This window comes from Nocardioides sp. Z38_18, assembly GCF_058215695.1.
In genome coordinates this window covers 170554-285896 of sequence record NZ_JBZAJE010000003.1, presented here as the reverse complement: position 1 = coordinate 285896, position 115343 = coordinate 170554, and the positions used below count along the sequence as shown (strand labels likewise).

The following is a 115343-nucleotide window of genomic DNA, read 5'->3' as shown; positions in this document are numbered from 1 at the left end:
GGCGGTGACCTTCTGCTCGATGATCGCCGGGACGAGTGACTCCATCACCAGGTCGGTGGCCCCAAGGCGCCAGTCGGAGTGTCGTCGCCAGGCGTCGGCGATCGGCTTGTGGTGGGGCACGAAGCCCGAGGGGTCGTCGTCGGCGCCCAGCATCCGGGGAAGCTGCTCGAGGATCCACTCCGCACCGCTCCCCCACGCCTCGCCGATCACGATGCCGGCCCCCGGGTCGGTGGTCAGCCGCAGCGACGTGGTGCCCTCCGGCGTGCGCACCCCGCGCCAGATCGAGCCGTCCGCCGCGGTCCGGAACGTCGGGTCGCCCATCCCGCGACGGTGGGTCAGCAGCACCTTCATCACCGGGCACGGCCAGTCCGGTCGCCAGACGCGCACGAGCGGAGCGAGCGTGCTGGTGGGCATGCTCCGAGACTATGTCGGCGCCTGCCGACACAATGGTCCGCATGCTGCTCGCCCGGCTCGTCGAGGTCTCTGCACAGGTGGCTGCCACCCGCTCGCGCCTCGCCAAGCGCGAGCTGATCGCCGGGCTGTTGCGCGAGGCAGCCGCCTCCCCTGACCCCGACGAGCTCGACATCGCCGCCTCCTATCTCTCCGGCACGCTCCGCCAGCGGCGCACCGGCGTCGGCTGGCGCGGGCTCTCCGACCTCCCGCCCCCGGCTCCGGAGCCGTCGGTCGGGCTCCCCGAGGTCGACCGCACGCTGGAGGAGCTCAGCGTGCTCGCCGGCTCCGGCTCGATGACCGCGCGGCGAGCAGCGGTGACCGAGCTGTTCGCGCGGCTCACGGCCGGTGAGCAGGATTTCCTGCGCAACCTGGTGACCGGCAACGTGCGCCAGGGCGCGCTCGACTCGGTGATGCTCGACGCGATCGCGGAGGCCGCCGGCCTGGACCTGAAGGTGGTGCGCCGAGCGGCGATGTTCAGCGCCCCGACCGGTCCGATCGCCCGGGCTGCGCTGACCGGTGGCGCGGAGGCGCTGCTCGACTTCAGCATGGTGGTCGGACGGCCGGTGCGCCCGATGCTGGCCGGCTCAGCGCCCGACGTCGCGGCCGGGGTGGAGAAGGTCGCCGGCATGTTCGCGGTCGACACCAAGCTCGACGGCATCCGGATCCAGGTGCACAAGCACGGCGACGAGGTGGCGGTGTTCACCCGCAGCCTCGACGAGATCGGCACCCGGCTGCCCGAGGTGGTCGCGGCGACCCGGTCCCTGCTCGCGACCGACCTGATCCTCGACGGCGAGGCGCTCACCCTCGACGAGGCGGGCCGGCCCCGCCCGTTCCAGGAGACGGCGTCGACCACCGCCACCCACACCGGCGCGACCGGCATCCGGCCGTTCTTCTTCGACCTGCTCCTCCACGAGGACGAGTCGCTGATCGAGGCCCCCACCCGCACCCGCCTGGAGCGGCTGGACGCTGCCGTGCCGGAGTCGCTGCGCGTGCCGCGGCTGGTCACCGACTCACCCGAGGAGGCAAAGGCGTTCTTCGACGCCGCGATCGCCGACGGCCAGGAGGGCGTGATCATCAAGCGGCTCGATGCGGCGTACGACGCGGGGAGGCGTGGCTCGGCCTGGGTCAAGGTCAAGCCCCGGCACACCCTCGACCTGGTCGTCCTCGCTGTGGAGTGGGGCAGCGGCCGCCGCCAGGGCTGGCTCTCCAACATCCACCTCGGCGCCCGCGGCCCCGACGGCGAGCCGGTGATGCTCGGCAAGACCTTCAAGGGGATGACCGACGAGATGCTCGCCTGGCAGACCGAGCGCTTCCTCGAGCTGGAGACGTCCCGGTCGGGTCACGTCGTACACGTCCTGCCGGAGCAGGTGGTCGAGATCGCCTTCGACGGCGTGCAGCGCTCGACGCGCTACCCCGGGGGCCTGGCGCTGCGGTTCGCACGCGTGCTGCGCTACCGCGACGACAAGCCGGTGAGCGAGATCGACACGTTGGACGCGGTGCGCGCGTTTCTGTGAGGTCGGTGCAGAGGCGATCTTTTCAACCACGGTGGATGGCGGGCACACCGGGCACATCGGGCGCACCGGTGAGTGGCGTTCACCGGCTAGTGATCGAGCTGCGGTGCCCGTGCATCCGGCTCGCGCGGAGACAGCCGGTGACCGGTCACCCTGGCCCCGACACGGAAGGCGACGATGGCGATAGCGACGCCGGCCAGGTCGTCGGCGATGTGGTGCCACCCGAAGTACAGGGTCGCCACGATCGTGACGGCGAAGTTGACCCACAGCACAGTGCGAATCACCTGGTTGCGGATCGTGTGCCGGGCCATGAGCGCCCACAGCAGGGAGATGGCCGTGTGCAGGCTGGCAAAGCCCGCCACCCCCTGGTACTCACCGCCGCTCCACAAGAACCCGTGCCGTGCGTGCACCAGGGAGTTCATCAGGTCGGAGGTGCCGTTCGACGTCAGCTCGCTCGTCAGCCAGGGGTAGACGATCCCCGGGCCCAGGGTGGGCAGCAGGTAGTAGGACGCCGCTCCGAGGGTCCAGGCGATGCCCTGGGCCGTGACGAACCACCAGCCGTAGCCGATGTTGTTCGACCAGACCAGCCAGCCGGTGACGAGGACCGCCACCAACGGGATGTAGGCGAGGTACACCGAGGAGAGCAGGTGTGCCGCCACGCCCGTGCCCAGGACGTCCTGCAGCAGGGTGGAGGGGTCGTGACCGAGCAGCAGGAACCGGTCGAGCGCCCGCAGCTCCTGGTCGTACTTGACGTCCCGGACGAGCGGCAGGACGGACTTCAGGTTCCGGTAGGACACGTAGATCACGTAGAACGCGGAGATGCCGACAACGACCAGCCGCAGCCGGGGGCGCGTCCAGTGCGTGCGCAGCCGGTGCCGGACGGCCTCGATCGTCCGAGCCGGGTGGAGCCGTCCCTGCCACAGCGCCCGGGGCAGGAGGTCGAGGACGATGGCACCCACGCACAGCACCGGAAGTCGGACCCACGACGGTCCGAGGAAGCTGCCCTCCGGGTCGGCGATCGGCATGTCGAGCACCAGGCTCGCTGCCAGGGCCATGGCGCCGATGACGAACGCGTTGGCCACCAGGAAGCCATGGGTCCGCCGAGCCCCCGCGTGCCCGGCCGGGGCCGAAGGAGCCGACTGGGCGGTGGTCACTGCCATGGCTCTGATCTGACAGGCGACATGAGGTGGGGCATGGGTCTCCTCGACCGGTGGGCGTGTGGCAGCCGCGTGCCCGACGGGTGCGGACAGCGGCGTCTCCTCGCGTCCAGCACGCGCTGCTCGCACGACGTGCCGAAGATGCAGAGGGGACGTCAGTCTGCCTGATCCAACCAAAACACTTGCGCAGCAACGCCGTTCTCGCGGGTGCGAGACGATCACGGGGTGAGTCCCTCGATCCGACCGCCCCACTCGATCGTGCTGCTCGTGGGGCGGGAGGAATACACCGCGCCGACGTCGTTCGGTGGCGCGACCTCCATGGCTACGACCGACTGCATCGCCGTGGCCACGCTCAGCCCGGTCGACGGGCCGACGGTCGTCTCGGTCGCGCCCTCCGCCGACCAGCCGGGCCTCGTGACGCTGGGTGAGTACACCATCGAGTCGGAGGGCCTGGTCTCGGTGCGTGACGTCTTCCACCGGGAGCACGACGCCATGGGGGTCGAGGCGGGGTACGTCGACGTGCGGGTCCTGGCCAACGACGCCGTCGAGCCGGACGAGGTGGTGTTCGTCATACGGCCCGGTGGTTGGTGATCGCGCCGTGGTGACCTGACGCGTGCCGGGCCTTCGGCACGCCGGGTCCGTCCGGAGCGGGCACACGGGTAGCGTCCGGGGGTGGCCAGTCCTCGCCGTTCCGGTGCTCGTCGGCGCAGACCCTCACCCCGCCGTGGCGGGACGCGACCGCCGCAGCTGCCGGTGCCGGCCGGGCCGGGCGAGCGGACCTGGGTGCTCGACGTCCCGTACGGGACGCAGGTCGACGGTGCCACCTGGCACCCGGCGGTCAGGGTCCATCTGTACGTCGGGCCCGCTCTGCCCCCGCACCTCGCTCCCTATGCTCCGGGGCCGTACACGCTCGGTCGGTTCATCGAGAACTCCCTGAACCCGGAGGACCCGACGCCCAGCCCCGAGCCGACGGGCGCTCTCGAGCCCCGGCGGATCCAGTTCGAGGCGGCCGACGCGATCGCCGAGCGTGCCGCCGCGGGTGGTCGGCAGTTCCTCCTGGCCGACGAGCCGGGTGTGGGCAAGACGATCTCGGCCGTCCTCGGGGCGACGGCGGTGGGCGACCTCCGCGGCGCGCGGCGGGTACTCGTCGTGGCGGACCGGCCTGCGGCGATCACCATCGGTCACTGGTGCCGCACGATCACGGCGCTGGGCGACGGCGGCCTGGAGTGGGTGGTGATCACGTGGGACAGGCTCGAGAAGGTCAAGGACCACGCTTGGGACGTGATCATCGCGGACGAGGCCCACGCGCTGCGGCGTACGACGACGAAGCGGTGGAAGCTCTGGGCGAAGGTCTCGGGGCACGGGCGGCCGCACGACCAGGCTCCGTTCGTCATTGCGACCACCGCGACGCCAGGACACACGCCCCTCGAGCTGCCCTACCTCGCTCCCGCCTATGCGCAGGTGCTGGACGAGCCGATGCGGGAGTGGACCTCGGCGACCCAGCCCGAGGCGGTGTTCGCCCGTGCGCTCGAGCGCCACGGCGTCGGGGTGGAGCAGGGCCGGTACGGCGCGACGTGGACCACCGATCCCGCGCGACGCGCGGCCGACCTCAAGCTGGTGCGCGGCTGGCTCGCCGACGAACGGCCTGCGGCGATGCTGCACCGGGCCGCGCCGTGGGGGCCGGTGCCGATCTCCGGCATGCCGGTGACGCTCACGCCGGCCGAGCGGACGGCGTACGAGGCCGAGTGGGGCGAGTTCTGCCGGGAGATGGACCTCGCGCGTCGCGGCCGCAACGTCGCCAAGGGCCGGGCCGCGCTGCTGCGCTTCCGGCAGAAGGCCGGGCTGATCCGGGTGGACTCGACGGTCGCCTGGATCGCCCAACAGGTCCAGTCCGATCGCCAGGTGGCGTGCTCGGTCGAGTTCGTCACCACTGCCGCCGACCCCATCGTCGACCGGCTGCGTCACTCCGACATCGACGTGGCCACGATCTATGGCCGCGACCGGTTCGACGTCGAGGCCGAGCGGCTCCGGTTCCAGACCGGGCGGGCCAAGGTCTGCGTCTTCACAACGGTCGCCTCGATCAGCCTGCACGCCGGCGAGACCCTCGCCGACGGCAGCCAGGCGAGCACCGAGCCGCGGGTCGGCATCTTCCACCAGGCCCGCTTCTCGGGCATCGCCGCACGCCAGGTGACCGGTCGCACCCACCGTGATCACCAGGTCTCGCCGTGGCACATCGCGTACGCCGAGGGCACGGTCGAGGAGCAGGTCGGCAAGGTGATGGTGGAGCGGATCGCCGCAGCCTCCGACACGGTGGGCAGCGACACCACCGGCCTCACCGACCTCGCGCAGCTACTCGGGGCCGACTGGCTGCCGCCCGCGGACCTGACCGCGGGCGGCACCTGAGACTGCTGCAGACGGGCGCGGGCTTCGGACCTGAGCAGGAGCCGCCAGTCCGGAGTCGTCACCCACTCCCGCAGGCGGGGTAGTCGGCGAGCGAGATCGACATCCAGGCTGGGGTGCGGGAGTTCTTGTGAGGGGACGCAGCGTCCGGGGATTGACCTCGTGGTCGTCACGTGACTGCCACCCCGCGTCACTCGCGTCGGTGGAAGCTGACCTTGCCGTTCGGATGGTGTCGGGTCTCGAACCGCGGGTCGTGGACCTTGCGGTGGTGGTGGTGCAGGCACAGCAGGCGGCCGGTGGCAACGTTGGTGTGGCCGCAGTCTGCCCTGGCACGCCCAGCTTCACGAATGCTCGGTGCTGTGCGGCCCGTGCCCCCCTCGCTCACGGCCGCGAGCCCACCTCGCGAATCACAGGTTCCTGGGCCTGCGCGGGATCGACCGGCTAGATGACCTCGACGCGCACCGACGCGGCGACGCCCATCGCCCAGTCGAGACCCTCGCCGTAGCCGAGGGCGAGCGGCGCGGCACCTCCGGTGTCCGGGGACTCCGGCACGAGCGCGCCGGCATGGACCCGGTCGCCCCACAGGACGTAGGCACGCTCGTCGTCGTCCTGGTGCGACGTCCAGGTGAGCCCGGCCGCGGCGGTGTGCTCGTGCAGCCACGCCGCCCACCGGGTGGCCAACGGGTAGCCCGCGGGGTAGGTATGGGTGAGGTCGGCGGCGTGGAGCCCGAGCGACCTCAGCCCCTGGCCGTGCAGCGACACGACCTCGATGCGTCGCTCGATCCGCAGGGCGCTGAGCAGGTGCTCGCTCCACTTGGCCGAGTCGACGACCGAGCCGGGCATCTGGTCGTGCAGGAACGTCTCGAAGAGTGCTCCGCGGCGAGAGGCGCCGACATACATCGTCGGGACCTGTGAGCCCCGCGTGTCGCGCAGCGGAGCGAACCGGGTGGGCTCGCCGACGCCCGGGTTGAACAGAGTCCCGTCGTCCTCGATGCGCCCGCTCGGTGAGTGGTGCGCGGCCGGGTGGATGCGCCACAGGCGGGTACCGACGACCAGCGGTTCGGTCACCGGACGCGCGAGCGAGGTCGGCGGACCGCTGGGCGGCTCGCGTCTGCTCACGCGGACTACAGGCCCGGCGCAGGCGGCGGGAGGGCCCGGTCGACCGCGTGACGCAACGCGTCACTCACGATCTCGGGATGCTCGTGCACCTCGTCGGCCGGCGACCGGCCGTCCAGGTAGGCGTTCGGCGCGGAGGCCCAGGCCAGCACGTCGGCGTCGCTCCAGCCCGCCGGCTCCAGCAGTGCCCTCAGTGCCGTCCATGCGGACGCCACGGCGATGAGATCGTCCTCCACCCTCACGAACTGGAAGCCCGGGTAGAGCAGGCCGCCGTGACGCTTGACCCCGGCAAGGCCCTTGCGGCGGCGCAGGTTCGCGGTGTGGGAGCGTGCCGACTCGGGACGTGCGCCGGTCAGCAGCGCGACCTCGTCGGCCGCGAGCATCCCCCACTCGCGCTCCACGTCGCGCCAGCGTTCCTCGCGCAGCGCGGCCTGAGCCAGGTGGCCGGGACCGATGTGGGCTGAGGAGTCGGCCAGAATCTTCTCGACGAGACCGATGGTGGCCACCTCGTTCATCGCGCGCAGCGCGGCGCGGCGAGCCGTGTCCTCGTCGACGCCAGCCGGCACCGGGACGCTGACGGTCGTCATGGCACTCACCTCTCTCTGACAACGATGATAGCGATGCCGCCTAACGTTGTCATCGCAGTCATGGTAGACGGTCAACGACCGCGTGAAGTGGCTGGCTACTCGCCAGACCTGGGCGGGGTGATCGATCAGCGCCTCAGCCATGGTCGCCTGCGCCGTCTTCGGCTGGGGCTTCGTGGCCGCGACCGGCCTTCCTGGTCGCCGCGGTCACAGCCGTCCTGGCAGCCTCGTGCGGTCAGCACCGCCGCGGACGCGAGCCCGACCCCACCGGTTTCCCCACCCTCACCGAGCCCTCGGGAGAGCGGCGGTAGCCCGTACGGCGATCGCCCCTACAGGACGCTCAGCACCTCAGGGTTCTCGCAGGCCCGCGCGAACGCGGCGATCCGGGCCCGGATCTCGCGGCCCAGCAACCAGCGGCCGATCGGGTCGGCGACCGGGGCGAGCCAGGCCGGCCGGGCCGACCAGGTGTACTTCCACACGGCCCGGGTCCCGGGCACCCCATCGCTGTCCTCGGCGGTGAAGCGCCAGCCGCCACCGAAGCTCGCGAAGAACCACGGCCCCTACTCCATCGTCATGCCGACCGAGGTCGGCGGCCGGTAGGAGACGTAGCGGCTGATCATCGTCGGCCCGACCCGCGCCCTGGTCAGCGTGCGGACGCCCTTCCCCGGACGGTCGGCGTCGATCAGGTGCTGGTGCCGGATGAACGGGTCCCAGGCCAGCCGGACCTCGCCGGTCGTCTGCGAGACGGCGAACGCCGTGTCAGGCAGGACCGGGATCCACGCCTCTGCTGTGACCTGGGGCATGCGCGGAGCATGTCACGCCTCGGTCGTCACGGGTCCCGTCGTTCGTCGCACGACCTTCCTGCTCCTGTCCCGCCTCGCGACGGGCGCGGCATGAGCAAGGGCGAGATCTCCGAGCAGCTCGACATCACACCCTCCACCGCGACCCGTCGCGTCGCCCCCTGGCAGACGCCGGACTCGTGCGGCGGGACCGGTGCCCTGACGGCCACCGCACCGTGGTCGTCACCATCACCGATGCCGGCTCCACCCGTGTCGCAGCCGTGCGCCAGGCCCGCATCGAGACTCTGCGCGACACCTTCCGGGCTTGGCCTCCGAGGAGCTGAGCACCCTGGCCGCCGTCATGGACCGCCTCACCGAACCCTCGCGGCCGACCTCCCCCACGACGACGGCTTCACCGACCGCCACCTCCGCGACCACCCGAAGCCATGGCCGAACAGAGATCAGGTCCTACGGCGCGGGGCCGGCCTGACGTGCACCCGATCCGGCCCTGACCAAGGCCCTCTAGGTCTCCGGCAGGTTGGCCTGCTCCATCACGTCGAAGCGCAGCGTCCGGGCGGGCGGGGACAGGAGCGGCCCACGCTGGCGCTGCAGCCACAGCACCGGGTTGCCCTGCATGTCCCGCGCGAGCGACCAGCGACGGGTGAGCTCGATGCCGTTGCTGGGCACCGCGAGCGGAGCGATCACGTGGTCTGGGCTGCCGGCCTCGGGCTGCAGCACCTGCGCCACCGGGTCGGGCATCGGCCTGGGTCGTTGCCGCGAGAGGTCGGCGAGGTTGCGCTGGATCAGGCGGCGCGGGGACCCCTCGTCGCTCAAGGTGTACGGCGTCCACCACGGCCCGATCCCTCGGGCCGGAACGTAGGCGTACTCGCGCTGCTCGCGGGCGTCACCGGGGGGCGCGCCCGCGTTGAAGGGGGGCCCGTCGGGGAGGGTGAGCTCACGCTGGTCGACGTCGCGACCGTCGATGGTCCGCTCCACTGCCCAGAGCAGGTTGGACTGCTCGTCGAGCCCGAGCTGCACCCGCTCCACGGGCGCGCTCTCGAGCGGCAGCTCGGCGACGTGCCACAGCACCAGCTCCTCGTCCGCCAGACCCGGGTCCCCCGGGGTCAGCGCGTCCACCCCGAACAGCCGCCAGGCCTCGGGTGGGCGCAGGCCGGCCCAGGTCGTGTCGTCGTACTCCCGCCCGAACGAGTCGCGCACCACCACGGACTCCACCGCGACCACGTGCCCCGCGTCAGCCAGCACCGGGAACAGGAACCAGTCGTCGCTGTGGGAGAAGATCAGGTCGGTCAGCAGGGCCGTCGCCGCGTGCGCGCTGTCCGGCGGGTAGCCGCCGAGGTCAACGTCGGCGTTCTCGATCTGCCACCATCGGGTGCTCGGAGACCCCGGGTAGCCGAGCGGCGTCGGGATCGCCTCCCGCGGCTGCCCTGCCGCTGCAGGCTCGCCCGGGGCCCCGGCGTCCACCGAGTGCCAGTCGAGGCGGCCGCCGCGGTGCCGTCGTACGGCGAGCTGCTGACCGGCCGCGGTGAACGACGTCGCCGCGGTCTGCTCGTAGAGCAGCTGCTCGCTGTCCCACGCCGGCGTGCTGTCGGCCGGGATGTCCGCGGGGAACGCCTCGCGCGCGAGCCCGAGGGCGTCGCGGTTGCGCCACACGAGGAGGCCGTCGGGCACCTGCTCGAACTCCTCGTACGGCGGCGCCGGCCTGTGGAACAGCAGCGAGGGATCGGCCGTCACCGACGGGTTGTCGGCGAACTCTCGCCCCACCCGGACGCGGCGCCCCATCGTCCACCAGTCGTCGATCTCCGACTCCACGATCGCCTCGGCCGGGATCACCTTCGGGTCGAAGCGGGGGTCCGCGGCGGCGATCGCGCGCTGGCGCAGCCGGTAGTCGATCCACACCGGCGACGACGCGTTCTCTCCCTGGTGCTCCCCCATCTGCCACTGCCGGCCCAGGAACCAGACCGGGTCGTGCACCGCGGCGCCGAAGCCCTCGGCGAGGTTGCGCTGGTGCGCGCGCGGCTCCAGTCGCAGGTGGGCGGTGACGGTCATGGGCGTTCCTCAGGTCGTGAACAGCGGGTAGGGCTCGAGCCGGACCCGGGACGGGCCCGAGGACTGCAGCCAGATCGTGGGAGCCAGTGACTGCAGCTCGCCGAGGTCCTCCAGGTGGGCGGTGCGGGCGTGCGCCAGCTCGCGGGTCTCGGCCAGGATCTGCAGGACCAGCTCCTCGTCGATCCGCTGCCGCGGCCGCGGCGGCACCGCCAGCAGGATCGCCTGCGGGGCACGTGCCGCCGGGGCGTTGAAGCCGAACGCCGCCGAGGTGCTGCGCTGGGGCATCGGGACCGCCTCGGAGAAGCTGTCGACCAGCCCGACGGCGACCCGCTCCCCCGTCCAGGCGCCCGGCGTGCCGTACGCCGCGACGAACCGCCGGTCCACGTCCAGCCCGGTCACCGACCCGTCGGCGCGGACCCTGAGGTTGTCCACGACCGTGGCGGTCAGGAACGGGTCGCCGGGCGAGCTGGACCAGGCGTCCAGCGGGGTGCCCAGGCCGAGCTGGAGCGCCTCGAGCCGGGCGAGCGCCGGCCGGACGGGCGCCACCACGGTCAGCCAGGACTCGGCCAGCGACGGCTCGGTCGCGCCGACCTCCAGACCGGTGTCGGCCACCAGCGCCTCGCGCCGCCAGCTCGCCGTGACCGCGAGCCGACCCTCGGGCAGCGCCAGGTCGGCGATCGCCGCCGCGAGCGTTGGCACTCCGTCCGGCCGCTGCTCCCGCTTGCGCTTCTCGTGGTCGGGGAGCGGCGCGGCGAGCTCGCCCACGGAGACGAGGTCGGCCGGCTGCGGCGCCGCGTCCAGCCGCTCCTCGAGCGCCGTCGCGACCGCCGCTGCGAGGTCGGCGGCGGGAGTCGCGTCGTCCGGCGGCGTCCGGCCGAGCAGCGCGGCATACAGCGCGTCCCGGTCGGCGCGCTCGCTGACCGGGGTCACCCCCCAGGCCAGCGCCCGTCGGAGCAGTGCCGGACGCGTGTCGTCGTCGGCCGCGCGCAAGTCATTGACCAGGCTCCGGCCGGTGACGTGCAGCGCGGTGTAGCGGGCGGCCAGCTCCTGGTAGATCTCGGCGTCGATCCCCTGCTGCGTGGCCGCGTCCTGGACCAGGTCGCGGCCGGCGGCGGGCCGGTTGCCGAACCCGCTGGCGAGGTGGCGGGTCCGGAGGAGCTCGGCCGGCGAGGCCACCACGGGATCCACCAGGCCGATCAGCCGACGCAGCCGCCGGTGGACCTCGGCCGGGTCCATCGCGTCGGCCTGCTCCGCGGTGAGGCCGAGCGTCGCGAGGTCGGCCCAGGTCTGCGGGTTGCCCCGCGCGTCGGTCAGCACCCACAGCCGAAGGTCGGCCGGCGTCGCCTCCTCGACGACGCTGTCCGGTGGCGCCCCGAGATGCGCGCGGACCAGGTCGGGCACGGTCCCGGTAGGCATCCCGGCCAGGGTCGACGGCATGAACGGCAGGTCCACCGAGTGCACCCGGCCGAGCTCGGCGCCGCCGCCGTCGCGCACCACCCACTCCCGGTTGTGGTCCTCGGTGACGACGGTCTCCGGCAGGTCAAGCCGGCGCCGGACCAGCTCGGCCAGGAACTCCTCGGACAGCGCGAGCGTGTCCGTCGGGGTGAGGCCGAGGTCGACCAGCGTCACCAGGGCGAACTCGGTGCCGTCGTCCCGGTCGGTGACCCTCCAGGTCCACGCCCCACCGACCGTCTGCTCCACGAACGCCGCCAGCGACGGGTCCGCGAGCCGGACCGGGCCGGCGTCGAGCGGGACGTCGTCGAGATCGACGTGGGGCACGGTGGCCAGCACCATGCTCTGCACCTGGTAGCCGGACGGCGGCGTACGCAGGAACTCGAAGGTCGGCGGCCGCGAGAACCCCGCAGCGGCCTCCATGGTCTCGGCGGCGCGATCGACCTGCCGGCCGACCAGCTGCATCACGCCGTCGGCCATCAGCAGGTCGCCGTAGGTGTCGAGCGCGTCGTGCAGCGTCTGCAGTGCCGTGGCCTGGTCGGGGTCCAGCGGGAACTGCGGGTCGCCGGACAGCAGCCCGGCGAGGGCGTCGATGCCGTTGCAGACCTCGTGGGGGTCCCGCCGGTCCGGGCGCATGGCGTACGCCGGGCTGGTGCGCAGCTCCTTGACCCGCTGGTGGTCGCCGACGACGTTCTCGACGTGCCGGCCGACGATCTCGTAGACGTGGAAGCCGAGCCGCACCTCCTCGGCGATCTCCTCGGCCAGCCGCGCGGTGCGCGAGCCGATGTCCATCTCCCACGGGTTGCGGCCACCGTCGTTGGCGGCGCCCTCCCGCTCGGAGGAGAGGAACTTGTCGCGCAGGACCACCGCCGCCAGCGTCTGGTTGTACGACGGGGTGTGCAGCCGCCCCGCGGCGGTGGGACCCGGTTCGCCGAGGAACGGGCCGTCGACCCAGCCGTAGGCCCCGAGCCGGTGCTGGTGGCGGCTGCTGGCGCTGTGCGCCTGGAGGCGCTGCCAGGCGAACCCCGTCACCCAGGGGTCGATCCGGTGCGCGGCACTGTCGATGGTGGCTCGCAGCGCCCGCTCGAGCTGCGTGCGGCGGGCGTCGGGGATCGTGATCGTGAAGCGCCGCTCACCGGTGTCGGGGTCTCTGTCGTCGATGCTCCAGTCGGGCTGGTCGAGCTCGTGGGTCAGCGCGCGCGTGGCCTCGACCTGGCCGCGCAGCGCGCGCAGGGCCAGCTCGCCGCCGACCTGGCCCCGCAACCAGTCGGCGTCGATCTGGCAGGCGTGGGTCAGCAACCGGATCAGCAGGCTGTCGGGCAGGGAGCGGAGCTGCCACTCCCCGTCGCGGTCGAGCACCCACCAGGTCGCGAACACCTCGGTCAGGTCCATCGGCCCCTCCGCGTCGAGCAGCAGCGACAGGAACCGGGTCAGCGCCACCCGCCCCGGTTCCTCGCGGTTGCGCTGGCGGCGCAGGGTCCGTGACGGCTGCACCAGCGGGAGCCGGCTCGTGCGGGCGTGGCCGTTGCTGAGGTACGTCGTCGACGGCGACGTCGCGAGCAGGCCCTCGACCCGGCCGTAGAGCCGTCGGGAGAGGTCCTCGAACTCCTGGAGGGCATCGGGACCGAGCTGGTAGGGCAGCACCCAGGCGGAGACGGGCAGGAAGGAACGGTGCGCGAAGCGCCGGCTCGACGCCTCCCGGCTGAGCAGGTCCATGAACCGCTCGCTGCTCGCGCCGACGACGTTGCCGCTGCGTCGCGCGGCGGCGGCCCACTCACCACGCAGCCCGGCCAGCGCCAGCGCGGCACCCTCCTCGACCCGGGCCTGCTCGGGGTCCGTGGTCGCGGGGTCGGTGCGCCACTCCTCCAGCGCGGTCACCGGGAGCAGGCCGTAGGGCTGGTCGCCGACCCGGACCGGCATCAGCGGCCCCTCGGGACAGAAGCGCGAGTCACCCAGCAGGACGGTCGGGTCCTCGGGGTCACGGTGAAGCACGTCACGGATCTCCTCGACCGAGGGCACCACGTCGTCGACCGGGGGAAAGGCCCACTGGTTGATCCGGAAGGCGTCGTCGGTCACCTCCCAGACGTCGGCCAGCCAGTGCCCGAGGAGCGGCGGCCACAGCGCCTGCGCCATCCGCCTGCTGTCCTGGGTGTCGTCGGGGGAACCGGCCCCGGGGAAGGACGGCAGCACCCCGCTGGACCCGGTGAGGTGCTGCTCGATGGTGCGTCCCACCGTGTCGTCGCGGCTGTGGGACAGCCGTGCCCGCGCCACCGAGCGCCAGCCCTCCGCGTCGAGCGCGAGGTCTGCCGCGGGGGCGCCGTGCACGGTGTTGGTCGGGGCGCCCAGCCGGAGCACCCCGAGCTCACCGGCGTCGACCAGGCCACGGAGGTGCTCGTCGGGTGCCTCCTCGCCCAGCCCCACGACGTACACCGCCTCCAGGGACTCCGGGGTCAGGCCAGCGTCCAGCAGCCACTCGCCGGCCAGGCCCACCTCGACCGCCGTGCTCCACGACGCCCACCAGGTCTCGCGCGCACGGTCGGCCTCGTCGGGGAGCGGGATGGTCAGTGCGTCCGGGAGGATGGTGGCGTCGGGATCCATCGGCAGCCGGCCGACCCGGTGGCGCGACGAGTCCGTGGTCACCGCCCAGATCGACAGCTCCTCCGGCAACCCGCCGACCCGGTTGGGCTGCGGCTGGTGCGGCATGTACGCCGGCGGTTCCAGCACCAGGTCCTCCCCCTCGATCACCGGCTCGAGCACGCTCACTAGCCAGGCCGCACGCTCGGGGGCGACCTGCCGGCACAGCTGCTGCCAGGCGATGCCGGCGGCCTCCGAGTCGAGCCAGGACGGGTCATAGGCCCCCGGGACACGGGCGGCCTGCCAGAAGGCGCGCACCACGGAGAGCTCCCCGGCGCTGACATGGGCGTCGTCACGGCGTACGGAGACCTCGTCGGGCACCACGCGCAGCGAGAGCTTCCACCGGTCCGGGTCGTCGTTGAACGCCGACCCGGGCGCGTCGAACAGGGTCTCCAGTCGCACCGGCAGCAGCACGCCGACGTCGTCGAAGGGGTGCGGGTCGCCCTCGGCGTCCAGCCACGCCGAGGTCGCCGCGTGCACCAGCTCGGCCAGGATCGCCTCGTCGCCGTCGACAGCCCGGCGGACCTGGTCGAGATAGTCGGCGGGAGGCCGCGCCGCACCGGTCCACAGTCCCTCGACGGCAGCCGCCTGCGCATCGGTCAGCGACGCGCGGACCTGCAGGGCCACCAGGACCGGGTCGGCGTCGACGGCCTCCTTGAGCCCCTCGGTCCGGGCCCACAGCCAGTCCTCCGCCACCGCCTCCAGGGTGTGGTCCGCGACGGTCCAGTCCTCGGCGGTGAGCGCGCCCTGTTCGCGTTCGAGGCGGGCGCGCACCTCGTCGGGAGGCTGGGCGGCGAGCGCCTCGAGGACGCGGGCAACACGCAGGTCGCGGTAGGTCTCGGTGGTCATCCCAGGCCCGCCTGCTTCAGCGCGCGGCCGCTGATCGCGACCCTGGTGGGCTGGTCGAGCGCGGTCTGCGCGAGCGTCGCGGCGTTGGTGGGGTCCAGGGGCCCCAGTGCCTCGTCGTTGCGGAAGCGGAGCTCAGCCGGTGGCTCGTCGAGCACCAGCCAGTACTCCTCGAGCGTGCTGGGCCTGACGTCGAAGGTGAAGAAGACCAGCTCGGGGGTCAGGGTCCCCGCGAACACCGGGCCGAAGTGCTTGCGCCCGGCGCGCCAGGCTTCCTCGTCCGGCGTACCTTCGGGCATCTCCAGCTGGGGCGGCTCGGACAGCAGCGCGTCGACGTCGTCGCCCGGGTCGGGCCTGACCAGGTAGACCAGCGTGGCCGGGTAGCGGCGGAACAGGTCGCTGCGGAAGGTGAGCACCAGCCGGCTGCCCGATGGGTTGGCCGGATTCGGCTTGATCGTCTGGTGGCTCAGCGCCCCCACCGGGTCATCGGGGGCCTTGGCCCACTCGGCCAGCGGCTCGATGTCGGCCCTGCGGACACGCTTGGCGTAGTCGACCTGGCCCCAGAACATCCGCAGGGGCGTGCAGGTGCGGGCGACCGCGAGGTCGCGCCACCGCATCTCGCTCATGAACTGGGTGTTGATGCCGACCATGAAGGCGTCGACGAACGCGGGGTTGGTCTGCAGGGCGGTGACGGAGTCCTTGTCCAGGGAGTCCGCTCCCGGGAGCAGCCACTCCCGGTCGTACTGCTTGAGCAGCCCCCAGGTCGGGAAGTCCAGCCCGATCGGGTACTCGGTCGGGGCCAGCGTCGTGCAGTCGACGCCGACCAGCCTGCTGCACAGCCGCACCTTGGCCGGCGGTCGTGGCCCGCGCGGGTCGACGGCACCCGAGACCACGCCGGAGATCCCGACGAGGTCGATGGGACGCTGCGTCTCGATCTCCGGGCCGGGCGTGTGGTCCACCAGGTCGTTGCAGGAGAAGCCACGTCGCGGTCGCCTGCCGACCAGCTCCCAGCAGGCGCGGCTGGCCATGCAGTGCCGGATCGCGAGCCGCAGCAGGTCGTGGAGCTCGAGCCGGGGGCCGTCCTCGGCCAGCACGTGCTCGAGGAAGGCGAACAGCGATCCGCCGACCTCGGCGCCGATCTGCTCCAGGATCTGGCCGCCCTCGCAGGGCAGGCCCCGCTCCTCCAGGCGTGACTGCAGCAGCTGCCGCAGCTCGGAGAACAGGGGTTCGGCGAGCTCGCTGCGCAGTCGCTGGGGGTCCTCTCCGTTGCGTACGCCGTCGCGGTACTTCTCGCGGTAGGCGTCGAGGAGCTCGTCGACCTGCGTCATCACCTCGTCCAGCCAGGCGTCATCGAGCTCGAAGAGCTCCTCCACCGGCCGCAGGCCCAGCTGGGCGGCAACCGCGTCGACGTGCGGCACTCCCTCGGGGGCCCGGTCGATCGGCGGTTCCGGCTGGTTGGCCCACGACAGCGCCGCCTTCCGGTCGACGCCTCCGCCTCCCCCGTCGCTCAGGTGGCGGGTGGTCGCCGTACGGTCGCGGAGGAGGCGTTGGGCCGCGCTCGAGAACAGGCCCGGCACGAGCGGGCTGGTGCCGGAGGTGACCCGCGAGAGCACCGTGCCGCCACCGGCCGCGGGCAGCCTCGCCGTCATCGGTCCCAGCACCGCCAGCCGGAGGTGCGGGTCCTTCGGCAGCCGGCGGTCCCAGAGCCGGCCGCCCGCGGTGAGCCCGAGCGCGAGCTGACCGATCCGCTGCCCGGCCTCGCGCAGCGCCCCCGCCTGCGCGACCGCGGCGTCCATCAACGCCTCCTGTGCCTCGACCCCCATCCAGACCCCGAGCCCGGCGCTCGCGCGGAACCGCGGGTCGTCGTTGAGGTCGTGCGGCCAGCCCACCTCGGCGGCGTCCGGGTCCGGCAGCCAGTGCCTGCCGTAGTGCGGCAGGCCGATGGTGCCGGCGACCTCGTCGTTGAGGAGGTCGAGGTCGGCCATCACGGCCTCGATCACCTCGGGCTGCACGGTCTCGGGCTGCTGCAGCGAGGTGATCGCTCCCCGGACCTCGAGGGTCGCGTCGACGTCGACGCCGTCCTCGGTCACGCGGCGCCGGTAGTGCAGCCTCGCCTTGCCGACGTCGCGGGCCGGCGGCACCCGCAGCGCGGCGGCGAGCGTCTCGAAGTCGCCTGCCTCCGCGGTCCAGAACCGCCACCAGTGCAGGGCCGGGAGGCTTTCCCGCGCCCCGAACTGACGTTCCCCGGTCGAGGTCCACATGTGCTCGCCGGCGTCGTTGAACGTGGGCACCAGCACCGCGACGTACTCGCGTTGCGGCAGCAGTCCGTCGGCGCCTGGCTCGGTCCCGCGTGGGGAGAGGATCCGCGCGATCGGGCCGGTACCGGCGTCCTGGGTGTGCGCCCAGCGGTGGGAGTCCTCGAGCGGGTGCGCGAGCAGGACGCTGTCCTCGACATGGGTCACCGTGCCCGCCTCGACCCGGATCTCCTCGGCGGTGCCGACCAGCAGTGCCAGCCAGGGAAGCAGCTGGTCCCCGCTGGTGGGGCGCGGGGTGTAGCGCCAGGGCAGGTCGGCGTCCCACAGGTCGAGGTGGACCAGCTTGGTGGTCTCGGCGTCCCGGGCGAAGGCCGCGGGCGCCAGGTGCTTGACCGCACCCGGCTTGAGCCCCCCGATGTCGGCGGCGCCCATCAGGGTGAAGGGTGCGTCGCCCGTGGCCGCCTGTCCGGTCGCCTGGTCGGTGAGCGTCAGGCTCAGCCTGCCGGACAGCCTCGGGCTCGTGCCCTCCCGGACGGCACGGTCGAAGATCTCGTTGCGTTGCCAGCTGGCGAACCGGAGCTCGTCCGCGGCCATCACGCCACGCCCGCGAGGTCGACCGCCGGGACGGCGGTGGCGACGGTGGTGCCGCCGGTCCGTTTCGCGAGCCCGAAGGCCTGTGCCTCGTTGAGCGACTCGGCGTACAGCCCTCCGTCCTGTGCGGAGTGCACGTCGAAGCTCTCCTGCTGCACCGCGACCTTCGGCTCCCCCGGGGCGAGGACCGCACCGTGTCCGCGCTCTCCGAGCAGGCCGGCCAGCGCGGCTCCGACGTAGAGGTTGCCCAGGATGGGCAGCTTCAGCAGCGAGGGCAGCTTCACGAGGTGGAGCTTGATCGGAGCGGAACGCTCGGCGCCGCGGCGTACGGCGAGAGAGCCGACCCGGAGACCGGACTGTTGCTGCACGAAGCGGCTGGTGTTCAGCGCCTCGGAGTCGCCCATCTTCAGGTAGGTGCCGACCCCGAACCAGTCCTGCTCGGGGTGCTCCAGGGAGCCGAGCCCGCTGCTGACCAGCAGGGTGTGCCAGCCCTGGAGGTTCACGCCCTCCACCTTCTCGATCGCCAGGTTGAGGGGAGCCCGCTTCTGCTCCCAGACCAGCTGGCCGACCGGGGAGACCAGCTTGTCGGCGCCGGAGTGCGGCGCGAACACCACCGCGGGGTCCTCGCCCTCCATCCGCAGGTTGTCGGGGCTGATCAGCTCGCCGTGCAGGTGGGCGGGGAGATCGGGGATCGTCACGACCTGCTCGGGCGGGTTGCTGCTCAGCTCGATCGTGACGTTGCCGGAGACCTTGACGAACAGCAGCCGCACGCTGGCCCGCGCCTTGAGCACCAGCGGCCCCGGACCGCTCAGCTCGCCACCGACGTGCACGCTGCACAGCGAGACGCCCGCGACCTCGACGTCGAAGCCGGCGTCGACCTGGGCGACGAAGTAGAACGGCTTGAACTGGATCAGCGCGTCGAAGCCGAACCAGCCGTGCGCGGAGATCGGCCCGATCTCGATGCCTGCCTCGGTGCGGGAGCCGAGCTGGAAGGTGTTGGAGGTGATCGCGAGGTACATCTCCTGCTTGAGCCAGACCGGTCCCAGCGAGACCGAGACCCCGACCCGCGCCACCTTCGGCAGCTCCATCGCTCCGGGGTTGAAGGACGGGTGGAACCCCCCGACGGTGAACAGGAAGTAGCCGTTGTCGCCGTACGCGATGCGCAGGGCCACGCCCCCGGTGATCCGGAAGATCCCCAGGACGTGGGAGTTGATGAGCGCCGCGTCGAAGAAGACCAGCGACTTCGTCAGGTCGACCCCACCGACGAAGTCCATCCGCAGGTAGACCAGCGCGAACTCCTCCGAGCCCAGCACGAGCCGGGCCGACCCGGCCAGGAAGATCTTCCGCGGCCCGGGCAGCTCGATGAACACACCGAGGTCCAGCTTGAGGATCGAGGCCCAGTTGAGCTGCAGGGTGGGGCCGACCAGGAAGACGCCGGCCTCGTCGGGGAAGAACCGCGCCATGTCGCCCAGCAGCCTGGGCGCGTTCTTCATCGGGTCGTCGTTGAACAGCACCTCGCCGGCAGCTCCGCTGGCGAGCCGTTCCCGCAGTACGTCGGTGTCGGCCCGGCGGTTGATCCCGACCAGGCCGCCGAACCCGGAGACGGCGAAGCCGAAGCCGAGCTGGACCCCGGGCAGCGGCAGCCGGATCCCGATCAGCACCACGACCGACGGGTCGCCGCCGGGCAGCGCCTTGTAGAGGCCGTAGGCGAACGCGCCGATCCCCAGGATCTTCAGCTGCAGCCCCCCGGCGAACTCGTCGGCGCTGATGATCTTCAGGAAACCGGCGCCCTCGACCGGCCCGGCGTTCAGGCTCAGCCCGATCCCCTGCGGCGGCAGCAGTCCACCGGTGCCGTCGGTCCAGCGCCCGATCCAGGCCCCGGCGCCGTCCATCACCGCGGACAGCGGGCCGAACTCGGCGTTCGCGCTGTAGCGGAACAGCAGCCGGAACAGCAGCCGGCCGTCGTCGACGGTGAGGTCGAGGTGGGTCACCACCTGGTCGAGCTCGACTCCGGCGCCGGCACCACCGACGCGCAGGTCGATCGGCGTCGCGAACTCCATGCTCAGCCCGACCGCACCCGCCTCGGACTGGCCGGTCAGCCCCTGGCCCTGCGCGTAGCTCACCCGTACGTCGGAACGGAACCTCAGCAGGCTGGGGACCTCGAGACCGAAGCTGACGAAGTCCAGGAAGTCGGGCTTGAGGACGAACTCGATCCCCTCGAGCGCCAGCACGACGTCGAACAGCGGACCGCTGGGTCGCAGCCGCAGCCCCACGCGGACCGCCTTCACGGCCAGGTGCGTTCCGGCAAGGTCCCCGACGAGGAGCGCGTTGGCATCGCCCGGCTGCTTGCCGATGAACAGCGCGAGGTCGCCGCGGGGCACGGACATGTCGAGGTGGTCGGCGTCGAACCGGATCCGGTAGTGGTGGTCGCCGGAGTCGCCCGGGGCGAACGTCAGCACCCAGTCACCGCCGAGGTCGACCTGCCTGGTCGCGAACAGCTCGACGTCGGTGAGCAGGAGGTCCACGGCGAAGTCGCGGAGCCGGTCGAAGGCGTCCGGGCCCTCGACGGTGATCGCCCCGTCGGCGCCGTCCGGGACGGGCGGCGCGGGGAGCTCGTCGATCCTGAACGGGTCGGGCACCGGCAGCGGCAGCTTGACCGGCGAGTTGACCAGGCGGCGCACCAGCGCGAGCAGCTCATCGGAGCTCACCCCGGGCACACCGTCGAGGGGCAGGCCGGCGAAGCCCTGCTGGCGGTACTCCAGCGCCAGCAGCGTCTTCGGGGACGTGATCAGCAGCAGCACCAGCACCTGGAGCGCCTTCACGTCGTCGAGCTTCTGCACCTTGCCCAGCAGCAGCGTCAGCGCAGCGTCGCCCGGCTGGGAGAGCAGGTCGTCGAGCCTGTCCTTGCGGATCCGGAACGCGGCCGGCGTCGCGCCTTCCCACTCGATCTCGACGACACCGACCAGCGTGAGGGCCTCGGCCAACCGAGGGAAGCTCATCTGCACGGCGCGGACGACCAGGGTCTCGCGGAGGCGTTCGTCGGAGATCAGCGCACGAAGCTGGTTGACCCACCGGTCGATGCCCGCGCCGCTCGGGTCGACGCTGACCGCCATCAGCTCTTCGATCCGGGGGCCGAGTGTGGCGATCAGGGGCGGTGGCGGTGGGTCACCCTCGAGGCTGCTCCTGAGCAGGCCCGTGACCGACTGGAGGAGATTGGCCAATTGCCTCCACCCTTGCCCTCGGATCGAGCATTCCCCGTCGGCTCACCGCGCGGTGCAGCACCGCCGGATGTCGTGTCCCTCATGAGGACTATCGACCTGCGGCGTGCACCGCGCAAGACCCGGCTAGCCAGGAGGGGCCCGGGCAGCGGTTCCGCTCAGGTGGCCGCGGCCACCAGGCTCGCCACCAGCACCAGGGGCAGCGAGACGATCGCACCGAGCGACGTCGCCAGGGTCAGGGTCTTCAGACTGCCCTTGGTGGAGAGGTCGAGCAGGGTGGTGAACATCCAGAAGAAGTTGCTGTTCACGTGCAGCGCGAACATGGCCCCGGAGGCGATCGCGAGGGCGATGACGACGGGGTCCACCCCGAGCGAGCCGACGACCGGGGAGATGATGCCCGCCGCGGTGATGGCGCCGACCGAGACCGATCCGATCGCGAAGTGAAGCACCGCCGCGATGGCCCAGGCCAGCAGGATGCTGATGATCACCGGCGCGTTCTCGTCCGCGGCGAACAGGTCCTCGAGCCGGGCGCCCATGCCGCTCCCGGCGATGACCGCGCCGAGCGATCCGCCCACTCCGGTGACGAGGAGGATCTCGCCGGTGGTGTGGAAGCCGGCCGTGAGGACCTTGCCGACACCGTCCGCGCCCACGGACGGGCGCACCATGAAGAACGCGATCAGCAGCCCGAGGAACAAGGCGATGTTGGCATCACCCAGGAACGTGATCACCGGGTTGGATCCCCCCGCCAGGTTCACGATCGCCCCGGTCGCGATCAGCACCAACGGCACCAGGATCGGCAGCAGACGCACGCCCAGCGGTAACCGGGCTGCCCTCTCGGCCAGCGGGACCCGGTCCGTCTCGTCGACGGGACGCCCGTCCTCGACGACCACGTCCGGGTCGAAGTCGGTCTTGTCGTTCCACAGCCCGCGGCCCAGCAGCACCCGGAACAGGAGCGTCGTGATCAACGCGGTGAGCAGCCCGATCGGCAGCCCGTAGAGCAGGTAGGTGCCGAGCGGGACGTCCATCAGGCCGGCGATCGCGACCGCCGCGAGGCCGGGCACCACGAAGACGTAGCCGGAGAAGATGCCGACGCCCATGGCACCGGCCAGCCACGGCAGGCCGTGCCTGCGGTCCACGGCCGGCGCGGACTCCTTGGCCATCGGCGCGGCGAGTACGACCTGTACGTCGACGTAGATCGAGGGGAAGATCACCGCCAGCGTGCCGGCCATGGCGTACGGCAGGCGGCGACCCACCCGACGGGCGAGGATGTCCACCAGGTCGCGGAAGGTGCCCATGGCGTGCAGGAGCGCCCCAATGAGCACGCCGAAACCGATCAGCAGGCCGACCTCGGCCATGATCTCACCGAACCCGCCGGTGATCGCGGTGACCGTGCCCTCGGCGCCCTGGGTGGTGGCCAGCCCGAGGTAGACGCACGCCAGCAGCAGCGAGATCACCGGGTCGACCTTGAACCTGATGATCAGCACGATGGCGGCGAGGATCGCGATCGCGGAGTGCAAGATCTCCATGGACGGCTCCGTCTGTGGCAGGTGTGACGGACCCCACGCTAGGGGACGCGCTGCCTGTTCGGCGGGACTCCGCGCCTAGCGTCGCCCCACGCGCAGCGACACCGACAGCACCAGGTCGATGTCCTCAGCCCTGCGCACCGCGTCCCTGAGCGGCAGCGGGTAGACGCCGTCCTTGGGGAACAGCCCGGTGGTGAACTCGAAGTCCATCTCCGACATGGGAGGTCGGGCCCGGTCGGACATGGTCAGACCCGGTCAGGCATGGTCGTCCGAGGGCACCTCGGCGGGCTGCACCGACCAGCTCGGCGGCTTGTCCCGGCCGGCTTCCTCCTCGCGCTCTGCGTCCGCCGAGGTTTGCTGGACCTTGTCCGCCGCGTGGTGGACCGGCGCGTAGACGGTGTAGAGCCGCATCGGCTCGTCACCGATGTTGGTCACGTTGTGCCAGGTGCCGGCGGGGACCATGATCGCCCAGCCGTCCTCGACCTCGCGCTCGAAGTCCAGCTGGTCCTTGGCCGGCCCCATCTGCACGCGACCGCGGCCGGCGTCGAGCCGCAGGAACTGGTCGGTCGCCGGGTGGGTCTCCAGGCCGATGTCCTCGCCGACAGGGATCGACATCAGGGTCACCTGGAGGTACTTCCCCGACCAGGCGACGTCTCGGTAGTTCTCGTTCTGCCGCGTGGCGGTCTCGAGGTCGAAGCTCTGCGGGTCGGGTCCGATGTCCTTCATGGTCACGTCGCTCTCCTGGTCGCTGTCCTGCCCTGCCTGATGTCCTGCGCTGCTGGTCTCTCCACACTCCCAGACGCGCACGGCGCAGCCAATGGCATGACTGCGGCTCCCCACCCGGCCCAGCTCAGTTGATCGTGATCGTCGGGACCTGCTGGAACCCGCTGAGCAGGCGGTACTGGCGTCCGACGGTGTCGAGGTACCGCTGGGTCGGGTCGAGTCCCCGGTCCCAGGCTCGCTTCCAGCTCGCGGCGCAGCCGGCGGCGCCGCCCGTCGTACGCGACAGCTCGGCGGCGAGGTCCTCCTGGAACGCGTCGGCATCCCGCGCGTAGGTGTCCGCGAACCGGTAGGCGCTGGAGGTGCACGACGCCAGCGCCACCCGGGCCGGGGTCTCCTTGCGGCGCAGCGCGGCGGCCCACACCTCCTGGCTGTAGGAGCGGACCCGGTCCACGCCCTCGGCCTGTGTCTCCCAGGCGACCGTGTAGGCCTTGTTCAGCGACCACGAGACCTTGTCCGACGCGCTGGAGAGCAGCACCACGTCCTCGGGCAGCAGCAGCAGCGGACCGTCGAAGGTCTCCCGGAACACCACGGACTCCAGCGACCAGTCCAGCCACCGGGCCCTGCCTCCCCCGTCCTGCAGCGTCCACACGTCGCCCCCGACGTTGTGCAGCCACACCGACCCCGGTTGCTGCTCACTGGTGCAGGCGACGACGCCGACCAGGTAGTCCCGCTGGTCCCCGGCCGTCGTGGTGACCGCCTGCGGCTCCGGGTACGCCGGGTTGATGCAGTCCGCACGCGCCGGCGACCAGGTCGTCGCTCCCGCCGCGTCGGTCTCGCGCGTGGAGCCCCCGGCGGCCTCCTTGCCGCTGTCGTCACTGCCGCAGGCGACGAGCAGTCCGAGGCAGCACACCAGGGCGACCGCGAAGGTCCAGAGCCGGGCGGGCACGGCCTGCATGGCATTCCTCCGTCGCGATGGTTCGGGCGTTGATCGACTCCTCTGCAACGTCCCACGCTGCCTCGACGCCCTCAAATCCGGGGTGGCGCGGTCTAGGGGACCCAGCGGTCGCGGGCACCCCCCGGGACCCGCTCCGGGCACTCCGCACACGTGTGTAACCCACTGTTGCACTAGAATCGCGGCATGACTGACACGCGCAGCTCGACCCGGCAGCCGGCAGCTGTCCGTCGTCGCGCCCGCGAGCGGGAGATCCTCGCCGCCACCCGGCAGCTCTTCGACGAGACCGGCGTCCGTGACGCCCAGATCGAGGACATCGCCCGCGCGGTCGGGGTGAACCGGGCGATCATCTACCGCCACTTCAGCGGCAAGGAGGAGCTCTTCGCGCTCACCCTGGTCAGCTACCTCGAGGACCTCGAGACCAGGCTGAAGGCCGCGGCCGCGCGCGAGGACACTCCGATGGCGCGACTGGTCGCGGTCACGGAGGAGTTCGTCGACTTCGGCCTGGAGTTCCCCGCGTTCGTGGACTGCGCACAGACGCTGATGCGTCGCCCCGGTCCCGAGCTGCTCGAGGAGATCAGCGAGAGCTCGCTGTTCCGGCTCGGCCGCGGCATCTCCACCTGCCTGACCCAGCTCAGCGACGTACTCGACGCAGGAACCGCCTCGGGCGAGTTCTCCGTCGGTGACTCCACGCTGCTGGCCAACCACATGTACGCCAGCGCCCTCGGCGCCCTCCAGCTCGCCCGCGTCGGCATGCTCGTCAAGGAGTCCGCCCCCGGCATCCCCGCGATCTCCCCCGTCTCAGCAACAGAGGTACGCCGCCTCGTGGTCGCCACCGCCCGAGCCCTGGCAACGAACCCCAACTGACAGCTCGACGGCCCACAGAATCGCCGAGACGTCGCATCTGAAAGAGCACTCCTCTTTCAGATGCGACGTCTCGGCGGGTTTCTGGGTTTCAGATGCGACGTCTCGGCGGAAGCGGGCCCGGGATCAGCTGAGAGAGCTACTTCTCCAGGATCGCGGTGACGCCCTGGCCGCCGGCGGCGCAGATGGAGATCAGGCCGCGGCCCGAGCCCTTCTCGTCGAGCAGCTTGGCCAGGTTGGCGACGATGCGGCCGCCGGTCGCGGCGAACGGGTGGCCCGCGGCGAGCGAGGAGCCGTTCACGTTGAGCTTCGAGCGGTCGATCGAGCCCAGGGTGTCGTCGAGGCCGAGGCGCTCCTTGCAGAACACCGGGTCCTCCCACGCCTTGAGGGTGGAGAGCACCTGCGAGGCGAAGGCCTCGTGGATCTCGTAGAAGTCGAAGTCCTGAAGGGAGAGTCCGTTGCGCTCGAGCAGCCGCGGCACGGCGTACGCCGGGGCCATCAGCAGACCCTCGCCGCCATGGACGAAGTCCACCGCTGCGGTCTCGGCGTCGACGAAGTACGCCAGCACCTTCAGGCCGTGCTCCTCGGCCCACTCGTCGGTGGCGAGCAGGACCGCGGACGCACCGTCGGTCAGCGGGGTGGAGTTCGCGGCGGTCATCGTCGCGGCCTCGCCCTTGCCGAAGACCGGCTTGAGCTTGGCGAGCTTCTCGACGGTGGAGCCGGGGCGCAGGTTCTGGTCGCGCTCGAGCCCGTTGAACGGCGTGATCAGGTCGTCCTGGAAACCGCGCTCGTAGGACGCGGCGAGGTTCTGGTGGGAGGCCACGGTCAGCTCGTCCTGGGCCTCGCGGGTGATCTGCCACTCCAGGGCGGTGAGCGCGGCGTGCTCGCCCATCGAGAGCTTGGTGCGGGGCTCACCGTTCTGCGGGATCGACGGCACGATGTCGGCGGGCCGGATCTTGGCCAGCGCCGCCAGCCGCTGCCCGGCGGTCTTGGAGCGGTTCACCTCGAGCAGGATCTTGCGCAGCCGCTCACCGACGGCGATGGGGGCGTCGGAGGTGGTGTCCGAGCCGCCGGCGATGCCCGCGTCGATCTGGCCGAGGGCGATCTTGTTGGCCACGTAGACGGCGGCCTGGAGACCGGTGCCACAGGCCTGCTGGAGGTCGGTGGCCGGGGTTTCGGCGGCGAGCTTGGAGCCGAGGACGGACTCACGAGTGAGGTTGAAGTCGCGGCTGTGCTTGAGCACGGCGCCGGCCACGACCTCACCGAGGCGCTGGCCCTCGAGGCCGAATCGGGCGACGAGCCCGTCGATCGCCGCGGTCAGCATCTCCTGGTTGGAGGCGGTGGCGTAGGCGGTGTTCGACCGGGCGAACGGGATCCGGTTGCCGCCCAGGACGGCGACGCGGCGGGTGTTGGGCTGCATGGGCTGAAGGCTCCTTGGTCGGGTGGCGCGGCCCCCATCCTCCCGCGAGAGCGTGGGAAAATAAACGGGGTGAGTGCCAAGTCACCTTATCTGGACACTCAGTTACACCGCTCGTTACATTCGTGCTGTACCCGCGAGTAGCGTCCGTGTGTCCAGACCGTGAAATCAGCAGACCAGAGGATCAGAGATGACCGACCGTTACCAGTCCTTCACTGCCAGCCCGGTGGGCAAGCTGTTCGTCAAGAACCTCGGCCTGCCGAACCCGACGCCGCTGGAGCGCTGGTCGCAGGGCGCCCCCGTCGTGAACGGCACCGTGGTCACCGGCGGCGACGGCCGCCTGGGCAAGTCCCTGGTCCAGGCCCTCGACAACCTCGGCGTCACCAGCGTGAGCGTCGGCGCGGATGGCGAGAAGTACAAGGGCCTCGTCTTCGACGCCACCGGCATCACCAGCTCGGGCGACCTGATCGCCCTGGAGCAGTTCTTCACCCCGCTGATGCGCAGCCTGACCTCCAACGCGCGGGTCCTCGTCCTGGGCACCGTCCCCGAGCTCGTCGAGGACAAGGCGGAGCGGGTGGCACAGCGCGCCCTGGAGGGCTTCACCCGCTCCCTCGGCAAGGAGATCGGCAAGGGCAGCACCGTGAACCTGGTGTACGTCGCTCCCGGGGCCGAGGACACCATCGAGTCCACCCTGTCGTTCTTCCTCTCCCCCAAGAGCGCCTACGTCTCGGGCCAGGTCGCCCGCCTCGGCGCCACCGGCACCTCCGAGGCCGCCCCGGTCGCGGACCCCGAGAAGCCGCTGGCCGGCAAGGTGGCCATCGTCACCGGCGCATCGCGCGGCATCGGCGAGCAGATCGCCCGGGTGCTGCACCGCGACGGCGCCACGGTCCTGGGGATCGACGTACCCCAGGCCGCCAGCGAGCTCCAGGCGCTGATGCGCGAGCTCGACGGTGACCACCTGGTCCTCGACATCACCGGCAAGGACGCCCCGCAGCGGATCGCCCAGCACGTGAAGAACAAGTTCGGGCAGGTGCACGGCGTGGTGCACAACGCCGGCATCACCCGCGACAAGAAGCTCGCCAACATGGCCGAGGACCGCTGGAGCTCGGTGATCGCGGTGAACCTCACCGCCCCCGAGCGGATCACCCGCGAGCTGCTCGACCAGGGCCTGATCGCCGACAACGGCCGAATCGTCGGCGTCTCCTCCATCGCCGGCATCGCGGGCAACGTGGGACAGACCAACTACGCGGCCTCCAAGGCCGGGGTGATCGGTCTGGTCGACGCACTGTCGGAGGACCTCGACAACGGCATCACGATCAACGCCGTGGCACCGGGGTTCATCATCACGCAGATGACCGCCGCGGTCCCGTTCGCGACCCGCGAGGTCGGCCAGCGGATGAACGCGATGAGCCAGGGCGGCCTGCCGGTCGACGTGGCCGAGGCGATCGCGTGGTACCTCTCCCCCGGCTCCACCGCCGTCAACGGCAACGTCGTCCGCGTCTGCGGCCAGATGATGCTGGGCGCGTGAGTCGATGACCGAGCGCACCGTCGAGGGGCAGCCGAGCTCGCTGCCCACCATGCTCAAGGCGGCCCTGCCCGTCGTACCCGGCGTCAACCTGCTCCCCGGCGTGCGCAAGTCCGGCAGCTCGCTGCCCGACCTGACGCTGCACCGCAAGGACGTGTCGATCGACCCGGCGCACGTCGCGGCGTACGCCGACGTGTGCGGCTTCGAGCCGAGCCAGAGCCTGCCGTTCACCTACCCGCACATGCTGGCGTTCCCGCTGCACATGGGGATCATGACCGACGCCTCGTTCCCGTTCCCCGCGATCGGCACCGTGCACGTCGCCAACTCGATCACCCGTCACCGTGAGATCGCCCCGTCCGAGAAGCTGGACGTCTCCGCCACGGCGGTCAACCTGAGGCCGCACGCGAAGGGCCGGGTCTTCGACCTGGTCACCACGGTGCGCTCCGGCGGCGAGACCGTGTGGGAGTCGACGTCGACGTACCTCCGGGTCGGCGGCGGCGACAAGGACGTGCGTCCCGAGAGCGAGCCGTTCGACGTCGTGCCCGGCACCGGCGTGGTGTGGCGGCTGCCCGGCGACCTGGGCCGGCGCTACGCGTCGGTCTCCGGCGACCACAACCCGATCCACCTCTACCCCCTCACCGCGAAGGCGTTCGGGTTCAAGCGGCAGATCGCGCACGGCATGTGGACCAAGGCGCGCTCGGTGGCCGCGATGGCCAACCGCCTCCCCGCGGCGGGATGCGTCGAGGTGGAGTTCAAGAAGCCGGTCTTCCTGCCCGGGAAGGTCGCCTTCGGCTCCCGCATGGTCGAGGACGGGCTGGACTTCTCGCTCACCCGCCCCGGCGACGGCAAGCCCCACCTGGTCGGTCGCGCCCGCAAGCTGTGACCGCGGCGGGAGGCCGCCACGCAATTGCTGGGAAATGACATCCGATCTCGCGAGAACACTGCCCTTTGCCAGCAATTGCGGGGACTCAGTACGGCGGTGCGCCGCTCCCGGCGTACGGGTAGCCGCCCGGGAACTGAGACAGGACCGGCTGCTTGGGAGACGGGCCGTACTTGTTGGGGCCCGGGTTGGAGTCGATACAGAGCATCACGATCTGCACGACGACCGCGACGAGGGTCAGCAGGAACCCGCCCACCGCGAGCGCGATCAGGGCGAAGTCGAGGCCGTCGAGCCCTGAGCTGAACGGCACGACGAAGACCACGACCACCACGGCCGCGGCTGTGAAGAGCATCGGGACCACGGGCAGCAGGATCCACCAGCCGCTGCGACCGGTGTCGTGCAGGCGCCGAGCGCCGGCCGAGAACGTGGGCACCAGCAACGCGAGGGTGGCGAGCGTGTTCACGATGCCGACCTCGTTGTCGATGGCCAGGTCCAGGACCGCGTCGACGATGGCCGTCGCGATGCTCACCAGGACCGTGAACAGGTAGAACCACCAGTACTCCGACCTCCGGGCGCGCCCGGAGAAGGTGGCGTACTTGCCCAGGACCGAGCGGACGGACTCTGAGAAGTTCATCGGCGTGCTTCCTGGGAGGCAGACGGCGGCGAGACTCGCCCATTGTGGGTGCGATCCCCTCCCCGGGGGCCCGATTGCGCATACGCGCGGACACAAGTTCGCGATGGCGGAGGTGTTCACGCTCAGTCAGCCCCTGCGGCGCCGACTTGTGTCCGCGCGTCTGCGAGCTCCGGCCAGCCCGGCTAGGCCTGGGGGTGGTGCCGGATCAGGCCCTCCTGGGCCACGCTGGCGACGAGCTGGCCGTCCTGGGAGAAGACCCGGGCCAGGATGAGGCCGCGGCCGCCGGAGGCGGACGGGGAGGCCTGGTCGTAGAGCCACCACTCGTCGGCGCGGAAGGGGCGGTGGAACCAGATCGAGTGGTCCAGCGACGCGGCCTGCATCCCGGGCGACTCGATGTAGAGGTCGTGCGGCACCAGCGCCGCGGGCAGCAGGGTCATGTCGCTGGCGTAGGTGAACGCGGCGAGCTGGGTGACCGGGTCGTCGGGGAGGGCGCCGCTGACCCGGATCCACCACTGCGAGCGGCCGGGCCGCTCGGTCGGGTCCAGGCTGCCGCCGGGGCGCGAGTCCGCGACCGGTCGTACGTCGAGCGCCTGCCACTCGCGCAGCCACTCCTCGGTGTAGCGGCTGCCCTGCGCGATGCGGGGGGAGCACTCCTCCGGGGAGGGCACCTCGGGCATCGTGTCCTGGTGCTCGAGGCCGGTCTCGGGCACCTGGAAGTTCGCGGTCAGGAAGAAGATCGCCCGGCCGTGCTGGCGCGCGGCGACCCGCCTGGTGCAGAACGAGCGCCCGTCGCGGATCTCCTCGACGTCGTAGATGATCGGCACCTTGGTGTCACCGGGCCGCAAGAAATAGGAATGCATCGAGTGGCACGCGAAGGTCTCGGGCACCGTGCGCACCGCGGCCACCAGGGACTGGGCGAGCACCTGGCCGCCGAAGACCCGCTGCATCATCGTGTCCGGCTGCCGCCCGCGGAACAGGTTGTCCTCGATGGCCTCGAGGTCGAGCAGCTCCACCAGCTCCTGGACGGAGGAGGGCACGCCTCAGTCCTCCGGCTCTTCGAGCTTCGCCAGGAACTGCTCGAACTGCGCGCCGATCTCCTCGCCGCTGGGCAGCGTCTCGTCCTCGGCGAGCAGGTTGGCGGCCTGCTGGTGGAACGCGTCGTACTGCTGCTCGAGGCCGCTGACCACCTCGCGCACGTCGTCGGAGTCGGCGATCTGGGTGGCGATCTCCACCTGGCGGGCGTCGCCCGCCTCCTTGAGCGTGTCGTGGTCCCACTGCAGCCCGGTGACGTCCTCGAGGGCCTCGAGGAGCGCGACGGCGGCGTGCGGGTACTCGAACTGCGCGACGTAGTGCGGGATGTGCGCCACGAAGCCCATCGCGTCGTGCCCCCACTCCCCCAGCCGCACCTCGAGCAGGGACTGCGCGCTGGCGGGGACGCGGACGTCGCCCTTCCACACGTTCTCCTGCACGAGCAGCCGCTTCGAGGTCGCGTGGTTGGTCAGCTGCACCGGCCGGGTGTGCGGCACCGCCATCGGCACCGACCCCAGCGAGACCACGAGCCGCACCTCGAAGTGCTCCACCACAGCTCGTACGGCGCGGGTGAAGGCCTCCCAGCGGATGTCGGGCTCCGGGCCGCTCAGCAGCAGGTACGGCGTGCCGAGCCTGTCCTCCGAGAGCCGGACGACCAGGCGGGGCGCCTCGTAGTCGGTGTAGTGGTCCTCGAGGAAGGTCAGCGGCGGACGTCGCGCACGGTAGTCGTAGAACTCGTCGACCTCGAAGCTCGCCACCACCCGACCGGGCTCCTCCCCGCTCAGGTGGGCCTGCGCGAGCGCGGAGGCGTTGCCGGCGTCCAGGAACCCCTCGAGCGAGACGACCAGGACAGGACCGTGGGCGCGTCCCTCGAGCTCGGGGACCTCGTCGACGATGTGCACGAACCGGGCCTCGGGCACGTGACTCCTCTGGTGGTTGCGGATGAAGCGTGGAAAACCGGCCCTCGAGACGTGCGACCGGTGGTCGGTTGACCACCCTAGACCGCCCCGGGCTCAGTCCCCGGGGCTGCCCTGCCGCGAGTAGTCCACCGCCTCGTCGCCCGACGCCTTCCCGACCATGCTGTGCCGGTAGCCGTAGAGGAAGTAGATCAGGAAGCCGACCAGCATCCAGACGGCGAACCGCAGCCACGTCTCGATGCTGAGGTTGAGCATCAGGTAGAGGCAGACCACCGCCGCCAGGATCGGCAGGAACGGGCTCCACGGCACCTTGAAGGCCCGCTCGAGGTCGGGGCGGCTCTTGCGCAGGATCGGCACGGCCAGCGAGACCAGCGCGAACGCGCTCAGCGTGCCGATGTTCACCATCTCCTCCAGCTTGCCGATGGGGGTCATCGAGGCGACGATCGCCACGATCACGCCGATGACGATCGTGATGTTGATCGGGGTGCCGGTCTTCTTGTTCACATGCGCGAATTGCCTCGGCAGCAGCCCGTCGCGGCTCATCGCGAACAGGACGCGCACCGCGCCGATCATCAACGTCATCACCACGGTGGTCAGGCCCGCGACGGCCCCGGCGGCGATCAGGGTGGCGAACCCGTCCTTGCCCTGGTCCCGGAACGCACTCGCGAGCGCGGCCTCGGTGTCGATCTTGTCGTAGCGGATCATCCCGGTGATCACCAGCGCGACCGCGATGTAGAGGATCGTGCAGATCGCCAGCGAGCCGATGATGCCGCGCGGCAGGTCCTTCTGCGGGTTGCGCGCCTCCTCAGCCGTGGTGGCCACCACGTCGAAGCCGATGTAGGCGAAGAAGACGATCGAGGCCCCCGAGACGATGCCGAGCACGCCATAGGTCTGCGCCTCGAACCCGAAGATCCACTGGAACAGCGGCTGGGTGAGGCCGGTCGACCCTTCCACGGGTCCGGCGGACGGGGGGACGAACGGCGTGTAGTTGGCGCCCTTGACGTAGAACAGGCCCGCCACGATCACGAACAGCACGATGAACAGCTTCACCGCCACCAGCACCAGGTTGACCCGTAGCGACTCCTTGATCCCCACGGCGATCAGCGCGGTCAGGATCGCCACCATCAGGAACGCGGCCAGGTTGAAGTGCCCGAACGACGCGGTGGTGGACGGGCCCAGGCTGTCGGGCCAGCCCAGGCCGATCTCCTCCATGAACGTCACGAAGTAGGTGCTCCACCCCTGCGCCACCACAGAGGCGCCGAGCATCAGCTCGAGGATCAGGTCCCAGCCGATGATCCAGGCGACCAGCTCCCCCAGGGTGGCGTAGGAGAAGGTGTACGCCGACCCGCTGACCGGCACCGTGGAGGCGAACTCCGCGTAGCACAGCGCCGCGAAGCCGCAGCAGATCGCGGCGATGGCGAAGGAGAACACCACGGCCGGTCCCGCGAACTCGGCCGCGGCCTTCCCGGTCAGGGTGAAGATGCCCGCGCCGATGATCACGCCGATGCCGAAGACCATCAGGTCGAGGGACGTCAGGTTCTTCTTCAGCTTGAAGTCCGGGTCCTCGGTGTCGCCCAGGGACTGTTCCACCGACTTGGTGCGCAAGACATCCATGCCGGAAACGCTACTGCCGCGCATGCTCGCTGGCGAGGAACCCGACGAAACGACCTACCGGCAGGATGGGCCCGTGACCAGCGCCGACTCCGAGCTCGTGCAGACGGTGCGTACCCTGCTGGCCGCCTCGGGCGACCCCGAGCGGGCAGTGGCGATGCGTGCCTACATGAAGTCCTCGATGCCCTACCGCGGCATCTCCGCGCCGCGGCTGCGGGCGCTGCTCCGCCCGGTGCTCGACGCCCACCCGCTCCCGGACGAGGAGACCTGGCGCGGGACCGTCCTCGAGCTGTGGGACGGGGCTGCGTTCCGCGAGGAGCGCCACGCCGCGATCGCCCTGGCCCGGCACCGGCTCCACCGTGACCACCGACAGCCGCGCACGCTGGAGCTCTACGAGCACCTGGTCCGTACCGGAGCGTGGTGGGACTTCGTCGACGAGATCGCCGGGCACCTCGTCCGGGACCTGCTGCTGGCCCATCGCAAGGAGGTCGAGCCGGTGGTCCGCGGCTGGACACGCTCCGACGACCTCTGGGTACGCCGCACGGCGATCCTCTTCCAGCTCGGCACCGGGGAGCGCTGCGACCACGACCTGCTCGGCTTCACGATCACCGAGAACCTCGACGGCTCGACGCGGACCACGCCGCCGCTGTCGCCGTACGGCCGGGAGTTCTTCATCCGCAAGGCCATCGGCTGGGCGCTGCGCGACCAGGCCCGGACCGACCCCGAGTGGGTGCTGCGGTTCGTCTCCGAGCACGAGGCCGGGCTCTCCGGCCTGTCCCGGCGCGAGGCGCTCAAGCACCTCGGGGCTCTCCATGACGGCCCGTTGAAGCCTCAGCCGTAGAGCTCGCGGATCCGCGCCGCGGCGCGACGCGCCAGCTCCCGTGAGTCGATGCCCAGGACCTGGGCCAGCACCCGGTCCTGCGCGACGTCGGGGGTGCCCTCTCCCCCGTTGTGCATCGCGTCGACCAGCTCCCACAGCCGGGCCTCCCCGAAGGTCTCGGCCACGTAGTCGCACGCCATCCAGCTCAGCGCGTAGTGCCACTCCTGGTCGGTGTCGTTGAACGTCTTCGAGAGCGGCAGCGTGTGGTCCGCGGCCTGGGCGCGGGACAGCGCCGAGGTCGGGATCACCCGGTCGCGCTGCCGGATCTCGCGCGCACCGAGGTACTCCGCGACCCCCTCGGAGACCCACGCGGGCGCCCCGTCGTCGCGGACGCCGATCGCGACATGGCTCAGCTCGTGCCTGGTGATCCGCCCCAGGAACAGCTCCCCGGCACTCACCGAGCTGGGCATCACCAGCATCCGGGTGGAGGCCACCTGCGAGCCGTCCCGGCCGGCGTACGTCGGGAAGGTGAGCGCCCCGAGGTGGTCCAGGGACCCGCCCGGGACGTCGGTGAACGTGGCCAGCACCTGCGGGACCTGGACGCTGTAGACGACCACGCTGCCCGGCCACGAGAACGGCAGCGCGCCGCGCACCTGCTCGATGCCGGCGCGTACGGCGGCCATCACCGGGCCCGCCGAGGCGCGGGTCCCCTCGTCGAAGATGCCGAGCACCCCCGGCTCCCGGCGCACGCTGATCGCGGTCAGGTCCCAGGGAGCGGGGGTCCCCACGTGGAGGTGCTTTCCGTCCGCGCCCTGCTCCGAGACGATCACCGGCCGGCCGTTGCGGAAGGAGAAGGCGAAGCCGACCGTGCGCTGCACCGGCACGGCGTCGAAGCCCTCGAGCTGGGTGGTCAGCTGCACCTGCGGTACGCGCACGTCGGCCCCCCACCCCGGGGCGAGCGCGACGTCCTCCCACTGGCGGTCCAGGACCCGGTACGCGAAGGCCTTCAGCGGCAGCTGCACCAGGTTGCGGAAGTACTGGCGCTGGCGGGCGACCAGCTCCTTGTCGCTGCGGTCGACCCGCCGCAGGAACAGGTCGAGGTCACGCTCGCGGACCGCCCGCGCCCGCTGGTTCAGGACCCGCTGCTCGCGGATCCTGGCCTGTTCCGCGGTGAGGCCCCCGACGCCCTGCTCGCTGGTGGGCGGCAGCTCCTCGGTGTCCGCGCCACCGCAGCCGGCCAGGCCGAGCAGCAGCACGACCGTGAACGAGGCGGCGAGGCTCCTGGGTCGCCCGGTCCCCCGGGCTGCGTCCCGGCTGCTACTCGGCGGAGTCCCCCGGGCGGACACGGTCGAGATCGGCGCCGCCCCCGGTGTCGTCCTGGGCGGTGACCTCCTCCACGATGCCGCGCGCGATCGCCTGGGCGGTGAGCCCGATGCGCTCGAGGATCGCGTCGCGCTTGGCATGGTCGAGGAACTCCTGTGGGATGCCGTACTGACGGTAGGGAGTATCCACCTGCTCGTCGTTGAGCAGCTGCAGCAACGTCGAGCCGCATCCGCCGACCCTGCCGTTGTCCTCAACGCAGACCACCAGGCGATGGTCACGCGCGAGTTCCACGATCGCGGGATCCCAGGGCTTGACCCAGCGCGGATCGACCACGGTCACGCCGATCCCCTGGTCGGCCAGCCGGGCCGCGACGTCGACCGACACGGCCGCCATCGAGCCGATGCCGACGATGAGCACGTCGCGTGCGCCGTCGCGCACCAGCACGTCCATGCCGCCGACCCGGTCGACGGCCTCGATGTCCGCCGGCGGCGGGCCCTTCGGGAGCCGCAGCACCGTGGGGGCGTCGTCGACGGCCACGCACTCGCGCAGCAGCTCGCCGGCCCTGGCCCCGTCACGCGGGGCACACATCCGCAGCCGCGGCACCACCTGGAGGATGGACATGTCCCACATGCCGTTGTGGCTGGCGCCGTCGTCCCCGGTGACCCCGGCGCGGTCCAGCACGAAGGTGACGCCGCACTCGTGCAGGGCCACGTCCATCAGCACCTGGTCGAAGGCGCGGTTCAGGAAGGTGGCGTAGATCGCCACCACCGGGTGCAGCCCGCCCATGGCCAGCCCGGCCGCGCTGGTCACGGCGTGCTGCTCGGCGATGCCGACGTCGAAGGTGCGCTCGGGGTACGCCGCAGCGAACCGGTCGAGCCCCACCGGGTAGAGCATCGCCGCGGTGATCGCCACGAGGTCCTGGCGCTCGGCGCCGAGGGCGACCATCTCCTCGGAGAAGAAGTCGGTCCAGATCCGTCCCTTGGGACTGCCGACCCCGGTGAGCACGTCGAACGGGCCGATCTGGTGGAACTGGTCGGCCTCGTGGCGCTCGGCCGGGTCGTAGCCGAAGCCCTTGCGGGTCATCACGTGCACGATCACCGGGCCGCCGTACTTCTTGGCCTGGGTGAGGGCGTGCTCGAGCGCGTCGAGGTCATGACCGTCGATGGGGCCGACGTACTTCAGGCCGAGGTCCTCGAAGAGGCCCTGCGGCGCGAGCGCGTCCTTCATCCCCTTCTTCATCGCGTGCAGGGCGTCGTAGACGGCCGGACCGACGCCGCGCACCCCGTTGAGCCGGCGCTTGACCACGTCGAGCAGCTGCTCGTAGCGCGGGTTGGTGCGCAGCGTCGTCAGGTGGTTGGCGAGGCCGCCGACGGTCGGCATGTAGGAGCGGCCGTTGTCGTTGACGATCATCACCAGGCGGCGGTCGCCGTGGCGGTTCAGCGGGCCCTCGGCGATGTTGTTCAGCGCCTCCCAGGCCATCCCGCCGGTGAGCGCGCCGTCGCCGATCACGGCCACGACGTGGCGGTCCTCACCCCGGATGGCGTAGGCCTTGGCCAGCCCGTCGGCGTAGGACAGCGAGGTCGAGGCGTGCGAGTTCTCCACGACGTCGTGGTCGGACTCGGCGCGGCTGGGGTAGCCGGAGAGGCCGCCCTCGGTGCGCAGGCTGTCGAAGCGGTCGGCGCGGCCCGTGAGCATCTTGTGCACGTAGGCCTGGTGGCCGGTGTCGAAGACGACGCGGTCGCGAGGTGAGTCGAAGACGCGGTGGATGGCCATCGTCAGCTCGACGACCCCCAGGTTGGGGCCGAGGTGGCCGCCCCGCGGCGAACAGGTCCGGATCAGCTCGTCCCGGATCTCCGAGGCCAGCTCGGCGAGCTGGTGGTCGGCGAGCCCGCGCAGGTCCTGCGGACCTGTGATGTGCTCGAGGTGACCCATGGTGCTCCTTCGCAGGCGATGACAGCTGACCGATTGAGTCTAGACGCCGGACCCCGGCAGGGTGATCTGCGCCAGCGCGGACTCGTGCAGGCTGGCGAGCCAGATCACTCCGTGGCGCTCCCGGACCCCGGTGACCATGTGGAATTCGCCGGCGTCCGCGTCGAGGTCGTGGACCAGGCTCCCGGTGTCGTCGTAGGCCTGGACCCGCACCGTTCGCTTCGGTCCGGGCTGCAGGAAGCCCGGCAGCCTGGTCACCAGCTTGCGCACCGGCAGCGGGAAGCGGGACCGGATCAGCTCGACCACCGGGTCCACCGGTGAGGCGATGGTCACCCACACCAATCCATCGGTGCCGCGGGAGACGTTGTCGGGGTAGCCGGGCAGGTCGCCCGCGAGCAGGTCGGTGGTGCCGGCACGCTCGCCGCTCAGCCACAGGCGTACGACGGTCCGCGCACCCGTCTCGGCCACGCACACGAACGACTCGTCCGCCGCCAGCGCGACCCCGTTGGCGAACTCCAGCCCCTCGAGGTGCACCTCCACGGACCCGTCGGCGCGCCGGCACAGCAGCCGCCCGGTGCGGGTCTGCTCCACGAAGTCGGACTTCCACCGGTGCAGCGGGTAGACCGCGCTCGAGTCGGAGAACCAGATGTCGCCGCCCCGCGAGACGGCAGCGTTGTTGCACACCAGCAGGGGGCGTCCGCCGGCCTCGGTGACCAGCTGCTCCACGACGCCGGTGGTCATGCTCATCGCGAGCAGGCCCCTGGTCCCGTCGGCCACGAGGAGCCGGCCGTCGCCGAGCAGCTCCAGGCCCAGCGGCCGGCCACCGGTGTGCCCGACCTGCCGCGCCTCCCCCTCCGGGGAGACCCGGAAGACGCTGCCGTCCTCGGTCCCGGTCCAGGCGTTGCCCTCGTCGTCGACCACGACGTCCTCGGCGCCCATCCGCGGCACCTCGATCCGCCGCAGTGGCCTCCTGAGCGGGCCAGCGGGCGGCAGAATCGCGGGCGGTGCGGCGGCGGGCGCCGGTGCCGCGGCCGGCTCGCGCAGCCGGCGGTAGACCTCGGAGTCGAGGAACAGCGGCAGGAAGTGGGCGAGCGACTCGGCCAGGTCGAGGGTCAGCGCCCGTGCCGGGTCGACGAACACGATCGCCCGCCCCTCGCCCAGGACGATGTCGTCGTCGGTCAGGTCCACCCCTCCGGCGTACACCCGGTAGTCGCTGCGGTGACCGTCGCTGTAGCTGAACTCGGCCTGCTGCCACAGCTCCAGGTCGCCGGGGACGGTGGAGATCCCGGTCTCCTCGAGGATCTCGCGGTGCACCGCGGTGTCGAAGTCCTCGCCGTCCTCGACGTGGCCGCCGACCAGTCCCCACTGGTTGGCGGCGCGCGGGGCGTGCTCGTCGCGGTGCTGGAGCAGGACGTGGCCGCGAGGATCCACCAGGAGGACGACTGCGATGCGTGGCATGGCGGCCAACCTAGCCAGCGATTGCTACAGGCGCTCGACGAATCTCCGTCCGCGAAGCGCCTCCTCGACCAGGCCGACCGCACGCCGTACGCCGAGCAGCCGGGCCGACTCGCGCTGCCAGGTCTCCACCGCCGCGTCCACGACCGACCCCTCGGCGACCTCGCGCAACCCGCCCCGCGCCTCGCTCAGGCCCCGGTTGACCGCTGCCTGGCAGGCCTCCACGTGCAGCACCGCGAACCTGGCCAGCACCACGGCGTGGCGGCGCAGCGCCGGGTAGCCGCGGTACTCCGGCGGGCACAGGTCGAGCAGCCACGCGGTGGCGGTGACCTCCCAGTCCGGCGCCCCCGGGGGCCGGACCTCCCCGGGCCACCCGGGAGGACTGACCGCGCGACCCGAGGAGGAGACCGGGTTCGCCCGGCCGGGGACGTGCCTGCGTGGGGGTGGTCCGAACATCCCTCAACTGTAGCCCGTGATCGAACACCTGTTCGACCAACGGCTGTCCTCCCCCCGACTCCCCCGCCCCCGTCCGCGGATCGGTCAGGACAGCAGGCTGCGGACGAGCAGGACGATCGCGGAGGCCGCGCACACCGCCAGCACGGCGTACCTGACCTGGCGGTCCGGCAGCACGCCCTGCAGCCGGTTGCCCGCCCACGCACCGACGACCAGGCAGGGGGTCAGGAGCAGGGCCAGCGGCAGCACGTGGGTGTCGAGGTGTCCCCCGACCCCGAGTCCCACCAGGCTCATTCCGGAGCCGACGGTGAACAGCACCGCGAGGGTCGCCCGGATCTGCTCCGGGGGCCGGTGCTGGTAGAGGATCGCGACCGGTGGACCGCCAACGGAGGTGGCCGTCCCGGCCACGCCCGAGAGCAGGCCGGCGACCCCCAGGGTGAGCGGGCGCACGGGCACCTGCACCGAGCGCAGCGTCAGCAGCACCGCGACCAGCACCATCACCGCCACGGAGACGGCGACCGCGCGGTCGGAGAACGCGGCCAGGAAGAACACCCCGAGCGCCACGCCCGGCACCCGCGCCGAGAGCACCCACCCCAGGCCGTGCCAGTCGATCTGGTCGCGCTCGCGGGCCAGGGTGAGGAACGGGAGCAGCACCGCGAGCACCAGGAGCAGCTCGGGCATCAGCGACGGGGCCACCATCGTGACGACCGGGGCGGAGACGAGGTTCAGGCCCAGGCCCACCAGGCCCTGCATCGAGGCACCGAGGAGCACGACCACGGCCACCAGCGCGACCACGCCGCCGCTGACCCCCAGCGTCACCTCAACCGGCCAGGAAGGAGAGCCGCACCTGCCGGTCGGGGTTGTCCACGTTGAGGTCGACCAGGCAGATGCTCTGCCAGGTCCCCAGCGCGAGGCTCCCGCCGAGCACCGGGACGGTGGCGTACGGCGGCACGATCGCCGGCATCACGTGCGAGCGGCCGTGCCCCGGTGACCCGTGCCGGTGCTTCCACCGGTCGTCGGCCGGGAGCAGGTCGCCCAGCGCGGTGAGGAGGTCGTCGTCGGAGCCCGCCCCGGTCTCGATCACCGCGATCCCCGCCGTGGCGTGCGGCACGAACAGCTGGAGCAGCCCGTCGCCCTGCCCGGACACGAAGTCCGCACAGTCCTCGGTGATGTCCCGGACGACCTCGCGGTCACCGGTCCGGTAGCGGCGGATCTCCGACCTCATGCTGCCTCCTGCTCCGAGTGCTGGTTCGGTGGTTCACTGCTCGCGCAGGTGGTCCTCGACGCGCTGCACCTTGGCGCTCAGCTGTCCGTCGTACCCCGGCCTGATGTCGGCCTTGAGCACCAGTCCCACGCGTGGGTAGCGGGCGGCGACCACATCGACGGCCTGCTTCACCGCGGCCATCACCTCGTCCCACTCCCCCTCGAGGTTGGTGAACATCGCGTTGGTCTCGCAGGGCAGGCCTGAGGCCCGCAGGACTCGGACCGCCTCGGCCACGGCCGCGCTGACACCGCCGTCGTCCTCGGACGGGTCGCCCGGCGAGTGGTCGAGCGGGCTTCCGCCGGGACTGATGCTGAGCGCGACGATCATGGGACCAGACTTCCAGCGACGGCGGGGATCGCCAACACCGGGCGGTGGCGTGGCGAGACCCGCCGGGTCCTCAGCGGCCGAGGACCGCCTCGACGAGCTCGAGCAGGTGCTCGCGGGTGTCCTCGACGTCCAGGCCTTCCCGACGACGCAGCTGGTGCCAGGTCGTGACGTCCAGCACCGTCACCAGCAACCGCGCGCACCGCTCGCGCGCCGGGCCCGCACAGTCCTCGAGCTGGGGGGCGAACACGTGCTCGACCCACTCGCGGTGCGACCGGCGACCGAGCTCGACCACCTCGAGGAGCTCGTCGGTGCGGCCGGCGAGGCCGAGGACCCGCATCGTGGTGTCGCCGGTCGCCTCGTAGTCGCGGACCGCCGTGTCCACGACCGAGGCCACGTCACCGGGCACAGCGGTCGCCCGCACCGCCAGGATCGCCGGCCCGAACCGCTCCCGGAGGCCGCTCAGGTAGAGGTTCAGCTTGGTGCCGAAGTGGTTCACCACCGTCTGCTGGGACACGCCCGCACGCTTCGCGACGTCGCCGAGGGTGACCTCGTCGAACCACGCCGGCTCGAAGAGCTCCACGGCGGCGTCGAGGATCGCCTCGCGGGTGCGCTCCATCGCCGCCACCCGTCCCGACATCGCGTACTGCCGCGCCACTGGGCCTCCTCCTCTGATTTGGTCTTGACACAAATGAATATAGCGACGTACTAATGGATTGTCGAGCATCCCGGCTCGCGTCGACACCGGAGCAGCACCATGACCCGATTCCTCGCCTACGCATCACCGGCACTCGGACACACGCTGCCTCTTGTCCCGGGCCTGCTCGAGCTGCAGCGCCAGGGCCACCAGGTGCACCTGAGGACCAACCCGGCCCTGCTCGGGACACTGCGCGAGGCCGGGGTCGACGCCTCGGCGATCGACTCCTCGGTCACCGACATCCCTGTCACCGACTACCGGGCCACCCGGGACACCGACCGGCTGCGGGCCGGTCACGCCGACCTGATGACCCGGGGCCGGTACGACGGTCCCGACCTGGAGCGCGCGATCGAGGCCCACCGCCCCGACGTGCTGCTGGTCGACGTCAACGCCAATGGCGCGCGGGCCCGGGCCGAGGCCTCCGGGCTGCCCTGGGCCACGCTGCTGCCCTCGGTGCTCCCGGTGGAGGCGCCGGGGATCCCGCCGTACGGCCCCGGGCTGCGACCGATGCGGGGTCCCGTGGGACGGGTCCGGGACCGGCTCGGCTGGATGCTGATGGCCCGAGTGTTCGGCAAGGCGATGCTGCCCGGCCTCAACGAGCTGCGGGCGGAGGCGGGGTTGGCGCCGTACCGGTCACCGATGCAGCAGTTCGAGCCGCCGAGAGCGGTGATCGCCCTGACCAGCGAGCCGCTGGAGTACCCACGGGTGCCGCTGCCCGCGAACATCCACCTGGTCGGCACCCGGCCCTGGGACCCACCCAGCGCCCGGCCGGCGTACCTCGACGAGCCCGGCGACCCGTGGGTCCTGGTCACCTGCTCCACGGAGTACCAGGGCGACGAGGACCTCGCCCGGATCGCCGTGGAGGCCCTGCGCGACGAGCCCGTGCGCGTGCTGCTCACCCTGGCCGACGCCTACTCGGACGACGCGGTCCCCGCGGCGGCCAACGTGCGGGCGGAGCGGTTCGTGCCGCACAGCCAGGTGCTGCCCGAGGCGGCGGCCGTGGTCTGCCATGGCGGCATGGGCATCGTGACCAAGGCCGCGTGCGCCGGCGTACCGACCGTGGTGGTGCCGTTCGGCCGCGACCAGGCCGAGATCGCCCGACGGGTCACCGAGTGCGGCGCGGGCGTCTCGGTGCGGAGGAGCCGGCTCACCGCGGAGTCACTGTGCCAGGCGGTGCGGACCGCACGCTCGATGACCGGGAGCGCCCGCCGCGTCGCCGCACAGCTGGACCCCGAGGGCAGCCCCGCGCGGTTCGCCGCGGCCGCCCTGAGCCTGGCGCCGGCGTCCGGCAGGAGCACGAACGCCATCGGTCCCGGAGGCCAGGGGCTCCGGGACCGATGACGTCGGTGTGAAGGTCAGGCCTTGAGCAGGTTGCGCAGCACGTACTGCATGATCCCGCCGTTGCGGTAGTACTTCGCCTCACCGGGGGTGTCGATGCGCAGCTTGGCGTCGAACTCGACGTCGCCCGCCTTGACCTTGACGGTCTTCGGGATGCGACCGTCGTTGAGCTCGGTGACACCGGTGAAGGAGAACTCCTCCTCGCCGGTCAGGCCCAGCGACTCCGCGGTCTCGCCCTCGGGGTACTGCAGCGGCAGCACGCCCATGCCGATCAGGTTCGAGCGGTGGATCCGCTCGTAGGACTCCGCGATCACGGCCTTGACGCCCAGGAGCGCGGTGCCCTTGGCCGCCCAGTCACGCGAGGACCCGGAGCCGTACTCCTTGCCGGCCAGCACGACGAGCGGGGTGCCGTTCTCGAGGTACTTCTCGCTCGCCTCGAAGACCGTGGTCACCTCGCCATCGCCGGCGAAGTCACGGGTGAACCCGCCCTCGGTGCCCTTGGCGAGCTGGTTGCGCAGCCGGATGTTCGCGAACGTGCCGCGGATCATCACCTCGTGGTTGCCGCGTCGTGAGCCGTAGGAGTTGAAGTCCCGCTGGCCCACGCCGTGCTCGGCGAGGTACTTGCCCGCCGGGCTGTCCTTCTTGATCGCGCCGGCCGGGCTGATGTGGTCGGTGGTCACCGAGTCACCCAGCTTGAGCAGCACGCGGGCGCCCTCGATGTCCTCGACCGGCTCCGGCTCCTCCGGCATGCCGTCGAAGTACGGGGGCTTGCGGACGTAGGTGGAGTCCTGGTCCCACTCGAAGGTGTCGCCCTCGGGGGTGGGCAGCGACTTCCACTGCTCGTCGCCCGCGAACACGTCGGCGTAGTCCTTGGTGAACATCTCCGAGGTGATCGCGGTGGCAATGACCTCCTCGACCTCCGCCGCACTGGGCCAGATGTCCTTGAGGAAGACGTCGTTGCCGTCCTCGTCGGTGCCCAGCGGGTCGTTGTAGAGGTCGACGTCCATCGAGCCGGCCAGCGCGTAGGCGACCACCAGCGGCGGGGAGGCCAGGTAGTTCATCTTCACGTCCGGGTTGATCCGGCCCTCGAAGTTGCGGTTGCCCGAGAGCACCGAGACCACGGCGAGGTCGTTCTCGTTGACCGCGTCGCTGACCTCGGGGATGAGCGGTCCCGAGTTGCCGATGCAGGTCGTGCAGCCGTAGCCGACGAGGTTGAAGCCCAGCTTGTCGAGGTACGGCGTCAGCTCGGCGCGCTCGTAGTAGTCGGAGACCACCTTCGAGCCCGGAGCCAGCGTGGTCTTGACCCAGGGCTTGGTGGTCAGGCCCTTCTCGACGGCGTTCTTGGCGAGCAGGGCCGCGCCGATCATCACCGACGGGTTCGAGGTGTTGGTGCACGAGGTGATCGCCGCGATCGCGACGGCCCCGTGGTCGATCTCGAACTCGGTGCCGTCCTCGAGGGTGACCTTCGCCTTGTTCGACGTACGACCGTGACCGCTGCCGGCCGGGTGGTTGCGCCAGTCGTCGGGACGGCCGGAGCCGTTGCCACCCTCGGAGTGCGAGGGCGCGTCGCTGGACGGGAAGGACTCGTCGGAGGCCTCGTCCACCTTGGAGCGGGCGCCGTCGGGCTTCTCCTGCGCGGGAACGCCTTCCTTGTCCGAGCCGCCCTCGGCGTCGCTGTCGGCCTCGCCGTCCTGGGCGTAGTCGGCCAGCGAGGTGCGGAAGGCCTCCTTGGCGTTGACGAGCGAGACGCGGTCCTGGGGACGCTTGGGTCCGGCGAGCGACGGGACGACCTCGGCGAGGTCGAGCTCGAGCCGCTCGGAGTAGCGGGGCTCGGCGTCGGGGTCGTGCCAGAGGCCCTGCTCCTTGGCGTAGGCCTCCACGAGCGCGATCTGCTCGGCGTCACGGCCGGTCAGCTCGAGGTACTTGGTGGTCTCCTCGTCGATCGGGAAGACCGCGATGGTCGAGCCGAACTCGGGGCTCATGTTGCCGATCGTGGCGCGGTTGGCCAGCGGGAGTGCGGAGACACCGGGTCCGTAGAACTCCACGAACTTGCCGACCACGCCGTGCTCGCGCAGCATCTCGGTGATGGTCAGCACGAGGTCGGTCGCGGTGGCGCCCTCGGGCAGGTCGCCGTTGAGCTTGAAGCCGACCACGCGCGGGATCAGCATGGAGACCGGCTGGCCGAGCATGGCCGCCTCGGCCTCGATGCCGCCGACGCCCCAACCGACCACGCCGATGCCGTTGACCATGGTGGTGTGGGAGTCGGTGCCGACCAGGGTGTCGGGGTACGCCGTCAGCTCGCCGTCGACCTCGCGGGTGAACACGACGCGGGCGAGGTGCTCGATGTTGACCTGGTGGACGATGCCGGTGCCGGGCGGGACGACCTTGAAGTCGTCGAAGGCGCCCTGGCCCCAGCGCAGGAACTGGTAGCGCTCACGGTTGCGCTCGTACTCGATCTCGACGTTGCGCTCGAAGGCCTCCGGGGTGCCGAAGACGTCGGCGATCACGGAGTGGTCGATCACCATCTCGGCCGGGGCCAGCGGGTTGATCCGCGACGGGTCCCCACCGAGCTCGGCCATCGCCTCGCGCATGGTGGCCAGGTCGACCACGCAGGGCACGCCGGTGAAGTCCTGCATGATCACGCGCGCCGGGGTGAACTGGATCTCCTTGTCGGGGTCCGCGTCAGCGTCCCACCCGGCGAGGGCCTTGATGTCGTCGGCGGTGATGTCCTCGCCGTCCTCGGTGCGCAGCAGGTTCTCGAGCAGCACCTTGAGGCTGAAGGGCAGCGACTTCACGTCCAGGCCGTCCCCCTCGACGGAGTCGAGACGGTAGATCTCGTAGGACTTGCCATTGACGTCCAACGTGCCCTTGGCACCAAAGCTGTCCGCGCTCGCCATGTTTTTCCCTCTGTTCGGCTATCGGTCGGTCGATCCTGCCCGGAGGCCCATCTTGCCCACGCCCGGGCGGGCGAGGAAAGCAAGGCAACCCTTAATTCGGACTGGCAGGGATTTATCTTGATGTCAAGATACCACGAGCCCCTATGGTGGGGCCATGCGCTACCGGACCTTGGGAAACAGTGGCTGTGCCGTCTCCGAGCTGTGCCTGGGCACGATGACCTTCGGCAAGGAGACCGACGAGGAGGGCGCGCACGCGCAGCTCGACCGGTTCGTCGAGGCGGGCGGCAACCTGATCGACACCGCCGACGTGTACTCAACGGGCCTCTCCGAGGAGATCATCGGTCGGTGGCTGGCCGACCGGTCGCCCGAGGTGACCGGCTCCGTCGTACTCGCCACCAAGGGCAGGTTCGCGATGGGCACCGACCCCAACGACGTCGGCCTCTCCAGCCGCCACCTCACCCGCGCGCTCGACGACTCGCTGCGGCGGCTCGGCACCGATACGGTCGACCTCTACCAGGTGCACTCGTGGGACCCCTGGACCCCGCTCACCGAGACCCTGCGCACCCTCGACGGGTTCGTGCGCGCCGGCAAGATCCGCTACTACGGCCTGTCCAACTTCACCGGGTGGCAGCTGACCAAGGCCGTGCACACCGCGCGTGCCCTCGGCCTCGTGGAGCCGGTGACGCTGCAGCCGCAGTACAGCCTGATCGTGCGCGAGACCGAGTGGGAGCTCGTCCCCGCAGCCCTGGACGCCGGCATGGGCCTGCTCCCGTGGAGCCCGCTGGGCGGGGGCTGGCTGAGCGGCAAGTACCGGCGCGACCAGCGACCCACGGGCTCCACCCGGCTCGGTGAGGACCCGGGCCGCGGGATGGAGGCCTGGGAGCGGCGCGGCACCGAGCGCACCTGGGCGATCATCGACGCGGTCCAGGAGGTCGCCGAGGCACGCGGCTCCTCGATGGCCCAGGTCGCGCTGTCCTGGGTGACCAACCGCCCCGGCGTGACCTCCACCATCCTCGGCGCCCGCACCCTCGAGCAGCTCGACGACAACCTCGGCTCCGTCGAGGTCGACCTCTCCCCCGCCGAGCTCGCCGCCCTCGACGAGGCCAGCGACCTCCACGCCACCGACTACCCCTACGGCTCCCTCGGCCTGGACCAGCGCAGCCGAGTTCTCTGACTCCGAGCGTTCCGCACCGGACGCGCCGGGGCCGAGGTGCAGATCGTTCGGAACGGCTCCTGTGGACTGCCGTTCGCGCGACCGGCGCGGTCGCGAGACGCTCGGGCATGGCTCACCGCTGGGACCCGAAGGCCCCCCATCCCGGCCCCCTCGTCCGCCCGGTCAGGGTCGATCCGACCGGCCTGACCGGCCCGACTCGCAGACAGGCGTCCGGGAAGTACTGGCGCCGCACGTCACCCGGCTACTACGTGCCCTCCGACACCCGTACCGATCTGCCGGAGCAACGCATCATGGAGCAGTCGGTCCGGCTCCCGGCTGGCGGTGCAGTCACGGGATGGGCTGCCTGCCGGCTGCTGGGGGCGAACTTCTTCGACGGCCTCGAGACCGACGGGGCCACCTTGATCCCGGTCCCGCTCAACGTCGGGCCACACGGGAACATCCGTTCTGGAGGTCAGGTCCGACTCTGCTTCCACGCGTTGGACCCCGCCGACCTGGCACCGCGTCATGGCATCGCGACGGTGATCGCCGTCCGAGCGGCGTACGACGCCGTCCGGCTGGCCGAGGACGCCCGAGAGTCCGTCGTCGCGCTCGACATGATGCTGGCCGCCGATCTGGTCTCGGTGCGCCTGGTGCGGGAGTACGCCGACCGCCGACCAGGACGGCCCGACAAGCGTGTGCTGTGGGCTCTCGACCGCGCCTGCGAGCACTCACGCTCCCCCAACGAGGTGCGCCTGCGGATGCTGTGGGAGTTGGACGCCCGATTGCCCCGACCGCTGGTGAACTGCCCGATCCACGACCTCGCGGGACACCTTCTGGGCATCGCGGACCTGCTCGACCCGGAGGCCGGCCTGGTCGTGGAGTTCGACGGCGCCGACCACCGCCGGGCAGCGCGGCAGACCGCGGACGCGAAGAAGGAGGATCTGCTTCGACGCGTCGGGCTCGAGGTCACCCGCGTGACCGGGATGGATCTGCAGGACCGCTCGACCGTGGTGTCGCGGCTGTTGGCCGCCCGTGGACGAGCGAAGTTCATCGACGCGGCAGAACGACTGTGGGTACCGCGTCCCCCGACCGATGACCTGCATCAGCGCCTTCTGGAGCGCGAGGCACGTTTCGCGGCGTACGCGCGTCTGTCCGCCGAGCCACTGCCCGACATCGGTGAGCTCCGCGGCTGGTGACCGAGGGGGAGGGTCGTCCGAACGTTACGCGCCTCGACCACGGCGTGTCGCGGGCCGATTGTTCGGAGTCGAGAGCCGTCAGACAGGGAGGCGCTCTCCGCGGTCGTCCACCAGCGACTGGGGAGCCGTGAGGCGCCAGGCCTCGAAGGTGAGCTCGGCGAGCTCGTCGCGCTCGACCCCGTCGAGGTGGACGACGACCCAGCCGAAGCCGCCGGCGGTGAACTGCACCTCGAAGACCTCGGGCCGCTCGGCGACCAGTGCCACCTGCTCGACGAGGGTCTGCCGCAGACCGACCGTGCGGGTGGGCTCCCAGAGGTAGCCAAAGGTGTGCCCGGCCACCTCGAGCCTGAAGTAGCGGGTGTGGTCCTTCACCGCCACGTCCTCGAGCTGGCCCACCAGGTCGAGGAAGTCGCTGATCGCGGCCATCAGCGCACCCGGGGCGCCAGACACTCAACGCGGCGCGTCATCGCGACGACACCGGCTGGCGTGGATACGAAGGCGGTGACAGCGATCATGGGAGGAACCTAGCCGCTGAGTTCACCGCCTTCGTCTCTACGCTCGAAAGGGCCCATCCGGTCCACACGACGCCTGCACGACCTTGCCCCCGTCGTACGGCGTCGAGTGCCTCCTACCCCACCGTGCCGACAGTCGGGTCGCGCGGGTTGTGGCGCTTCGCATAGGTGGTGGGACACCGATGAGTCGGCAGGACGCCGTCCCGCAAGACGGGCAGGGTCCCGGCCGGCGCGGTTTCGTAGGCCATAATGGCGCGCTCTGGCGTCACGAGGCGGGAGCGAACCGGTGGACCTCTTGGGCCGGCGTGCCGAGCGCGAGGTGATCGAGCACCTGCTCGCCGAGGCGCAAGTGGGTCGCAGCGGGGCCCTCGTGATGCGCGGGGAGGCGGGAATCGGGAAGACCGCGGTCCTGGAGCATGCCCGGCAGGCTGCGGCCTCCGCGGGGATCCGGGTGGAGCATGCGGTCGGGGCGGAGTCCGAGGCGCAGTTCGCGTTCGCCGGCCTGCACCAGCTGTGCGCGCCACTGCTGGAACACGCGAGTGAGCTGCCTGATCCACAGCAGACCGCCCTCTGCGTGGCATTCGGGCAGCGCAGCGGCGCGGCGCCGGAGGGGTTCCTCGTGGGGCTGGCCATTCTCAACCTTCTGGCCGAGGCCGCCGACGAGACCCCGCTGCTGTGTCTCATCGACGATGCGCAGTGGTTGGATCAGGCGTCTGCTCAGGTCCTGGCCTTCGTTGCGCGACGGGTGTCGGCCGAGCGTGTGGCGCTGGTGTTCACGCTGCGTGACTCCGCGGCAGGCGGCAACCACCCGTTCGACGGGTTGCCCGAGCTGCGCCTGGACAGGCTCGGGGAGACCGACGCGCACGCGCTGCTGAGCACCGCGGTCCGCGCACCTCTCGATGAGGGGGTACGCAACCGGATCGTCGCCGAGGCACGAGGAAACCCCTTGGCGCTGCTGGAGCTGCCCCGGAGCGTCGAGCTCACACACCTGGCAGGTGGGTTCGAGCTGCCAGATCTACCGAGCGTCCCTCGCCGCATCGAGGACAGTTTCCGACGCCGCTCGGCCAGCCTGCCGGCCGAGACCCAGTTGCTGCTGCTGGTCGCCGCGGCCGACCCGACCGGCGACCCGGAGCTGCTGTGGCGCGCGGCCACCCACCTGGGCATCGCCCGAGAGGCGGCCGCACCCGCCGAAGCGGCGGAGCTGGTGGAGATCACCTCCCGAGTGCGCTTCCGTCATCCCCTCGTGCGCTCTGCGGTTTACCAGGCGGCCACGCCCCCGGACCAGCGCCGAGCTCACGACGCATTGGCGGTAGCCACCGACCCGGAGTCCGACCCTGACCGGCTTGCTTGGCACCGCGCACAAGCGGTACAGGGCACGGACGAGGACGTCGCCGCCGAGCTGGAGCGCTCGGCCGACCGGGCACGTCGCCGCGGCGGGTTGGCCGCTGCAGCCGCGTTCCTGCACCGCGCAGCCGACCTGTCTCCTGAACCTGCCACTCGCGCGAGGCGTGCGCTGGAAGCCGCCCAGGCCAAGCATGACGCCGGTGCGTCCGAGAGTGCCTTGGCGCTGCTGACCGTCGCCGCTGCCGGCCCATTGAACGCGGTGGAAGCCGGTCGCCTCAAGCTGCTCCAGGCCCGGATCGCGTTCCACCTGACTCGAGACAGAGACGTGCCGCGGATGCTGCTCGAGGCAGCCACGATGCTCGCCCCGTCGGAGCCCGCACTGTCCCGAGAGACCTATCTGCACGCGATGGACGCAGCGGTCCTGAACGGCGGCGAAGACGCGGTGCGGATCGCCGAAGCGGCCCTGGCCGCTCCCCCGGCCGAGGTGCCACCACGCCCCGTTGACCTGCTCCTGGACGGTCTCGCGACGAGCCTGACGAGGGGCTACGAGGCGGGGGCGCCCCTGCTGCGGCGCGCCGTCGAGGCGGTGTGTGACAGCGCGTACGCAGCTCCTGGACCGGACCGCCGCAGCGACCGCTGGCTATGGCTTGCCGGCCGCACCGCAGTGGCGCTTTTCGACGACGAGCTGCTCTACCTCCTCGCCAGCCGCAACGTCCAGCTGGCGCGTGAGGCCGGTGCGCTGGCGACGCTCCCCGCAGCCTTGAACCTCCTCTCGATCACCTCCGTCCTGATGGGCGAGCTCGCCCGAGCCGCCGAGCTCGCGAGCGAAGCGACCTCGATCACGCGGGACACCGGCGGCGTGCGGCTGCCGCACGCTCAGGTCATCCTGGATGCTTGGCGCGGCGACCAGGCCGCGACGACTGCGCTCAGCGCAAGCACCGCCCAGGACGTCGCCTATCCCGACGGGAGCGCGGACGCCTCACAGGTCCAGTACGCCTTGGCGGTGCTCCACAACGGGCTCGGCAACTACGCGGTGGCACAACAGGCCGCTGCACTGGCTTGCACCTCACGTGAGCTGCCGGTCGTCTGCTCCAGCCTCACGGAGCTCATCGAGGCGTCCGTCCGTTCGGGACATCCGGAGCACGCGACCGAGGCGATGGAGCAGTTCGGTGCCTGGGCTCGCGTCAGCGGCACGCCATGGGCGCTGGGGCTGGAGGCGCACTCACGTGCACTCATGTGCACCGGACCGTCTGCCGAGGATCACCACCGTGCCGCGATCAAGCACCTCGGGAGCAGCCGGATGCGCGGCTATCTTGCTCGTGCCCACCTCGCCTACGGTGAATGGCTACGCCGCGAAGGGCGCCGCCAGGACGCCCGCGAACAGCTCCGGACCGCCCATGACCTGCTGATGGACATGGGCGCGGAGGCGTTCGCCGCACGGGCCGCCCGCGAGCTGCGCGCCACCGGCGAGCACCCGCGCAAACGGCGCGCTCAGGCGAGCGATGCCTTGACTGCCCACGAGCTGCACATCGCGCGTCTGGTGGCCACCGGGGCAACCTCCCGCGAGGTCGGCGCACAGCTGTTCCTGAGCCCGCGCACGATCGAGGCTCACCTGCGGAGCATCTTCCGCAAGCTCGAAATCACCTCCCGCAGACAGCTCAAGGAGCTCTCCTTGCCCTGACCCTCCGCGCACTCGCCATCTGCGTGGACATCACCCACGCAACCCACGACCGGCGAGGACATCAGGGACTTCTACCGGCGCGAGACGACCGCACCATGCGCCAACCTGATGCCACGGCCACGGAACGGGCTCTTGGCCAGCAAGTCGTTGACCCGAGGGGAACCCTCGTCCCGGACCTGGCGGCACCTCTGTTGACCGACCGCCAGCGTGCGAAGGAAATCCCATGAAGTCCATCGAGAGCATCGTCGCGGCACACCTCGACACCTGGAACGCCCCGCCAGGACCACGGAGAGCCCAGTCCATCGCCTCTGTGTACTCCTCCGATGTGTTCATCGGCGAGCCAGAGCGGGGCTGCGGGGCCATGACGGCATGGAACAGGCGATCGCTGGTCTCCAGGCCCAGGTCCCCGGGGCGACGATCGTCCGGTCGGGTCCGATTCAGGTGGCCAGGACCTGGTCACCTACGGATGGACCCTCGCTGTCGCCGACGGGCCAGCGCTGGCCACGGGACGCGACGTGCTCCACGTCCGTGACGAGGAGATCACCAGGCTCTACGTCGTCATCGACCGAACGTGACCATGACCCCGACGGGCGAACACCCGGCAGCTGTTAGTCCCTGCAGGTCAGGGCCGCTCTTCACCAGCAGCGCGACGCATTCCACGTGGCGCGTCATCGGGAACACACCGGCGACGCTACGCGGGATTGCGGATCTTTGCGCTCCACTGCGATCGGCGGCCAAATGTGGCCGCTGACCTGCAACGATGCCGACTTCAGGGGTTGCTGGCGTCAGGGGCCGGTTGCGGGCCGTTGCGACTCAAAGCGCGCCCAAACCGCGCCCTGCTGTCAGCAGGCTCCGACGATCGCAAACACGCGCGCAAGGACAGGTTCGTGCGCGACTCCGGGCCGGGCGTCGCGGTCAGCACACCTGAAGGCCATGAAGCTCTCCATACACTCCCCCGACGAGCTGGTCGCGGCCATTCCCCACCTGCTCGGCTTCCAGCCCGAAGAGTCGATCATGTTCCTGCCGCTCGAATCCGATCTCCCCGTCGCCCGTGTGGACATCCCGACCACCGCCCGTGACCGCGAAGGCGTCTGGGGCTCGATCAGCGATGCCTTCCGGCGCTACGCCCAGCCCGGCTCCAACGTCGCCATCGTCTGCCTCAGCGCCGACCGCGAGCAGGCGAACGTCGTTGGCCAGGACTTCGCCGCTCGGCTCGGGAACATCGGCATCGATACGCCGATCCTGCTCTGGGCCGACGAGACCCGGTGGGCCGACCTCGACACCGGCGATATGGGGCTGCTCACCGATGCGGCCCGCGAGACCGTCGCAGCGGCCACCGTGCTCAGCGGACGCGCCCAGCCGGCCGCGAGCCGTGAGTCGCTGGCCGAGTCGCTTGTCGGCGACCGCGAGCTAATAGCAGCGTTGCTCCCGGATGCGGCTGTCCGGGAGAGCACTGCCAAGGTGGAGGGCCGCTGGGCGCTCGCCCGGATGCAGCGGTTCCACCGCGACGGCATCAGGCTCTCCGATGCCGACGCGGCCCGCCTACTCGTCGCCGTCGAGTCGACCCCGAACCGAGACCGGCTCTGGCTCGACATGAACCGAGGCAACGCCCGCTCCCACGTCGCGCTGTGGACCGACATGACCAAACGGGCACCCGACGAGGTCCGAGCAGCACCGGCCTCACTGCTCGGGTTCGCGAGTTGGCTGAGTGGTCACGGCGCGCTGGCGTGGTGCGCCCTGGACCAGGTGCCCAAGGACAAGCCCTACGCGCTCGCCGACCTCGTCGCCGCCGCCGTCCAGAGCGGCATGCACCCACGCGAATGGGAGACGACCAAGACCCTCACCACGGATAGCGGCACAGAAGCGCTCGCCCCGACCCGTACGACCGCCCCGCAGGACGCGGTGCGGCCCGCACACGGGATGTAGGGGCCGTCATGGATATCTCGTACCGTCGCACGCCCCCGAGCCTCTTGGAGCGCGCCTTGACTCGCCTCGTGAGGCGCCGGCTCATTCCCACCGCGCCCGTCCACCGGCTCGACCTCGTCCAAACGTCGACCTGGATGTCAGGCAGGCTTGAAGTGGGCCGTGAGTCGCTCGCGGACAGAGGCCACTTCGACTGAGCCGTCGGCCTCGGTAAGCAGCTTGGCGAGCCGCTTTGGCCACAGCGCGTGGACACTTCGCGTGGTGAACGCTCCGCCGATCAGCGGCCAGTCAGCCTCGACGAAGCACAGTGCGCCGGTCACGGGCACCTCGCCGACGACATCCCTGACGAGTTCGACCTGCTTGAGGACGCCGTCGACGAGCTTGGTGCAGTCACGTCGACCAACCAGCAACCTCTCGACTCTCGGCCGCAGGATGCCGCCTTCGATCCGCAACTCGGCTTGCCCTTGTATCTCTTGGCGTCGATAACCCAGATGCCAGCCGCCGTGACCGCGATGTGGTCGATGTTTGCCTTCGTTCCAGGGACGCGCCGGTCGCGCAGGACCGCGATCGACTCTGACACCAGCGAGTCGAGTCGCGCACCCAATTGCTCCTCCCCGACCGCACCCGTCGCTCATGCCTTCGTGCTCTGCTTCTCGTCGGAGAGCGCCACTGCGATCCCGCTGAGCTTGCCCCACTTCCGGCGAAGCCGTTCCTCGTCCTTGGCCTTGCGACGTTCGTACTCACGTCGAGCAGACGATCCAGCGACTCCCGCATCTTCGGGGACAGGAACGACCGGGCCCTGCTCTGCCGAGAGTGCAGTGGCATCAGCAGGGAGCGAATGGCACTCGATACAGCGAACGGTCTTGGTCGACCGCTCGTAGATCGCGTCGGTCCGGGCGGGCAGCTCCGTGCCGCACAGGCGACAGATCCCGGCGTAGCGCAGCTTCATCCGCTTGCCGGAGAGCGGTTCGGGTACGGGCGGGCGCATCAATACCACGCATGTATCAGGTCGACTTGGGGTGCGCAGACTCTCTGGACAACGAGATGAACCTCGAAGCCGAGATGTTCGTCGGGAGGTGGGCTCGAGACCGACTGGTAGTACGTCTTCTCCAGGTCATCAGCTCGCAGGCCAACCTCGTTCGTCACCTCGAATGCGGGACGCCTACGCGTCGCGAACTCGACAACGGCCGCAAGGTCGAGATCTGAAGAGCGGAAGCTACGACCGGTGATCCACTCGATCGTGAACGGCTTGCCGAAGGCGGCCATTGTGTAGCCAACCTGCGAGGCCCCTGCGTTGGCGAGAGCATCGCGGGTGTCCTCTGTCGGCATCAAACGCAGTGCCAGGGGCGGTCCGGAAACCTCGATGATGTCCAGCCCGGACTGATTTGTGTGAAGAGGCTGAGGGAACTCCACCAACTGCTGGAGGAGCCACTCAGGCGAAGAGAAGAGGCCATCGGCGTGGCTACCTGATCCGTACGCATCACGGTATGCCCGACCGCCGCGCCGCATCTCCCGCTCGATGATCTGGCTGGCGGATACAGCCCGGGTGACGTCGCGCCACCCGAGGATGCAGTAGACCTCGATCTGGCTCGGCTCCTTGGCATGGATCTGTCCATCCCAGGCTGCGAGCACCTGCGCTGTTTCGCTCTTCAGGTACTTGGCCAAGTGCTCCGCGAGCGAATCGATGATTCTCACCGCGGCCCCCCGAGCTTGCCTTCAGCGCAAGTTGCCGATCGCCCAGGAGTCACTCGTTCGACTCCCTCATGTAGGTCACGCCGAAGGCGACGACCTGGCGGAACTCCTGTCGGCGGGCCCCCATGTCGTACTGACTCCCCGAGCCCTTTTGGAAGATGTCGAGCCCGCGTCCGAGCAGGATCTTCCAACCGTTGTCGGTAGTGATCGATCGGTCGTGGATGGTCTCGTCCCACTCGACGTTGAACTTGATGCCGACTGAAGCCGAACCATCCCGGATGTCCTTGAGCATCAGGAGGTGCTGCTGCTGGAAGTCGCCCTTGTCTTCCTTGGTCACGAGCTTGACGGCGATCTCGTCGGCCGGGTCCTTGACCGAGGCGACTAGCGCGAGCAGATCGACAAGGTTGCGTCCTTGGTGCGGCAGACGGATGTAGGGGTCGACGATCCTGATGTCTGTAGCCCCACGGAGGTACGGCAGCAGCAGCGTCTCGTAGGAGACGCCACGCTGGTTCTCCTGGAAGTCGCGGTGCCCCTCGAACAGCGGCTCGGGCTTGGGCGCTACCTCGACCGCCGCAGCCGTAGCCGCCGCGTCGACGACAGAGCCACCGTCGGTCGTCACCTCGCCACCAGTCTCGCCACTCCGCTGGTGGTAGTACGCCGGGTACTCGTCCTCCTCAAGCGTCGTAACGGCACGCCATTCGCCGTCCTTGTCGGAGTATCCGAACTTGACCTCGGCCATCGTCGAGTCGATCCGCAGGATCTGGTCCTTGACGCGTTTGCGGCCCTCGACGGCGAAACGGAGGATCTCCTCGATCTGCTCCCTCGTGGCCTCGCCATGCGGGTAGATGATCTTCATCAGACCCGAGAACGTCTTGTGGATTCCGTCGCGGTCGCGGGTGGAGATGTCCGATCCGAGCGTGAAGTGCTGCTGGTAGCGGTCGGAGAAGTCGGCGTCGCGCATCGACTTCAGCACCTCAGCGATGTAGTCGACGACGAACCCGTAGCCGTCGGAGAACATCTCGCTGCGAATCGTGTCGACCTCCCAGCCCGGGATGTAGCAGTGCAGGCGGTCGAGGTAGGCGGAGTCGTGATAGCTCTCGGGCAGCTCGTCGAACAGGTCGGAGTGCTTGAGCATGTACGGCACGTTGTGCGACGTGTTGCCAACGAAGACCATCGACGCCTCCGCACCCAGGGTCTCGACACCACGGGAGAACGACTTGTTCGCCATGTAGTTCTTCATGATGTCAACGAGCGCCTTGTCGGTGCGCTTCTTCTTGCCCGCGAACTCGTCGAAGGCGACGACGTCCCAGTAGCCGACGAGGCCGAGACGGCCATTGGAGTTGTTCACGAAGAGCTTTGGGACCGTGACCTCCCCGCCAGAGATCAGCATGCCGTGGGGTGAGAACTCCGAGAAGATGTGTGACTTGCCGGTGCCCTTCGGGCCGAGCTCGACCAGGTTGTAGTTGCGCTCGACGAACGGAATCAGGCGCACCAGCTGGATGAGCTTGGCTCGGCGACCGAACAGCTCCGGGTTGAACCCGATCGACTGAATCAGGAGGTCGATCCATTCGTCGGTGGTGAACTCGCGACGCGAGGCGACGTAGCCGTCAAAGTCGAAGTTGGAAAGTTGGATCGGCTTGATGGATCCGAGAATCCACGGGACGACGCGGGCGTTGTCACTGTGCTGGTACTCGATGTCGCAGATGCACCACACCCCGCCGACCAGGAGCTTCGGGTGGGTCTTGATGGTCGCCGGTGAAACGAGAACCTGCTTGATGCCGAGGTTGGCGAACTCGGCCTCGTACGTGTCGTCCTTCTCATTGAGCTGCACCTGCACCTTGTCGATGACTCGGTAGCGGCCCTTCTCGCGGATGTTCGACTTGATGAGCTCTGACTGGTTCCGGTGCACGTAGTGGTCCGCCAGGATCTTGCGAACGCTCTCGATGCCGGACTGGATCGTCGCCTCGTCATCAGATGCGGCGTACTGGCCGAGGAGATACTCAAGGACGAACGAGGGCACGATCGCGTTGCCCTTGACGGCCTTGACCAGGTCCTTCCGCACAACTGCACCGCCGAAGACGTCGTTGATCTTCTGGTCGAGGGCAGACTTAACCGGGGGACCTACCGGAGCAGGAGCCTCGGCGTCACCAGGTGAACAGTCGACGTCGATCGCCGCGAGGTCTGTCTGTTCGGTCATCGCAGTCACGTCCTAGAAGTCGAAGTCCGTCGTGAACGAACGCTTGATCGTGTAGGTGCCCTTCGAGAACGGCTTCCATTGAGTCGTGTTCGGAATGGGCTCTTCCAACCGCAGTTCAACCGGGATGTTGTTGAACCCGTCCGCTTCTTGCGTGAGGTAGAGGGTCGCCGCCTGGTAACGCTCACGCTGGTCGTCGGACACACTGGCGAACGTCAGAACAGGCTGTTCAGAGATCAACGTGTCGCCGACGTACAGGCCGAGGCGGACCTGGCGCGGCTGGATCTTGTCCGTCACCGCCTCTCGCTGGAGCAGCTTGACGGCGAGCTGACCCGTCGTGATCTTGTCGGTCTCCGGCATGAGGTCGACGTGAACCGGGCGGACGTCGCTCTTGCGCTTCTTGTTGACGGTGATCACCGGGACGACGATCTCTTGGAGCGACGCTCCGCCGTGGACGTAGCGAGTGCCAGCCCCCGGCTGCGGGATGCGGTGGATCGATTTCGGGATCTGGATGTCGATGTCACCCACAAGCCCGGCCTGGGCCGACGTGAACGTCATGAATGACGGGGACGGCTTGAGCGCCCGACCCAGCACGTAGCGACGGTTGGTCTTGGTGACCGCGTCGCCCTGGGGTGCCTCGGAGACGTAGTAGGACTGCTCCAGCGGGATGTCCTGGTAGAGGAAGCCGTGGTCAGCGGTGAGCAGGATGTTCGTGGCGTTGGCGTTCGTCCACTTCTTCACGAGGAGCAGCAACTCGCGCAGGGTCTCTTCGGCGGCCTCGAAGACCGTTCGTTCCGTGGGCGCCTTGTCGCCGGCAGCGTCGATGCGGTCGTGGTAGACGTAGAAGATCTGATGCTGCTTGTAGAGATCGCGCAGCTCGTCGCCGGGCATGGCCAACACACTGGCTGCGGAGATTGCGTGACCCTTGACCCCTTGCAGGATCTTGTCGCGGTTCACGGTGCCGTTCGTGGGCTTCCCGTCGGCCAGCACCGGCAACGCCTCTGGGTCGAGCTCCAGAGTCGAATGCGGAAGCAACGAAGCCATGCCCAGTTGGGTGTAGCTCGGAAGCACCCCCAACACTGCCGAGAGCGACGCGTCGAAGCGGTCCTCGTTGCGGATCAGGGAAGCGAGCTCTTCCGCCACCTCGTAGCGCATGCCGTCCGAGATGATGACCACCACTTTGGTGCGTCCGTCTTTGACCACGGGAGCGACGTGGTTGTCGAAAAATCTCGCTTGAGGTGCCAGCACGGCCGATGTCCATTCGCCCGTGGGCTCCATCGCCTGCTGCAACAGTCCGCCGAAGTCATAAAGGAACTTGTTGGCGTACTGCTTGTCCACCTCCGCCTTGAGAGCCGCCAGCGGGTTCTGGAAGTCGGCAGTCTGGTAGGCGTAGGTGAACCAGCGGTACTGCTGGTCGAGGCGGAACCAGTCGGACTGGTACTTCTGAAGTCCGAGGTCAAGCGAGCCAATCGCGTTCGGCAGGGCTGCGATCGCAGCAAGAAGTTCCGAGGCGCTCTGGATGGCCTCGTACACCTTGGCGTACTTGTTCTTCCAGAGGCTCTCCTGGCGCTGGCGCACCACATCCGCGACATCACGGGGCATCACCGACTGAGCCGCCACAGCGGCTGCGAGGTCGACGATGACCTTGCGGTCGACCTCCTCGAAGATCGTGACCGGGACCAGCTCGCGGTAGTCGCGATGCTCGATCTTCGACTTGATGTCGAGTGCATCGGCGGCACGGGAGGCCAGCTTCGCCATCATGTCTTGGCCGCGTACGTCGTAGCGCAGGCTGTTGAAGTCGATCCGGATGTTGCGGTACTCGCCCGGGCTATCGGAGGCGAAGTCCTCGACAGCCCTGCTGAACGTCCACAGGATGAAGTCGTCGATCGTTGGGGTCGCGCTGGGGTACTTGTAGATGCTGGCGAGCCCGTCCCAGAGGAACTCGTCAAGTCCGAAGGTGACGAGGTCATCGAGTTTCGCTGTCTTGCTCGCGGCATTCTCGGCCAGCAGCTCGCGGGTGATATCGGTAAGGGTGTGTCCTGACGCCTTGACCAGCACCTGGCACATCTTGGCGCGGAGACTTGTAGGGTCGTCACCGGCCACGAGCAACTTCTCGAGTGCTTGCTTGCGGGTGTTGGCGGCGAAGAACTTCTGATGCTGCTCGATGACCGGAGCGAACGCCGGGTCGTTGAGGCCGAGTTCCTGCTGGAGCATGGACGTCTTGTCCGCAGTGAACACCCCGCCATATGCGAGCTCCAGGTCGAGGAGCCAGTTCGCGGTGCCGCGCGGCAAGTCGCCGGCGCGGTACACCAGGTGCTTCGTGACATGGTCCGCGAGGAGGGTGTTCTTAACTCCGAACTCGTTGTCCTGCACACGGATGACGTTCACGCCCCCGAGGTCGAGCGAGTCGAGCTCGGCGTCGTACTCACCGGCCGGGTCATGCCAGAACACGACTCGCTTGGAGGCGAGTCGGCTCTGGAGGGCGTCCTTAACGGACGTCAGGTCACTCATCCGAAGCCTCCAGTCCCGCGATCTTCTTCAGGGCGGCGCCGAACTTCGGGTAGTTCGCCTTGACTCCGTCGTCGAGGTCAATGGCGAGGTTCTCGGAGGCCTGCGGGTAGAGCGTGTCGTGCTCGTACTCGTTCAGCTCGACGACGATCTTGCGGAGCCGGTCCGCTTCCTTCGCGTTCCCAGCGCGCTCTGCCTGCTGGAGGCTCGACTCCAGTTTGGTCACGTACTCCCGCAGGTAGGTCAACACTGTCGAGACAGTCGAAGGCGTGTAGCGATGCATGTAGACGAGTGCGTTGAACGACCCCCTGGCGCTGGAGAACAGCCAGTAGATCGGCCGCTTCTTGTACCGCTGGACGTGGTCGTCGTAGAACTTCGACTTCCCGCCCCTGGTGATGAAGTAGTCCCGCAGATTTCTCACGCCGAGCGACTCGACGACGAACTTCAGGTTCTCCTCGAAGTGCTGATCTCCGAACGCTGTCCGAAGGAACCGGCGGAAGAGCCCCACAACATCGTCCTCGAACCAATCACCGTCCACGATCGGGATGACGTTGTCCGCGTCCGGCGTGAACGTCGGGTTGCGCACCTTCGCGAGGTAGTCCTGCAAGGTCGCACCCTGGTCCGCGAGGATCAGCCCCGGCTCGTCGAGACTGTAACGGCCGAACATGCAGCCGACTGAGTACGAAACGAGATCAACGACTAGGTCGCGCGCCGCGAGGGCGCGGCGGACACGCGTGGCCCCGCCCGGCACCTCTCTAGAAACCCCGAGTTCGCGCCAAACCTGACTGTCAATCTGCTCCTCGACCTCGGCTAGCGAAGTCAACCGCTTCGCGACGGAGTGACAGTAGTCATCAGCAGCGACCTTCAACGAGCCGGAATCCCGCAGGAGCGGCGACCGTTGGAACCCGAGCGACAGCTCATCCTCATCCCAGTCCTCGCGTGCCAACTCGATGGCGTGTTCGACCAAGGCGCCGATTGAGTCGGAGCCGTTCTCAATCGTCGGGAGACGTCCAATATGTCCAACCTCAAAGTTCATGGTCGGGCTGAGAGCGTTCAAAAGCTCCGACGCTAGGCTCGAATTTAGAACGGCAAGCGCCGTCAGTAGGAGCGGTCGATTGCCGACGATGGCCTTACTTCCGCTCCCGAACGTATGGCCCGCCTCGATCATTCGGAAACTAGGACGACCGCTGGTGAGGGCAGACCAACCGATGTGCGCGAGGAAGTAGCTCGAGTTTCCGTCATGGCGGAAACCTGGCAGCCTTCCCATCTCGGCCACCGCAGCATCGTCGTAGCGCAGAACATGTGAGATGTTTCCGTACCACCGGCGCTCGGGTCCTCCCTTATGGTGGGGAGCCCACGGCCTCTCACTGGAGTCACCGCCCATTCTCGACCTTGAGACCTCGTGCCAGAACCTGAAATAGCGGTCGTTGTTCCCGGTGGAGATGCCAGCAACGGCTGGCAGGCGCTCCGACATAGGCGTAGGGTCCGTCAGTAGCTTGACCAAGGGCTCCGCGAGGCGGAACGCGAAGGGGGCCCCCGGAATGGCGAGAAACTGGCGAGCGTGTGACTCGTACCGGTGCTCAGCGATGCCATGGGAAATCGAGGCACGAAGGCAATCACGCTTCGCCGTTTCCGATGTCTGATCCAAGAAGTAGAACTGCGTGGTCTCGGCTCCATGGAGCCGAGGCCCGAGGGCGAAGGCGGTATTCGCCCCAAACACGTCTGGATGGTTCGTCACGTCATGCATGTGCACCAGGCTGTAAAACGAGTGTCGATCTAGGAGGTTCCGACGAAGCAATTCAAAGGACTTGATTGTCAGCCAAGTGTCGCCGACGATCATTCCGACTATGCCTCTCGAGTCGGCGAGTCCTGCCGCTCTCAGCATGAAACATCCATAAAGATCTTGCTTTCCAGCTGGGAATAGGCGCTTGACCTTTTCGGACAACGCCGGTCCCATGTTCGCCGAGCCCATATAGGGCGGGTTCGCGACAACGACGGGGTAGCGACCGGCGAGATACTCCGCTTGAGTCACAACTCTGTCGGCCCGCTCAATCGTGTCGGCCTTGTAAATGTCCCCACCGTCGTCCAAGGTCTCCAGGTGCCGTGCGAGTCGGCTCGTCAGGACGGGGTCTGGCTGGATCAGCGAGCCTAAGGTGTCGGCCTCAGCGAACTGGTTCCAGAACGCCTCCTCCGCGTGCCGATCCCCGTCCCCAGTGACGAGATAGCTCATTTCATCGACACTGAACGAGATCGGGTCGAGCACGCAGACGTTCGGTTCGACCGGGTCTTTGAAGAAGAGCTTGCGCCTGGCCGCGGCCTTCATCGTGAGTGCGAAAGCGGCGAGCGCCCCAGCACGCGGGTCGATCTCGGTGCCGTAGAGGTTGTTGGCGAGGATGAGGCCCGGGATCTCCGACGGCGTGTAGCCCTCTTCCTCGTAGATCGCAAAGAGCAGGTCAAAGGCGTAGGTGAGCATGTGGCCCGAGCCGCACGCCGGGTCAATGACCTTCAACTCTTCGGGCGTGCTGACCTTGAGGAAGTGGGTCTCCTCCTCGACCGGGGCGATGTAATAGTCCATCTGGCTGGCAAGAGCCGACGAGGGGCGGTTGAGCATCCAAAGGCGCCCGAGCGAGTTCTCAACGAGGTAGCGGACGATCCAATGCGGTGTGAACAGCTGGGTGGCTGCGGGGATCTCATCGGCGCCGGCCTTCCTGTTCTTCTTGAACCCGGCGAAGACCTCGTCCTTCCGCTCCGAGATGTAGAACTGGTACAGCCAGCCGATGACCTCGACGTCCTGACACACGTCTTCGGTGAGCACCGTGACGGAGCGGCTGAGGGCAGAGTCCTCTGCAAGCAGGTTGGCCGGGATGAGCAGCTCGGTGTAGTCGCCCTCCCGCTCAAACATGAAGGGCATGGCAGCGTTCCAGAAGCGGCAGTAGTCCGCCAGAAGGAGTGCGTATGCCTCGGCCTGCGCGCCGACGCCGGGGCGCGGCTGACGGGTGCCGTTGAGCATTCCTGTGATGGTTGCGGGGTTCGTCCCCTTGACCACGTTCGTGTCGATCTGGCCGCGCTTGGCTGCGGCGAGCACCTCGGGCTGGCCCACCTGATCGGCCGCGGGCGAGACGACGCCGATGCCGGTGTAACCGTTGGCGTCCATGAACCGCAGCGCGATGATGCGGTTGAACCAGGTGTAGGCGACCTTGCCGGCGACATGCCCTTTCCCCTCGTCGCCGCCGCCTGCGCCGGCGATGGCCCGCTCCAGCGCCGACACGGCCTTGGGCTGCTCTACGCGCTCGGGCGAGCCCTGGGCGAGCACAGCGGTGATCCGCGCGCCCACCTCGCGGATGAGCTCGGTTCGCGCCGAGGTGGCGAACGACTTGAGCGGTGCGGTTTCCATCAGAGCGTGATTCGTTTTCCGTCGTTGAGGGTCTCGACGAGTGCGGTGCGCAAGGCAGCGAGGTAGCTGTCGACGTCGGCTTCGGATTCGAGGACTCCGGAGACGCCCGAGACATGGATCGTCTTGACCGACACCATCTGCTTCGGCGGCGGTGCACTGTTGCCCCCACCCTGCTGGGACGCTACGAGATGACTCAGCAGCTCCGGGTAGCCGTCCTGCTCGAAGGTCGCGCCCGCCTGGAGGATGAGCGCGACCTGAGTCTCGCCGACGAGCCGCGCGAGGATCTGGTCGATACGCCGGATCACCCTCTCTTGTGCATCCGAGGTGGCGTTGGCGTAGTAGGCGCTGGCGAGCACCTCGGCCTTGCGTCCCTCGATCGCTGCGGTCACGTCTGCACGCTTGTCGGAGACGATGTCGTCGATCTGCCCCCGCATCGTGTCGGCTGCGGCCTTGAGTTGATTCATCTTGTTGCCACGGAAGGCGTTGGTGTCAGAGAGGAGTGTCTTGACCAGGTCGGCGCTACCTGCGGGGAGATAGCCGAGGTTCCCGGTGTTGCCGCTCAGGAGGTCCTGCGCCTCGTCGAAGATCTTGGCCTGTTGCCCGTTGAGGAAGGACTTGATCGGGTCGACCAGATCCTCCTTTGCCTCGATCAGCTCATCGGCCTTGTCGAAGTCGCCGAGGTACCAGTCGATCGGCTTGCCGACGACCTGGTCGAGCAGGGTGACGACGCTCGAGAGCTGGGTGACGAACGGATACCGGCTGGTGCTCACGAGAGCGTTGAGCTCGTCGCGCCTGGCAGCGAGCTTTTCCTTCCCGAACCGGGCCAGCTCGGTCGGGTCGCTCGGCACGGCGCCTTCGTCGAAGAAGTCGGTGCAGAACTTCTTGAAGGCCGCGACCTTTGTTGCGTCGTACGCCTTCTGCGGTGCGACGACCGTGTGCTGCTGCTTGCCGGTGTTGCGGATGAGGGCGGCAGCCGCGGTGCGCATCACAGGGTTGGCGTCGAGGGTGAGGGCAACCTTGCCGTTGCCCACCAGCCAGCCCAGCACGACTTCGATGGACCCGAGGTCCCAACCGTAGGGCTTGGACTCGAAGCGGTCGACGATCTTCTTGACGGTGACCTGCTCGCCGAGGTTGGTCTGGGAGATGATCCATGACTCCATCTCGGTGCCCGGAGTGCTCAGGACGGTGAGGTTCTCCGCGCCGAACAGGCCCTGGTCGTTCTGAACCGCGCCGGCGACCTGCTGCTCGTTGTAGGTCTTCCCGCCGAGCAGACCGAGGTTGGTGTAGGTCCGGTTGACAAGGTGCTGGAACCCGTCGGTGACGCGTGATTGGGCGTCCTGGGCGCTGGACGGGATCTCGGCTGCGTTGATGATCAGCTGCGACTTGCCGACTGCCTGGCGGAGACGCTCCATGAGCTCCTTCTCGCGGTCGGCGTTGAGCAACTGCTTGGACTGGAGGATCGCCTGCATCGAAGGCGTGGCACCTGAGTTGGTGCGCTGCTTGGTGTACTTCTCCGTCTTGAGCAGCAGGCGCAGGTCGGCCAGCAACCGCTTGTCGCGGCCGAGGAAGACCCGCAGCTCATCCTTGCCCATGCTCTGGGCGGCGATCTCAGTGTCGGTGTAGTTCGTCTCGGGCGTGATGAAGTGAATGGTCAGCTCGCGCTGGTTGCCCCGGACGAGGTCATCGAGCTTGTAGCCGAACGGGAAGTCCTGGCCGTTCTTCGCGTACTTCAGCTTGTTCGTCTTGAGGATGTCGGAAGACAGGTACTTGAACAGCTTGCTTGAGACCTCGGACGAGTCAACGTCGACCGACTTGATCTCCTTCTCGATCTCCTGCTCCTCATTGGTGAGGTACTCGTAGACGTTGCCGTTGCGCTGCACGTACGACTGCGTCTCCAACAGGTTGAGCGCTTCCTGCACCTGCTTGCCCAGGGCATTGAGATCGAGACCGAAACGGTCGTAGACGAGCACGGTGAGGTTGCGCGGTGTGGCCTTGAAGGTGTCGACGTACTTGACAAGGAAGAGCGCCTTCAGAAGGCGGTTGGCGAGGACCGTGACGTCGGACCCCGGGTCGGGAAGGTGCTTCTCGGCTTGGAGGATGGCGCTCTGAGCTGCGGACTTCAGTGCTGCGCTGATCCCGGCGAACATTTGGTCGAACGTGGCGAGGTAGCCCACCTGCTCCGCACCGATGCGCTTGGCGACCTCCTGAACCACGCCGAGCATGGACCGCTCACCGACAGAGCTGTTCTTGCCCTCGAACATGTTGTGGTCCGAGAGACCCTCGATCGCGGCCTGGAACAACGGGATCTGATAGGTCACGAACGGATAGGTGCTGATGAAGCGGCCGCCATCAACGTAGTTGCGGTATGTCTTCGCTCCGTCGACGAAGTCGAAGATCGTCTTGAAGTTCGCACCCTCCTTAACGTGGATTGCCATCAGTTCGGCCGCACCTGCGTCGTTCTTCTCAAGAAGGCGCTTGCTGATGACCTCCTCCACGTCCTGGCTGGTGAGCTTCACCTTCGCGGTGAAGCGTGCCTGGATCTTGGAGAAGTCGTTCCCCTGCTGCCTGGTCCTGTCGCCGACGACCTTGTCCATGTCCTCCTGCGAGGTCACGAAGACCCACGCCTGTCCCTTGCACCTGGTGTTGAGGGACTCGGCAATCGTCTGGAGGTTCAGCATGAGCTTCACATCGTCGGCGATGAACTGCCCGACCTCGTCGACGAAGAAGTTGAGGCGGAAGCCGGGTTCCTGCCTGTCGATCCACGCCTTCACGGCGGTGGCGAAGTCCTCGATGGAGACGGCGTACGACTTCTGGTATTGAGCGATGATGCCGGGGTTGGCCTCCCCGTTGACATCGGCGAACGCCTTGTCGACGTTGTGACCTTCGAGGGCGGTCTGTTCACGACCCTTCGCCCAGTCGATTCCGGCGTGCTTCTGGAAGGCAGCCATGAAAGCGTCGTACTGGCCGCGCTTGTCGAGATCCTCCTCGAAGCGGGCGACGGCTCCGTCGTTGCCGAAGTAGCCTCGGCTTTCGTCAAAGACCTTGACGAAGACCTTGAGCAGCGCGTCCGTCTGATCCTTGGCGATCAGCGTTGCCTTCTGGTCGATGTTGAAGAGCAAGCTCTTCGCGGGGATGGCCGCGGCCTTCTTCAGCGACGCGATGAGCATCGCGTCATCGGTCTTGCCCAAGAAGCTCTCGCTCACCTCGTCGCGCGGGAAGGCCTGACCCTCGACGTCGCCGAGAAGGTGGGCGAGCATCTTCAGGAGGTGTGACTTGCCGGATCCGAAGAAGCCAGAGATCCACACGCCGTTGGCGTTCGTGTAGTTCGTGTACTCCTCGAGCAGCGGGGCCACGCCCTTGGCGGCGTCATTCGTGAAGACGTACTCCTCGACCTCGACGGCAAGGTGGTCGACGTCATCGGCCTTGACGACACCCTCGATCGATCGGGTGACGTCCTTGAGAAAGATCTCGTTGAGTTTCATCGGGTCATGCTTCCTGATCGAGGATGCGCTTCGCGCGGTAGAAGGAGTCGTCCTTGAGCTGGCCGAACAGAACCAGAGATGATCCCTGCGTGGCCGACACTTCGTAACGTCCTGGGAAGAACATCAACATCGGTTTGTCAGAGACGACGGTTTGCAGGTTGTTGAGCACGGTGTGCGACCGAACGAACGGGAACACCTCACCGACGCCCGAGAGGAAGAGGATCTGGAACGACTCGGCCTCGATGCGCGACTTGATGGCCGGCGCCAAGTGCATCTGCGGGTCCAGCATGTTTTGGAGCATCTTGAGGAAGTCGGGCTTGTCCATCGTCGGCTCGGCTGCCAGGACGCGATCCCAGACGTTGCGTTCCTTGAGGAGATCGATGCAGAGGTCGTACAGATTAATCTCGAAGACCTTGATGCCCAGATCGGTGTCGAGCTTAGTCTTGATGCGCTTCTTCGCTTGGGCGACGTCCAGCGCCCACGCCGGGTCGTAGTCGTAGATGAAGTGGGCGACCTCGTTGCCCAAACCCTCCATCTTCAGAAAGCGCTCGCTGCTGAGCACCTTGAACAGGTGCTCCTCATGCTGAGTCAGCGTCGTCTTTGGCTTCAGGGCTCTCACGCCGCTCTCGTCGGGAAGAAGCGGATGTCGCTTGGGGTGCGCTGGTTCAGGCACTCCCCGACGCGGACTGAGAGAAGCGCAGGCTCGATGTGGCCCTGCTTGGTCAGCAGGCCGGCCTCCACCGCCATCCGAAACGTGATCTGCCGAAGCTTCTTGTAGGTAGCGTCGGTGACTTGGCCAAGCTCGTCATGCCACATCGCTTTTGCGCGGTAGAAGGAGTCGTACTCCTCATAGGAAACCGTGCCCGCCAAGACGAGGAACCGCTCTCGAAGCACCTCCTCGGCGAACTCTCCGACCAAGTCATAGCGACGACAAGCAGCAGACCACATCAAGTGACCGCGATCCGTCGACGTACCGTCGGCGACGATCTCGAGCTCGGCGTCGGTGAGTACCTGAAGTCGGGGAATTAGGGCGCGCAGGCGGCGGTCGTTGGAACTGGCGACGCGGTGCTGGAGCAACTTGGCGTCCCGAACCTGCATACGTGTCGCGGTCCAGTCGTGTTCGCGAAGGTAGACCGGAGCCACGACGGCGGCCTCGCTCGCGAGCAAAGCGCCAGAGGTGAACGACAGGGCGTAGCGGTCCGTGCGCGGTGTTCCCGTCATCAAGTGCACCTCCTCGTGGTCAAGAGCAAAGTTGGTCAGGATATCGGAGCCGTCCGACAAGACAGCACTTCGGCGAGTCAGGAAGGCAGCCCTGGTTCATCGGGAACGGCTGCGCCCCCGCTGCGGACCCACGCGTCGACCTCGCTCGTCTGGAACTTCCAGAGGCGGCCGACCTTGTGCGCCGGCATCGACTTGTCAGAGATCCACGAATAGACCGTGTCCTTCGTTACACCCAAGTGGGCGGCGATGTCGTCGGCTGACAACCAAGGTTCGGACATGCCGGTGACCCTCCGCTTCGGCCAGCCGTGTGTGACTGGGTATGACCGAGTCTAATGGAGGATGATGCTGGTTTCGTGGGGATTCGCGGAGAGTCTCTGCGAGTCAGTCGCACTCCCCGAGAAAGCGCTCGACTTCTTCGTCGATCTGCTGCCGTTGGCGCTGATGCTCTGAATCTGGGCGCCAGTCCGTATCGTCTGGCGAGCCGTAACCGGGCGGTGACTGCAACTGATCGAGGATCGCGTCCGCGGCCCGCCCGGCCCACTCCCGCGCAACGAGCGCCAGCGGGACCACCGCGCCCCATTGCACGGTCATCGGGATGGTCTGTGGGAGGTCACCGCCGACGGGCGCCGTCGGCTCTTGGGCGATAGACCGAAGTAGCTCGCTGTTCTCGATGAGGTCTGCGAGATCCTGGTGAGCGGTGACAAGGCGCGCGAGGGCGTCCTCTACGAGCGGGAGCGAGACGAATTCGTCGGCACCCGCCCACGCGTCAAAATCTCGGTCGAGGGGCCGTCAGCCTCGCCAAGGAGTCGGGCGGCACACCTGAGTCGTGACCACCCCGACGACCGAAGGCCATGCCGATGCTCTACCCGACCACTGCTGATGACCTCCGCCGCCGGCGCCTCATCGTCGCCGGTGTCGCCTCCGCCCTGTTGCTGATCGCGTTCGTGACGTACGCCGTGCTGGTCCACCGGGCGCACTCCCCCAGCGCTGCGTCGACCAAGGCGCAGGCGCCGATCGAGTTGACGGAGGTCCACGACGTCCCGGCAGTGACCGAACTCCCTGAACTGCGTCAGACGTCGGAACCAGAGACCTTCGCTCGTCAGGTCGCTGAGGCGATCTTCGCGTGGAACACCGCGACGCTCGTCTCCAGGACCGACCACATCGAGCTACTAATCGAAGTCGCCGACCCGACCGGCGAGTCCACGCCCGGCCTGGTGTCCGACCTCGACAACTACCTGCCGACGCAGGACGCGTGGGTCGAACTGACCAAGTACGAGACGGAGCAATGGCTCACCGTGGACTCGGTCAGCACCCCAACCAAGTGGGCCGAAGCCGAGGCGCAGGCCGGTGACGAACTGCTTCCCGGCACGACGGCCCTCACGATCCACGGCACCCGCCACCGCTCCGGGATCTGGGAGGGCGAGCCTGTCTCGTCCGAGCACGACGTGGCGTTCACCCTCTTCCTCGTCTGCGCCCCGTCGTACCCCGAGTGCCACCTGCTCCGGCTGTCGATGCTCGGCAAGCCGCTGGACTGACCGATGGGCAAGGTTGTCGCTGGCGGACTGGTCGCCCTCCTTCTCGGCCCGGCCTGCATCCTGCTGGGTCTTGGAGCGCTCATGAGTCCAGCGGCGCAGGCCGAGAACCAGTGCCTCGTCTCGCCGGCATCTACTCCGGTCGGTGGGGCTGCGCCCACGCTCCCCGAGACCGCCCGAGTGGTCGTCCCGCTCCCTGGCGGGACTTGGGTGCGAACGAGTGGCTTCGGGATGCGGGTCCACCCGGTCACCGGCGAGTACAAGCTGCACACCGGCGTCGACCTCTCCGCGCCAGCCGGGACGCACATCCTCGCCGCCGCCGACGGCCGTGTGGCGTTCGCCGGAACAGCCACGGGCTACGGCCACCTCATCCTGATCGAGCACACCGTCGGAGGAAAGCGGGTTGCCACCGGCTACGCCCACATGTACGCCGATGGCATCCATGTCGAAGCCGGCGATACCGTCACCGCTGGGCAGTACATCGCCGACGTCGGCTCCGACGGCTACTCCACCGGCACACACCTGCACTTCGAGGTCCGCCCCGGTGGCACCGACGCTGCACCAGTCGACCCGGAGCCCTGGATGGCCTCGAACGGCGCGGCAAACGTCGAGGGTGGCTCAGCCACGAGTGACGCAGGATGCACCAACGGTGGTCCGGCGTCGCCGTACACCGGCGACGGTCCCGACGGCCTTGTCGACGACCCGACCTCTGACGGACAGATCACACAGCGGACCGCGCACATCCTCTCCCAGGTCCAGAAGAACTTCCCCGACTCCCAGTGGGCGTGCTAGTCGCCGCGCTCGGTGAAGTCGGAGCACCCCCTTGGCCGAGCCTGCGACGGCACCTTCGGCAACTCGATCGGCACCGCAGCAAGCGGCCGTGCGCTCGACTACGGCTGGAAGGTCACCAACTGGCTGAAGGAGAACGCCGAGACCCTCGGCGTTGAGTACCTCATCTGGCAGGGACGCATCTGGTCGGTAGCGCGAGCGTCCGAGGGCTGGCGACCTTACGACGGCGGCGGGATGCACGATCCCAACAGCGTGACCGGCGGACACTACGACCATTGTCACTGGACGGCTCGGCCATAGCACCTGATGACCATGATGATCCCCGCGATTCTGCCTCTCGTCGGCCCCGACTTCGGTGCCGTCGGCGGCTCTAGCCAACTCCGCGCCATCGTCGGTGCGCTGCTGACCTACGGGTTGATCGTCGCCGTCCTGATGGTTGTCATCTGCGCGGCGACGTGGGCCATCGGCTCGGCTCAAGGCAGTTGGCAGACCGCGAGCAAGGCGAAGACCGGCCTCTTCGTCGCCCTCGGCGGTGCTGTACTCACCGGCGGTGCGCTCGCCTGGGCGAACTGGCTCCTCGACTTGGGAGCGACGTTGTGAGCGAGGAGCAGCTCGCCTTCGACATCGAGGGCATGCTCCACGAGGCGGCCGTCGAGTCGACTCCGGAGTGGCGTGGTGCTCCCCTGCACTTCACGACGGTGCACTACCCGCCGGCCGAGCTCGACGCGGCGCTGGCCCAATGGATGTTCCTGCACGCGCATGACAAGACCCACGTCAACATGTGGCGCCACTCGATCACGGTCCCTGACAACGCCCAGGTCGCGGGCCACGGTTTCGCGCTTTACACAACAGACTTGCGTTGTGAGCCGTGGAAGCACGCCGACCGGCACGAGTCGTGCCAGTGTGTCGGCGATCTGATGTACCAGGCGATCTGTGAACCGTGCGAGTGGAACGCGGTCACCGACCACGAGAACGTCGCTGTCGAGTTGTGGCACGACCACGCGCTCCCCGGCTGGCGCGAGCCCCCGATCGTCCCGTCGAGGTTGCGCGCGATGGACACGGACCGGATGTCCAAGGCCACGAAGAACTGGATCGCCGAGCACTACCCCAAGTCCATGCAGGTGCCCGGTACGCCAATGATCACTGAGCGTCCGCCCTTTGGAACGCGCCACGTCCCCGGCCGCTCGCCGTGGGGCGGCTACGACATCTCCCACACGGCCGTGGACCCCGACCGCATCGTCGAGGGAGTCAAGCCCCTCCGCCGTACGCCGGACTTCCCGCTGGAGCATGCGCGGGCCGCGACGTCCCCCGGCATCGGCCTTGGCGACTGACCTAACCGAAGAAGATCGGGTCCTTGCTCTCGCGGATGTAGTCGAGCAGCGACTGGACGTTCTTCGACGGCCGCTTCTGCTGGTACTCGTGGAATTTCAGATTCCGGTCGCGCCAGTAGATCGCCCACTGGCCGGTGGTCTTCGTGTAGCGCAGCCGAGCGATGGGGAATCGCGTGGGTACCGGGCCACCCATCCAGTCGGGCCGGACCTCGACGATGGTGACGTGGGTCGGCGCGACGTCGGCTTCGACCTTCTCCTGGTCCCACATGTGTTTCGGCCAGATCGAGTCGCACCACTTCTTGATCCGTGCCAGGTCGGCCTCGGGAAGCGCCACAGACGTGCCTCCTACGCGCCGAGATCTTTGTCGTTTGCCGCGCGTGCTACCAGGACGCCCCCGACGGTGAGGACCGCGGCGCCGGCTCCGTACGCCGCCTTTGTTCCAGCCTCTTTGGCTGCCGCCTTCAGCTGCGTGGGCTTCCCCAAGGCGGTCCGCCACCGAGTGGACGAAACGTTCTCGCGCTCGGCCTCGATACCTAGAGGTCCGTGGAACGCGGTGACCGAGTCGCCGACCTGGTTGCTCGACTGCACGATCGCGCGGACGCTGCGCGAGTGGAGCAGGACCTGGAGGTCTGCCTCGTTGGCCGCCTTGTCGAGGCGCCCCACTAGCCCGATGGTCGTGTTGGTGATGCGTTCGCGCAATCCGTCGCGCGACTCTCTCAGCGCAAGCCTGTGGCCGTCGAGGTCGGCCGGGGCGACCTCACTGACATGGTCGAGTTCGAGCACAGCGGCCTCTTCGTGGAGCTGGAAACACCGAGCAAGGACCGATAGCCACACGTCAACCTCGCTGACCATCTCGGCCGAGCGCTTCGCCAGGTCCCCCACTTTCTGGGCTGACTCCGCTTTGGATGCAAGCGCGTCAAGCGCCCGCAGAGCGCTGGACTCAATCTCAGCGATCTGCGCCGTGAGGTGCTGGACCTTCGACCACGACGGCCCCGAGACGTGCCCTGTGGTCTCGCGAATTCTCATGGCCTCCCGGATCGCGAACGAGACACCGTCCAGCTTCGCGAGAACACCGTCTCGCTGCGCCCTTCGCACATCGTCGAGCTTTCCGTCGATCGCGGACAGGAGCTCGGTGATCTCCTTGAGCTCCTGCTTGCGCTCCATCTGCGCCATTGCTCCGGCAGCGTTGGAGAGAAGTGAGTTGAGGCCAGCGAGTGTCTCCGGGTTGGCTGCGGCTGACGTGATCGGTCCGGTCTCGGTTGACAGCCACTTGCTGATGTCGCCCGGCTTCCCGGCCATGAGCCAGCGGACACCAGGAGTCTTCGTGTCCATGAACCCGTGCTCATCGACGGCCGCCGCCGACTCTTTCGTCAACTTCACCCATCGACCGGAGTTCGCTGCCACGTCTGCGGCTGTCTGAACGGTTTCAGCTCCAAACGTCACCACGTGACGCAGCCATCCAAGGTCGAGCTTCTTCGAGACGTCCCACAGGCCTTCGCGGCGCAGGTACTGCTCGACGGCCTGCGGGTCTCCGAAGACGGCAAGGCCATCTCCGTCGCTGATGACGACATGCTCGCCGCCGTCTGCCGGCACCAAGCCGCTGTCGGTCGGCTGCAGTTCCTCGTCCATACCCACATTGTCCCGCACTCCCCCGACGCATGAGCTCGACGCATGGGCGGACCCGTCAGGACACCTGTGTGAGCGAAGACCCGACTCACTCAGGAGGAATCGTGATCAACCTCGGTCTACCCACCGCCGTCTTGTCGCTGTTGCCGCAGGACATCAACATCGGCCCGAACTCCAACGGGCTGCCGGGCATCGGCCAGCTCAAGGACATCGTCGGCGCGACGATGACCGTCGGCCTCATCCTCGCCGTACTCGCCCTGATCGTCTCGGCGGTTGTCTGGGCACTCGGCGCGAACTCGTCGAACCCGCACTTGGCTGGTCGCGGCAAGTTCGGCGTCCTGGTGGGGCTCGGTGCCGCGATCTTCACCGGCGCGTCCGTCGCCCTCGTCAACTTCTTCTGGAACGTCGGCCAGTCCGTCTGACCGGGCAAGCACGAGAGGAACACGGCGATGGTCGACGTCTGCGATGTGCCTGTCATCTCATCCGTGTGCGATGTCGCGGGCGACGCGGCTGGAGCACTGGTGTCCGCGCCCTTCGACTGGCTGGCTCAGGGCATGGGGCACGCTGCGGGCTGGATGTTCGAGGCGGTGTGGAAGGTCTTCGACTCGACCACGATGGTCGATGTCACCAGCAGTCAGTACACCAAGGTCTACAACATCCTCTTCGGCATCGCCGTCTTCGTGATGCTCGGCTTCTTCATGCTCCAAGTCATCGGGGGCATGATCCGACGCGAACCAGCCGCACTGTCGCGAGCGGCGCTCGGGCTGGCGAAGTCGATCCTCGGCTCCTTCGTCGCGCTCGCTCTGCTGGCCACGGCCTTGGAGGTCACCGACCAGCTCTGCATCGGCATCGTCAACGCGGCCGGGACCAACATGGAGCAGATGGGCGACCGCGTCGCCCTGCTCACCGCCGGTCTCGTTGGGCTCAACCTCGCGGCGCCCGGCGCGGGTGCGATCCTGACGATCTTCATCGCTGGCCTTGCCATCGGCGCGGCAGGCATCGTGTGGATCAGCCTGCTCGTCCGCAAGGCACTGCTCCTCATCGCCATCGTCTTCGCGCCCGTCGCAATGGCTGGGTCGAGCTGGGACCACACTCGCACCTGGGTCAGCAAGTGGGCGTCATTCGTCATCGCCCTGATCATCTCCAAGGTCGTCTTAGTCGTGATCTTCCTGCTCGCCACCGCGCAGGTCTCCGCACCCATCGACGGCGACATCCAGTCCGTGTCCGAGCCGATCGCCGGCGTGGTGCTGATGCTGATGGCGGGATTCGCGCCGTACATGACCTACAAGGCGATCAACTTCATGGGCTTCGACATGTACCACGCCATGTCGGCTGAGCAGGAAGGCAAGTCGGCGCTCAACCGCCCCAATGCCAATCCCGATGAACCGTGCTCCGAGCTCGCAGCCGAGCAAGGTGCTCGACGGCCGCAGCGGTGGCGGCAATGGTGACGGTTCACCCGCGCCGGCCGCAGCACCGACCGGTACGGGACCGTCAACCGGAGGTGCTGGAACTGCGTCCACGGGAGGAGGCGGGGCTGCCGCGGGCGGGCCTGCCGCTGGCGGAGTCGCTGCGGGTGTGGTTGTGGCGAAAGAGGCCGCGACGGCTGGAGTCCGGACCGGCCAGGCGGTCGGCGGTGCCGCCTCGCAACAGGCAGACGCCGCCCAGAAGACCCCGGTCTCGCCCTCGGGCGCACCCCTGCCGCCGCATGTCGCGGACTCGATTCCCTTACAGTCCAACGGGAAGAAGGGCTGACCGGTGAGCAACCCAACGACTGCACACGACTACGAACTCGCTCCGGTGAAGTTCTCCCGCCTGACACGGCGAGGCGTGCTCCTGGGATTGTCCGGGTCTCAGCTCGTCGTGGTCGGGTTCGGCGCAAATGCTGGTGTTCGCGCTCTACTTCGGCGGTGGACCGTCCTTGATGTATGTCGTCCCCGTGCTGCTGATCTGCGCTGCTCTAGCTTTCATCGGTCTCGGCAGTCGCAAGCTGATCGAGTGGCTCCCCGTGGTCAGCCGCTGGCTGTGGCGATCCACCGGCGGGCAGTTGTTGTTCCGTCGACACATCGTGAAGCCCCGACCGGCTGGCACGCTGTCGTTGCCTGGAGATGCCGCGCGTCTTCGTCAGTGGTTCGACCCCGAGAGCGGCGCGGTCATGGTTCACGACCCGCACGCCGCGACGCTGACTGCCATCGTCGGCGTCACCCACCCAGCATTCATCCTGCTCGACCCGATCGAGCAACAGCGCCGGGTCACGAGCTGGGGGCGAGTGCTTGCCACGGCGTGCCGCTCGGGACGCATTGCCTCTTTGCAGGTGATGGAGCGGACGCTGCCCGACTCCGGGAAGGGCCTAGCCGAGTGGTGGTCCCAGCACGGCAGCCACGACGACTCGTGGACCTCGACGACGTACGGCGAACTGATCGACCGCGCCGGCCCTGCTGGCGAGCGGCACGCGAGCACCGTGTCGATCTCACTCGACATGAAGGCCGCGGGCCGCGCCATTCGGGCAGCCGGTGGCGGCAACCGAGGAGCAGCCGCAGTTCTCCGTCAGGAGATGTCCACCATGACCGGCGCACTCCGCGCGGCTGACCTCGCCCCGTCGGGTTCGCTGGAGCCCGGCGACCTCGCAGTGATCCTCCGCTCGACGTACGACCCAGTCGTGGCCGGAGCCCTGGAACGTCACGGCGAACTCGGCCGCGACCTCGCCACAGCCGGCCCGGTTGCTGTCACCGAGAACTGGTCGAGCGTGCGCAGCGACTCCGCCCATCACTGCGTGCTCTGGATCAGCGAATGGCCGCGCTCGCTCGTTTACCCCGGCTTCCTCGCACCGGTCCTGCTCTCCTCCGGCGTACGCCGCACATTCACCCTGCTCTACACGCCGATGCGCGCAGACCAGGCCGCCCGTGACATCCGCAAGAAGAAGACCGAGTACATCTCGGATGCTGCCCAGCGCCAGAGGATCGGGCAGATCGAAGACGCCCAGCAGTCCGCCGAGTACAACGACGTCCTCCAGCAGGAGGCCGACCTGACCGCCGGCCACGGCATCCTCCGTACGACCGGGTTGATCGCCGTCAGCGCTCAGGACCCCGACGAGCTCGAACGTGCCGTCGCCGACATCGAGCAGTCCGCGATCCAAGCCTCCTGCGAAACTCGCCGACTTTGGGGCCAGCAGGCCCAAGCGTTCTCGGCGACGGCCCTACCTCTGTGCCGAGCAATCTGAGCTCCCTCGCCTCCGGACGAGCTTCATCCCCAGCGAATCGTCAGGCTCTCGGTCATCAGAATGCCGAGTTCACCATCCCAGAGAGCGCTGGACTTGTCCGGCTGACCAGCCTCCTTGTAGAGGTGCGCGAGTTCCTTGAGTGCCTCGCGGAGACGGTCCCGAGCGCCAGATTTGGCCATGGTGACCCCATGCACGCGCTCTTCCTCAGAAATGCTGCCCTCCCGCCGCAGATTCGGCAGCAACTCCTCCAGAACGCTGATTCGGTCCCTTGGACCGTCCGTCGACAATGTTGCTTTGCTGAGCAGCCCAAGAGTGTCGGTCAGCAGTGGCTGGTAGAACTGCGGATCCGTCCTGGCAAGTCCCCGATACAGCGCCTCCGCTTCGCGGAGCGGAGCAGCGGCCTCGGCGTTCCGCTCGAGGTTGATGTAAGTCTCGCCCAGGAGGTTGAGGGCGAGCGCGAGCTTAGGCTCAAATGCCGCCCTGCTAGTGCGAGCAAGTCGTCGCAGAAGCGGGATCACCTCAACCAACGGCCCTTCGGCCTTCGCTTGCCACTCCGGGGAATGGAATGTGGGCATGAACCCAACCCAGGTCCCATCCGCGAGTTTCGCGCGACGATACTCACGCATCTCGGCGGGGTCAGTCAGCGGGGGCCTTCCGAAGTCGACGTAGAACTGAGGGCCGCGGTAGACCTTCGCTAGGGAGATCAGCGTGGTCGCTAGGGCTGGCTCGGCCTCGTCAGGGATCTGCGTGGAAAGGGCACGAAAGACTTCAGCGGCCTCAATTAGCGGCTCCTCGATCTCCGGGTTCGCGTTCATCTTGCGCAGACTCTCGGCGAGATTGACGAGCGAACTGCCGTAGGCCCCCATGACGTCGGCCCGAGCCTCGATGCTGGTGAAGTACCGGCTGAGCGATACAGCTTCCTCGAAGCTCTCTTCCGCAAGCGCCGCCTGGTTCGACGTGAGTGCGCGCTTCCCCTGCTCGTGCACCTCACGGAACCGCGTGAAAGGATCGTCCCCGTTCATCCCCGTCCCTCCTCTATGGCCGGTAAGCCTATTGGCGATCCGCCGCCTGGCGCAGAAGTTTGGCCAATCGTCGGCACCCGAACACCTCCTTCTCGACCACATCGAGAAGGAGGCCCCGATGCCCACGTTCGAGAACCCGGCGGCTGACGCCGACGAAGTCCAGACAGTCCTGCGTGGTCTGGCGCATGCGACCCGGTCCATCGACGACCCCCGCGACATCTACTCGGTGCTCGGGTCCCTCACCTCAGCGGTCGCGTCCCTGAGCCAGTCGCTGCACCAGATCGCAGCGTTCCACGACGCACGTCAGCGGCAAACGGAGTGGGTGCCGGCGGACTCTCCGAAGGCTCGCTCGGCTGCGTACCGGGTGTCGTGGGATCTCCACCGGGCCGGCGAAATGGTGCGACAGGTTGGCGAGGTCATCGCGAACGCTCACGAGGCGGAGGCCATGCTTGCCTACCACCGCGAGTTCCCCGATCAACCCTTGTCGCGCTCGTCCGTCGACCACGGGCTGTCACTGTGAAGGGTTTGGACGAAGGCCGCCTGTACAGCGCGGTCCTCGTCGTCCCTCGACGCGAGCGTCGTCGTGACCGGCTGGCACGCAAGGCGGCGGCGAAGTCGTTGCTGGCCGAGGACCGCGACTCCCGCAAGGCCGTCGCCAAGGCGAAGGCAGACGAACTGGCGGCCGAGCGGCGCGCAACGATAGTGCTACCAAAGGCGGGCGAACCCGGCCCGCTGCGCTCCGCACTCCGGGTCGTCTGCGATTGCCGCGTCATCAGGACACCTCGGCCACCCTGGCGGGTGCGTACCCGTTCCTCGCGGAAGGCGGGCTCGGGAGCGACGGGGTGTTCGTCGGTCAGAATCTCTACTCCGGGTCCTCGTTCGTCTACGACCCTTGGGTGCTCTACGCCCGTGGTCTGATCACTGCTCCGAACCTTGTGCTCGCTGGCATCGTCGGCTCGGGCAAGTCGGCACTGGCGAAGAGCCTCTACACCCGCTCGATCCCGTTCGGTCGCCGCGTCTACGTCCCCGGTGACCCGAAGGGCGAGCACACCGCCGTCGCCGAAGCGGTCGGCGGCAAGGCCATCGCACTCGGACACGGGACGCCGAACCGGCTCAACCCACTCGATGAGGGGCACCGCCCGGCTGGCCCCGATGATCAGCAGTGGGCAGCGCAGGTGACCGCGCGACGGCGCGAACTGGTCGGCGCACTGGCGGAGACCGTCCTCGACCGTCGGCTCAAGCCTCTGGAGCACACCGCGATCGACGTCGCCCTCGCTGAGGCCGTGCGCTCGGCAGACGTCCCGGTGTTGCCAATGGTCGTCGACCGGCTGCTGGCTCCCGATCCGGCCACCGACTCCGATGGTCGGCTTGCCGAGGACGGCCGGCTCGCCGGCCACGCGCTGCGCCGACTCGTCGCGGGTGACCTGGCCGGTCTGTTCGACGGCCCCTCGACCGTTCGGTTCGATCCGACGCTTCCGATGGTCTCCCTCGACCTGTCTCGGGTCACGGAGAACGCCACTTTGATCTCGGTGCTGATGACGTGCGCGTCCGCGTGGATGGAGTCCGCCCTGCTCGACCCGAACGGCGGTCAACGCTGGGTCGTTTACGACGAGGCGTGGCGCCTCATGTCCCACCCGGCCCTGCTGCGCCGCATGGACGCCCACTGGCGACTGGCACGGCACTACGGCATCGCAAACATGTTGATCTTCCACAAACTCTCCGACCTCGACAACGTCGGCGACCAGGGCTCCGCGATGCGAGCCCTCGCCTCGTCCCTGTTGGCCAACGCCGAGACGCGAGTCGTCTATCGGCAGGAGTCTGACCAGCTCGGCTCCACCGCTGCCGCCCTCGGGCTGACCGGCACCGAGCAGTCGCTACTGCCGACGCTGGGCACCGGGCAAGGGCTGTGGCGGATCAAGCACAGGTCGTTCTCGTTCAGCACCAGCTCCATCCCGCCGAGCTGGATCTCTTCGACACCACCGGTCGCATGAACGGGGTTGCCTCAGCGGCACACCTGTCGTCTGAGACAGGAGGCATCCGATGAGAGTCCAGACCCGAGACCTCGCCGCACGTGAGGAGAAGCTCGAAGCCCTGCAACAGAAGCTCACCGAGTCGGTCGGCGCGCTGGTCACCGGCGACGACTGGAAGCGCGCCCTGGAGTTCGCCGCGAAGTTCCGCTCGCGGTCCTTCAACAACACGATGCTGATCTACGTCCAGCACTACGCGGCGTTCCAGCAGGGGCGGGTGCCCGAGCCGGTGCCGACGTACGTCGCCGGCTTCCGCCAGTGGCTCAGCCTCAACCGAGCAGTGATGAAGGGCCAGTCGGGCTACGCGATCCTCGCGCCCGTTACCGCTCGGTTCGCTTCCTCGAATCCTGCCGACGCGGACTCGTGGCGACGTCTCGCCCGCGGCGAGAAGCCGGGCTTCGGCGAGCTGTCCGCTCCAAGCTGGTTGGCCTCAAGCCTGCACACGTCTGGGACATCTCCCAGACCGACGGTGAGCCGATCCCCGAGACGCCGCGCCCCGCCTTGCTCCAAGGCCAGGCACCGGATGGCCTGTGGGACGGCCTTGCCGACCAGATCACCGCGCACGGGTTCGAGCTGCGTCTCGTCTCGGATGCGAGGTCGATTGGTGGCGCCAACGGATTGACCGACTACATGACCCGCGAGGTGTCGGTGCGGATGGACATGGACGACGCCGCCCAGGTCAAGACGCTGGCCCACGAGCTCGGGCACGTCATGCTCCACGGACCTGACAACGCCGACGCCGCCATGCACCGTGGCATCGCCGAGGTCGAAGCCGAGTCCGTCGCCCTCATGGTCGGCGCGGCGCACGGGCTGGCGACCGACGACTACACGATCCCGTACGTCGCCTCCTGGGCGTCGAGCGTGCCGGGCAAGACGCCCGTCGAGGTCGTGCAGTCCACCGCCGAGCGTGCGCGGGGTTCGGCGGTCACGATCCTCGACAAGCTCGACACCCCGCAGGTCGGCGACGGCAACCCGCCCGGACTCGACCGCGAAGCGCTCGCTGCTGGGCGTGGGGCAGCACCAGTGCAAACGGTCGCTCAGCGGCAGGTGGAGACGATCGGGCTATGAGCATGATCAACGCTGCCGCCCCGTACCGGCGCGACGACCGCCAAGCGGTCCGCGTCCCCGTGGTCATGCCGCTGGTCGAGGTCGACGTCGACGTCGACGAGAAGGGCTTCCTGACCGTCAAGCTCGACCACGAGCCCTACTCCGCCGACGGATCGCTCACCCGCGACGACCTCCAACGAATACTCGACGAGATCGCCGCCGACCTCGGGACCGCCGTACGGGTCGAGGTCCACGAAGGCGACGGGAACACCTTCACCGACATCGTCACTCCTGCCCGTCCACGCCTGCAGATGGTCAGGCCCGTGCTCGAGTCGGCGGCCACGGTCGGCGAGGTGACCGGCGGCGGGTTCCAGGCAGGCGAGGAAGTCGCTGTCGCCGTAGTGGTCGCCCACCAAGTCGCGAGCACTGACGGCACTGCCCGCCTACGCCTACCGCCCGCGCTGCTCGAAGCTCACCCGGGCCTGGTGGTGTTCATGGGTAAGCGGTCCGGCACCGTCATGGTCAGCGCAAGTGCCGATGGTGGTGCGGCGTGAACCCTCGCGGGCAGGGAGTCGACGACGACCTGGTCAACTTCGGCCTCATCCTCATCGCCGCCGTCGGCCTGATCGCGGCGATCCTGCGACTTGCTGGATCTGCCGCCGCGTGGGTGTCAGGCGCTTCGCAGCCAAAAGGGGGCTGGGAGGCCGGCTTTCGAGTTCTCACCCACCCCAGCGACCCATCCACCGCGCTCGGTGCCGACGGACTCGCTGCGTGGGTCTACTGGCTCGTGCTGCTGCTCATGGTCTCGGCGGTCATCGCCAGCACCCTCGTGCTATGGCGACGGATCGGCTCGATGAAGCACACGACGACGCATGATCCCCGCCGACTTGCAGGGGTCGCAACCGGACGCGACGTACGCGCCGTCGCCTCGCAGAAGGCCCTGCTCGCTCGTGGCCGAACGCTGCGACCGTCCCTCGACAAGCCGGAGCCCTCCGACGTCGGCTACCTCCTCGGGCGCTCGCGGGGTCAGGGCGTCTGGGCGTCGGTCGAGGACTCGATCCTGGTGCTGGGACCGCCCCGCTCGGGCAAGGGCCTCCACGTCGTCATCAACGCGATCCTCGACGCCCCCGGCGCGGTCATCACCACCGCCACCCGACCCGACAACATCGCAGCCACCCTCACCGCTCGCCAGGTGCGCGGACCGGTCGCGGTCTTCGACCCTCAACGGCTGGCCGAGGGTCTATCGGCCGGCCTTCGCTGGTCACCCGTGCGCGGCTGCCAAGACCCACTCACCGCGATGATCCGAGCCACCGGCCTGGCGTCCGCAACCGGCTTGTCGACCGGCGGGGTCGAGTCCGGCGGCTTCTGGGAAGGCAAGACCCGCACAGCCCTCCAGGCGCTGCTCCATGCGGCTGCCCTCGACAATCGCAGTCCCCGCGAGCTATTCGGGTGGACGCTGTCGCCGTCTGCGGCGGCCGACGCGGTGGCGATCTTGTCGAGCAACCACAAGGCTGCACCCGGCTGGGCCGACTCGTTGGAGTCGATGATCCACTCCGACCCCCGCACCCGAGACTCGATCTGGATGGGCGTCTCCCTCGCCCTGACCTGCCTCGCCGACCTACGAGTCCTCGACGCCGTGTCCCCAAACCCCGGCGAGCACTTCGACCCCGTCGACTTCCTCACCAGCAACGGCACCCTCTACCTCCTCGCCACCGGCGCAGGAGCTGGCGCCTCCTGGTCACTCGTCGCAGCCTTCATCGAGGACCTCGTCGAGGCCGCCCGCCACCTCGCCGCCGCATCACCCGGCGCACGCATGGACCCACCACTACTCCTGGCACTTGACGAGATCGGCAACCTCTCGCCGCTGCCGTCCCTGCCGGTCCTCATGGCCGAGGGCGGCGGCACCGGGATCACCACGATGCCCGTGCTCCAGTCCCTCTCCCAGGCCCGAGACAAGTGGGGCGACCACGCGGCCGGCGCCATCTGGGACGCCTCCATCGTCAAAATCATCCTCGGTGGCACCTCATCGGCGAAGGACCTCCAAGACCTCTCAGCCCTCATCGGGGAGCGCGACGAGAAGACCGACACCGTCTCCGTCGGCGACTACGGCTCGCGATCGCTCCAACGTTCCGTACGCCGAGTGCCGGTGATGCCGCCCGAGGTGATCCGCACCCTGCCATTCGGCACCGCGCTCATCCTCCTGCGCAGCGCTCCGCCCCTGGTCACCGACTTGCGCCCGTGGACGGCTCGCCAAGAAGCGGCTCAGCTCAGCGGGGACAGGGCGTCGGTGGAGACCGCTCTCCGACGCCGTTGAAAGCGTCAGGGCAGCACGAACTCCTCAACCCAAGCGCACAGTGGGCGCGCTGGGAGCGGGTCCTGGACCGGGCGCGGTTGCAGCGAACTCACGACCGGCGGCAACGAGGTCGGAAAGACCGGGTCAATCCGTACGTTGCGGGAGTCCGATGGCATCGCCAGGCACCAATCGCCAGATAGGCGAATCAGTGCTAGCAGCCTCCCTTCGGCTGACGCGATACCCGTTTCCATCTGTAGCGATCCTGCGAGAGCTGCCAATGTCAGTTCAAATTCTGAGGTGGATGCACTCCCCGAGCGCAGGACTGTGGCCGCGGGTCGTGGCGACCCATCGCCCGCGGTGGCGAGCAGACGCCGCAGGTTCGTTCGGAGGTTGATCGCCGCCAAGTCCGGCTCTGCCTCATGCTCCGCCAGCGCAAGGGCGACGGGCCGAAGAGCCGGGTCCGGCGAAAGCAGGGGCAGGATCGTGTTGAGTTGCTTCTTGCGCTCGCTCATCAACACGCGTCGCAGTCCCCGCGGACCCGCGGCAACGGCGGTCAGGTCGGGCAGTGCATCCAGCAGGCTGCGCGCTTCGTCGACCGCGTCCACCTTGTTCGCCCCCGCATCGTCTGGGAGGTCGGCTGTCAGATTTTGGTAGCTGAAGTCCCCGTCTCGCGTGTAAAGGAAGACGTCAGCGGCAATCTCGTTGGCTGCCCTGGATGGCGGTACTGGAAGGTCCATGCGCCCTTGGGCCGGTCGAGCGCTTGCGATAGCCCGGCGCGATCCTGCATTGCTCATGGCTGTGACCCTTGAGGCCTTGGAGCGGGTCTCTAGCGGGAGTTCCAGGCGCACGAGTGGTGAGAGTTGTAGGTCGGCGCGTCCGTGAACAAGCTCGCTGAATGCCTCGGCCGAGATGTCGACGTTCCGCGGGCGCGAGGTGATGGGATCAGGCGACGAGAACCCGGCCTTTCTCGCGCGAGACCAGAGGTCTGCCATCCGGGGCTTGCGGTTCTCAGGCTCCAGGAGACGTTCGAGCATCCAGAGGAGTCGCCCTGAGCCGCGTTCAGGGTGGGGCGTCAGGTGCCACCACCCGAGCCGTCGGGCAAGTTCACCGGCAACGGCCGGTGCCCAGGTTGCCTGATCGACGTAGCCCAAGGCGGCTACCCAAGCGAGGTACCGAGGCATGTCCTCGATGGCCCGCTTGAACTCCGCGATCGAGATCCCCGGCGGTGGCTTGGCTTGAAGTCGTCGAGCGTCGCGCAGCGCCAGATGCGCGGCGGCCATACAGAACCGTGAGCCAAACGCCTCACCCATTCGAGACGTGACGCGGGGCGTCCAGCCGAAGAGAATCCCGGCAACCACGTCCTCGTAGACCTTCGGGTTCACCGGCCAGTCGCGAAGGGCACGCACCTCCGTGGCAAGTATCTGGAGAACGAGCTCCTCCGCCTCGTCGGCGGTGGTGGGAACTGGCGCTTCAGCCAGCGCGGTCAACAGCCCGGCTGCGGACTCGACATCGATCATTAGCCGACATGTGAGGGCCCCGATCTCTGTGACCGCCAGACCATCCTCTGATTCTGTGACGAAGCCGCGCAGCACAAGGAAGTCGAGTGCTTCGTCGATGTCCGTCTCCTCGCCTGACTGGGCGTACGCGAAGGTCTCCTCAAACCACGACCCGGCGCCTTCGCGATCGACGATCGAGCCAAGCAGGATTTCCGCGAGAAGGGCGTCTCCCAGGTGATCGAGCACCTGGCTGCGCGCTGTGTAGCCCGCGGCGAGCTTCATGCGCCATTCAGTCTCTTCGTCCCGAGGCACCAGCATGAACCCGAATCCCTCGGGCTCTTGTCCCGCACGTCCTGCACGACCGAACATCTGCTGCGCTTGACTGACTTCAAGCGGTGCGAGGCCCAACTCCAGATCCCGGATGACGACGGACCGGGCGGGAGTGTTGACCCCAGTCGAAAGACCCGACGTTGCAATCAGCGTCTGAATCTTGCGCTCCTTGAAAGCGTCAAGTGCCCGCTGGGCGCGCGGGGCGTCGCGAAAGTGCATGCCGACGCCGGCCGAGAACGTGGTCTCCACAAGCTCGTCGTCCTCGACGTTTCGGAACGGGCGCCGGGCTACCATCGCAGCCGTCCTTCGAACCCCGTTCTTGCTGCCACAGAACACCAACACGCTTCCAGAGCCATTCGTGGCGCTGCCCTCGACGACTCTTGAATCGTTTGCTGTCGGCGCCCTGAGCTCCCGGAGCAGAGGTTCGAGTGCCGCGTCCTTTGCGGCCTCATACTCCTCGTGTTTCGAACCGGGTGGCGGCGCGTCGTACGGAATGAGCTGTGTCGTCAGGATCGTGGGTCGCCAGGCCGACCGCACCAGCTGGGCGTTGAACCAGCCGGCCAATTCGTCGGCGTTCGAGACTGTCGCCGACAGCGCAACGATTCGAGTCCGGCCCTCCACAGCGCGCAGACGCGCAATCAGGGTTTCCAGAGTGGCACCGCGGGTGGGATCCCCGACCAGATGGACCTCGTCGATGATGAGACAGCCGACTGTCGCGATGAATTCGCGCAGAGAAGAACGCCGATAGAGGGCCTCGAACTTCTCGGTGGTCGCAACCCAGAGTTGAGCGTTACGCACGGTGACGCTGGACATATTCGTCTCGCCGGTCAACTCGACGGAGCGGATTCCGTGTTCGTTCCAGCGCAGTGCCGTTTCGCTCACCTCTGCCGCGAGCGCCCTGGCCGGTAGGAGCCACACGGCAGGCTTGCGCTCACTCACGATCGACCGAAGAGCGGCGATCTCACCGATCAGGGTCTTACCCGAGCTGGTGGGGGCGACGACCATGACGTGCCCAGAAGTCGAGAGAACAGCAGGCACGGCCTTCGACTGGAGGGGGTTCAATCGGTCGAACTGCGTTAGGTATTTCTGCAGTTCCGCCGGGATGAGTTTCGAACTCGGTGTCCACTCTTCGTCGCCGACACCTACCGCAGCGCGGTTCTCGATTAGCGCTAGGAAGCCGGCCTCTGTTGCGTCGACAATGTCAGGCGCGTCGAACACGAGGCCCGAGTTCTGATTGCGCTCGATCTCCCTGTCGGTGAAGTTCATCGAGTGCGAGACGGCGACGTCGTCGGCAAGCACTTCCTTCTCATGGATGTACCGAACGCCGACGATCGCAATTCCAGCCTGCCGAAGTTGGCGTAGGACCGCGTCGTTCGATGCCTCGGGTCGGCACAAGATGCGGACGTCGAGGCCGCGGCGATGGGCGGCAATGGCTGCCTCAGCCAACTGTCGGCCCTTTGGTGAGCCGTCCCACCAGGCGACTTTGATCCACAATCTTGTTGTCGCGACCGCCATGACCTTGAGCAACGTTTCGAGGAGGTCGTCGCCCACTCCGTAGTTCGAGACCTTGACTGCGTCCACGGCGACACCTCCTCGTTCGCAACCCGGGACCGGGATCTCAGGGTATTGGCAGCAAAGGCGACTGTTTGTGGCTTCCGAGATGTCGCCTTACCCGTCGGCGCGCTCGGCACAGGCGCACACCTAACTCCTGAGAGCGAGTGCCATCCGGGCACCGCCCGACGTCAGGAGTCAGATGATGACGATTCCCACCCAGATGAGCCTGCACGGGTTCATCGCCACCGCGCCCGAGCTCACGTTCACCGGCAAGGGTCACGCCCGGTTCTTCTGCCGGGTCGGCATCGAGCAGCACCGCAAGGAGGGCGACGGGTCGTTCACCAAGCTCGACCCCGTCTTCTGCGACATGGTCCTGTTCGACCGCGCGGCCGAGCGGGCCTACCCGCGGTTCAAGCCGGGCGACCAGATCGTCGCTTCCGGCTACATCCACGAGTACGAGCAGGAGCGACCCGGCGGTCCCAGCGAGATCCGCGAGCAGTTCGTGGCACGCCGGATCGGACACGACTGCGCCCGCACCCGCTACGTCGTGGACCGCAATCCTGCCAAGCAGCCCGACCCTCCGACCAACGAGATGACGTGGTCAACGAGCCGGCCCAGGCCGTCAGCTTCTGAAGGCCACCGTGATGAGCACCGACGTCGAATCCGACCAGCAGACGCTGGAGTTCGAGGGCGGCGACTCGTTCGAGGAGTTCGGCGGTCCCGACACTGTCTTCGGGACCGCCGACTTCGGCGATGAGCGCCCGCTGCGCCCGATCAACTGGAACCTCCTCACCGCGGACGAGGCATTCGACGAGTGGCACGACCTCGACGCGTGGGTGGACTGGCTGCGGCACACCTACGGCCTGCCGCCGACGGTGATCCCACCGCTGTGGCATCGCCACGACGAGCTGATCTGGGAACTCTCTGCACTCCACACCCACTGGCTCAACGCCTACGACCCCGATGGCTCGCCGTCAGCACCTCTCGCCTGGCATCGAGACTTCGCCGAGGCCCGAAACCGGCTACGCGAGTGGGTGTCCCTGTGCGGTACGCGGCTGGACCGTGACAGGCCGACCCGGCAGACCGCGTGGCCCGGAGAAGCCCCGTACGAGCCCGCGCCGGAGGTCGAGATCGTCGACCGACGAGCCGACTTCACCGCGTTCGTCGCCGAGGACCTCGCCGCCCGCAGAGCGATCGAAGACGCGGTTCGCTTCGCTGCGTAGCCGCGCACCCGATACACAGCGGGACTTTCCACCGGCTTGTCCACAGACAGGACTACGCGTTCTCGGCGTCCTCGATCGACCACTCGACGGTCGAAGACATGCCGACCATCTCCAGCCCCCGAAAGGACTCACCCATGCTGCTCGCCCACGCGGTGACCCTCGCGGAAGCCCGCTCCTACGTCGCCGCCCTGGCCGACGCCGCACTCACGACCGATGCGTCGATCGAGTACGACCGCGTGCTGCTCCAGATCGACTTCATCCACGGCGACTACATCCCCGGCATCAGCCCGGTCCCGGTCACCGACCGGAACGTCCTCTTCGAGGTCGCCGAGTCGGCCATCGAGGACCTCGTCAGGCACGGCATCGACTCCCTGACCGTCGAGCTCGTCCTCGACATGCTGTGGGCCGCGCGAGAACTGGATGCGCCCTGATGTACGGCGAGACCAGCGGGATGCTCCGAGAGGCCCTGGGTGAACTGCTGCGCCAGCACCGCATCCAGCAACGCATCGGCGGCGCCGGCCTGCACACCGTCCCCGAGACCACGACTCCCGATGAGCGGAAGCTGATCGGTGAGCAGATCGCGCGCTACCGCTACGCCGTACTCGTCTGGAGCCACCAGGCGATGCGCGCCGCCAACCCGCGCATCAACCTCGAAGGAAGCACCGGCCGCACCCGTGGCCCCGCCGAGGAGCTGCGCTATCGCCTGGAAGCCACTCTCGGCGCGACCGAGGTCAACCTGCCAACGATGGACGAGCTGCTCACCGAGCAGCCGTTCGCGCTCGTCGACACCTGGCGTCAGGCGGCTCGTGCTTGCGTGCTCGGCGAGCACGACTTCGCCAACGGTGTCGGGTACGGCCGTCTGTCCGAAGCCCAGTGCCTGACCGTCATCAAGGACGCGGCCGACGTGGTGCGTGCGGTCGTCAGCCTCGACCGTCGCTATGCCAACATCCCCGGCTGGCAGGCGCTCAAGGAGCCGGGCCGCCTTGGACGTGCGGCCGCGATGTGCGTGACACGGGCGGGATACGGCGAGTCGGACTACACCGTCGACCTTCGCGGATGGCGGCCCGAAGCAACGCTGATTGAAGGACCCGGGCTGCCCGGCATCACCGGCGTACTCCAGGCCCAGCACAACCTGCTCATCCACCTGGGAACATTCCCCACCGCCCACAACCTGCGTGTCGTGCTCGACTCCCAACGCATCGTCTCGCGTGAAGCAGCCCGCCGACTCCAAACCATCGACCCGACCATCGCGGTCCGGTGGGAGCGACGTGCTGAGAGCTACGGGCGACTCGTCCACGAGACCCGTGACCTCGGCGGGATGGTCGGGAACGGTGGACCCGCCGCCGGCCAAGGCTCCGTCGCTGCCGTCCGCATGGAGAAACTCGGCCGGGACGGACTTGCCAATCCCCCGCAGAACCGTCGGCTCCAGCGGGTCAGCGCGGGCATCGACGACCGGATCTGCAACGTCATCGAGCACGGCTTCGCCCAGCGCCTCTACTTCCAGCGCATCAACGTCCCCGTACTCGACGACCACAACGGCGAACTCATCCGCGTCACCCGGCAGACGTTCGTGCCCATCACCACGCCCGTGCAGACCGAGCTGCTCGCAATCGTGCGCAGCGACCTGCGGCCCACACCTATCCAACGAAAGGCGCCGAAAGGTGCAGCGCAAAGCCGCCTCGACTTCGAGGCCGCGCTGCACCACCGTCCACCATCGAGAGGAGCGAGCCCTGATGTCCCGTCGATCTGACACCCCATCCACCGCGAGCAGCGGCGACAAGGAGATGCCCTTGGCCCTCGTCGTCCCGCTTCCCCAAGACCCCTTCCTCAACACCGAGGACGCCTGTGGCTATCTCGGCGTCCCGAAGGCCACGCTCCTGACCTGGCGGGTCCGTCGTCCCGGCTATGGCCCACGCGCAGTGAAGGCCGGCGGCAGGCTCAAGTACCGCCTGTCCGAGCTCGACCGGTGGCTCCGGGACCACGAGGAGTCGTTCGGACTCGGCGACGACAACGAAGGCGCCGACCCCGCCTCGGAGGGCGGTCGGCAGGTTCGGAGCCGCAGCCGCGCAAGCCGGGTGCGGGGTGGAGCCCTCCGGACAGCGCAGCCCTGACGGGATCAGGTACACGAAAGGGAATCAGAAATGGCCCGACAGAAGTTGGTGGTCGGCACCTACGGCGACATCAACTGCACACAACGTGCCAATGGGACGTGGCTGGCTCGTGCCCGCTACTGCGATGTCGACGGCGTCGTCCGCGAGTACCGCAAGAGCGGCGAAACGAAGAACAAGGCGAGGGCCAACCTCAAGGCATTCTTCGTCGAGCACACCGGCACGTTCGGGGATGGCGCCATCGCTCCCGACGACACGGTCCAGGAACTGCTCGACCTCTGGTTCGCCAAGATGGAAAACGCCGACGGCAGTCCCAACTCGGAGACCCTGGAGCGTTACCGCTATCACCTGCGTTGGGTGCTCGACGGCGACAAGACCGAGCACCCTCTGGGGGCCTACCAACTGCGACACGTTCGGCCCGTCATCATCCAGGCGGCTCTGGACAGCGCCGGAGTCTCAGCGGACATGCGCAAGCGGATTCGCAGCGTCCTGGTGCGGGCCTTCCACATGGCGATCTTCCACGAGGCGCTCAACGGCAACCCGGCAACAGCCGTCCCGTCAGTCCCTGTGCCGAAGGTCAAGAGGAAGCCGGTAGCGGTCGAGGACCTCGACGCTGTGCGTGCGGCCATCCGTGAGTGGGCGAACGCCGAGCGGCGCAATGGCCCGAAGAGTGTCGACCTCCCGGACATCGTCGACATGCTCATCGCCACCGGTATGCGGATCGGCGAACTGCTCGCCCTGCGCTGGTCCGACATCGAGCTGACCGCCCCTCCCGCGCGCCGCGACGACGAGACCTGGTTCCCGTGGCTCATGGTCAACGGCCAGATCACCTCCAAGGGCAAGCGGGTCGACTACGGCAAAACCCACGCCGCGATCCGCCCCATCGCACTCCCCGACTGGGCCGTTGCCATCCTGCGCCGACGCAAGCTGGAGCAGCCACCGAACGACATCGACGCAGTCTTCGCCAGCCGCAACGGAACCTGGCACTTTCCGGCAACGTCCAGAGTCGGCTGTGGCACATCCGCCAGCTCGACGGGTACGCCGACATCGCCGCGCTCCGCGACGTCTCGCCGCACTCCTTCCGTCGGACGGTGGCGACCGAGATCGACGAGGTCTACGACGCCGACGCCGCAAAGGACCAGCTCGGCCACACGTCCAAGACGGTCACCGAGCGGCACTACATCAACCGCCGGCTCGTGGTGCCGGACTACCGCGCCGCGACGGAGCGGCTTGCTCCTCGGACTGAGCCCGCCGACGATCCCGAAATCGAGCTCTGAGAGCCCTCAGACCCCCGGAACGGCCCCGTGGACCCCTCTTCGCACTACGCGTCGGCCCACGGGCCGTTCTTCGCGTTCTGGAGCGGTCTCCGCGCCCGGCAGCGGGGCGCTCGCAAACTCAAAGTGCGCCCAAAGCGCGCCCTAAGCCCGGATTTTCGAGGTCGGCGCTAACACCCCGACTTGCATCACCGCAGGTCAGAGCCTGTTTTCGTCAGCAAAGCGACGCATTCGACGTGGTGCGTCATCGGGAAGAGGTCGATGTGCCCGAGCCTGAGTGCGATCCTGTGCGACTGGCTGCACTCCATGGACGAAACTGCCCTCTGGCCTGCAGCGATGCCGCCCACGGGGTGTGTACTCACAGGTTGTCGGGAAGCCGCGCCCGCCTCTGTAGCCTGTGACTCGGCGGACCAGCAATTCGAGGCAGTCTGCCGAAGGGGGACAAGTAGTCGTGCCACTCATCGTCCCGACCGACGACGGCCGCAGCCTCGAGGTGCTCGACGCGGGGCCGGACGACGGGTTCCCGCTCCTGTACCACCACGGGACTCCCCAAGGTGCGGTGCCTTTCCCGACCCTGGAGCGCGCCGCGGCGGAGCAGGGTCTCCGGGTGATCTCCTACTCGCGCCCGGGGTACGGCGCCTCGTCGCCGCGCCCGGACGGGGCAACGACGGCGCGGGTCGCCGATGACGTCGCGGACACCGTCACGGTGCTCGACCACCTCGGGGTGGGCAACTTTCTCACCATCGGGTGGTCCGGCGGTGGGCCGCGCGCGCTGGCCTGCGCTGCGCTGCTGCCGGACCGGTGTCTGGCGGCCGCGTGCTGCGTCGGCATCGCTCCAGCCAATGAGTACGACGGGGACATTCGCGACGGCATGGCCGAGGAAAACGTCGCGGAGTACACGGCCGTCTTCGCCGGTGTCGAGGCGCTCGAGGCGTTCCTGGAGACCCAGACGGGGTTCTTCACCGTCAGTGCCGAGGACGTCGCCGTAGGACTTGGCGCGCTGGCGCCCCCGGTGGACCGCGCCGCGCTGGACGGCGAACTGGCCGGGTATCTCGCAGCCTCGGTCAACGCTGCCGGACGTCAGGGCATCGTGGGGTGGCGCGACGACGACATGACCCACACGCGTCCTTGGGGGTTCGACCTGCAAGCGATCCGAGTACCGGTCTCGGTGTGGCAAGGCCGCCTGGACGCGATGGTGCCGTTCGCCCACGCGGAGTGGCTGGCCGTGAACGTCGCCGGGGCGTCGGCGCAACTGCTCGAGGGAGAGGGCCACCTGTCCCTCATACAGAAGGCCCCAGTGATCCTCAAGGATCTCCGCCAGCTCGGCGGCATACCCACGGCATGATTGAGCGCGAGATCGTGACGGGACGTCATTCGATCCTGGTCCGGGAAGCTGGGGACTCCGGGGGAACTCCGATCGTCTACTTCCACGGCACGCCCGGGTCGCGACTGGATCTCAGCTTCGGTGAGGAGATCGCCACGGCACTGGGAGTCCGGGTGGTCAGCTTCGACCGGCCGGGCTACGGCGGCTCTGGTCCCGGTCCGTACAGCCTCATCAGCATCGCGCACGATGTCGAAGCTCTCGCGGACAGTCTCGGTATAGGGCGGTTTGCAGCATTCGGGTGGTCAGGGGGTGGACCCTTTGCGCTAGCCGCCGCGGCAGTGCTGGGCGAACGCGTGATCCGAGCGGGCGTGGCTGGTGGGAACGCGCCGTTCCAACAGGTGCCGGGGGCGCTCGAGAGCTTCACCGACAACGACCGCCTTGCCCTCTCATTCCTCCCCGACGAGCCGGCTCGTGCCGCCGAACAGTTCGGCATCGGCAACGAGGAGATGTTGCAAACCATGATGTCGGTCCGCGACGACGAGCAGGCCCCCTGGATCGACTGGCTTTGGGGCGAGACGGATCCAGCCGTGGTCTGTGACCCGGTCTTGCGCGGAAACCTCTTCTCGGTGCTGCATGAGGGCTTGCGGCAAGGGCCGATGGGAATTGCCTGGGACAACGTCGCCTGGTGCGGCCCATGGGGTATCGAGTTGGAGGACATCCGATGCCCGGTCCACCTCTGGTACGGCGAACTCGACCAGATGGCTCCACCTGTCAACGGCGAATGGTTGCGGCACCACCTGCCCGACGCCAGCCTCGTCGTCTACCCCGGAGAGGGGCACCTGGTGCCGCTGCGGCACTGGGAGGAAATCGTGGGGACTCTGACCCGCTAGTGAGGGGGTCCGCATCTCACGAGTTGCGCAACAACCTCCACATGACTGGTCATCGGGAACAGGTCGAACGCTCGCAGCTCCTCGAGCCGGTAGCCCGCCTCGGCGAAGTAGGAGATGTCGCGGGCCAGAGCGGCGGGGTCGCAGGCGACGTACGCCACCGCGCGGGGGCCCTGCTCGGCGACGGCGCGCACCACCTGCCGCTTGGCACCGGCCCGGGGCGGGTCGAGCACGACGAGGTCGGAACGCGCATCGCTCTTGGCGAGCCGGTGCAGGGCACGGTCGACGCGGTCGCGCACCACCCTCACCCAGTCGTACGACGAGAGGTTGGCCCGGGCACTCTCGGTGGCCGAGCGGTCGCTCTCGATCGCCGTGACCGCACCGGCAGGACCGACCGCGTCGGCGAGGTAGGCCGTGAACAGGCCGACGCCGGAGTAGAGGTCGAGCACCTGCTCCCCCGGCTGCGGCGAGAGCATCCCCAGGACCGTCTCCACGAGGACCCGCGGAGCCCCCGGGTGCACCTGCCAGAAGCCGTCACCGGCCACCGTGAACTCGTGGTTGCCCAGGAGCTGGGACTCGACGCGCTCCACGACCGGGTCGGAGGTGTCCGGCTCGCGGGCGTCGGGGTGGGCGATCAGGCACCGCTCCACCTCGATCACGTCGTGCGAGCGGTGCTTGCGCAGCCCGCGCCCGCCGCCGGGCAGGTGGACGTACTGCATCCGGGTCCGCCAGAACAGGCCGTCCTGGTCGCCCGGCACCGGCTCGACGGTCACCTCGCGATCGATCCCGGCGAGGCGGGAGAGCTGCTCGGCCACCACGGCGGCCTTGAGGCGGCGCTGCTCTGAGAGCTCGACGTGCTGGAAGTCGCAGCCGCCGCAGCCTCCGGGGTGCGCCAGCGGGCAGGGCGGCTCCACCCGGTGCGCCGAGGGCGTCTCGATGCGTACGGCGTCACCGCGCAGGAACTTGCCGCTGTCCTCGGTGATCTCGACCGTGACCCGCTCACCGGGCAGGGCGTGCCGCACGAACACGACCATCTCCCGGTCGTCCGCACCGGTGTGCACCCGGGCGACGAAGTGGCCGCCGTGCGCCACCGGCCCCACCTCCACCTCGAAGCGGCGACCCACGAGCGGGGACTGCTCCGTCGTCATCGCCCGGTCCTGGTGCGTCCGCGACGGATGTCGCCGGGCCGCAGCCGGTGCAGGTCGCCGTCCGCGCGTTCCTTGGCAGCCTCGGCCCCGCGCAGCTGGTAGGGCACCGAGATCACCATGACGCCCGGAGTGAACAGCAGCCGGGCCTTGAGGCGCAGCGCCGACTGGTTGTGCAGCGCCTGCTCCCACCAGCGGCCCACGACGTACTCGGGGATGTAGACCGCCACGACCCCGCGCGGGTTCGCCTTGCGGATCTCCGCGGTGTACTGGACGACCGGCCGGATCACCTCGCGGTACGGCGAGTACAGGATCTTCAGCGGTACGTCGATCCGGCGCGCGTCCCACTCGTCGACCAGCCGGTCCGAGGAGGTCCCGTCGACGTCCACCGACACCGCCTCGAGAATGTTGGGCCGACTCGCCTTGGCATAGGCCAGCGCCCGCATCGTCGGCTTGTGCAGCTTGGAGACCAGCACGATCGCGTGCACGCGCGTCGGGAGCATCTGGTCGTCGTCGCCCACGGCGAGCTCGTCCTCGACCCGGTCGTAGTGGCGCCGGATCGAGCGCAGGAGGGCGTAGAAGACCAGCATGGCGAGGATCGCGATCCAGGCGCCCGCGAGGAACTTCGTGAGCAGCACGATGACGAACACCACCGCCGTCATCGCCAGGCCGATCGTGTTGATCACCCGCGAGCGGAACATCCGGCGGCGCTCGGCGGGGTCGGTCTCGGACTTCAGCAACCGGGTCCAGTGCAGGATCATCCCGAGCTGGCTGAGGTTGAACGAGACGAACACCCCGACGATGTAGAGCTGGATCAGCCGGGTCACCTCGGCGTCGAACGCGACGATGAGCACCATCGCGAACCCGGCCAGGATCAAGATGCCGTTGCTGTAGGCGAGCCGGTCGCCGCGCGAGCCGAGCTGCCGCGGCGCGAACCCGTCCTTGGCGAGGATCGAACCGAGCACGGGGAAGCCGTTGAACGCCGTGTTGGCGGCCAGCACCAGGATGATCCCGGTCATCGCGACCACGAAGTAGAACCCGGGCGGGAAGTCGCTGAACACCGCCCGCGCGATCTGGGCGATCACGGTGTGCTGGTCGTAGCCCTTGGGCAGCGCGGAGCCGTCGGGGTTGGTGAGCCGGTCCAGCTCGTGCGGGTCGACGTACCTCAGGCCCATCGACCGGGCCAGCACGATGATGCTCAGCATCATCGTGATCGAGATGGCCCCGAGCAGGAACAGCGTCGTGGCGGCGTTGCGGCTCTTCGGCTTGCGGAAAGCGGGCACGCCGTTGGAGATGGCCTCCACCCCGGTCAGCGCCGCACAGCCCGACGAGAACGCCCGCGCCAGCAGGAAGATCATCGCGACCTGGGTGATCTCACCCTCGTACCCCGGGGACGGGGTGATCACCAGGTCGGCGCTCTCCACGTCGGGCAGGGTGCCCTCGGCGGCCCTCAGGGCGCCGTACAGCCCCATTCCGAGCACGGCGATCATGAAGCCGTACGTCGGCACCGCGAAGAAGGCGCCCGACTCCCGGACCCCGCGCAGGTTGACCGCGGCCAGCGCCAGCACCAGGCCGCACGCCACCGTCGACTCGTGACCGGAGATCTGCGGGATCGCCGAGGCGGCGTTCTGGACCCCCGAGGAGATCGACACCGCCACCGTGAGCACGTAGTCGACCAGCAGCGCAGCCGCGACCGTCACCCCGGCGTTCTTGCCCAGGTTGACCTTGGCGACCTCGTAGTCACCGCCGCCGCTGGGGTAGGCGTGCACGTTCTGCCGGTACGACGCGACCACGGTCAGCATCACCAGCGCGACGGCGAGGCCGATCTTCCAGCTGAACGCGTACGCCGAGGCGCCCGCGATCGAGAGCATGATGAAGACCTCGTCCGGCGCGTAGGCCACCGAGGAGAGCGCGTCGCTGGCGAAGACGGGCAGGGCGATGCGCTTCGGCAGCAAGGTCTCGCCCAGCTGGGAGCTGCGCAGCTTGCGGCCGAGCAGAATCCGCTTCGAGACATTGCCGACGCCCACCCTGCGAGGTTAGGGCACGTGGACCGGTTGCGCGGCGGGACGGGGAGTGATGTAGGTCGCCGTTCTCACGGACCGGTAACCCGGGGGCCTTGATGCCCTAGTGTTCCTCACGTGCACGTCGTGATCATGGGCTGCGGCCGCGTCGGCTCGACGCTCGCCCGCAGCCTCGAGGACCGGAACCACACCGTGAGCGTCATCGACAGCAACCCCGATGCGTTCCGGCGGCTGGGTCCCTCCTTCAACGGCACCAAGGTGACCGGCTACGGGTTCGACCAGGCGGTCCTCACCGAGGCCGGTATCCAGCGCGCGGACGCGTTCGCGGCGGTCAGCAGCGGCGACAACTCCAACATCATCGCGGCCCGGGTGGCCCGGGAGACCTTCGGGATCCAGCAGGTCGTCGCCCGGATCTACGACCCCGGTCGCGCCGAGGTCTACCAGCGGCTCGGGATCACCACGGTCGCCACGGTGAAGTGGACCGCCGACCAGGTGCTCCGGCGGATCCTTCCTGCCGGCGCCGAGCCGGACTTCCGGGACCCCTCGGGCACGATCCGGGTCGACCACGTGCCCGTCTCCGAGGTCTGGGTGGGCCACCGCACGGTGCACTTCCAGGAGCAGTCCACCAGCCGGATCGCCTGGATCGACCGGCTCGGCGAGGGCATGCTGCCCACCAGGGAGTCGGTGCTCCAGGAGGGCGACGAGCTCCACCTGGTGATGCGCGAGCAGAACGCCGCCCGGGTCTACGACGTTCTCAAGAAGGGTCCGGAGGCCGAGTAGGGATGCGCGTCGCAATCGCAGGTGCTGGAGCCGTGGGCCGTTCGATCGCCCGCGAGCTGATCGGGAACGGCCACGAGGTGCTGCTCATCGACAAGGAGCCCTCCTCGATCAAGCCCGACCGCGTCCCCGACGCCGAGTGGCTGCTCGCGGACTCCTGCGAGCTCTCCTCGCTGGAGGAGGCACGGCTCGAGGAGTGCGACGTGGTGATCGCCGCGACCGGTGACGACAAGGCCAACCTGGTCACCTCGCTGCTCGCGAAGACCGAGTTCGGGGTTCCCCGCACCGTCGCCCGGGTCAACCACCCCAACAACGAGTGGCTGTTCACCGAGGCGTGGGGTGTCGACGTCAACGTCTCGACGCCGCGGATCATGTCGGCGCTGGTCGAGGAGGCGGTCACGGTCGGCGACCTCGTCCGGCTGTTCACCTTCCGCAAGGGCAACGCCAACCTGGTCGAGATGACGATGCCCTCGAACTCGCCGTACGTCGGCAAGCCCTCGGGCCTGGTCCCGTTCCCGGAGAACTGCGCCCTGGTGACCATCCTGCGCGACGGGCAGGTCTACACCCCGGACCCCGAGCAGCCCATCGAGGCCGGCGACGAGCTGCTGTTCGTCGTACCGGCCGAGCTCGAGGAGGAGCTGGAGAGGATGCTGGCGCCCGACGAGCACAGCGGTGGCAAGCGCCACACCAACTGACTCACAGGCGCGGTCCGGGCTCCCCGGGGGCCACGGGCGTGCTGTTGCGGGTGAGCAGCCAGACCATCCCGGCGAGGCAGGCGACCTGGAGCGGCCACCCCATGGCCAGCTTCGCGACGCCGAGCGCGGCGACCGCGGAGTCGGTGGACCACCAGCCGTTGCGCCCGGCGAGGTAGATCGGCGCCTGGACCACGACCCGGAGCACGCACGGCAGCGCCAGCAGCCAGGTCAACCGGCTGCACAGGCGTACGACGTTCCGGTCGGCGTGCCACGCCGTCGGGTCACCGGCCACGCTGCCGACCAGGAAGCCAACCAGCGGCCAGCGGATCACGATCGTGAAGACCATCAGCACCGCGTAGGCGAAGTTGTAGAGCAGGCCGGGCAGGAAGTACGCGAGGGCCTGCTCCCCCTCGTCGCCGCCGCCGCGCGCGGCGCGCCAGGCGAACAGGGCGCCGATCCCGATGCCCACCAGTGCGTTGAGCACGAACTGGGGCGAGGAGCGCTGCGCGAGGCGCACCGCCAGCAACAGCCCGGCGCAGCCGACGCTGACGATGATCGCCAGCCGGAGGTCGTGCACGGTCAGGAAGAGCACCGTGAACGCGATCGTCGGCACCGCCGCCTCGAGCATGCCGCGGGTGCCGCCCAGCGCGGTGGAGAGCTGCTTGCGGATCACCTCCTCGACCGTGCGGGCAGTCGGCTGCCCGTCGGGAGCGGTCCGGGCGGCTCCCCCGGAGGATCCCGGCATCTCAGAGGTCACCGGGGCCTCAGCTCGTAGCGCGGGTTGTACATCACCCGGACACCGTCCTGCAGGCCGATCCGGCCCTCGACCCTCATGCTGCGGCCCGGGGCGATGCCGCCGATCCGGCGCCGGCCGAGCCACACCACGCTGATCGAGCCGGAGCCGTCGTAGAGCTCGGCCTCCAGCGCGGGCACGCCACCGCGCGGGCGCAGGGTGACGGTCCGCAGGGTCCCCTGGACCACGACCCGGCGCCGGTCCGGCGCGTCGGCGACGGTGACCAGACCCGCCTTCTCGGCGCCCTCACGGAGCTCCTTGGCCTCGTCGCGGTCCTGGTTGGCCCAGCGACTGATGGAAGCCCGCAGGCGGCCTTTGTGCGGGGACATGCGGCACAGACTAGTCAGTCGCCCCAGTCACTCGCCGGGTGCGTCGACGCGGCGCGCCTCCGGCGGCAGCGTCAGCGGCAGGGGCGCACCGGGGGCCATCGCCCCGCGGCCACGGCGTACGACGACCTTGCGGATCGTCTCCTCCCACCGGGAGGCGAGCTCGGGGTCCAGGGCGGGCGGGCCGATGATCGTGGCTCGCAGCAGCCAGGCCGGGCCCTCGCAGCCGATGACGCGGGACGCCTGGGTCGCCGGGTTCCCGTTCTGGTCCTGGATCGGCACCATGCACAGCAGCTCGGTGCCGAAGGTGCCCGACTGCTCGTCGGCGGTGCCGCCCATGCGCGCCATCTCCGCGGCGATCCGCGGCCGCAGCTCGTCCCAGGCCCCGCCTCCACGGGAGGCTGCGAACGCCCGCAGCTCCAGGGCACCGTCCTCACCGACCAGCACGACGGCGATCACCTGGCCGGAATCCTCGTCGACCTGCAGCTGGAGCTCCTGCGCGCCGACCGGCGCGATCAGCAGGCTGCCGAGGTCGATGCCCTCGTGGTCCTCGTCCTGGAGCTCGGATGCGTCCAGCGGACCGCGCGGGCTCTCGGCCACGGCCGGGTCCGAGGCGAGCGTGGAGTCCTCGGACTCCTCGACCTCCGGGGTCTCCTGGGACTGCGCCGAGCCTGACTTGCGGCCGAACCTCACGTTGCTGTCCCTCCTGCCCGGCCCTGTTCGGGGTCCTGGCCGGTCTCCTGGCTGCTCCTGGGGGGCGCCTCCTGGTGGAAGCCTCCTGTGGAACCGTAGCCCCCGGCGCCGCGGACCGACTCCGGCAGGTCGTCGGCCTCGAGGAACACCGCGGTCTCGAAGCGCTGGATCACCAGCTGGGCGATCCGGTCACCGCGGTGCACGTCGAACGGCTCGTGGCGGTCGGTGTTGACCAGGCACACCTTGATCTCCCCGCGGTAGCCGGCGTCGATGGTCCCGGGCGTGTTGACGACCGAGATGCCGTGGCGGGCCGCGAGCCCCGAGCGCGGGTGCACCAGCCCGACGTACCCCTCCGGGAGCGCCATCGCGATCCCCGTCGGCACCAGGGCACGTTCGCCGGGCTCCAGGGTGAGGTCGACCGTGGAACGCAGATCGGCGCCGGCGTCCCCGGGGTGGGCGTAGGAGGGGACGGGCAGCCCTTCGTCGATGCGCCTGATCGTGATGTGCACCATGGCTGGGGACCCTACCCGCGTGACACAGGATCGGAGGTGACAGGCTTTGCCCGTGCCGCCGCCAGCCTCCGTTGCGTACTCAGAGAGCCTCTACGTGCCGTTGCGCTGGTGGGTCCAGGCGACGATGCTCCTCGCCACGCTGTGGCTGGCGTTCATCGTGGCGATGCCCGCCTGGGCCGCCTGGCTGGCCAGCGGTTCGCTCCTGCTGGTGATCTTCGGGCTGTTCGCGTGGGCCGGCAGCGCCCGCGTCGCGATCCGGGACGGGGTCTTCCACGCCGGCCGGGCGCACATCCCCGTCGAGCACCTCGGCGCGGCCGAGCCCCTGGACCCGGAGCAGACCCGCCGGGTCCACGGCGTCGACGCCGACGTCCGCGCGTTCCTCGTGACCCGCCCCTACCTGAAGCGGTCGGTGAAGGTAGCCGTCTCCGACCCGGCCGACCCCACGCCGTACTGGCTGGTCTCCACGCGGCACCCGGATCGGCTCGCGGCCGCGCTCACCAGCGCCGAGATCGCCGGCCGTCCTGACTAGGGTGGGCGGTTCCTGGGTACCCAATCCCTGACATCGCCCCACCTGAAAGGCAGGACATGGCCAAGGACAAGTCGAAGAAGTCGCAGGACAGCTCGAAGGTGTGGTCGATCTTCTCGCTCGCGGCAGCGCTGTTCGGCGCCACCGTGGCGCGCAAGAGCCTCACCAAGGCCTGGCAGACCGCCACCGGCAAGAACCCCCCGGCGAACCCCGCCGACCCCGACGTGGAGCTGTGGGAGGCCGTGCTGTGGGCCGTGGCCAGCGGTACTGCGGTCCAGGTGGCGCGGATGCTGGCAACCCGGAAGGCGGCGAACTACTACGCCAAGTCCACCGGCCACCTGCCCCCGGGGCTCGGTTCGGACGAACAGAGCACCAAGAAGGCGAAGGCTGCGACCAGCTGACCCGGACCTGAGATGACGAAGGGCCGCTCTCCCGGTGGGAGAGCGGCCCTTCGTGCTGCGTGGGTCAGGCGCAGTCGCGACAGATCAGCTTCTTCTCGTCAGCGAGCTGACTGCGGTGGTGCACCAGGAAGCAGCTCATGCAGGTGAACTCGTCCACCTGCTTGGGCTTGACCTCGACGGCCAGCTCCTCGTGCGAGAGGTCCGCCCCCGGGAGCTCGAAGGACTCGGCTGCTTCAGCCTCGTCCTCGTCGACCTTTCCGGAGTTCTTGTCGTGACGGCGCGCCTTGAGCTCTTCGAGGCTGTCCTCGTTCTGCTCTTCTTCGGTCTTGCGCGGTGCGTCGTAATCGGTTGCCATGCGTATCTTTCTCCTGCTCCCCAGTCCCAGCGTGGTTTCCGGGCGTCGGTTGGGCCAGTGCCCTAATCGAGCCCCGAGATTCATCGGAGCGTCGAAATCACGTGTGCGGCGCAGATTGTGCACCACACCGGGTTGATTGTGCACATGAGCGCAACCCCGTGCTGACAACAGACACTCGAACGAGGCGTGAACACCGGGCGAACACTTCTTGTTCCCGGTCCGGCCGATCGCCGACCAGCCGCAGGTCAGACCACGGTCGGGCCCCCCGACGGCTGTGGATCCGGCTCCCCGACGGGGAAGCCACAGGCGCCCACGAGCGTGAGGAACGTCTCCCAGCCGGCCGCGGGAGCGCACACCAGCAGGCGCGCGGTCGGGTTCACCAGGGGTGCCGGCCATACCTCGAGGACGGCGCCGGCCTCGCGCGCCACGAGCCCTCCCGCGGCGTAGTCCCACAGGTGCGGACCCTCCTCCACGTAGCCGTCACACTCCCCCGACGCGACCGCGCACAGGTCTAGTGCACAGGAGCCGTTGCGACGGATGTCGCGCACCTGCGGCAGCATCCGGGCCACCGACTTGCCCTGTCTGGCCCGGACGGCGGCCTCATAGCTGAACCCGGTGGCCACCAGCGTCTGGTCCAGGGGCGGGGTGTCCCCGACCCGGACGGGTACGCCGTTGCGGGTGGCTCCCCCACCGAGCGTGGCGGCGTACTCCAGACCGGTGGCCGGGCCGAGCACCACGCCCGCCACGACCACGCCGGCCACCTCCGCGGCGATCGACACGGCGTACTCCGGCCTGCCGTAGAGGTAGTTCACGGTGCCGTCGATGGGATCGACGATCCACCTGACGCCCGAGCTGCTGGGGACGTCCTCGCCCTCCTCCCCCACGAAGCCGTCACCGGGCCGCGGGCCGAGCAGCCGGTCCCGGATGAGCTCCTCGCTCGCGCGGTCGGCCAGGGTCACCACGTCGGCCACGCTCGACTTCGTCGCGGCCACGTCCACTCCGCCCGCGCGCATCCCGGCGACCAGCTCGCCGGCCTCGCGGGCAGCGGCGGTCGCCAGCGCGAGCAGGTCCGAGCTCGACGGCACAGCCGGCCCCCCACTCATCGCCTAGTCCTGTCCGCAGAGCGCGGGCCGGTCGCCACGGGGGTTGGGGCAGCACCGGGCCGGGCAGACGTCCCAGGACGGGTCGGACCCGACGGCCGCGCGCACGGGGTGCTCCCCGCGCTCCACGGCGGCTCGCTCCAGCAGCAGGTCGCGCACCATCGCCACGAACCTCGGGTCGAGACCTGCGGTCGCGGCCCGGGCGAAGGGCAGCCCGATCTCGTCGGCGGTCGCCGCCGCCTCGGTGTCGAGGTCGTAGACGACCTCCATGTGGTCGGAGACGAAGCCGATCGGCACCACCACCACGCCCGGGACCTCGCGTCCGCGCAGCGAGCGCAGGTGGTCGTTGACGTCGGGCTCGAGCCACGGGACGTTCGGGGGGCCCGACCGTGAGCAGAACACCAGCTCGGAGGGGTACCGGTGGCCGGTCTCCTCGCGCACCCGCTCGATGATCTCGGCTGCCACGACCCGGTGCTGGGCGACGTAGGCACCGCCCAGAGGTCCGCTGGTCTCGTTCATCGCCAGCGGGATGGAGTGGGTCACGAACGCGATGTGCCCACCCCTGCGGGCCTCCTCGGGCAGGTCCGCCAGCGCGGCCAGGGTGGCGTCGACCATCGGCTCGATGAAGCCCGGGTGGTTGAAGTAGTGGCGCAGCCGGTCGATCCGCGGCGCCCCCGGCACCTCGGCCACCGCCGCGGCGAGGTTCTCGCGGTACTGCCGGCACCCGCTGTAGGAGGAGTAGGCGCTCGTGACCAGGGCCGCCGCGCGGGTCACACCGTCCCGGGCCATCTGCTCCAGCGTGTCGCGCAGGAAGGGGTCCCAGTTCCGGTTGCCCCAGTAGACGGGGAGGGTCACGTCGTTGACCTCGAGGTCGCTCTGGATCGCGTCCACCAGGTCGCGGTTCTGGTCGTTGATCGGGCTGCGCCCACCGAAGGCGAAGTAGTGCTCCCCGACCTCCTCGAGGCGGGCGTCGGGGATGTCCTTGCCGGCCGTCACGTTGCGCAGGAACGGCAGCACGTCGTCGGGCTTCTCGGGTCCACCGAAGGAGACGAGGAGCACTGCGTCGTAGGGACGGGGGTCGCGCGGACCCGTAGGACGGCCCTCGGCAGAGGTGTCGTTGCTCATGGGACCAGCGTAGGAGCAGTGGCGTGAGAGCCCCCTGCGGCAGTCCGCCTCGGGGCCGTCCGGCAGGCCTTCCTATCGTTGCGGGGTGCTCGACTCCTACCGCCGCGTGTTCGCCCGCCCCGGGGCCCTCGCGTTCTCCGCCACCGGGCTCGTGGCACGACTGCCGATGTCGATGATGACCCTCGGGATCGTGCTGCTCGTCAGCACGCTGGCCGGCTCCTACGCCCTCGCCGGCCAGGTCGCGGCGGCGTACGTCATCGGCAACGCGGGCTTCGCCGTCCCGCACGGGAGGCTGGCGGACCGGTTCGGCCAGGGCCGGGTGCTGTACGTCGACTCGCTCGTCTTCGCGCTGTCCAGCGGGCTGATGATCAGGTCGATCACCGACGGCTGGGACACCCCGTGGCCGCACCTGCTCGCAGCCCTCGCCGGGGCCTCGATGCCGCAGATCGGCACGATGGTGCGAGGGCGCTGGGCGCACCTGCTCGAGGTGGACAGCCAGCGGCACACCGCCTTCGCCGTGGAGAGCGTCGCCGACGAGGTCGTCTTCGTCAGCGGGCCCGCGCTGGTCACGTTCCTGTCCACGACGCTGGCCCCGCAGTCCGGGCTCGTGGTCGCAGTGGTGGCCGGCACGCTGGGCTCCCTGGGGCTCGCGGTCCAGCGGCGGACCGAGCCGCCGGCGCACCCGCGGCGCCCCGGTGTCGTCCGCCGGCCGATGCCCTGGGGGCTCCTGATCCCACTGACCGTGGGCGCGGTCGCCCTCGGCAGCCTGTTCGGGGCGCTGGAGGTGGGCTCGGTCGCCTTCGCCGAGGACGCCGGGCGCAAGTCGTTCTCCGGGCTGATGCTCGGGGCCTTCTCCCTGGGCAGCCTGATCGCGGGAGTGGTCGCCGGCGCCATCATGTGGCAGCGCGGCCCCCTGGTGCGGGCCCGCGCCGGGATGGGGATCCTGGCGGTCGGCACGGTCTCGCTGCCGTTCCTGCCGGGTCTGGTCGTGGTCACGGTGGCGCTCTTCGTCACCGGGCTCGCCCTGGCTCCCACCCTGATCGCGCTGTTCTCGGTGATCGAGGCCTCCGTCCCGCGCGAGCGCCTCAACGAGGCGATGGGGGTGGTCCAGACGGGCATGAGCGCGGGGATCGCCCCGGGAGCCTGGCTCGCGGGAGTGGTGGCCGACGACCGCGGCGGCTCCGCGGCGTACTGGGTGTGCACGGTCTCCGCGGGCCTGGCGGCACTCGCCGGGCTCGCGGTCCGCGCCCCCGGGCAGGTCGGGCAGCGGGTCCTCTCCCCGGAGGACTAGCCTGCCCTGCATGCCCTCATGGACCAACTGGGCGGGCACCGCCACCGGCCACCCGGCCAGGGAGCTGAGCCCGCACGACGCCGGCGACGTGGTCGACGCCGTGGTCACCGCACGCCGCGAACGCCTCACGGTCAAGATGCCCGGCACCGGTCACTCGTTCACCGACATCGCGGTGACCGACGGGGTGCTGCTGCACCCGAGCGGGCTCAGCGGCATCGTCGCGGTCGACCGCGACGCCATGACGGTCACCGCCCTCGCCGGAACCCCCCTGCACGAGCTGAACGCCGGGCTCGCCCGGCTCGGCCTGTCCCTGCACAACATGGGCGACATCGAGGAGCAGACGCTGGCGGGCGCCATCTCCACCGGAACCCACGGCACCGGTGGCCTGGTCGCCTCCCTCGGCTCCCAGGTGTGCGGGCTGGAGCTCGTCGCCGGTGACGGCACCCTGATCAGCGCCACCGAGCTGGAGAACCCCGACGTCCTCGACGTCGGCCGGGTCGGCCTCGGCGCCCTGGGCGTGCTCACCTCCATCACGATGCGGGTGGAGCCGCTGTTCGTCCTCGAGGCCCACGAGGGCCCGATCGGCTGGGAGCAGGCGATCGCGGAGTTCGACGAGCTCGTCGCCGAGAACCACCACTTCGAGATGTACTGGTTCCCGCACACGGACCGGTTGCTCGCCAAGCGCAACAACCGCACGCTCGACGACGCCGAGCCGCTCAGTCGCCTGCGCACCTGGATCGACGACGACCTGATGGCGAACCACGCGTTCGGCTGGCTGAACCGCCTCGGCAACGTGCGCCCGGGCCTGATCCCCCGGCTCAACGGACTGGCCGCGCGGGCGCTGGGCACCCGTCGGTACAGCGACGTGCCCCACAAGGTGTTCACCTCCCGGCGGGGCGTGCCCTTTCGCGAGATGGAGTACGCCGTGCCGCGCGAGGTGGGCCTGGACGTGCTCACCGAGGTCCGCGCCCTGATCGAGCGGCGGGGCTGGCGGATCAGCTTCCCGGTGGAGATCCGCACCTCGCCCGGCGAGGACCACCCGCTCTCGGCCGCCTACGGCCGGGACTCGATGTACCTCGCGTTCCACACCAACGTCCAGACCGACCACCACGAGTACTTCGGCGGCGTCGAGGAGGTGCTCCGCGCCCACGACGGCCGTCCGCACTGGGGCAAGCTGCACACGCGCACCGCCGAGGACCTGGCGCCGGCCTACCCGCGCTGGCAGGAGTTCCAGGACCTGCGGAACCGCCTCGACCCGGAGCGGGTCTTCACCAACGCCTACCTCGACCGGGTCCTGGGCTAGACGCTGGCCCTGGACGCTGGCCCTGGACGCTGGCCCTGGACGCTGGCCCTAGACGCTGGCCCTAGACGCTGGCAGAGCCCCGCGGCAGCGGCGCCCGCCAGTCCCGCCACAGGGCCAGCACCCGCAGGCCGAAGCAGAGGATCACCCCGGGGATCGCCACCAGGCCCTCTGGGAGGCCCCACCCCTGGGCGAGCACGGCCCACGTCGCCCCGACCAGTGCCGGGGTCGCGTAGAGCTCGCTGGAGAACACCACCGGGACCCGGCCCGCGAGCAGGTCGCGTGCCATCCCGCCCCCGATGCCGGTGACCATCCCCATCAACGCCGAGGGCACCGGTCCCAGTCCGTACTCGAGGGCCTTCAGTGCCCCGGTGACGCAGAACAGCCCCAGTCCCGCGGCGTCGAAGATGTTCACGACGCGCTCGGCCCGACCGACCGCCGGGTGGAAGACGAAGGTGATCAGCCCGGCAGCGACCGGCACCATCAGGTAGCGCCAGTCGGTGAGTGCAGCCGGCGGCGTGGCGGCGATCAGCACGTCTCGCAGGAAGCCGCCACCGAGCCCGGTCGTGCCGGCCAGGACCAGGACACCGAAGACGTCGAACTGCTTGCGCACGGCGACCAGGGCGCCGGAGATCGCGAACACGAAGATGCCGCTGAGGTCGAGCACCAGCAGGAAGGTGCTCGGGTTCGGTTCGGCCATGGCTCAACACTAGGATGGGTCGGCGCGTCGCCCTGCTCAGGCGTGGACCGGGCTGAAGTAGGCTCGGGGCCGCAGGTGTGATGCGAAGGAGCAGCGAGCATGCAGGACCTCACCCCGGTGGGGCTCAGTCAGAACGGCAGGCGACTGCTGCTGGTGAGCCCGACGGGCGAGGAGTTCGCGGTCCCCGTGGACGCCCGGCTACGCGCCGTACTGCGTGGCGAGAACGCACGACTCGGCCAGTTGGAGATGAAGATGGAAAGCGCACTGCGCCCTCGCGACATCCAGGCCCGCATCCGGGCGGGCGAGTCACCCGAGGAGGTCGCCGCGGCCGCGCAGACGTCCGTGGAGGCCATCATGGGCTTCGCCACCCCCGTGCTGGCGGAGCGGGCCCACGTCGCCCAGACCGCGCTCAAGGCCTCGGTCCGCCGCCGCTCCGGGGAGTCCTCCTCCGGGGGCCGCACCCTCGGGGAGGCCGCTGCGATGTTCTTCAGCGACCACGGCCTGCACGACGAGGACGTGGAGTGGGACGCCTGGCGTCGCCCCGACGGCCGCTGGGCGCTGGTGGCGACGTACGCCGTCCGCGGCACCCCGCGCACCGCGGAGTTCACCCATGACATGCCGGGGCGCTACGTGGTCGCGCAGAACCAGGAGGCGCTCGTGCTCACCGGCGAGGTGCGCGAGACCGAGGCCCCGGCCACTCCCGGGCAGCCGGACGGCGACCGCGCCGGCAGCATCCGCCGGCTGAGCTCAGTGCCGTCCCAGGACGAGCTGCCGCTCGGCGACGACGCCATCGAGCTGGTCAGGGACCGGCAGCCCGACCCGGAGCCGGCCACTGCCGACTCCCCCGATGTCGAGACCGGGTCCGAGGCCGGCTCCGAAACCGGCGACCGGACCGCTGACCCGGCTGCCGCCGCGGACGCCGACTGGCTCGCGCAGGACCGCCCCGCCGTTCCCCAGGCGGCGGGCCAGACGCTCTCGGAGCACCAGCGCGACGCCGGACCCGGCGGCGAGCCCGACCTCCAGCCGATCCCGGAGATCGAGGACCACCTCAACGAGAACGGGGCGCTGGACCCGGTCGAGGTCGAGGAGCCCGTGGCCGACGTACCGCCGACCCCGCCTCCGGCGCCCGCACCGGCGCCGAAGAAGAAGAGCCGTTCCTCGGTCCCGTCGTGGGACGAGATCATGTTCGGCGGCGGCAAGAACGACTGACCGACCCGGGGCCCCGGCCCCGGACGAGGGGTGCCGGCAGGTCGGCATCTGGTCGATGATGGTGACCCGGCGCGCTCGGGCGAGTTGAATGACCTCAGTCAACCTCCTCGACCCCTGAGAGCGGTGCATCTCACCATGGCCTACTTCGTCACCGGTGCGACCGGGTTCCTCGGTCGGCACCTGGTCCAGGAACTGCTCGACCACCGCGACGGCGAGGTCTTCGCGCTGTGCCGGGAGGGATCGCTCCCCCGGCTGGAGGCGATGATCGAGGAGTGGGGCGCAGCCGGTCTCGACGCCGACCGGGTCGTGCCCGTCATCGGCGACCTCGGTGAGCCCGGCCTGGGGGTGAGCCACCAGTGGGTCACCGCGCACGCGGACGAGATCGACCACTTCTTCCACCTCGCCGCCATCTACGACATGACCGCCTCGGAGGACCTGAACGAGACGATGAACGTCGGTGGCACCCGCAACGCCATCGACCTCGCCGCCCGCCTCGAGGTGTCCTGCCTGCACCACGTCTCCTCGGTGGCCGTCTCGGGCGACTACCGCGGCGTGTTCGACGAGACGATGTTCGACGAGGGCCAGCGGCTGCCCTCGGCGTACCACCGCACCAAGTTCGAGTCCGAGCGGATCGTGCGCGAGGAGGCCGGCGTCCCCTGGCGGATCTACCGGCCGGCGATCGTGGTCGGCCACTCCGAGACCGGGGCGATGGACAAGATCGACGGGCCCTACTACTTCTTCCCGCTGCTCAAGCGGCTGCGCGACAACGTGCCCGCCTGGCTTCCTCTCGTCGGCGTCGACCTCGGCGACACCAACGTGGTCCCGGTGGACTACGTCGCCCGGGCGATGGACCACCTCGCGCACGAGCGCGGGCTCGACGGGCAGGCCTTCCACCTCGTCAACCCCGACCCGATCGGGACCGTCGACCTGGTGAACACGCTGGCGGCCGCCGCCAAGGCCCCGCGGTTCGCGGTGCCGGTCGACCGCAGCGTCACCTCGATCCTGCCCACCGAGCTCCTCCCCCGGGCGCTGCGGCCGGCCAACCTCGTCGCGGCCGCGCTGCGGACACCGGCGCTGCACCTCGCGCTGAGCCAGACCATCGGTCGCCTCGGCATTCCTCCCGAGGTGCTCGAGCACGTCTCCTTCCCCTCGGTCTACGCCACCCGCTCCACGGACAAGGCGCTGGCCGGCTCCGGGATCGAGGTGCCCGCCCTGGACTCCTACGCCTCGACGCTGTGGTCCTACTGGGAGGAGATGCTCGACGACTCGATCAGGAGCGACTCCTCGGCGGTCCGCGAGCTCGCCGGGAAGGTCGTGGTGATCACCGGCGCCTCCTCCGGCATCGGGCTGGTCACCGCGGTGCAGATCGCCAAGGCCGGGGGCATCCCGATCCTGGTCGCCCGTGGGCGGGACAAGCTGGAGTCGACCCGGCGGCTGATCGAGGCCCAGGGCGGGACGGCGTACAGCTACCCCTGCGACCTCTCCGACCTCGACGCCATCGACGCCCTGACCAAGCAGCTCGACGAGGACTTCGAGCACATCGACTACGTGGTCAACAACGCCGGGCGTTCCATCCGGCGCTCGCTGCGACTGAGCGAGGACCGCTTCCACGACTTCGAGCGCACCATGCAGCTCAACTACTTCGGGGCGGTCCGCCTGGTCCTCGGCATCCTGCCCAAGATGCGCGAGCAGCGGTCGGGCCACGTGGTCAACGTGTCCTCGATTGGCGTCCTCACCAGCCCACCGCGGTTCTCGGCGTACGTCGCCTCCAAGGCCGCCCTGGACGCGTGGAGCAACGTGGTCTCCAGCGAGCTGATCAGCGACGGCGTGTCCTTCACCAGCATCCACATGCCGCTGGTCCGCACGCCGATGATCGCCCCGACCAAGATGTACGACAAGTTCCCCGCGATCACCCCGGCGCAGGCCGCGGCCAAGGTGATCCGGGCCCTGGTCGAACGGCCCCACGAGATCAACACCCTCACCGGCAACCTCGGCGCCCTCGGGCACACGCTGGCCCCCCGGACTGCCTTCCGGATCCTGCACGTGGCCTACCAGGTGTTCCCGGACTCCACGGCCGCCCGCGGCGACGACGACGCCCGCACCGAGCGCGTCAGTGTCCAGCGTGCGCTCGCCCGCGCGTTCCGCGGCGTCCACTGGTAGCCTCCATCTCGTGCTGAACCTGTGTTGTCGCTGCCGCTGACACCAGCCTGCGGGCTGGTGCGTCCCCCGGACCCCGACAGCCCCGACACAGGATCGATCTCCCCATGCCACCGATGAACTTCGGCACCTGGACCCGAGCGCTCGGCGCGCGCGGCTACGAGGTGCTCGCCCCCAGCCACGCCGTCCCCGTCTCCCTGTGGCTGCGTAGCCGGCCCGGCACCGACCGGGTGCTGCACTTCGACGCCCGCGGCACCCGGCTCCGCCTGGTCGCCTACCGGCCCTCGGACCTGACCACCCTGCTCCTGCGCGCGGAGTGCGACTGCGAGTCCCACCGGCAGGCCGGGGCGGCCGGGCGGTTGGTGCTCAACCCCGGGGCGGTGCCGCTGGAGACCCACGAGCTCGACGGCGCCGTGGTCTTCGGTTGGCGCGGCCACGAGGCCGCGCTGCTCTCCCTGGAGGAGACCGCCGGGCTCTTCGAGAGCCTGCTCGCGCGGCTCAGTCCGCTCGGGGACGTGTCGGGCAACGTCCCGGGGGAACTCGCAGCCACGGCCTGAGTGCCACGATGTGCAGATGCGGATCTTCCACCTTGCCACCGTGGCCGACTGGGAGGCCGCGCGGCGCTCAGGTGCCTACACCACCTCGACCCGCGGGGTCAGCCTGGCGCAGCAGGGATTCCTGCACGCCGCACGGGTGGACCAGGTGGCCGGCGTGTTCGACCGCTACTACCGCGACGCCGGCGAGCCGCTGGTCCTGCTGAGCATCGACACCGACCTGCTCGGCGTGCCGTGGCAGGAGGACCCCGTGGGCGACGACACGTTCCCCCACATCTACGGCCCGCTGTCACCCGACGCGGTCGTCGCGGTGCAGCCCCTCGACCAGGACGGCGACCCGGACGGCGACCCGGGCTCCGACCACCAGGGCCTCAGGCCTCGCCCGTTGCCACCGGCCGGTCCGGGTCGGTGACCCACTCGCTCCACGAACCCGGGTAGAGCGCGGCCTCGAGGCCGGCCACCGCCATCGCGAGCACGTCGTGGGCAGCGGTCACGCCCGAGCCGCAGTACGCCGCGACCTCGCGGCCCTGCGCCACGGCGTAGTGCCCGACCAGCTCCTCGCGGCTGCGGAACCGCCCGTCGGGACGCAGGTTGCGACTCGTCGGGACGTTGACCGCCCCGGGGATGTGGCCGGCCACCGGGTCGACCGGCTCCACCTCGCCCCGGAAGCGTTCCGGCTCGCGTGCGTCGAGGAGCACGTGGTCGTGGGAGAAGGCCAGGACCTCGTCGGTCTCCAGCACCGGCAGCTGTCCGGGCCGTGCGACGAAGTCGCCGGGGGCCGGGTGCACGGACTCGGTGGAGACCGGCTGACCTGCCTCCACCCAGGCGCTCCAGCCGCCGTCCAGGACGCGCACGTCGGGATGGCCCGCCCAGCGCAGCAGCCACCAGCACCTCGCCGCGGCCCGGCCGGCCCAGTCGTCGTACACCACGACCGGGCGGTGCCCGCTCACCCCGGCCGCACGCATCGCCTCGGCGAAGGCCTCCGGGTCGGGCAGCGGGTGCCGCCCGCCCGTCCCGGGTGGTCCGGCCAGCACCCCGTCCAGGTCGACGTACGCCGCGCCGGGGACGTGGCCACGGGCGTACTCCTCGGCCCCGGGAGGCCCGCCCATCCGGTAGCGGACGTCGAGCACGGTGCACGAGCCTGCGGCGACCACGGCTGCGAGGGCTTCGACGTCGATCAGCGGCTGGCTCCGGGATGCGTGCATGGCATGATCCTCCCCGATGGCTGAACTCCAATTCTTCACCGGCACGATGGACTCCGGGAAGAGCACGCTCGCGCTGCAGACGAACCACAACCATGCCGCCCGGGGCCGGATCGGCCGGATCTTCACCACCCACGACCGTGCGGGCTCGGCCCGGATCTCCTCCCGGCTCGGCCTGACCCACGACGCCCTCGAGGTCGACGAGGACTTCGACTTCTGGCGCTACGTCGTCGACGAGCTCACCCACGGCGCCAGGATCGACTACCTGATCTGCGACGAGGCCCAGTTCTACACCGGCGCGCAGGTCGACCAGCTCGCCAAGATCGTCGACGAGCTGCAGCTCGACGTGTTCGCCTTCGGGATCCTCTCCGACTTCCGCACCCAGCTCTTCGAGGGGTCCCGGCGCCTGGTCGAGCTCGCCGACCGGATGAACGTGCTCCAGGTCGAGGCGCTGTGCTGGTGCGGCAAGCGAGCCACCCACAACGCCCGGACGGCCGACGGCGAGATGGTCACCGAGGGCGAGGTCATCGTCGTGGGTGACGTCGAGGGAGAGGTGCCGGCGGAGATCTCCTACGAGGTCCTCTGCAGGGCCCATCACCGCCGCCGGATGACGGCCTCACGGGCCAGGGCGATCTCGATGATCGCCGAGCCGCTCCCGTTCTCCTAGAGGGCTCCGTCAGCCGACGAGGATCGGGATGTGCATCTCGCGCGGTGTCAGGGAGCCGTGCAGGCCCACGAGCGTCATCTCGTAGGGGAAGTCCGCGGAGCTCATCAGGGCCCAGTCGTCGCGGGCGGCCACGACCACGTCGCCGAGGCGCAGGCGCACCCGCGAGTCCACCTCGCCGAACCAGCCGCGCTCGATCGCCTCGTCTCGGGTGAGCACCGTCGCCCGGTCGCCCAGGGTCTCCCGCCACGCGTCGGCGACGGCGGGCACCGCACCGCCGCGGCAGTACACGTGCCGGAACCTGGCCTCGCCACCGAGCAGGGTGACCCCGTCGCGCAGCTGCGCGAACCCGTCGATGTCGACGTGGCGATCCGCCGGGGAGTCGATCATCCCGTGGTCGGCCACCACCACCAGCCGCACCTCGTCGGGCAGCTCGTCGCGCAGCTCCTGGACGTCCTCGTCGATGTCGCGCAGCTGCGCACGCCAGCGCTGGGAGTCCACCCCCGCACGGTGGCCGTGCCAGTCGAGGTCACCGTCGTAGACGTAGGTCACCGAGGGGCGTCGCGCAGCTCCCGCGACGGCTCCCGCGACCCGCTCGGCCACGTCGTCGGCGCCGACGTACTCCGCGCCGCGCTGGCCGCACCGGGTCAGTCCCGAGCCGGCGAACTCGCGCTTGCTGACCACGCTCGTGTGCACCCCGGCCGCCTCGAGCCGCGTGAAGGCGGTGGCGTTGGGCTGCCACTGCAGCGGGTCGACCGGCTGGTCCCAGAACAGCGAGTTCAGCAGCGCGCCGGTCTCGGGCACCCGTGAGCTGAACCCGACCAGCCCGTGCTGGCCCGGCGCGAGCGCCGTGCCAAGGGAGGTCAGCGAGGTGGCCGTCGTCGACGGGACGCCGCAGGTGGCCGGCGGCTCCCCCAGCAAGGAGTGCAGGTACGGCGCCTGGACCCGGTGCTCGGCCAGCAGGTCGTGGCCGAGCCCGTCCACCAGCATCACGACGTACGCCGGCGCCGGGGGCAGCCGCAGCGAGGACTCGTGGAAGCCGACGTCGACGCCGAGGGCACGGGCGACCGCGGGCAGCACGTCGCCGAGGGTGCGACCCGCCAGGTCGCCGGAGTAGGCCGGCTCTACGAAGTCCGGCAGGGCTGGCCGCACCGTCAGGTCTGCGTGCGGGCGGAGAGGCTCTCGGCGAAGACGAGGAGGTCGTCGACGGCACCCTGGCCGTCCGCTGCCGAGCTGACCCGCAGCGAGAAGTCGTCGGAGACCACCATGCCGGTGTAGCCGTGGTCCGCGTCGCACTCGGGATCCGCGCAGGCGGCGGGCTCGAGGTCGATCCGGTTGATGCCGCCCCAGCCGATGGTGAGCACGGCCTCGCTGGGAGTGGGCTCACCGCCACCGGCGAAGGTCGCCGGGTTCGCCACCATCCGGTTCACCACGATCGAGCGCACCGAGCTCAGCTGGATCGCCTCGGTGGAGGTGGAGGTGTAGGGCTCGGGCAGCAGGTCGTCAGGAGCGTGCTCGTCGGTGTGGCACAGGATCAGCCGGGTCCCGGTGAGCACGACGACCGTGATGTGCCGGCGCACCTCGTCCCGGTCGATGGTGGGCTCGTGGTGGACGAGGTAGGAGGTGACGTTCTCGCCGGCGACGGCCGACCGGACTCCGGCGGCGACGACCTGCGGGTAGTAGCCGGTCTTCTCGATCGCCATCACGAGGTCGGAGAAGCGGTCGCTGGGGGGTGCTTGACGCATGACCGCAGTCTGTCACGCGTTCCGGCCCAGCCGCCCGCCGCTGCACGCGCACGGTGCACGGCGAGGCCGCTCAGCGGGGCAGCGAGTCGTCGAGCGGGTCGGTGAGCCGGCGTACGAACAGGTCCGAGCGGGGCTCGAGCATCGCGTCCACCCGGCCCGCGGCCTGCAGCACGGTCACCCCGTCGGCGGTGGCGTGCACGAGTCCCAGGTCGATCTGGCTGACCTGGGGCAGGTCGATCTTCAGCTGCGCCACCCGGCGGAGCAGGTCCTCCACCGCGGGCACGTCGACCTGCTCGCTCCCCCGGTAGCCGAACAGCAGCGGCGCCGCCTTGATGGACCGCACCGTCTCGGCGGCGTCGAGCCCGCTGATCGGCGGGATCCGGAACGCCCGGTCGCCGACGAGCTCGGTCAGCGCGCCGGAGACACCGAAGGAGACGGCCGGGCCGAAGAGCGGGTCCTCGAGGCCACGGACGGCGACGGGGACGCCGGGCGCGGCGGTGCGCTGCACGACGAACCCGGCGTCGGTGGGGTCGGCGATGATCGCGCTCAGCGAGTGCCAGGCGTCGCGCATCTCCTGCGCGTCGTGGATGTTGCGCCACACGTGGGCCTGGTCGGGACGCTGCCGCAGCCGGTCGGCGGTCGCCTTGAGCACGACGTCCCAGCCGAGGTCCCCGGCGGCCTCGATCGCCTCCTCGACGGTCCCGACGTGGCGTCGCTCCCACAGGTCGATCCCGTAGTTGCCGAGCAGGTCGCGCAGCTCGGCCTCGGAGAGCTCGTGTCCCTCGGGGTGGTCGATCAGGAGTCCGTTCACCTGTCGCTTGGCGGCGTCGAGCTCGATGTCCTCCAGGACACCCACCTCGTCGTCGTGGCGGCCGAGCCAGGCGGCGTAGTCCACCACCCGGGCCAGGGCGCGCACCGCGGCCTCGACCGCGGGGTACGACGGGACCGAACCGCGGCCGGCGGTGTGGCCCGAGACGTCGGGGACCCGCAGCAGCTCGGGCACCCCCTCACGTCCGAGGAAGGAGGAGACCAGG

At 69.3% G+C, this 115343-nt stretch carries 103 protein-coding genes and 1 pseudogene (2 of these 104 only partly in view); 45 read left to right on the top strand and 59 right to left on the bottom strand.

Annotated features, from left to right (window positions below; genetic code table 11):
* On the bottom strand, positions 1-414 hold the 5' end (the start) of the coding sequence (locus tag AC4BGC_RS20630) for a DNA-3-methyladenine glycosylase family protein (protein WP_490557461.1). It extends 534 nt beyond the left edge of the window; only the first 414 of its 948 coding nucleotides appear in the window; it begins with the start codon at positions 412-414; its stop codon lies beyond the left edge, outside the window.
* Between the two features lie 41 nt (positions 415-455).
* Between AC4BGC_RS20630 and AC4BGC_RS20625 the strand changes: the two genes are divergently transcribed.
* Positions 456-1967 (top strand): ATP-dependent DNA ligase, encoded by a 1512-nt coding sequence (locus AC4BGC_RS20625; RefSeq protein ID WP_490557460.1) that lies wholly within the window; start codon positions 456-458, stop codon positions 1965-1967.
* Positions 1968-2053: 86 nt separating this feature from the next.
* On the opposite strand, the gene AC4BGC_RS20620 is transcribed toward AC4BGC_RS20625, so the two are convergent.
* Positions 2054-3124 (bottom strand): phosphatase PAP2 family protein, encoded by a 1071-nt coding sequence (locus tag AC4BGC_RS20620; protein ID WP_490557459.1) that lies wholly within the window; start codon positions 3122-3124, stop codon positions 2054-2056.
* Positions 3125-3346: 222 nt separating this feature from the next.
* Between AC4BGC_RS20620 and AC4BGC_RS20615 the strand changes: the two genes are divergently transcribed.
* Positions 3347-3712, top strand: a complete 366-nt coding sequence (locus AC4BGC_RS20615) for a hypothetical protein (protein WP_490557458.1) — start codon at positions 3347-3349, stop codon at positions 3710-3712.
* An 81-nt stretch (positions 3713-3793) separates the two neighbouring features.
* A complete protein-coding gene (locus AC4BGC_RS20610; RefSeq protein WP_490557457.1) occupies positions 3794-5524 on the top strand; it encodes a DEAD/DEAH box helicase in 1731 nt (576 codons plus the stop codon).
* Between the two features lie 438 nt (positions 5525-5962).
* Here AC4BGC_RS20610 and AC4BGC_RS20605 read toward each other — a convergent pair whose 3' ends face one another.
* The 12 genes from AC4BGC_RS20605 to AC4BGC_RS20550 form a co-directional block, all read right to left on the bottom strand.
* Positions 5963-6640 (bottom strand): RES family NAD+ phosphorylase, encoded by a 678-nt coding sequence (locus AC4BGC_RS20605; protein ID WP_490557456.1) that lies wholly within the window; start codon positions 6638-6640, stop codon positions 5963-5965.
* A 5-nt stretch (positions 6641-6645) separates the two neighbouring features.
* Positions 6646-7224: a hypothetical protein gene (locus AC4BGC_RS20600; RefSeq protein WP_490557455.1), complete on the bottom strand. Its 579-nt coding sequence runs from the start codon at positions 7222-7224 to the stop codon at positions 6646-6648.
* A 326-nt stretch (positions 7225-7550) separates the two neighbouring features.
* Positions 7551-7718 (bottom strand): hypothetical protein, encoded by a 168-nt coding sequence (locus AC4BGC_RS20595; protein ID WP_490557454.1) that lies wholly within the window; start codon positions 7716-7718, stop codon positions 7551-7553.
* Positions 7719-7781: 63 nt separating this feature from the next.
* Entirely contained in the window at positions 7782-8024 is a 243-nt protein-coding gene (locus tag AC4BGC_RS20590) for an SRPBCC family protein (RefSeq protein WP_490557453.1), read from the bottom strand.
* Positions 8025-8522: 498 nt separating this feature from the next.
* On the bottom strand, positions 8523-10067 hold the full coding sequence (locus tag AC4BGC_RS20585) for a hypothetical protein (RefSeq protein WP_490557452.1): 1545 nt from the start codon (positions 10065-10067) through the stop codon (positions 8523-8525).
* Between the two features lie 9 nt (positions 10068-10076).
* Positions 10077-15002, bottom strand: coding sequence for a hypothetical protein (locus AC4BGC_RS20580; RefSeq protein ID WP_490557451.1), 4926 nt, complete (start codon positions 15000-15002; stop codon positions 10077-10079).
* Entirely contained in the window at positions 14999-17848 is a 2850-nt protein-coding gene (locus tag AC4BGC_RS20575) for a hypothetical protein (RefSeq protein ID WP_490557450.1), read from the bottom strand. Before AC4BGC_RS20575 ends, AC4BGC_RS20580 begins: the two co-directional genes overlap by 4 nt.
* The gene (locus AC4BGC_RS20570; protein ID WP_490557449.1) at positions 17848-21066 is read right to left on the bottom strand and encodes a DUF6603 domain-containing protein; all 3219 of its coding nucleotides are present in this window, start codon (positions 21064-21066) and stop codon (positions 17848-17850) included. Before AC4BGC_RS20570 ends, AC4BGC_RS20575 begins: the two co-directional genes overlap by 1 nt.
* A gap of 155 nt (positions 21067-21221) precedes the next feature.
* Positions 21222-22589, bottom strand: coding sequence for a GntP family permease (locus tag AC4BGC_RS20565; RefSeq protein WP_490548697.1), 1368 nt, complete (start codon positions 22587-22589; stop codon positions 21222-21224).
* Between the two features lie 75 nt (positions 22590-22664).
* Positions 22665-22796 carry a DUF1905 domain-containing protein gene (locus AC4BGC_RS20560; RefSeq protein WP_490557448.1) on the bottom strand — a complete coding sequence of 44 codons (132 nt, stop codon included), beginning with the start codon at positions 22794-22796 and terminating at the stop codon, positions 22665-22667.
* Positions 22797-22841: 45 nt separating this feature from the next.
* A complete protein-coding gene (locus AC4BGC_RS20555; protein WP_490557447.1) occupies positions 22842-23318 on the bottom strand; it encodes a cupin domain-containing protein in 477 nt (158 codons plus the stop codon).
* A gap of 118 nt (positions 23319-23436) precedes the next feature.
* Positions 23437-24264 (bottom strand): hypothetical protein, encoded by an 828-nt coding sequence (locus AC4BGC_RS20550; protein WP_490557446.1) that lies wholly within the window; start codon positions 24262-24264, stop codon positions 23437-23439.
* A gap of 183 nt (positions 24265-24447) precedes the next feature.
* Between AC4BGC_RS20550 and AC4BGC_RS20545 the strand changes: the two genes are divergently transcribed.
* Positions 24448-25128 carry a TetR/AcrR family transcriptional regulator gene (locus AC4BGC_RS20545; protein ID WP_490557445.1) on the top strand — a complete coding sequence of 227 codons (681 nt, stop codon included), beginning with the start codon at positions 24448-24450 and terminating at the stop codon, positions 25126-25128.
* A gap of 136 nt (positions 25129-25264) precedes the next feature.
* Here the strand turns inward: AC4BGC_RS20545 and AC4BGC_RS20540 are convergent, their stop codons facing one another.
* A complete protein-coding gene (locus AC4BGC_RS20540; protein ID WP_490557444.1) occupies positions 25265-26545 on the bottom strand; it encodes an acetyl-CoA C-acetyltransferase in 1281 nt (426 codons plus the stop codon).
* Between the two features lie 187 nt (positions 26546-26732).
* Here AC4BGC_RS20540 and AC4BGC_RS20535 point away from each other — a divergent pair, with 187 nt between their 5' ends.
* Together AC4BGC_RS20535 and AC4BGC_RS20530 are read left to right on the top strand one after the other, a co-directional pair.
* Positions 26733-28070, top strand: a complete 1338-nt coding sequence (locus AC4BGC_RS20535; protein WP_490557443.1) for a 3-oxoacyl-ACP reductase — start codon at positions 26733-26735, stop codon at positions 28068-28070.
* 4 nt (positions 28071-28074) lie between these two features.
* Complete coding sequence (locus tag AC4BGC_RS20530; protein WP_490557442.1) at positions 28075-28950, top strand: MaoC family dehydratase; 876 nt, start codon at positions 28075-28077, stop codon at positions 28948-28950.
* An 85-nt stretch (positions 28951-29035) separates the two neighbouring features.
* Here AC4BGC_RS20530 and AC4BGC_RS20525 read toward each other — a convergent pair whose 3' ends face one another.
* From AC4BGC_RS20525 to AC4BGC_RS20510, 4 genes are all read right to left on the bottom strand, one after another.
* Complete coding sequence (locus AC4BGC_RS20525) at positions 29036-29581, bottom strand: DUF805 domain-containing protein (protein WP_490557441.1); 546 nt, start codon at positions 29579-29581, stop codon at positions 29036-29038.
* A gap of 182 nt (positions 29582-29763) precedes the next feature.
* Positions 29764-30618 carry an acyl-CoA thioesterase II gene (gene tesB, locus AC4BGC_RS20520; RefSeq protein ID WP_490557440.1) on the bottom strand — a complete coding sequence of 285 codons (855 nt, stop codon included), beginning with the start codon at positions 30616-30618 and terminating at the stop codon, positions 29764-29766.
* Between the two features lie 3 nt (positions 30619-30621).
* Positions 30622-31530 (bottom strand): proteasome assembly chaperone family protein, encoded by a 909-nt coding sequence (locus AC4BGC_RS20515; protein ID WP_490548688.1) that lies wholly within the window; start codon positions 31528-31530, stop codon positions 30622-30624.
* A 93-nt stretch (positions 31531-31623) separates the two neighbouring features.
* Positions 31624-33141: an amino acid permease gene (locus tag AC4BGC_RS20510; RefSeq protein ID WP_490557439.1), complete on the bottom strand. Its 1518-nt coding sequence runs from the start codon at positions 33139-33141 to the stop codon at positions 31624-31626.
* A gap of 73 nt (positions 33142-33214) precedes the next feature.
* On the opposite strand from AC4BGC_RS20510, the gene AC4BGC_RS20505 reads away from it, so the two are divergent.
* Complete coding sequence (locus AC4BGC_RS20505) at positions 33215-33979, top strand: DNA alkylation repair protein (protein ID WP_490557438.1); 765 nt, start codon at positions 33215-33217, stop codon at positions 33977-33979.
* Here the strand turns inward: AC4BGC_RS20505 and AC4BGC_RS20500 are convergent.
* The 8 genes from AC4BGC_RS20500 to AC4BGC_RS20465 all read right to left on the bottom strand — a co-directional run bounded on the left by AC4BGC_RS20500 (position 33970) and on the right by AC4BGC_RS20465 (position 41364).
* Positions 33970-35214 carry a hypothetical protein gene (locus tag AC4BGC_RS20500; protein ID WP_490557437.1) on the bottom strand — a complete coding sequence of 415 codons (1245 nt, stop codon included), beginning with the start codon at positions 35212-35214 and terminating at the stop codon, positions 33970-33972. The two genes, AC4BGC_RS20505 and AC4BGC_RS20500, sit on opposite strands and share 10 nt — an antisense overlap.
* Positions 35215-35275: 61 nt before the next feature.
* A complete protein-coding gene (dxs, locus tag AC4BGC_RS20495; protein ID WP_490557436.1) occupies positions 35276-37213 on the bottom strand; it encodes a 1-deoxy-D-xylulose-5-phosphate synthase in 1938 nt (645 codons plus the stop codon).
* A 39-nt stretch (positions 37214-37252) separates the two neighbouring features.
* Complete coding sequence (locus tag AC4BGC_RS20490) at positions 37253-38668, bottom strand: NUDIX domain-containing protein (RefSeq protein ID WP_490557435.1); 1416 nt, start codon at positions 38666-38668, stop codon at positions 37253-37255.
* A 24-nt stretch (positions 38669-38692) separates the two neighbouring features.
* On the bottom strand, positions 38693-39121 hold the full coding sequence (locus tag AC4BGC_RS20485) for a hypothetical protein (protein ID WP_490548682.1): 429 nt from the start codon (positions 39119-39121) through the stop codon (positions 38693-38695).
* A gap of 84 nt (positions 39122-39205) precedes the next feature.
* Positions 39206-39937, bottom strand: a complete 732-nt coding sequence (locus AC4BGC_RS20480) for a sulfite exporter TauE/SafE family protein (RefSeq protein WP_490557434.1) — start codon at positions 39935-39937, stop codon at positions 39206-39208.
* 1 nt (position 39938) lies between these two features.
* Positions 39939-40343, bottom strand: a complete 405-nt coding sequence (locus tag AC4BGC_RS20475) for a YjbQ family protein (protein WP_490548680.1) — start codon at positions 40341-40343, stop codon at positions 39939-39941.
* Positions 40344-40376: 33 nt separating this feature from the next.
* Entirely contained in the window at positions 40377-40709 is a 333-nt protein-coding gene (locus AC4BGC_RS20470; protein WP_490557433.1) for a thiamine-binding protein, read from the bottom strand.
* A gap of 70 nt (positions 40710-40779) precedes the next feature.
* A complete protein-coding gene (locus tag AC4BGC_RS20465) occupies positions 40780-41364 on the bottom strand; it encodes a TetR/AcrR family transcriptional regulator (RefSeq protein ID WP_490557432.1) in 585 nt (194 codons plus the stop codon).
* A gap of 99 nt (positions 41365-41463) precedes the next feature.
* Between AC4BGC_RS20465 and AC4BGC_RS20460 the strand changes: the two genes are divergently transcribed.
* A complete protein-coding gene (locus tag AC4BGC_RS20460) occupies positions 41464-42744 on the top strand; it encodes a glycosyltransferase (protein WP_490557431.1) in 1281 nt (426 codons plus the stop codon).
* A gap of 14 nt (positions 42745-42758) precedes the next feature.
* Here the strand turns inward: AC4BGC_RS20460 and AC4BGC_RS20455 are convergent, their stop codons facing one another.
* Complete coding sequence (locus tag AC4BGC_RS20455; RefSeq protein ID WP_490557430.1) at positions 42759-45638, bottom strand: aconitate hydratase; 2880 nt, start codon at positions 45636-45638, stop codon at positions 42759-42761.
* A 154-nt stretch (positions 45639-45792) separates the two neighbouring features.
* On the opposite strand from AC4BGC_RS20455, the gene AC4BGC_RS20450 reads away from it, so the two are divergent.
* Together AC4BGC_RS20450 and AC4BGC_RS20445 are read left to right on the top strand one after the other, a co-directional pair.
* Entirely contained in the window at positions 45793-46812 is a 1020-nt protein-coding gene (locus AC4BGC_RS20450) for an aldo/keto reductase (RefSeq protein WP_490557429.1), read from the top strand.
* A gap of 107 nt (positions 46813-46919) precedes the next feature.
* Positions 46920-47987, top strand: a complete 1068-nt coding sequence (locus AC4BGC_RS20445) for a hypothetical protein (RefSeq protein ID WP_490557428.1) — start codon at positions 46920-46922, stop codon at positions 47985-47987.
* A gap of 78 nt (positions 47988-48065) precedes the next feature.
* On the opposite strand, the gene AC4BGC_RS20440 is transcribed toward AC4BGC_RS20445, so the two are convergent.
* On the bottom strand, positions 48066-48413 hold the full coding sequence (locus AC4BGC_RS20440) for an MmcQ/YjbR family DNA-binding protein (RefSeq protein WP_490557427.1): 348 nt from the start codon (positions 48411-48413) through the stop codon (positions 48066-48068).
* 372 nt (positions 48414-48785) lie between these two features.
* Between AC4BGC_RS20440 and AC4BGC_RS20435 the strand changes: the two genes are divergently transcribed.
* Positions 48786-51524 carry an ATP-binding protein gene (locus AC4BGC_RS20435; RefSeq protein ID WP_490557426.1) on the top strand — a complete coding sequence of 913 codons (2739 nt, stop codon included), beginning with the start codon at positions 48786-48788 and terminating at the stop codon, positions 51522-51524.
* A 933-nt stretch (positions 51525-52457) separates the two neighbouring features.
* Positions 52458-53450: a DUF4192 domain-containing protein gene (locus AC4BGC_RS20430; protein ID WP_490557425.1), complete on the top strand. Its 993-nt coding sequence runs from the start codon at positions 52458-52460 to the stop codon at positions 53448-53450.
* 137 nt (positions 53451-53587) lie between these two features.
* On the opposite strand, the gene AC4BGC_RS20425 is transcribed toward AC4BGC_RS20430, so the two are convergent.
* The 12 genes and pseudogenes from AC4BGC_RS20425 to AC4BGC_RS20370 form a co-directional block, all read right to left on the bottom strand.
* Entirely contained in the window at positions 53588-53899 is a 312-nt protein-coding gene (locus AC4BGC_RS20425) for a hypothetical protein (RefSeq protein WP_490557607.1), read from the bottom strand.
* Between the two features lie 59 nt (positions 53900-53958).
* Positions 53959-54027, bottom strand: a pseudogene (locus AC4BGC_RS20420) (hypothetical protein); the annotation flags it as partial.
* A 51-nt stretch (positions 54028-54078) separates the two neighbouring features.
* The gene (locus AC4BGC_RS20415; RefSeq protein WP_490557424.1) at positions 54079-54444 is read right to left on the bottom strand and encodes a hypothetical protein; all 366 of its coding nucleotides are present in this window, start codon (positions 54442-54444) and stop codon (positions 54079-54081) included.
* Positions 54435-55142, bottom strand: coding sequence for a hypothetical protein (locus tag AC4BGC_RS20410; protein WP_490557423.1), 708 nt, complete (start codon positions 55140-55142; stop codon positions 54435-54437). Before AC4BGC_RS20410 ends, AC4BGC_RS20415 begins: the two co-directional genes overlap by 10 nt.
* Positions 55143-55191: 49 nt before the next feature.
* Entirely contained in the window at positions 55192-57336 is a 2145-nt protein-coding gene (gene brxL, locus AC4BGC_RS20405; protein WP_490557422.1) for a BREX system Lon protease-like protein BrxL, read from the bottom strand.
* A 12-nt stretch (positions 57337-57348) separates the two neighbouring features.
* A complete protein-coding gene (pglZ, locus tag AC4BGC_RS20400; RefSeq protein ID WP_490557421.1) occupies positions 57349-59844 on the bottom strand; it encodes a BREX-1 system phosphatase PglZ type A in 2496 nt (831 codons plus the stop codon).
* On the bottom strand, positions 59837-63235 hold the full coding sequence (gene pglX / locus AC4BGC_RS20395; RefSeq protein WP_490557420.1) for a BREX-1 system adenine-specific DNA-methyltransferase PglX: 3399 nt from the start codon (positions 63233-63235) through the stop codon (positions 59837-59839). Before pglX ends, pglZ begins: the two co-directional genes overlap by 8 nt.
* Entirely contained in the window at positions 63235-66717 is a 3483-nt protein-coding gene (gene brxC, locus AC4BGC_RS20390; protein ID WP_490557419.1) for a BREX system P-loop protein BrxC, read from the bottom strand. Before brxC ends, pglX begins: the two co-directional genes overlap by 1 nt.
* A 4-nt stretch (positions 66718-66721) precedes the next feature.
* A complete protein-coding gene (locus tag AC4BGC_RS20385) occupies positions 66722-67336 on the bottom strand; it encodes a DUF1788 domain-containing protein (RefSeq protein ID WP_490557418.1) in 615 nt (204 codons plus the stop codon).
* Complete coding sequence (locus tag AC4BGC_RS20380; RefSeq protein ID WP_490557417.1) at positions 67333-67938, bottom strand: DUF1819 family protein; 606 nt, start codon at positions 67936-67938, stop codon at positions 67333-67335. The genes AC4BGC_RS20385 and AC4BGC_RS20380 overlap by 4 nt, the downstream gene beginning before the upstream one ends.
* A gap of 77 nt (positions 67939-68015) precedes the next feature.
* The gene (locus AC4BGC_RS20375) at positions 68016-68216 is read right to left on the bottom strand and encodes a helix-turn-helix domain-containing protein (protein ID WP_490557416.1); all 201 of its coding nucleotides are present in this window, start codon (positions 68214-68216) and stop codon (positions 68016-68018) included.
* A 103-nt stretch (positions 68217-68319) separates the two neighbouring features.
* The gene (locus AC4BGC_RS20370; RefSeq protein ID WP_490557415.1) at positions 68320-68529 is read right to left on the bottom strand and encodes a barstar family protein; all 210 of its coding nucleotides are present in this window, start codon (positions 68527-68529) and stop codon (positions 68320-68322) included.
* Between the two features lie 260 nt (positions 68530-68789).
* On the opposite strand from AC4BGC_RS20370, the gene AC4BGC_RS20365 reads away from it, so the two are divergent.
* From AC4BGC_RS20365 to AC4BGC_RS20345, 5 genes are all read left to right on the top strand, one after another.
* On the top strand, positions 68790-69473 hold the full coding sequence (locus AC4BGC_RS20365; protein WP_490557414.1) for a hypothetical protein: 684 nt from the start codon (positions 68790-68792) through the stop codon (positions 69471-69473).
* 81 nt (positions 69474-69554) lie between these two features.
* Positions 69555-70262 (top strand): M23 family metallopeptidase, encoded by a 708-nt coding sequence (locus tag AC4BGC_RS20360; RefSeq protein ID WP_490557413.1) that lies wholly within the window; start codon positions 69555-69557, stop codon positions 70260-70262.
* Positions 70263-70274: 12 nt separating this feature from the next.
* A complete protein-coding gene (locus tag AC4BGC_RS20355; protein ID WP_490557412.1) occupies positions 70275-70559 on the top strand; it encodes a VldE C-terminal domain-containing protein in 285 nt (94 codons plus the stop codon).
* Positions 70560-70565: 6 nt separating this feature from the next.
* Entirely contained in the window at positions 70566-70859 is a 294-nt protein-coding gene (locus tag AC4BGC_RS20350; RefSeq protein ID WP_490557411.1) for a DUF6112 family protein, read from the top strand.
* Positions 70856-71590 (top strand): DUF6349 family protein, encoded by a 735-nt coding sequence (locus AC4BGC_RS20345; protein WP_490557410.1) that lies wholly within the window; start codon positions 70856-70858, stop codon positions 71588-71590. The genes AC4BGC_RS20350 and AC4BGC_RS20345 overlap by 4 nt, the downstream gene beginning before the upstream one ends.
* A 1-nt stretch (position 71591) precedes the next feature.
* Here AC4BGC_RS20345 and AC4BGC_RS20340 read toward each other — a convergent pair whose 3' ends face one another.
* Both AC4BGC_RS20340 and AC4BGC_RS20335 read right to left on the bottom strand, forming a co-directional pair.
* Positions 71592-71924 (bottom strand): DUF3024 domain-containing protein, encoded by a 333-nt coding sequence (locus tag AC4BGC_RS20340; protein ID WP_490557409.1) that lies wholly within the window; start codon positions 71922-71924, stop codon positions 71592-71594.
* Positions 71925-71935: 11 nt separating this feature from the next.
* Entirely contained in the window at positions 71936-73219 is a 1284-nt protein-coding gene (locus AC4BGC_RS20335) for a hypothetical protein (RefSeq protein ID WP_490557408.1), read from the bottom strand.
* Positions 73220-73320: 101 nt separating this feature from the next.
* On the opposite strand from AC4BGC_RS20335, the gene AC4BGC_RS20330 reads away from it, so the two are divergent.
* From AC4BGC_RS20330 to AC4BGC_RS20320, 3 genes are all read left to right on the top strand, one after another.
* Entirely contained in the window at positions 73321-73638 is a 318-nt protein-coding gene (locus AC4BGC_RS20330) for a DUF6112 family protein (RefSeq protein ID WP_490557407.1), read from the top strand.
* A 27-nt stretch (positions 73639-73665) separates the two neighbouring features.
* Positions 73666-74664 carry a TrbL/VirB6 family protein gene (locus tag AC4BGC_RS20325; RefSeq protein WP_490557406.1) on the top strand — a complete coding sequence of 333 codons (999 nt, stop codon included), beginning with the start codon at positions 73666-73668 and terminating at the stop codon, positions 74662-74664.
* 431 nt (positions 74665-75095) lie between these two features.
* The gene (locus tag AC4BGC_RS20320; RefSeq protein WP_490557405.1) at positions 75096-76433 is read left to right on the top strand and encodes an SCO6880 family protein; all 1338 of its coding nucleotides are present in this window, start codon (positions 75096-75098) and stop codon (positions 76431-76433) included.
* A 23-nt stretch (positions 76434-76456) separates the two neighbouring features.
* Here the strand turns inward: AC4BGC_RS20320 and AC4BGC_RS20315 are convergent, their stop codons facing one another.
* The gene (locus tag AC4BGC_RS20315) at positions 76457-77455 is read right to left on the bottom strand and encodes a hypothetical protein (RefSeq protein WP_490557404.1); all 999 of its coding nucleotides are present in this window, start codon (positions 77453-77455) and stop codon (positions 76457-76459) included.
* A gap of 118 nt (positions 77456-77573) precedes the next feature.
* Here AC4BGC_RS20315 and AC4BGC_RS20310 point away from each other — a divergent pair, with 118 nt between their 5' ends.
* The 6 genes from AC4BGC_RS20310 (at position 77574) to AC4BGC_RS20285 (ending at position 82843) form a co-directional block, all read left to right on the top strand.
* Positions 77574-77975, top strand: coding sequence for a hypothetical protein (locus tag AC4BGC_RS20310; protein WP_490557403.1), 402 nt, complete (start codon positions 77574-77576; stop codon positions 77973-77975).
* A gap of 241 nt (positions 77976-78216) precedes the next feature.
* Complete coding sequence (locus tag AC4BGC_RS20305) at positions 78217-79446, top strand: ATP-binding protein (protein ID WP_490557402.1); 1230 nt, start codon at positions 78217-78219, stop codon at positions 79444-79446.
* Between the two features lie 49 nt (positions 79447-79495).
* Positions 79496-80104, top strand: coding sequence for an ArdC-like ssDNA-binding domain-containing protein (locus tag AC4BGC_RS20300; protein WP_490557401.1), 609 nt, complete (start codon positions 79496-79498; stop codon positions 80102-80104).
* 8 nt (positions 80105-80112) lie between these two features.
* Complete coding sequence (locus tag AC4BGC_RS20295; RefSeq protein WP_490557400.1) at positions 80113-80550, top strand: ImmA/IrrE family metallo-endopeptidase; 438 nt, start codon at positions 80113-80115, stop codon at positions 80548-80550.
* Entirely contained in the window at positions 80547-81083 is a 537-nt protein-coding gene (locus AC4BGC_RS20290) for a hypothetical protein (protein ID WP_490557399.1), read from the top strand. The genes AC4BGC_RS20295 and AC4BGC_RS20290 overlap by 4 nt, the downstream gene beginning before the upstream one ends.
* Positions 81080-82843 carry a type IV secretory system conjugative DNA transfer family protein gene (locus AC4BGC_RS20285; protein WP_490557398.1) on the top strand — a complete coding sequence of 588 codons (1764 nt, stop codon included), beginning with the start codon at positions 81080-81082 and terminating at the stop codon, positions 82841-82843. The genes AC4BGC_RS20290 and AC4BGC_RS20285 overlap by 4 nt, the downstream gene beginning before the upstream one ends.
* Positions 82844-82848: 5 nt before the next feature.
* On the opposite strand, the gene AC4BGC_RS20280 is transcribed toward AC4BGC_RS20285, so the two are convergent.
* On the bottom strand, positions 82849-86229 hold the full coding sequence (locus AC4BGC_RS20280; RefSeq protein ID WP_490557397.1) for a DEAD/DEAH box helicase: 3381 nt from the start codon (positions 86227-86229) through the stop codon (positions 82849-82851).
* A gap of 172 nt (positions 86230-86401) precedes the next feature.
* Here AC4BGC_RS20280 and AC4BGC_RS20275 point away from each other — a divergent pair, with 172 nt between their 5' ends.
* From AC4BGC_RS20275 to AC4BGC_RS20240, 8 genes are all read left to right on the top strand, one after another.
* The gene (locus AC4BGC_RS20275) at positions 86402-86959 is read left to right on the top strand and encodes a single-stranded DNA-binding protein (RefSeq protein ID WP_490557396.1); all 558 of its coding nucleotides are present in this window, start codon (positions 86402-86404) and stop codon (positions 86957-86959) included.
* Positions 86847-87425 (top strand): hypothetical protein, encoded by a 579-nt coding sequence (locus tag AC4BGC_RS20270; protein WP_490557395.1) that lies wholly within the window; start codon positions 86847-86849, stop codon positions 87423-87425. The genes AC4BGC_RS20275 and AC4BGC_RS20270 overlap by 113 nt, the downstream gene beginning before the upstream one ends.
* 134 nt (positions 87426-87559) lie before the next feature.
* Entirely contained in the window at positions 87560-87856 is a 297-nt protein-coding gene (locus AC4BGC_RS20265; RefSeq protein ID WP_490557394.1) for a hypothetical protein, read from the top strand.
* The gene (locus AC4BGC_RS20260; protein ID WP_490557393.1) at positions 87856-89175 is read left to right on the top strand and encodes a hypothetical protein; all 1320 of its coding nucleotides are present in this window, start codon (positions 87856-87858) and stop codon (positions 89173-89175) included. The genes AC4BGC_RS20265 and AC4BGC_RS20260 overlap by 1 nt, the downstream gene beginning before the upstream one ends.
* Positions 89159-89536 carry a helix-turn-helix transcriptional regulator gene (locus AC4BGC_RS20255; protein WP_490557392.1) on the top strand — a complete coding sequence of 126 codons (378 nt, stop codon included), beginning with the start codon at positions 89159-89161 and terminating at the stop codon, positions 89534-89536. The genes AC4BGC_RS20260 and AC4BGC_RS20255 overlap by 17 nt, the downstream gene beginning before the upstream one ends.
* 30 nt (positions 89537-89566) lie before the next feature.
* Complete coding sequence (locus AC4BGC_RS20250) at positions 89567-90955, top strand: tyrosine-type recombinase/integrase (RefSeq protein WP_490557391.1); 1389 nt, start codon at positions 89567-89569, stop codon at positions 90953-90955.
* Positions 90956-91258: 303 nt separating this feature from the next.
* The gene (locus AC4BGC_RS20245) at positions 91259-92152 is read left to right on the top strand and encodes an alpha/beta fold hydrolase (protein ID WP_490557390.1); all 894 of its coding nucleotides are present in this window, start codon (positions 91259-91261) and stop codon (positions 92150-92152) included.
* On the top strand, positions 92149-93021 hold the full coding sequence (locus tag AC4BGC_RS20240) for an alpha/beta fold hydrolase (RefSeq protein WP_490557389.1): 873 nt from the start codon (positions 92149-92151) through the stop codon (positions 93019-93021). The genes AC4BGC_RS20245 and AC4BGC_RS20240 overlap by 4 nt, the downstream gene beginning before the upstream one ends.
* Here the strand turns inward: AC4BGC_RS20240 and AC4BGC_RS20235 are convergent.
* On the bottom strand, positions 93018-94166 hold the full coding sequence (locus tag AC4BGC_RS20235) for a class I SAM-dependent RNA methyltransferase (RefSeq protein WP_490557388.1): 1149 nt from the start codon (positions 94164-94166) through the stop codon (positions 93018-93020). The two genes, AC4BGC_RS20240 and AC4BGC_RS20235, sit on opposite strands and share 4 nt — an antisense overlap.
* A complete protein-coding gene (locus AC4BGC_RS20230; protein ID WP_490548668.1) occupies positions 94163-96190 on the bottom strand; it encodes an APC family permease in 2028 nt (675 codons plus the stop codon). The genes AC4BGC_RS20235 and AC4BGC_RS20230 overlap by 4 nt, the downstream gene beginning before the upstream one ends.
* A 126-nt stretch (positions 96191-96316) precedes the next feature.
* Between AC4BGC_RS20230 and AC4BGC_RS20225 the strand changes: the two genes are divergently transcribed.
* Complete coding sequence (locus AC4BGC_RS20225) at positions 96317-96964, top strand: potassium channel family protein (protein WP_490548898.1); 648 nt, start codon at positions 96317-96319, stop codon at positions 96962-96964.
* Between the two features lie 2 nt (positions 96965-96966).
* Complete coding sequence (locus tag AC4BGC_RS20220; RefSeq protein ID WP_490548667.1) at positions 96967-97656, top strand: potassium channel family protein; 690 nt, start codon at positions 96967-96969, stop codon at positions 97654-97656.
* 1 nt (position 97657) lies between these two features.
* Here AC4BGC_RS20220 and AC4BGC_RS20215 read toward each other — a convergent pair whose 3' ends face one another.
* The 4 genes from AC4BGC_RS20215 to dut are packed head-to-tail and all read right to left on the bottom strand — an operon-like array spanning position 97658 to position 99980.
* Positions 97658-98413 carry a DUF3159 domain-containing protein gene (locus AC4BGC_RS20215; protein ID WP_490557387.1) on the bottom strand — a complete coding sequence of 252 codons (756 nt, stop codon included), beginning with the start codon at positions 98411-98413 and terminating at the stop codon, positions 97658-97660.
* Entirely contained in the window at positions 98410-98778 is a 369-nt protein-coding gene (locus AC4BGC_RS20210; protein WP_490557386.1) for an OB-fold nucleic acid binding domain-containing protein, read from the bottom strand. Before AC4BGC_RS20210 ends, AC4BGC_RS20215 begins: the two co-directional genes overlap by 4 nt.
* Before the next feature lie 27 nt (positions 98779-98805).
* On the bottom strand, positions 98806-99468 hold the full coding sequence (locus AC4BGC_RS20205) for a DUF3710 domain-containing protein (protein WP_490557385.1): 663 nt from the start codon (positions 99466-99468) through the stop codon (positions 98806-98808).
* Positions 99465-99980 carry a dUTP diphosphatase gene (gene dut, locus AC4BGC_RS20200; RefSeq protein ID WP_490557384.1) on the bottom strand — a complete coding sequence of 172 codons (516 nt, stop codon included), beginning with the start codon at positions 99978-99980 and terminating at the stop codon, positions 99465-99467. Before dut ends, AC4BGC_RS20205 begins: the two co-directional genes overlap by 4 nt.
* A 52-nt stretch (positions 99981-100032) precedes the next feature.
* Between dut and AC4BGC_RS20195 the strand changes: the two genes are divergently transcribed.
* Together AC4BGC_RS20195 and AC4BGC_RS20190 are read left to right on the top strand one after the other, a co-directional pair.
* Positions 100033-100509 carry a DUF3093 domain-containing protein gene (locus AC4BGC_RS20195; protein ID WP_490548662.1) on the top strand — a complete coding sequence of 159 codons (477 nt, stop codon included), beginning with the start codon at positions 100033-100035 and terminating at the stop codon, positions 100507-100509.
* A 56-nt stretch (positions 100510-100565) separates the two neighbouring features.
* Positions 100566-100907 carry a DUF4235 domain-containing protein gene (locus AC4BGC_RS20190; protein ID WP_490548661.1) on the top strand — a complete coding sequence of 114 codons (342 nt, stop codon included), beginning with the start codon at positions 100566-100568 and terminating at the stop codon, positions 100905-100907.
* 64 nt (positions 100908-100971) lie between these two features.
* On the opposite strand, the gene AC4BGC_RS20185 is transcribed toward AC4BGC_RS20190, so the two are convergent.
* From AC4BGC_RS20185 to AC4BGC_RS20175, 3 genes are all read right to left on the bottom strand, one after another.
* A complete protein-coding gene (locus tag AC4BGC_RS20185; protein WP_490548660.1) occupies positions 100972-101262 on the bottom strand; it encodes a DUF4193 domain-containing protein in 291 nt (96 codons plus the stop codon).
* A gap of 245 nt (positions 101263-101507) precedes the next feature.
* Entirely contained in the window at positions 101508-102365 is an 858-nt protein-coding gene (locus AC4BGC_RS20180; RefSeq protein WP_490548659.1) for an inositol monophosphatase family protein, read from the bottom strand.
* 3 nt (positions 102366-102368) lie between these two features.
* On the bottom strand, positions 102369-103487 hold the full coding sequence (locus AC4BGC_RS20175) for a ferrochelatase (RefSeq protein WP_490557383.1): 1119 nt from the start codon (positions 103485-103487) through the stop codon (positions 102369-102371).
* An 85-nt stretch (positions 103488-103572) separates the two neighbouring features.
* Here AC4BGC_RS20175 and AC4BGC_RS20170 point away from each other — a divergent pair, with 85 nt between their 5' ends.
* Positions 103573-104778, top strand: a complete 1206-nt coding sequence (locus tag AC4BGC_RS20170; RefSeq protein WP_490557382.1) for an MFS transporter — start codon at positions 103573-103575, stop codon at positions 104776-104778.
* Between the two features lie 10 nt (positions 104779-104788).
* On the top strand, positions 104789-106081 hold the full coding sequence (locus tag AC4BGC_RS20165; protein WP_490557381.1) for a D-arabinono-1,4-lactone oxidase: 1293 nt from the start codon (positions 104789-104791) through the stop codon (positions 106079-106081).
* A gap of 61 nt (positions 106082-106142) precedes the next feature.
* Here AC4BGC_RS20165 and AC4BGC_RS20160 read toward each other — a convergent pair whose 3' ends face one another.
* Positions 106143-106778 carry a trimeric intracellular cation channel family protein gene (locus AC4BGC_RS20160; protein ID WP_490557380.1) on the bottom strand — a complete coding sequence of 212 codons (636 nt, stop codon included), beginning with the start codon at positions 106776-106778 and terminating at the stop codon, positions 106143-106145.
* 99 nt (positions 106779-106877) lie between these two features.
* On the opposite strand from AC4BGC_RS20160, the gene sepH reads away from it, so the two are divergent.
* The 4 genes from sepH to AC4BGC_RS20140 all read left to right on the top strand — a co-directional run bounded on the left by sepH (position 106878) and on the right by AC4BGC_RS20140 (position 111110).
* Positions 106878-107987, top strand: a complete 1110-nt coding sequence (sepH, locus tag AC4BGC_RS20155) for a septation protein SepH (RefSeq protein ID WP_490557379.1) — start codon at positions 106878-106880, stop codon at positions 107985-107987.
* 135 nt (positions 107988-108122) lie between these two features.
* A complete protein-coding gene (locus tag AC4BGC_RS20150; RefSeq protein ID WP_490557378.1) occupies positions 108123-110147 on the top strand; it encodes an SDR family oxidoreductase in 2025 nt (674 codons plus the stop codon).
* A gap of 104 nt (positions 110148-110251) precedes the next feature.
* Entirely contained in the window at positions 110252-110701 is a 450-nt protein-coding gene (locus AC4BGC_RS20145; protein WP_490557377.1) for a hypothetical protein, read from the top strand.
* Between the two features lie 16 nt (positions 110702-110717).
* Positions 110718-111110 carry a DUF952 domain-containing protein gene (locus tag AC4BGC_RS20140; RefSeq protein WP_490557376.1) on the top strand — a complete coding sequence of 131 codons (393 nt, stop codon included), beginning with the start codon at positions 110718-110720 and terminating at the stop codon, positions 111108-111110.
* Here the strand turns inward: AC4BGC_RS20140 and AC4BGC_RS20135 are convergent.
* Positions 111070-111903: a sulfurtransferase gene (locus AC4BGC_RS20135; RefSeq protein ID WP_490557374.1), complete on the bottom strand. Its 834-nt coding sequence runs from the start codon at positions 111901-111903 to the stop codon at positions 111070-111072. The genes AC4BGC_RS20140 and AC4BGC_RS20135 overlap by 41 nt on opposite strands.
* A gap of 16 nt (positions 111904-111919) precedes the next feature.
* Between AC4BGC_RS20135 and AC4BGC_RS20130 the strand changes: the two genes are divergently transcribed.
* Positions 111920-112567, top strand: coding sequence for a thymidine kinase (locus AC4BGC_RS20130; protein ID WP_490548646.1), 648 nt, complete (start codon positions 111920-111922; stop codon positions 112565-112567).
* A 9-nt stretch (positions 112568-112576) separates the two neighbouring features.
* Here the strand turns inward: AC4BGC_RS20130 and AC4BGC_RS20125 are convergent, their stop codons facing one another.
* From AC4BGC_RS20125 to AC4BGC_RS20115, 3 genes are all read right to left on the bottom strand, one after another.
* A complete protein-coding gene (locus AC4BGC_RS20125) occupies positions 112577-113716 on the bottom strand; it encodes an alkaline phosphatase family protein (RefSeq protein ID WP_490557373.1) in 1140 nt (379 codons plus the stop codon).
* Positions 113717-113718: 2 nt separating this feature from the next.
* Positions 113719-114309: a DUF5998 family protein gene (locus tag AC4BGC_RS20120; protein ID WP_490548644.1), complete on the bottom strand. Its 591-nt coding sequence runs from the start codon at positions 114307-114309 to the stop codon at positions 113719-113721.
* A gap of 70 nt (positions 114310-114379) precedes the next feature.
* Positions 114380-115343, bottom strand: partial view of a bifunctional acetate--CoA ligase family protein/GNAT family N-acetyltransferase gene (locus AC4BGC_RS20115; protein ID WP_490557371.1) — the 3' end only. The gene runs 1751 nt beyond the window's last position; 964 of the gene's 2715 nt are visible here — the last part of the coding sequence; its start codon lies off the right edge, out of view; its stop codon occupies positions 114380-114382.

Coding starts and splice junctions, on each gene's coding strand:
- AC4BGC_RS20160 (WP_490557380.1), bottom strand. CDS start 106,778: ATGGCCGAACCGAACCCGAGCACCTTCCTGCTGGTGCTCGACCTCAGC.
- AC4BGC_RS20470 (WP_490557433.1), bottom strand. CDS start 40,709: ATGATCGTCGCGCTCAGCATCAGTCCCGGCGGAAGCCCGCTCGACCAC.
- AC4BGC_RS20180 (WP_490548659.1), bottom strand. CDS start 102,365: ATGAGTGGGGGGCCGGCTGTGCCGTCGAGCTCGGACCTGCTCGCGCTG.
- sepH (WP_490557379.1), top strand. CDS start 106,878: ATGCAGGACCTCACCCCGGTGGGGCTCAGTCAGAACGGCAGGCGACTG.
- AC4BGC_RS20530 (WP_490557442.1), top strand. CDS start 28,075: ATGACCGAGCGCACCGTCGAGGGGCAGCCGAGCTCGCTGCCCACCATG.
- AC4BGC_RS20545 (WP_490557445.1), top strand. CDS start 24,448: ATGACTGACACGCGCAGCTCGACCCGGCAGCCGGCAGCTGTCCGTCGT.
- AC4BGC_RS20620 (WP_490557459.1), bottom strand. CDS start 3,124: ATGGCAGTGACCACCGCCCAGTCGGCTCCTTCGGCCCCGGCCGGGCAC.
- AC4BGC_RS20450 (WP_490557429.1), top strand. CDS start 45,793: ATGCGCTACCGGACCTTGGGAAACAGTGGCTGTGCCGTCTCCGAGCTG.
- AC4BGC_RS20590 (WP_490557453.1), bottom strand. CDS start 8,024: ATGCCCCAGGTCACAGCAGAGGCGTGGATCCCGGTCCTGCCTGACACG.
- AC4BGC_RS20135 (WP_490557374.1), bottom strand. CDS start 111,903: ATGCACGCATCCCGGAGCCAGCCGCTGATCGACGTCGAAGCCCTCGCA.
- AC4BGC_RS20490 (WP_490557435.1), bottom strand. CDS start 38,668: ATGCCACGCATCGCAGTCGTCCTCCTGGTGGATCCTCGCGGCCACGTC.
- AC4BGC_RS20315 (WP_490557404.1), bottom strand. CDS start 77,455: ATGAACGGGGACGATCCTTTCACGCGGTTCCGTGAGGTGCACGAGCAG.
- AC4BGC_RS20370 (WP_490557415.1), bottom strand. CDS start 68,529: ATGACCGTGCAATGGGGCGCGGTGGTCCCGCTGGCGCTCGTTGCGCGG.
- AC4BGC_RS20255 (WP_490557392.1), top strand. CDS start 89,159: ATGTCCCGTCGATCTGACACCCCATCCACCGCGAGCAGCGGCGACAAG.
- AC4BGC_RS20380 (WP_490557417.1), bottom strand. CDS start 67,938: ATGACGGGAACACCGCGCACGGACCGCTACGCCCTGTCGTTCACCTCT.
- pglZ (WP_490557421.1), bottom strand. CDS start 59,844: ATGAGTGACCTGACGTCCGTTAAGGACGCCCTCCAGAGCCGACTCGCC.
- AC4BGC_RS20350 (WP_490557411.1), top strand. CDS start 70,566: ATGACCATGATGATCCCCGCGATTCTGCCTCTCGTCGGCCCCGACTTC.
- AC4BGC_RS20600 (WP_490557455.1), bottom strand. CDS start 7,224: ATGACGACCGTCAGCGTCCCGGTGCCGGCTGGCGTCGACGAGGACACG.
- AC4BGC_RS20310 (WP_490557403.1), top strand. CDS start 77,574: ATGCCCACGTTCGAGAACCCGGCGGCTGACGCCGACGAAGTCCAGACA.
- AC4BGC_RS20375 (WP_490557416.1), bottom strand. CDS start 68,216: ATGTCCGAACCTTGGTTGTCAGCCGACGACATCGCCGCCCACTTGGGT.
- AC4BGC_RS20260 (WP_490557393.1), top strand. CDS start 87,856: ATGTACGGCGAGACCAGCGGGATGCTCCGAGAGGCCCTGGGTGAACTG.
- AC4BGC_RS20130 (WP_490548646.1), top strand. CDS start 111,920: ATGGCTGAACTCCAATTCTTCACCGGCACGATGGACTCCGGGAAGAGC.
- AC4BGC_RS20335 (WP_490557408.1), bottom strand. CDS start 73,219: ATGGACGAGGAACTGCAGCCGACCGACAGCGGCTTGGTGCCGGCAGAC.
- AC4BGC_RS20150 (WP_490557378.1), top strand. CDS start 108,123: ATGGCCTACTTCGTCACCGGTGCGACCGGGTTCCTCGGTCGGCACCTG.
- AC4BGC_RS20190 (WP_490548661.1), top strand. CDS start 100,566: ATGGCCAAGGACAAGTCGAAGAAGTCGCAGGACAGCTCGAAGGTGTGG.
- AC4BGC_RS20210 (WP_490557386.1), bottom strand. CDS start 98,778: ATGTCCCCGCACAAAGGCCGCCTGCGGGCTTCCATCAGTCGCTGGGCC.
- AC4BGC_RS20175 (WP_490557383.1), bottom strand. CDS start 103,487: ATGAGCAACGACACCTCTGCCGAGGGCCGTCCTACGGGTCCGCGCGAC.
- AC4BGC_RS20295 (WP_490557400.1), top strand. CDS start 80,113: ATGACCCGCGAGGTGTCGGTGCGGATGGACATGGACGACGCCGCCCAG.
- AC4BGC_RS20360 (WP_490557413.1), top strand. CDS start 69,555: ATGAGTCCAGCGGCGCAGGCCGAGAACCAGTGCCTCGTCTCGCCGGCA.
- AC4BGC_RS20535 (WP_490557443.1), top strand. CDS start 26,733: ATGACCGACCGTTACCAGTCCTTCACTGCCAGCCCGGTGGGCAAGCTG.
- dut (WP_490557384.1), bottom strand. CDS start 99,980: ATGGTGCACATCACGATCAGGCGCATCGACGAAGGGCTGCCCGTCCCC.
- pglX (WP_490557420.1), bottom strand. CDS start 63,235: ATGGAAACCGCACCGCTCAAGTCGTTCGCCACCTCGGCGCGAACCGAG.
- AC4BGC_RS20290 (WP_490557399.1), top strand. CDS start 80,547: ATGAGCATGATCAACGCTGCCGCCCCGTACCGGCGCGACGACCGCCAA.
- AC4BGC_RS20320 (WP_490557405.1), top strand. CDS start 75,096: ATGCTGGTGTTCGCGCTCTACTTCGGCGGTGGACCGTCCTTGATGTAT.
- AC4BGC_RS20475 (WP_490548680.1), bottom strand. CDS start 40,343: ATGAGGTCGGAGATCCGCCGCTACCGGACCGGTGACCGCGAGGTCGTC.
- AC4BGC_RS20430 (WP_490557425.1), top strand. CDS start 52,458: ATGAAGCTCTCCATACACTCCCCCGACGAGCTGGTCGCGGCCATTCCC.
- AC4BGC_RS20365 (WP_490557414.1), top strand. CDS start 68,790: ATGCCGATGCTCTACCCGACCACTGCTGATGACCTCCGCCGCCGGCGC.
- AC4BGC_RS20560 (WP_490557448.1), bottom strand. CDS start 22,796: ATGGACTTCGAGTTCACCACCGGGCTGTTCCCCAAGGACGGCGTCTAC.
- AC4BGC_RS20575 (WP_490557450.1), bottom strand. CDS start 17,848: ATGGCCGCGGACGAGCTCCGGTTCGCCAGCTGGCAACGCAACGAGATC.
- dxs (WP_490557436.1), bottom strand. CDS start 37,213: ATGGGTCACCTCGAGCACATCACAGGTCCGCAGGACCTGCGCGGGCTC.
- AC4BGC_RS20525 (WP_490557441.1), bottom strand. CDS start 29,581: ATGAACTTCTCAGAGTCCGTCCGCTCGGTCCTGGGCAAGTACGCCACC.
- AC4BGC_RS20270 (WP_490557395.1), top strand. CDS start 86,847: ATGAGCACCGACGTCGAATCCGACCAGCAGACGCTGGAGTTCGAGGGC.
- AC4BGC_RS20145 (WP_490557377.1), top strand. CDS start 110,252: ATGCCACCGATGAACTTCGGCACCTGGACCCGAGCGCTCGGCGCGCGC.
- AC4BGC_RS20235 (WP_490557388.1), bottom strand. CDS start 94,166: ATGACGACGGAGCAGTCCCCGCTCGTGGGTCGCCGCTTCGAGGTGGAG.
- AC4BGC_RS20250 (WP_490557391.1), top strand. CDS start 89,567: ATGGCCCGACAGAAGTTGGTGGTCGGCACCTACGGCGACATCAACTGC.
- AC4BGC_RS20120 (WP_490548644.1), bottom strand. CDS start 114,309: ATGCGTCAAGCACCCCCCAGCGACCGCTTCTCCGACCTCGTGATGGCG.
- AC4BGC_RS20185 (WP_490548660.1), bottom strand. CDS start 101,262: ATGGCAACCGATTACGACGCACCGCGCAAGACCGAAGAAGAGCAGAAC.
- brxC (WP_490557419.1), bottom strand. CDS start 66,717: ATGAAACTCAACGAGATCTTTCTCAAGGACGTCACCCGATCGATCGAG.
- AC4BGC_RS20240 (WP_490557389.1), top strand. CDS start 92,149: ATGATTGAGCGCGAGATCGTGACGGGACGTCATTCGATCCTGGTCCGG.
- AC4BGC_RS20540 (WP_490557444.1), bottom strand. CDS start 26,545: ATGCAGCCCAACACCCGCCGCGTCGCCGTCCTGGGCGGCAACCGGATC.
- AC4BGC_RS20165 (WP_490557381.1), top strand. CDS start 104,789: ATGCCCTCATGGACCAACTGGGCGGGCACCGCCACCGGCCACCCGGCC.
- AC4BGC_RS20275 (WP_490557396.1), top strand. CDS start 86,402: ATGATGACGATTCCCACCCAGATGAGCCTGCACGGGTTCATCGCCACC.
- AC4BGC_RS20225 (WP_490548898.1), top strand. CDS start 96,317: ATGGGCTGCGGCCGCGTCGGCTCGACGCTCGCCCGCAGCCTCGAGGAC.
- AC4BGC_RS20440 (WP_490557427.1), bottom strand. CDS start 48,413: ATGGCCGCGATCAGCGACTTCCTCGACCTGGTGGGCCAGCTCGAGGAC.
- AC4BGC_RS20585 (WP_490557452.1), bottom strand. CDS start 10,067: ATGACCGTCACCGCCCACCTGCGACTGGAGCCGCGCGCGCACCAGCGC.
- AC4BGC_RS20300 (WP_490557401.1), top strand. CDS start 79,496: ATGAGAGTCCAGACCCGAGACCTCGCCGCACGTGAGGAGAAGCTCGAA.
- AC4BGC_RS20485 (WP_490548682.1), bottom strand. CDS start 39,121: ATGTTCGGACCACCCCCACGCAGGCACGTCCCCGGCCGGGCGAACCCG.
- AC4BGC_RS20460 (WP_490557431.1), top strand. CDS start 41,464: ATGACCCGATTCCTCGCCTACGCATCACCGGCACTCGGACACACGCTG.
- AC4BGC_RS20550 (WP_490557446.1), bottom strand. CDS start 24,264: ATGCAGGCCGTGCCCGCCCGGCTCTGGACCTTCGCGGTCGCCCTGGTG.
- AC4BGC_RS20565 (WP_490548697.1), bottom strand. CDS start 22,589: ATGGAGATCTTGCACTCCGCGATCGCGATCCTCGCCGCCATCGTGCTG.
- AC4BGC_RS20265 (WP_490557394.1), top strand. CDS start 87,560: ATGCTGCTCGCCCACGCGGTGACCCTCGCGGAAGCCCGCTCCTACGTC.
- AC4BGC_RS20455 (WP_490557430.1), bottom strand. CDS start 45,638: ATGGCGAGCGCGGACAGCTTTGGTGCCAAGGGCACGTTGGACGTCAAT.
- AC4BGC_RS20510 (WP_490557439.1), bottom strand. CDS start 33,141: ATGGATGTCTTGCGCACCAAGTCGGTGGAACAGTCCCTGGGCGACACC.
- brxL (WP_490557422.1), bottom strand. CDS start 57,336: ATGACCGAACAGACAGACCTCGCGGCGATCGACGTCGACTGTTCACCT.
- AC4BGC_RS20220 (WP_490548667.1), top strand. CDS start 96,967: ATGCGCGTCGCAATCGCAGGTGCTGGAGCCGTGGGCCGTTCGATCGCC.
- AC4BGC_RS20140 (WP_490557376.1), top strand. CDS start 110,718: ATGCGGATCTTCCACCTTGCCACCGTGGCCGACTGGGAGGCCGCGCGG.
- AC4BGC_RS20580 (WP_490557451.1), bottom strand. CDS start 15,002: ATGACCACCGAGACCTACCGCGACCTGCGTGTTGCCCGCGTCCTCGAG.
- AC4BGC_RS20325 (WP_490557406.1), top strand. CDS start 73,666: ATGGTCGACGTCTGCGATGTGCCTGTCATCTCATCCGTGTGCGATGTC.
- AC4BGC_RS20445 (WP_490557428.1), top strand. CDS start 46,920: ATGGCTCACCGCTGGGACCCGAAGGCCCCCCATCCCGGCCCCCTCGTC.
- AC4BGC_RS20625 (WP_490557460.1), top strand. CDS start 456: ATGCTGCTCGCCCGGCTCGTCGAGGTCTCTGCACAGGTGGCTGCCACC.